This is a genomic window from Stutzerimonas stutzeri, assembly GCF_024448895.1.
GTDB lineage: Bacteria > Pseudomonadota > Gammaproteobacteria > Pseudomonadales > Pseudomonadaceae > Stutzerimonas > Stutzerimonas stutzeri_Q.
Genome location: NZ_JAMOIC010000017.1, coordinates 1 through 113808 on the forward strand (window position 1 = coordinate 1; position 113808 = coordinate 113808).

106 protein-coding genes, 1 tRNA gene and 2 pseudogenes (1 of these 109 only partly in view) are annotated in these 113808 nt (G+C 61.5%); 55 read left to right on the forward strand and 54 right to left on the reverse strand.

Features of this window, described 5'->3' with window-relative positions; translation table 11 throughout:
• Positions 1–690 precede the first annotated feature (690 nt).
• From NA619_RS18075 to NA619_RS18085, 3 genes and pseudogenes are all read left to right on the forward strand, one after another.
• Complete coding sequence (locus tag NA619_RS18075; protein ID WP_255963301.1) at positions 691–1302, forward strand: type VI secretion system ImpA family N-terminal domain-containing protein; 612 nt, start codon at positions 691–693, stop codon at positions 1300–1302.
• Positions 1244–2998: pseudogene (locus NA619_RS18080) on the forward strand (hypothetical protein); the annotation flags it as partial. The gene NA619_RS18075 and the pseudogene NA619_RS18080, both read left to right, overlap by 59 nt.
• A complete protein-coding gene (locus NA619_RS18085) occupies positions 2995–3879 on the forward strand; it encodes a tetratricopeptide repeat protein (RefSeq protein ID WP_255963190.1) in 885 nt (294 codons plus the stop codon). The pseudogene NA619_RS18080 and the gene NA619_RS18085, both read left to right, overlap by 4 nt.
• A gap of 17 nt (positions 3880–3896) precedes the next feature.
• Here NA619_RS18085 and NA619_RS18090 read toward each other — a convergent pair.
• Together NA619_RS18090 and NA619_RS18095 are read right to left on the reverse strand one after the other, a co-directional pair.
• A pseudogene (locus NA619_RS18090) lies at positions 3897–4009 on the reverse strand (transposase); the annotation flags it as partial.
• An 87-nt stretch (positions 4010–4096) separates the two neighbouring features.
• Positions 4097–5122, reverse strand: a complete 1026-nt coding sequence (locus NA619_RS18095; RefSeq protein ID WP_255963191.1) for an alpha/beta hydrolase — start codon at positions 5120–5122, stop codon at positions 4097–4099.
• Positions 5123–5437: 315 nt separating this feature from the next.
• On the opposite strand from NA619_RS18095, the gene NA619_RS18100 reads away from it, so the two are divergent.
• Together NA619_RS18100 and NA619_RS18105 are read left to right on the forward strand one after the other, a co-directional pair.
• Entirely contained in the window at positions 5438–6880 is a 1443-nt protein-coding gene (locus tag NA619_RS18100) for a TldD/PmbA family protein (protein WP_255963192.1), read from the forward strand.
• On the forward strand, positions 6880–8199 hold the full coding sequence (locus NA619_RS18105) for a TldD/PmbA family protein (RefSeq protein ID WP_255963193.1): 1320 nt from the start codon (positions 6880–6882) through the stop codon (positions 8197–8199). The genes NA619_RS18100 and NA619_RS18105 overlap by 1 nt, the downstream gene beginning before the upstream one ends.
• Positions 8200–8276: 77 nt before the next feature.
• Here NA619_RS18105 and NA619_RS18110 read toward each other — a convergent pair whose 3' ends face one another.
• The 3 genes from NA619_RS18110 to thiI all read right to left on the reverse strand — a co-directional run bounded on the left by NA619_RS18110 (position 8277) and on the right by thiI (position 12904).
• Entirely contained in the window at positions 8277–8738 is a 462-nt protein-coding gene (locus NA619_RS18110; RefSeq protein ID WP_255963307.1) for a hypothetical protein, read from the reverse strand.
• 719 nt (positions 8739–9457) lie between these two features.
• The gene (typA, locus tag NA619_RS18115; protein WP_255963194.1) at positions 9458–11278 is read right to left on the reverse strand and encodes a translational GTPase TypA; all 1821 of its coding nucleotides are present in this window, start codon (positions 11276–11278) and stop codon (positions 9458–9460) included.
• Positions 11279–11449: 171 nt separating this feature from the next.
• Positions 11450–12904 carry a tRNA uracil 4-sulfurtransferase ThiI gene (thiI, locus tag NA619_RS18120; protein WP_255963195.1) on the reverse strand — a complete coding sequence of 485 codons (1455 nt, stop codon included), beginning with the start codon at positions 12902–12904 and terminating at the stop codon, positions 11450–11452.
• 342 nt (positions 12905–13246) lie between these two features.
• Between thiI and glnA the strand changes: the two genes are divergently transcribed.
• The 5 genes from glnA (at position 13247) to ntrC (ending at position 18682) form a co-directional block, all read left to right on the forward strand.
• The gene (gene glnA / locus NA619_RS18125; protein ID WP_255963196.1) at positions 13247–14653 is read left to right on the forward strand and encodes a glutamate--ammonia ligase; all 1407 of its coding nucleotides are present in this window, start codon (positions 13247–13249) and stop codon (positions 14651–14653) included.
• Between the two features lie 186 nt (positions 14654–14839).
• Complete coding sequence (locus NA619_RS18130; RefSeq protein ID WP_255963198.1) at positions 14840–15367, forward strand: DUF4124 domain-containing protein; 528 nt, start codon at positions 14840–14842, stop codon at positions 15365–15367.
• The gene (locus tag NA619_RS18135) at positions 15364–15996 is read left to right on the forward strand and encodes a DUF4124 domain-containing protein (RefSeq protein WP_255963199.1); all 633 of its coding nucleotides are present in this window, start codon (positions 15364–15366) and stop codon (positions 15994–15996) included. The genes NA619_RS18130 and NA619_RS18135 overlap by 4 nt, the downstream gene beginning before the upstream one ends.
• 167 nt (positions 15997–16163) lie before the next feature.
• Complete coding sequence (gene glnL / locus NA619_RS18140) at positions 16164–17246, forward strand: nitrogen regulation protein NR(II) (protein WP_255963200.1); 1083 nt, start codon at positions 16164–16166, stop codon at positions 17244–17246.
• Positions 17243–18682, forward strand: a complete 1440-nt coding sequence (gene ntrC, locus NA619_RS18145) for a nitrogen regulation protein NR(I) (RefSeq protein WP_255963201.1) — start codon at positions 17243–17245, stop codon at positions 18680–18682. The genes glnL and ntrC overlap by 4 nt, the downstream gene beginning before the upstream one ends.
• A 22-nt stretch (positions 18683–18704) precedes the next feature.
• Here the strand turns inward: ntrC and NA619_RS18150 are convergent, their stop codons facing one another.
• Positions 18705–19160: a hypothetical protein gene (locus NA619_RS18150; RefSeq protein WP_255963202.1), complete on the reverse strand. Its 456-nt coding sequence runs from the start codon at positions 19158–19160 to the stop codon at positions 18705–18707.
• Between NA619_RS18150 and trmL the strand changes: the two genes are divergently transcribed.
• From trmL to NA619_RS18175, 5 genes are all read left to right on the forward strand, one after another.
• A complete protein-coding gene (gene trmL, locus NA619_RS18155) occupies positions 19159–19620 on the forward strand; it encodes a tRNA (uridine(34)/cytosine(34)/5-carboxymethylaminomethyluridine(34)-2'-O)-methyltransferase TrmL (protein ID WP_255963203.1) in 462 nt (153 codons plus the stop codon). The two genes, NA619_RS18150 and trmL, sit on opposite strands and share 2 nt — an antisense overlap.
• A gap of 129 nt (positions 19621–19749) precedes the next feature.
• A complete protein-coding gene (locus tag NA619_RS18160) occupies positions 19750–22113 on the forward strand; it encodes an FdhF/YdeP family oxidoreductase (RefSeq protein ID WP_255963204.1) in 2364 nt (787 codons plus the stop codon).
• A gap of 138 nt (positions 22114–22251) precedes the next feature.
• A complete protein-coding gene (hslV, locus tag NA619_RS18165; protein ID WP_255963205.1) occupies positions 22252–22788 on the forward strand; it encodes an ATP-dependent protease subunit HslV in 537 nt (178 codons plus the stop codon).
• 28 nt (positions 22789–22816) lie between these two features.
• Entirely contained in the window at positions 22817–24163 is a 1347-nt protein-coding gene (gene hslU, locus NA619_RS18170) for an ATP-dependent protease ATPase subunit HslU (RefSeq protein ID WP_255963206.1), read from the forward strand.
• Between the two features lie 78 nt (positions 24164–24241).
• Entirely contained in the window at positions 24242–24616 is a 375-nt protein-coding gene (locus NA619_RS18175; protein WP_255963207.1) for a gamma-butyrobetaine hydroxylase-like domain-containing protein, read from the forward strand.
• A gap of 281 nt (positions 24617–24897) precedes the next feature.
• On the opposite strand, the gene NA619_RS18180 is transcribed toward NA619_RS18175, so the two are convergent.
• Entirely contained in the window at positions 24898–25176 is a 279-nt protein-coding gene (locus NA619_RS18180; protein ID WP_255963208.1) for a polyhydroxyalkanoic acid system family protein, read from the reverse strand.
• Between the two features lie 177 nt (positions 25177–25353).
• Here NA619_RS18180 and ubiE point away from each other — a divergent pair, with 177 nt between their 5' ends.
• The 10 genes from ubiE to NA619_RS18230 all read left to right on the forward strand — a co-directional run bounded on the left by ubiE (position 25354) and on the right by NA619_RS18230 (position 31802).
• A complete protein-coding gene (ubiE, locus tag NA619_RS18185; protein ID WP_255963209.1) occupies positions 25354–26124 on the forward strand; it encodes a bifunctional demethylmenaquinone methyltransferase/2-methoxy-6-polyprenyl-1,4-benzoquinol methylase UbiE in 771 nt (256 codons plus the stop codon).
• On the forward strand, positions 26124–26747 hold the full coding sequence (locus NA619_RS18190) for a ubiquinone biosynthesis accessory factor UbiJ (RefSeq protein WP_255963210.1): 624 nt from the start codon (positions 26124–26126) through the stop codon (positions 26745–26747). The genes ubiE and NA619_RS18190 overlap by 1 nt, the downstream gene beginning before the upstream one ends.
• On the forward strand, positions 26744–28354 hold the full coding sequence (gene ubiB, locus NA619_RS18195; protein WP_255963211.1) for a ubiquinone biosynthesis regulatory protein kinase UbiB: 1611 nt from the start codon (positions 26744–26746) through the stop codon (positions 28352–28354). Before NA619_RS18190 ends, ubiB begins: the two co-directional genes overlap by 4 nt.
• 49 nt (positions 28355–28403) lie before the next feature.
• Positions 28404–28799 (forward strand): phosphoribosyl-AMP cyclohydrolase, encoded by a 396-nt coding sequence (gene hisI / locus NA619_RS18200; RefSeq protein WP_255963212.1) that lies wholly within the window; start codon positions 28404–28406, stop codon positions 28797–28799.
• A complete protein-coding gene (locus NA619_RS18205) occupies positions 28792–29124 on the forward strand; it encodes a phosphoribosyl-ATP diphosphatase (protein WP_045160225.1) in 333 nt (110 codons plus the stop codon). Before hisI ends, NA619_RS18205 begins: the two co-directional genes overlap by 8 nt.
• Positions 29125–29150: 26 nt before the next feature.
• On the forward strand, positions 29151–29381 hold the full coding sequence (gene tatA / locus NA619_RS18210) for a twin-arginine translocase TatA/TatE family subunit (protein WP_131649419.1): 231 nt from the start codon (positions 29151–29153) through the stop codon (positions 29379–29381).
• A gap of 6 nt (positions 29382–29387) precedes the next feature.
• Entirely contained in the window at positions 29388–29780 is a 393-nt protein-coding gene (tatB, locus tag NA619_RS18215) for a Sec-independent protein translocase protein TatB (protein ID WP_255963213.1), read from the forward strand.
• Positions 29777–30580 carry a twin-arginine translocase subunit TatC gene (tatC, locus tag NA619_RS18220; protein ID WP_255963215.1) on the forward strand — a complete coding sequence of 268 codons (804 nt, stop codon included), beginning with the start codon at positions 29777–29779 and terminating at the stop codon, positions 30578–30580. The genes tatB and tatC overlap by 4 nt, the downstream gene beginning before the upstream one ends.
• Complete coding sequence (locus NA619_RS18225; RefSeq protein ID WP_255963216.1) at positions 30577–31284, forward strand: 16S rRNA (uracil(1498)-N(3))-methyltransferase; 708 nt, start codon at positions 30577–30579, stop codon at positions 31282–31284. Before tatC ends, NA619_RS18225 begins: the two co-directional genes overlap by 4 nt.
• Before the next feature lie 98 nt (positions 31285–31382).
• A complete protein-coding gene (locus NA619_RS18230) occupies positions 31383–31802 on the forward strand; it encodes a UPF0158 family protein (RefSeq protein WP_255963217.1) in 420 nt (139 codons plus the stop codon).
• 15 nt (positions 31803–31817) lie between these two features.
• On the opposite strand, the gene dtd is transcribed toward NA619_RS18230, so the two are convergent.
• Together dtd and pip are read right to left on the reverse strand one after the other, a co-directional pair.
• Positions 31818–32255, reverse strand: coding sequence for a D-aminoacyl-tRNA deacylase (gene dtd, locus NA619_RS18235; protein WP_255963218.1), 438 nt, complete (start codon positions 32253–32255; stop codon positions 31818–31820).
• Positions 32255–33226 (reverse strand): prolyl aminopeptidase, encoded by a 972-nt coding sequence (gene pip, locus NA619_RS18240; RefSeq protein ID WP_255963219.1) that lies wholly within the window; start codon positions 33224–33226, stop codon positions 32255–32257. Before pip ends, dtd begins: the two co-directional genes overlap by 1 nt.
• A gap of 80 nt (positions 33227–33306) precedes the next feature.
• Here pip and NA619_RS18245 point away from each other — a divergent pair, with 80 nt between their 5' ends.
• Positions 33307–33738: a hypothetical protein gene (locus NA619_RS18245; RefSeq protein ID WP_255963220.1), complete on the forward strand. Its 432-nt coding sequence runs from the start codon at positions 33307–33309 to the stop codon at positions 33736–33738.
• A gap of 49 nt (positions 33739–33787) precedes the next feature.
• Here NA619_RS18245 and NA619_RS18250 read toward each other — a convergent pair whose 3' ends face one another.
• The 5 genes from NA619_RS18250 to NA619_RS18270 all read right to left on the reverse strand — a co-directional run bounded on the left by NA619_RS18250 (position 33788) and on the right by NA619_RS18270 (position 38971).
• Entirely contained in the window at positions 33788–34333 is a 546-nt protein-coding gene (locus tag NA619_RS18250; RefSeq protein ID WP_255963221.1) for a lipocalin family protein, read from the reverse strand.
• Between the two features lie 8 nt (positions 34334–34341).
• Entirely contained in the window at positions 34342–34596 is a 255-nt protein-coding gene (gene bamE, locus NA619_RS18255) for an outer membrane protein assembly factor BamE domain-containing protein (RefSeq protein WP_255963222.1), read from the reverse strand.
• Between the two features lie 97 nt (positions 34597–34693).
• Positions 34694–35296, reverse strand: a complete 603-nt coding sequence (locus NA619_RS18260; RefSeq protein ID WP_255963223.1) for a DUF924 family protein — start codon at positions 35294–35296, stop codon at positions 34694–34696.
• 4 nt (positions 35297–35300) lie between these two features.
• A complete protein-coding gene (locus NA619_RS18265) occupies positions 35301–36311 on the reverse strand; it encodes a class 1 fructose-bisphosphatase (protein ID WP_255963224.1) in 1011 nt (336 codons plus the stop codon).
• Positions 36312–36511: 200 nt separating this feature from the next.
• On the reverse strand, positions 36512–38971 hold the full coding sequence (locus tag NA619_RS18270) for a glycogen/starch/alpha-glucan phosphorylase (protein WP_255963225.1): 2460 nt from the start codon (positions 38969–38971) through the stop codon (positions 36512–36514).
• Between the two features lie 203 nt (positions 38972–39174).
• Here NA619_RS18270 and NA619_RS18275 point away from each other — a divergent pair, with 203 nt between their 5' ends.
• Together NA619_RS18275 and NA619_RS18280 are read left to right on the forward strand one after the other, a co-directional pair.
• A complete protein-coding gene (locus tag NA619_RS18275) occupies positions 39175–39579 on the forward strand; it encodes a YkgJ family cysteine cluster protein (RefSeq protein ID WP_255963226.1) in 405 nt (134 codons plus the stop codon).
• Between the two features lie 131 nt (positions 39580–39710).
• A complete protein-coding gene (locus NA619_RS18280) occupies positions 39711–40163 on the forward strand; it encodes a thioesterase domain-containing protein (protein WP_255963227.1) in 453 nt (150 codons plus the stop codon).
• A gap of 136 nt (positions 40164–40299) precedes the next feature.
• On the opposite strand, the gene NA619_RS18285 is transcribed toward NA619_RS18280, so the two are convergent.
• On the reverse strand, positions 40300–40995 hold the full coding sequence (locus NA619_RS18285) for a carbonic anhydrase (protein WP_255963228.1): 696 nt from the start codon (positions 40993–40995) through the stop codon (positions 40300–40302).
• Positions 40996–41099: 104 nt separating this feature from the next.
• Positions 41100–42008: a glutaminase B gene (gene glsB / locus NA619_RS18290; protein WP_255963229.1), complete on the reverse strand. Its 909-nt coding sequence runs from the start codon at positions 42006–42008 to the stop codon at positions 41100–41102.
• A 239-nt stretch (positions 42009–42247) separates the two neighbouring features.
• Here glsB and NA619_RS18295 point away from each other — a divergent pair, with 239 nt between their 5' ends.
• Positions 42248–42754 (forward strand): hypothetical protein, encoded by a 507-nt coding sequence (locus tag NA619_RS18295; protein WP_255963230.1) that lies wholly within the window; start codon positions 42248–42250, stop codon positions 42752–42754.
• 69 nt (positions 42755–42823) lie between these two features.
• Here NA619_RS18295 and NA619_RS18300 read toward each other — a convergent pair whose 3' ends face one another.
• The 4 genes from NA619_RS18300 to NA619_RS18315 all read right to left on the reverse strand — a co-directional run bounded on the left by NA619_RS18300 (position 42824) and on the right by NA619_RS18315 (position 47379).
• Complete coding sequence (locus NA619_RS18300) at positions 42824–43126, reverse strand: P-II family nitrogen regulator (RefSeq protein ID WP_255963231.1); 303 nt, start codon at positions 43124–43126, stop codon at positions 42824–42826.
• Between the two features lie 2 nt (positions 43127–43128).
• A complete protein-coding gene (locus NA619_RS18305; RefSeq protein ID WP_255963232.1) occupies positions 43129–44070 on the reverse strand; it encodes a sodium-dependent bicarbonate transport family permease in 942 nt (313 codons plus the stop codon).
• 65 nt (positions 44071–44135) lie between these two features.
• On the reverse strand, positions 44136–45953 hold the full coding sequence (gene oadA / locus NA619_RS18310; RefSeq protein WP_255963233.1) for a sodium-extruding oxaloacetate decarboxylase subunit alpha: 1818 nt from the start codon (positions 45951–45953) through the stop codon (positions 44136–44138).
• Between the two features lie 10 nt (positions 45954–45963).
• Positions 45964–47379, reverse strand: coding sequence for an acetyl-CoA carboxylase biotin carboxylase subunit (locus NA619_RS18315; RefSeq protein ID WP_255963234.1), 1416 nt, complete (start codon positions 47377–47379; stop codon positions 45964–45966).
• A 227-nt stretch (positions 47380–47606) separates the two neighbouring features.
• Here NA619_RS18315 and NA619_RS18320 point away from each other — a divergent pair, with 227 nt between their 5' ends.
• The gene (locus NA619_RS18320; RefSeq protein WP_272891821.1) at positions 47607–48569 is read left to right on the forward strand and encodes a LysR family transcriptional regulator; all 963 of its coding nucleotides are present in this window, start codon (positions 47607–47609) and stop codon (positions 48567–48569) included.
• Here the strand turns inward: NA619_RS18320 and NA619_RS18325 are convergent.
• Both NA619_RS18325 and hexR read right to left on the reverse strand, forming a co-directional pair.
• Positions 48511–48726 (reverse strand): PA3496 family putative envelope integrity protein, encoded by a 216-nt coding sequence (locus NA619_RS18325; protein WP_255963235.1) that lies wholly within the window; start codon positions 48724–48726, stop codon positions 48511–48513. The two genes, NA619_RS18320 and NA619_RS18325, sit on opposite strands and share 59 nt — an antisense overlap.
• 113 nt (positions 48727–48839) lie before the next feature.
• Positions 48840–49706: a transcriptional regulator HexR gene (gene hexR, locus NA619_RS18330; protein WP_255963236.1), complete on the reverse strand. Its 867-nt coding sequence runs from the start codon at positions 49704–49706 to the stop codon at positions 48840–48842.
• Positions 49707–50012: 306 nt separating this feature from the next.
• Here hexR and zwf point away from each other — a divergent pair, with 306 nt between their 5' ends.
• The 6 genes from zwf (at position 50013) to NA619_RS18360 (ending at position 56863) form a co-directional block, all read left to right on the forward strand.
• A complete protein-coding gene (gene zwf, locus NA619_RS18335; RefSeq protein WP_255963237.1) occupies positions 50013–51455 on the forward strand; it encodes a glucose-6-phosphate dehydrogenase in 1443 nt (480 codons plus the stop codon).
• A gap of 658 nt (positions 51456–52113) precedes the next feature.
• Positions 52114–52647 (forward strand): diaminobutyrate acetyltransferase, encoded by a 534-nt coding sequence (gene ectA / locus NA619_RS18340; RefSeq protein WP_255963238.1) that lies wholly within the window; start codon positions 52114–52116, stop codon positions 52645–52647.
• Positions 52644–53918 carry a diaminobutyrate--2-oxoglutarate transaminase gene (ectB, locus tag NA619_RS18345; protein WP_255963239.1) on the forward strand — a complete coding sequence of 425 codons (1275 nt, stop codon included), beginning with the start codon at positions 52644–52646 and terminating at the stop codon, positions 53916–53918. Before ectA ends, ectB begins: the two co-directional genes overlap by 4 nt.
• Positions 53919–53929: 11 nt before the next feature.
• Positions 53930–54328 (forward strand): ectoine synthase, encoded by a 399-nt coding sequence (locus NA619_RS18350; RefSeq protein ID WP_255963240.1) that lies wholly within the window; start codon positions 53930–53932, stop codon positions 54326–54328.
• A gap of 97 nt (positions 54329–54425) precedes the next feature.
• On the forward strand, positions 54426–55334 hold the full coding sequence (thpD, locus tag NA619_RS18355; protein WP_255963303.1) for an ectoine hydroxylase: 909 nt from the start codon (positions 54426–54428) through the stop codon (positions 55332–55334).
• Between the two features lie 98 nt (positions 55335–55432).
• Positions 55433–56863 (forward strand): aspartate kinase, encoded by a 1431-nt coding sequence (locus NA619_RS18360; RefSeq protein WP_255963242.1) that lies wholly within the window; start codon positions 55433–55435, stop codon positions 56861–56863.
• A 44-nt stretch (positions 56864–56907) separates the two neighbouring features.
• Here NA619_RS18360 and NA619_RS18365 read toward each other — a convergent pair whose 3' ends face one another.
• Positions 56908–57717 (reverse strand): cytochrome c oxidase assembly protein, encoded by an 810-nt coding sequence (locus tag NA619_RS18365; RefSeq protein WP_255963243.1) that lies wholly within the window; start codon positions 57715–57717, stop codon positions 56908–56910.
• The gene (locus NA619_RS18370; protein ID WP_255963244.1) at positions 57714–58184 is read right to left on the reverse strand and encodes a DUF2243 domain-containing protein; all 471 of its coding nucleotides are present in this window, start codon (positions 58182–58184) and stop codon (positions 57714–57716) included. The genes NA619_RS18365 and NA619_RS18370 overlap by 4 nt, the downstream gene beginning before the upstream one ends.
• Positions 58185–58369: 185 nt before the next feature.
• Between NA619_RS18370 and yegQ the strand changes: the two genes are divergently transcribed.
• Positions 58370–59749, forward strand: a complete 1380-nt coding sequence (gene yegQ / locus NA619_RS18375; protein ID WP_255963245.1) for a tRNA 5-hydroxyuridine modification protein YegQ — start codon at positions 58370–58372, stop codon at positions 59747–59749.
• A 103-nt stretch (positions 59750–59852) separates the two neighbouring features.
• Here yegQ and NA619_RS18380 read toward each other — a convergent pair whose 3' ends face one another.
• Positions 59853–62714, reverse strand: a complete 2862-nt coding sequence (locus tag NA619_RS18380) for a putative bifunctional diguanylate cyclase/phosphodiesterase (protein ID WP_255963246.1) — start codon at positions 62712–62714, stop codon at positions 59853–59855.
• Between the two features lie 280 nt (positions 62715–62994).
• On the opposite strand from NA619_RS18380, the gene uvrD reads away from it, so the two are divergent.
• From uvrD to NA619_RS18415, 7 genes are all read left to right on the forward strand, one after another.
• A complete protein-coding gene (gene uvrD / locus NA619_RS18385; protein WP_255963247.1) occupies positions 62995–65187 on the forward strand; it encodes a DNA helicase II in 2193 nt (730 codons plus the stop codon).
• 55 nt (positions 65188–65242) lie between these two features.
• Entirely contained in the window at positions 65243–66352 is a 1110-nt protein-coding gene (locus tag NA619_RS18390) for a TRAP transporter substrate-binding protein (RefSeq protein WP_255963249.1), read from the forward strand.
• Between the two features lie 133 nt (positions 66353–66485).
• The gene (locus tag NA619_RS18395; RefSeq protein ID WP_255963250.1) at positions 66486–67322 is read left to right on the forward strand and encodes a Tim44 domain-containing protein; all 837 of its coding nucleotides are present in this window, start codon (positions 66486–66488) and stop codon (positions 67320–67322) included.
• A 221-nt stretch (positions 67323–67543) separates the two neighbouring features.
• Entirely contained in the window at positions 67544–68953 is a 1410-nt protein-coding gene (selA, locus tag NA619_RS18400; protein ID WP_255963251.1) for an L-seryl-tRNA(Sec) selenium transferase, read from the forward strand.
• Positions 68950–70866 carry a selenocysteine-specific translation elongation factor gene (gene selB, locus NA619_RS18405; RefSeq protein ID WP_255963253.1) on the forward strand — a complete coding sequence of 639 codons (1917 nt, stop codon included), beginning with the start codon at positions 68950–68952 and terminating at the stop codon, positions 70864–70866. Before selA ends, selB begins: the two co-directional genes overlap by 4 nt.
• Before the next feature lie 44 nt (positions 70867–70910).
• Positions 70911–71006: transfer RNA gene (locus tag NA619_RS18410), tRNA-Sec, on the forward strand.
• 174 nt (positions 71007–71180) lie between these two features.
• The gene (locus tag NA619_RS18415; protein WP_102851770.1) at positions 71181–71315 is read left to right on the forward strand and encodes a YHYH domain-containing protein; all 135 of its coding nucleotides are present in this window, start codon (positions 71181–71183) and stop codon (positions 71313–71315) included.
• 165 nt (positions 71316–71480) lie between these two features.
• Here the strand turns inward: NA619_RS18415 and NA619_RS18420 are convergent, their stop codons facing one another.
• Both NA619_RS18420 and NA619_RS18425 read right to left on the reverse strand, forming a co-directional pair.
• Positions 71481–72383 carry a hypothetical protein gene (locus tag NA619_RS18420; protein WP_255963254.1) on the reverse strand — a complete coding sequence of 301 codons (903 nt, stop codon included), beginning with the start codon at positions 72381–72383 and terminating at the stop codon, positions 71481–71483.
• 262 nt (positions 72384–72645) lie between these two features.
• The gene (locus NA619_RS18425) at positions 72646–72858 is read right to left on the reverse strand and encodes a DUF6434 domain-containing protein (RefSeq protein ID WP_255963304.1); all 213 of its coding nucleotides are present in this window, start codon (positions 72856–72858) and stop codon (positions 72646–72648) included.
• A 255-nt stretch (positions 72859–73113) separates the two neighbouring features.
• On the opposite strand from NA619_RS18425, the gene cfaB reads away from it, so the two are divergent.
• Positions 73114–74295 (forward strand): C17 cyclopropane fatty acid synthase CfaB, encoded by a 1182-nt coding sequence (cfaB, locus tag NA619_RS18430; protein WP_255963255.1) that lies wholly within the window; start codon positions 73114–73116, stop codon positions 74293–74295.
• Positions 74296–74341: 46 nt separating this feature from the next.
• Here cfaB and NA619_RS18435 read toward each other — a convergent pair whose 3' ends face one another.
• Together NA619_RS18435 and NA619_RS18440 are read right to left on the reverse strand one after the other, a co-directional pair.
• Entirely contained in the window at positions 74342–75193 is an 852-nt protein-coding gene (locus tag NA619_RS18435) for a universal stress protein (protein ID WP_255963256.1), read from the reverse strand.
• Positions 75194–75207: 14 nt separating this feature from the next.
• A complete protein-coding gene (locus NA619_RS18440; RefSeq protein ID WP_255963257.1) occupies positions 75208–76695 on the reverse strand; it encodes a SulP family inorganic anion transporter in 1488 nt (495 codons plus the stop codon).
• 421 nt (positions 76696–77116) lie between these two features.
• Here NA619_RS18440 and NA619_RS18445 point away from each other — a divergent pair, with 421 nt between their 5' ends.
• Positions 77117–78880, forward strand: coding sequence for a sensor histidine kinase (locus NA619_RS18445; protein ID WP_255963258.1), 1764 nt, complete (start codon positions 77117–77119; stop codon positions 78878–78880).
• Between the two features lie 28 nt (positions 78881–78908).
• Positions 78909–80264 (forward strand): sigma-54-dependent transcriptional regulator, encoded by a 1356-nt coding sequence (locus NA619_RS18450; RefSeq protein ID WP_255963259.1) that lies wholly within the window; start codon positions 78909–78911, stop codon positions 80262–80264.
• A gap of 578 nt (positions 80265–80842) precedes the next feature.
• Here NA619_RS18450 and NA619_RS18455 read toward each other — a convergent pair.
• From NA619_RS18455 to NA619_RS18465, 3 genes are all read right to left on the reverse strand, one after another.
• Positions 80843–82090: an RNA polymerase sigma factor gene (locus NA619_RS18455; RefSeq protein ID WP_255963260.1), complete on the reverse strand. Its 1248-nt coding sequence runs from the start codon at positions 82088–82090 to the stop codon at positions 80843–80845.
• Between the two features lies 1 nt (position 82091).
• Positions 82092–82448, reverse strand: a complete 357-nt coding sequence (locus tag NA619_RS18460; RefSeq protein WP_255963261.1) for a YciI family protein — start codon at positions 82446–82448, stop codon at positions 82092–82094.
• Between the two features lie 88 nt (positions 82449–82536).
• A complete protein-coding gene (locus NA619_RS18465; protein WP_255963262.1) occupies positions 82537–82995 on the reverse strand; it encodes a YybH family protein in 459 nt (152 codons plus the stop codon).
• Between the two features lie 293 nt (positions 82996–83288).
• On the opposite strand from NA619_RS18465, the gene NA619_RS18470 reads away from it, so the two are divergent.
• From NA619_RS18470 to NA619_RS18480, 3 genes are read left to right on the forward strand one after another with little or no spacing between them, the layout of a single operon-like run.
• A complete protein-coding gene (locus NA619_RS18470; protein WP_255963263.1) occupies positions 83289–85499 on the forward strand; it encodes a TonB-dependent receptor in 2211 nt (736 codons plus the stop codon).
• Entirely contained in the window at positions 85499–86626 is a 1128-nt protein-coding gene (locus NA619_RS18475; RefSeq protein WP_255963264.1) for a PepSY-associated TM helix domain-containing protein, read from the forward strand. The genes NA619_RS18470 and NA619_RS18475 overlap by 1 nt, the downstream gene beginning before the upstream one ends.
• Positions 86623–86844: a hypothetical protein gene (locus tag NA619_RS18480; protein WP_255963265.1), complete on the forward strand. Its 222-nt coding sequence runs from the start codon at positions 86623–86625 to the stop codon at positions 86842–86844. Before NA619_RS18475 ends, NA619_RS18480 begins: the two co-directional genes overlap by 4 nt.
• Here NA619_RS18480 and NA619_RS18485 read toward each other — a convergent pair.
• Positions 86807–89668 (reverse strand): response regulator, encoded by a 2862-nt coding sequence (locus NA619_RS18485; RefSeq protein ID WP_423836849.1) that lies wholly within the window; start codon positions 89666–89668, stop codon positions 86807–86809. The genes NA619_RS18480 and NA619_RS18485 overlap by 38 nt on opposite strands.
• Before the next feature lie 8 nt (positions 89669–89676).
• On the reverse strand, positions 89677–90840 hold the full coding sequence (locus NA619_RS18490; RefSeq protein ID WP_255963266.1) for an acyl-CoA dehydrogenase family protein: 1164 nt from the start codon (positions 90838–90840) through the stop codon (positions 89677–89679).
• A 194-nt stretch (positions 90841–91034) separates the two neighbouring features.
• On the opposite strand from NA619_RS18490, the gene NA619_RS18495 reads away from it, so the two are divergent.
• Positions 91035–92213, forward strand: a complete 1179-nt coding sequence (locus NA619_RS18495; protein ID WP_255963267.1) for a lactonase family protein — start codon at positions 91035–91037, stop codon at positions 92211–92213.
• Between the two features lie 24 nt (positions 92214–92237).
• On the opposite strand, the gene NA619_RS18500 is transcribed toward NA619_RS18495, so the two are convergent.
• The 12 genes from NA619_RS18500 to flgB form a co-directional block, all read right to left on the reverse strand.
• A complete protein-coding gene (locus NA619_RS18500) occupies positions 92238–93269 on the reverse strand; it encodes a hypothetical protein (protein WP_255963268.1) in 1032 nt (343 codons plus the stop codon).
• 14 nt (positions 93270–93283) lie between these two features.
• On the reverse strand, positions 93284–94198 hold the full coding sequence (gene flgL / locus NA619_RS18505; protein WP_255963269.1) for a flagellar hook-associated protein FlgL: 915 nt from the start codon (positions 94196–94198) through the stop codon (positions 93284–93286).
• Between the two features lie 38 nt (positions 94199–94236).
• On the reverse strand, positions 94237–95604 hold the full coding sequence (flgK, locus tag NA619_RS18510) for a flagellar hook-associated protein FlgK (RefSeq protein WP_255963270.1): 1368 nt from the start codon (positions 95602–95604) through the stop codon (positions 94237–94239).
• Complete coding sequence (locus tag NA619_RS18515; protein ID WP_255963271.1) at positions 95601–96629, reverse strand: transglycosylase SLT domain-containing protein; 1029 nt, start codon at positions 96627–96629, stop codon at positions 95601–95603. The genes flgK and NA619_RS18515 overlap by 4 nt, the downstream gene beginning before the upstream one ends.
• A 68-nt stretch (positions 96630–96697) precedes the next feature.
• Positions 96698–97795, reverse strand: coding sequence for a flagellar basal body P-ring protein FlgI (locus NA619_RS18520; protein ID WP_179485182.1), 1098 nt, complete (start codon positions 97793–97795; stop codon positions 96698–96700).
• Between the two features lie 27 nt (positions 97796–97822).
• Complete coding sequence (gene flgH, locus NA619_RS18525) at positions 97823–98485, reverse strand: flagellar basal body L-ring protein FlgH (protein ID WP_102837134.1); 663 nt, start codon at positions 98483–98485, stop codon at positions 97823–97825.
• A gap of 8 nt (positions 98486–98493) precedes the next feature.
• Positions 98494–99279 carry a flagellar basal-body rod protein FlgG gene (gene flgG, locus NA619_RS18530; RefSeq protein ID WP_019340569.1) on the reverse strand — a complete coding sequence of 262 codons (786 nt, stop codon included), beginning with the start codon at positions 99277–99279 and terminating at the stop codon, positions 98494–98496.
• Positions 99280–99293: 14 nt separating this feature from the next.
• A complete protein-coding gene (flgF, locus tag NA619_RS18535; RefSeq protein ID WP_255963272.1) occupies positions 99294–100019 on the reverse strand; it encodes a flagellar basal-body rod protein FlgF in 726 nt (241 codons plus the stop codon).
• A 9-nt stretch (positions 100020–100028) separates the two neighbouring features.
• Positions 100029–101216 (reverse strand): flagellar hook protein FlgE, encoded by a 1188-nt coding sequence (flgE, locus tag NA619_RS18540; RefSeq protein WP_255963273.1) that lies wholly within the window; start codon positions 101214–101216, stop codon positions 100029–100031.
• Positions 101217–101266: 50 nt separating this feature from the next.
• Positions 101267–101950, reverse strand: a complete 684-nt coding sequence (locus NA619_RS18545) for a flagellar hook capping FlgD N-terminal domain-containing protein (RefSeq protein WP_255963274.1) — start codon at positions 101948–101950, stop codon at positions 101267–101269.
• Positions 101950–102378 carry a flagellar basal body rod protein FlgC gene (flgC, locus tag NA619_RS18550; protein WP_255963275.1) on the reverse strand — a complete coding sequence of 143 codons (429 nt, stop codon included), beginning with the start codon at positions 102376–102378 and terminating at the stop codon, positions 101950–101952. Before flgC ends, NA619_RS18545 begins: the two co-directional genes overlap by 1 nt.
• Positions 102379–102382: 4 nt before the next feature.
• On the reverse strand, positions 102383–102748 hold the full coding sequence (flgB, locus tag NA619_RS18555; protein WP_255963276.1) for a flagellar basal body rod protein FlgB: 366 nt from the start codon (positions 102746–102748) through the stop codon (positions 102383–102385).
• 133 nt (positions 102749–102881) lie between these two features.
• Here flgB and flgA point away from each other — a divergent pair, with 133 nt between their 5' ends.
• The 4 genes from flgA to NA619_RS18575 all read left to right on the forward strand — a co-directional run bounded on the left by flgA (position 102882) and on the right by NA619_RS18575 (position 106597).
• Positions 102882–103649 (forward strand): flagellar basal body P-ring formation chaperone FlgA, encoded by a 768-nt coding sequence (flgA, locus tag NA619_RS18560; protein ID WP_255963277.1) that lies wholly within the window; start codon positions 102882–102884, stop codon positions 103647–103649.
• Positions 103650–104014: 365 nt separating this feature from the next.
• Positions 104015–104896, forward strand: coding sequence for a lateral flagellin LafA (gene lafA / locus NA619_RS18565; RefSeq protein WP_255963278.1), 882 nt, complete (start codon positions 104015–104017; stop codon positions 104894–104896).
• A gap of 352 nt (positions 104897–105248) precedes the next feature.
• On the forward strand, positions 105249–106118 hold the full coding sequence (locus NA619_RS18570) for a transcriptional regulator (protein WP_255963279.1): 870 nt from the start codon (positions 105249–105251) through the stop codon (positions 106116–106118).
• Entirely contained in the window at positions 106115–106597 is a 483-nt protein-coding gene (locus tag NA619_RS18575; protein WP_255963280.1) for a hypothetical protein, read from the forward strand. Before NA619_RS18570 ends, NA619_RS18575 begins: the two co-directional genes overlap by 4 nt.
• A gap of 795 nt (positions 106598–107392) precedes the next feature.
• Here NA619_RS18575 and NA619_RS18580 read toward each other — a convergent pair.
• From NA619_RS18580 to fliD, 8 genes are all read right to left on the reverse strand, one after another.
• Positions 107393–108307: an OmpA family protein gene (locus NA619_RS18580; protein ID WP_255963281.1), complete on the reverse strand. Its 915-nt coding sequence runs from the start codon at positions 108305–108307 to the stop codon at positions 107393–107395.
• Positions 108304–109176, reverse strand: coding sequence for a flagellar motor stator protein MotA (gene motA, locus NA619_RS18585; RefSeq protein WP_122168110.1), 873 nt, complete (start codon positions 109174–109176; stop codon positions 108304–108306). Before motA ends, NA619_RS18580 begins: the two co-directional genes overlap by 4 nt.
• A 204-nt stretch (positions 109177–109380) precedes the next feature.
• Positions 109381–110160, reverse strand: a complete 780-nt coding sequence (locus NA619_RS18590) for a FliA/WhiG family RNA polymerase sigma factor (protein WP_255963282.1) — start codon at positions 110158–110160, stop codon at positions 109381–109383.
• 10 nt (positions 110161–110170) lie between these two features.
• The gene (locus NA619_RS18595; protein ID WP_255963283.1) at positions 110171–110632 is read right to left on the reverse strand and encodes a flagellar basal body-associated FliL family protein; all 462 of its coding nucleotides are present in this window, start codon (positions 110630–110632) and stop codon (positions 110171–110173) included.
• A 36-nt stretch (positions 110633–110668) separates the two neighbouring features.
• Positions 110669–111709 carry a flagellar hook-length control protein FliK gene (locus tag NA619_RS18600; protein ID WP_255963284.1) on the reverse strand — a complete coding sequence of 347 codons (1041 nt, stop codon included), beginning with the start codon at positions 111707–111709 and terminating at the stop codon, positions 110669–110671.
• 143 nt (positions 111710–111852) lie between these two features.
• Entirely contained in the window at positions 111853–112176 is a 324-nt protein-coding gene (locus NA619_RS18605) for a hypothetical protein (RefSeq protein WP_255963285.1), read from the reverse strand.
• The gene (fliS, locus tag NA619_RS18610; RefSeq protein WP_255963286.1) at positions 112160–112558 is read right to left on the reverse strand and encodes a flagellar export chaperone FliS; all 399 of its coding nucleotides are present in this window, start codon (positions 112556–112558) and stop codon (positions 112160–112162) included. The genes NA619_RS18605 and fliS overlap by 17 nt, the downstream gene beginning before the upstream one ends.
• Positions 112555–113808 carry the 3' portion of a flagellar filament capping protein FliD gene (gene fliD, locus NA619_RS18615; protein WP_255963287.1) on the reverse strand. The gene runs 54 nt beyond the window's last position, so only the last 1254 of its 1308 coding nucleotides appear in the window; its start codon lies off the right edge, out of view; the stop codon is at positions 112555–112557. Before fliD ends, fliS begins: the two co-directional genes overlap by 4 nt.

A 113808-nucleotide genomic window follows, 5' to 3' on the forward strand; every position in this document is an offset into this window, starting at 1 on the left:
AGCATTCTACAGCAGCCTTGTGTCTCGTCAAGTTGTTTTTGAAGAAGTTTTTCTTTCTTCTCAACCGCTTGCGCTTCCGGCCAACCTAGCGTCTATCGTCAGCGGGAGGCGAATCATACAGCGTCAAACACCGCTGTCAACCACCTCTTTCAACCGCTTCCGATCAACCTGACCAGAGCCACCAACAGTGCCAAACCACCACCCTGTCAGCCCGGCGCATTCTACTCGAATTTGCCATCCGTGCAAGCCTTAAATTTCGCTAACTTCTTGATTTACAAGAGGTTTCGCTCAAGGCCTGCGCCGGAGAAGGTGCGCATTATAGGCACTGGAAAACTCACGTCAACGGTTTTTTAGAGATAGATCGCCCACTTCTTCCCTTATATATAGAAGGCGCTAAAACAATCCATACCAATTCCTGCCCAGCCCATTGCAAATGGCGCTCCTATACCCTGCTTCACGCGAAAGGTTCCGCGCCAGCTGCACGAGAGTAGTTAACCAGTGCTCATCTTTGGCCGTTAGAAGCGCACAGATCAGCCCATGCGGCTTTAGTTGTAAACCACTTCACAGTCAGCTCCTAACACCGCGCATAGGATGCGCACCTCAAGCGTGCAGGCAAGCACGACGCAATATCGAGCGCATGAAGCGCCCTGCTGAGTGGTCATGCTGCTCCAGGAACAGATGAGTCATGGAATGACATTCTCTACCAAGCTAGCAGCTCATTATTCAGCGGTAGCGAGATCCCAGATCACACCGGCATCCTTCGCAGGGGAAGATGCTCGCTATTCTGCCGAGTACGAGCTGATCGAACAGGAGCTTGGCAAAGCTGCCTCGGTGCATGCTGCAAGCGCGGTGGACTGGGAGTTAGTGCGCGACGCCAGTGAGCGTCTGCTAACCACCCAGACGAAAGATCTGCGGATAGCAGCCTGGCTCACCTGGAGCGTGTATCAGTGCGACTCATTCAGCGGGCTCCACGCCGGTGTCGCCATGCTCAGCTACTTTTGCAGAGAGCACTGGGAAGAGATACATCCTAGGAAGGCTCGCACGCGCGCCGCGGCAATCAACTGGCTGGTTCCACGCATGGAGCAGGTTCTAGCTGATCACGTGCCCATGGGTGAACAACTTCCCCTTTTTGCGCAGATCGCTCATGAGCTCCGAAGCCTGGAGGCCTGCCTCGCTGAGCATCTGGGCGCACAGGCGCCCCTTCTGTTACCTCTTTGCCGTCGTCTTGACGAGATGGTTATCCACCGCTTTGCTCAAGCCGCAGAACGAGCCAGCGGAATACGGAAAAGTCGTCGTCCTTGAGAAAGGGTTGCCGATCAAGGCAGGCGACCTTATTGGCTATCCCGGCTTGTACCAGAACCACGACAGCGCCGCTCAGAACATGGTCCATGTCGAACTATTCAGCTGCGACGATATGCCTGCGTTCATTGCCCGGAGCCGAGCCTGGGCCAGCCGCTTGCCAGACGATCAGAAAACCCTACTCAAGGTCTACAAAGGCGCAAGCAAACTGATTCCGCACCGGGACGATATCAATGCCGAAAACCCACCCAAATTGGACGACAATGGCACGCAGATCGGCGTCGACCTGATCACTCCGCAGTCCTTACTGGATGGACTCCCCGCTTCGAGAAAAATCCAGGTCAAGGATGGCGCTGACAACACAATGCACTGGTGGCGGCTGGACGGCCTGTTCGCCGACGCTAACGGTAACCCTATCGACGGCTGGCTCGCCGAGCAGGAGCTGATCACTACTCGTCACAGTCCTTGGGAGTGGGAAGGCTTCCAATGCGTCGAGGAAACCGGGACGCCCGTCGAAAAACTCGCCTACGCCTTCAATGCCAGAGGCTTGCTGAGCGCGGAACAACAGCAAAACTACCGCGCTCAGATCAACAAGGCAGACGGTGGCCCCATCCTGACGCTCGCCCGGTTGCATGACATCATCGATACAGATAAGAACGGCAAACTGAGCTGCCGGGAAATCCGTGCTGCCCTAGCCAAACCTTGGCAGACACAGCTGCTCGGTCAGCTGATCACCAGATATGAAAGCGAATGGTTCTGGGAAAAAAGTAAATGGGATGAGCTTGATCCGTTACTGGAGGAAGAACCTGGAACGCCGAATCTGATCTGGCAAACGGAAAAGCAGCGAATCGAGAAGCTAAGCTGGTGGAGCGATCTAGCCGAAGAACACGGGTTCGGTGGGGATGGTAAGGCTTGGCATGTACAGCCTCAGTTGTTAACAATCCTCTTTCAAACGAAACGCAAAGAGCTCATTACTCTCAAAATGCTCCAGACTGCGAGCCCTAGCATCACTGACGATTACGCTGAATCCATACTCCCGCACCTCAATAAATACGCAATATCATACAAGATAGATACGCCGCTACTTATTGCTAACTTTCTATCTCAAGTCGGCCATGAAAGCGGCTTCAAAGTGAGATCAGAAAACTTGAGCTATTCTGCCAAGCGTATGCGCGAAGTATTTGGTTGCAAGAACAATATACGAGGTTACGACGCGAGCACGGACGACTGCAAAATATCCCCTAGGCTAAGGCCAAAGCTATGGACAGAAGCTGCCAAATACGAGAGAAACGCAGAAAGCCTAGGCAACTATGTTTACGCTGGCCGAAATGGTAACGGTGATGAAGAAAGCCGCGACGGATACAAGTACCGTGGCCGAGGGATTATTCAGCTTACCGGCAAAAACAACTACATCGCCTATACTCGAATACATAATGAAAAAAACGCACAGGACCACCAAGATTTTGTGAGCAATCCAGACTTGGTTACCAGCAACCTTGAATATGGAATTGAGTCCGCCTTTGTCTGGTGGGAAATGAATGATTTGAATAAGAAAATACTGAAGTCTTACAGCGCAAGGACTGAGGCTAATATCACCGCTCACGTCGCGGACGTTTCCACAATCGTGAACGGCGGGACTATCGGACTACCCGAACGCGTCGAGCTCTTCGAATCGCTCCGGGGACTTTCTGAGATATGAACTTTCTTAAGTCACTAATAATTTCGATCCTCATCGTTAATACCTCTGTAGCCGAAGAGCTATTCAAGCACTTATCACCAAGTTTCTTAGGAAGCCATGAGATACACTTTTCTTACACCGCTACCGGTGGCGAAGAAAAGGCCTTACTAGCTGAATTGCTTAAGGAAGATGGGCAACGCATGACCATTCCAGTGCGATGCGAGCCGGAGGGAGGAGAACCGTCGCTTAGTAGTTCCTACTCGCTCGCGTTACCCGACGGGCCTAATGCGTTAGTTATTACCTGCGCTTATGACCTGGACCACAGTGGTTTAGGATTAAAAGGAACGCAATATATCAGCTACGTGCTTAAGGAGGCTTCTGAATCAATCGAAAGAATGGAAACGCTTGAGCATCTTATCTCTGGCTACGAGGGAACCGCGGAAGAAAAACAAAGGCAATATTACTTTTACCCAACAAGCGAACTGGCCAAACAAAAGCTGAAAGATGGAAAAATTGACTCCCCAAAACTTATTCACCAAATAATTCTTACCAGGCTGGCAAGCCGCGACTATGAAGCGATCAGAACTTACGTCTCTAATACACACGTTGAGGAAATAATCAGAAAGCCCCCATCCGCTGAACGCAACATTTCGATCTATAACGACATCGGTTATGCATTAGCTGAAGCGAGCGAGTTTGATCTAGCTCTTTGCGTGCTTCGAAACCTAGAAGAAATATCGCCTGAACGCACTGTACTCATGCTGAATTTAGCTGACGTCCTTTGGGAGAAAGGACTTCAAGAGGAGGCGAAACCTTACTACCACAAGTATTTTTCAAAAATGGAAAATATTGGAAAGAAGAGACTAGTGCCCATGAGGGTTATGTCACGATTAGCAAAGTAGCATCATGTTGAATAAATCAACATTCGCTCACGTACCGGATTCAGCTCGATATCGTAAGAGCAGGCAAGCAAGCTGGTGTCTGTTTGTACGACGCTAGACTTTTACGGCTCTCCCACGGCGTACCCGAACGCACCTTCTAGCTAATCTCAGGCCAACTCGCACGAGCAGTCAACCCTTCATTAGTTGGCCTAGCCGAAAGCGCTCAGGCGATTTTTATTTATAACTGTCCGGTATCCCGCAGTGAGTTCCTGATTTCAGCTTCGTCCCAATCGGCCGTTTCACCAAGTCGCCTCGATATCCACGCCCTACTGTATGCAAGAACGTGCGCGGCCGTCTTGGTCGGAAAATGAATGAACCCATGCGGGCAATGAGGCAGCAGGTGCACCTCGACAGGCGCCGATGTGTTCCACCGAGCAGCGATCTCGAGGGTGTCGTCTCGGAGAGGGTCCAGTTCACCAGCAAACATAAGCGCCGGAGGCAAACCCTCAAAATCCCCATACAGCGGTGACAAGGGTGGCTGCTGGCGTTCCTGATCGGTCAAGTCTGGCGTGAGCATGCGAAACGCCTCGACCATTCCCGGACCATCCAGCACCAGTGTTTCAGGCGGTGCCGTACGAACGCTCGCCGTTCCCGTCAGATCGTAGACGCCGTAATACAGAACCGTGCCCCGCACCCGCTGAAGCAGGTCCGGCCAGCGCTTTAGCGCAAGCAAGGTGGCGGCGGCAAGATGCCCGCCGGCCGACTCACCCACGACGATCACGGGTAGACCCGCGAACTCTTCACAGCTGTCGCTCAGTAGCCAACGCGCCGCAGACAGGCAGTCCTCCATCAGCCCTTCAACAGGCGTCGACACGGCCAGCCGATAATCGACCGAGACGACCGTGACGCTGCACGCGTCGACGATGGCAATGTTCATATCATCATTCATCTGGGCATTGCCAATCACCCATCCGCCGCCGTGGATGTCCAGCACCACGCCTTTGGCTTTTCCCCTCGGCCTGATTATCCGTACTGCCACGGGCGCACCGGGCATGCCAACCACACGGCTTTCAGCCTCAAGCCCATGCTTGCGCAACTTATTCCCCCCGCCGATCTGGCTGGCTCGCAATAAGGCCTGAATTAAACGAGGCGTGATGCGGTTGCGGATTCGAAAGCGCGGCAAGCGGGCAAGCTTTCGGTTAAAGCGCTGCACTTGCGCGATATCTTCGCTGCCAGACCAGGGTCCATTGATATTCAACTTCATGCTCCGTTCTCAGGATTACGCGACCACCCAGATCGGCGGTTTCGCCAAGTCAGCGGGCGAGCGAATGAGCCTTGATGATTGCCGAATGTGTACCGATGGGCGTCAAGCTGGTGGGCTGAAGGCCACCCTACGTAGATGTACGATAAGCGTTTTGCCTGATGATGCTTCGCTTGCCTCACGAATGAGATCGGCCTTCTTCTCCCTCACTAATGGAGCACTCGCTGCGCATGCCGAGCACTGCCACACTCCCCGCGGTTGATCCGCTCGCGATGTTGTTCCCATACTCCCATCATTGCCGTAAGCCCGGGGAGTCCGATGTTCGCCTTCAGCGAAACACTGCAACGCCGCTTCACCGCCTTGCACTCGACAGCAGACTTCTGGTCGCTGCGCCATGTGCAGGAAACCACCGAGCGCTACCGGGTGCGCCGCAACGTCGCGCTGGCGCCGTCGTTCAGCGACGATGCCGGCGCCATGCTCAGCGTGCATATCGCTGGCGTGGAAGCCTATGCAGCGACCAGTGATCTCAGCCAGGCCGGGCTGCAAGCGGCACTCGACAAGGCCGAGCAGCTCGCCCGCCAACTGGCGGGTCGCAACCTGCTCGATGTGCACGCGCTGCCGGTGCCCCAGGAGCAGGCCGACGATGTCATGCCGGGCTACGAGCGATCGCTGGCCAGCCCAGCTCACTGGTATGAACTACTCGCGGCGGAGTCCGCTCGGGTGCCGAGGGATGAACGCCTGGTGGACTGGTACGCTGGACTGACCTTCACCGCCACCGAGCAGATCTACCTCAACAGCGACGGCGCCCGGTTGCGCCGTGCCCAGCACTACGTGTTCCCACAACTGGGCGTGACCGCCAGCGACGGCGCCGACAGCCAGAGCCGCAGTTTTGGCGGCACTCATATGGCTCGCCAGGGCGGCGCCGAGGTGATCGATCAACTGGGGTTGGTCGGCACCGCTACACGTATCGCCGACGAGGCGCTGCAGCTGTTGCTGGCGCCCAACACGCCGAGCGGCCACCGTGACCTGCTGCTGATGCCGGATCAGATGATCCTGCAGATCCACGAGTCCATTGGCCATCCGCTGGAGCTGGATCGCATCCTCGGCGACGAGCGCAATTTCGCCGGCACCAGCTTTATCCGTCAGGAAGATTTCGGCCAGTACCGCTACGGCTCGCCGTTGCTCAACGTGACCTTCGACCCGACAGTGCCGGGCGAGCTGGCCAGCTACAGCCATGACGACGACGGCACCCCGGCGCAGCGCGACTACCTGATCCGCGAGGGCATTCTGCAGCGACCGCTCGGTGGCGCGCTGTCGCAATGGCGCAGCGGCCTGGATGGTGTGGCCAACAGCCGCGCCTGCAGTTGGAACCGGCCGACCCTCGACCGCATGGCCAACCTTAATATCGAGCCCGGCACGAAACCGCTGGGCGAGCTGATCGGCGACGTCGAGCGCGGCATTCTGATGAGCAACAACCGCTCCTGGTCAATCGACGACGCGCGCAACAAATTCCAGTTCGGTTGCGAGTGGGGCCAGCTGATCGAGAACGGCGAACTCAAGGGTGTGGTGAAAAACCCCAACTACCGCGGCATCTCCGCGCGGTTCTGGCGCAACCTCAAAGCCGTCGGTGATGCCAGTACCTTCGAAGTGCTGGGCACGCCGTATTGCGGCAAGGGCGAACCCAATCAGGTGATCCGCGTCGGCCATGCCACGCCGGCCTGCGTGTTCGCCGATATCGATGTATTTGGAGGGGCCGCCTGATGGACGCACGTCGACACTTCGAGGTGCTGCTCGCCCACCTTGAGAACCAGATACAGGCTGGCGAAGGTTTTACGCTGGAATATCAGTCCGAGGCCTCGGACTTCATTCGCTTCAACCATGCCCGCGTGCGCCAGGCCGGCCAGGTGCAGCAGGCATACGCCACCCTGGCGCTGTATCAGGGCGAGCGGCACGGCGAGTTCGAGCTGGCACTCAGCGGGGTGAGCGAGGATGACCAGCTGCGGCTCGACCAGGCGGTGCAGCGCCTGCGAGCGGTGTTGCCGACCCTGGCCGATGATCCGTACCTGCGCCTGAATCGCGAGGCGTGGCGCAGTGAAACCGCGGCCGGCGATACGACGCAGAACAGCGCCGCCGCCATCGCGCAGACTGTCGAGGCGTCGGCCGGGCTGGATCTGGTCGGATTCTATGCTGCGGGCCCGCAGTACCAGGGTTTTGCCAGTTCCTGGGGCGCGTTCGGCTGGCATGCAGCGAGCAGCTTCAATTTCGAATTCAGCCTGTTCCATGAAAACGGTCAGGCGGTGAAAAGCTGCTATGCCGGTGAGCGCTGGGATGCGCAGGCCTTCGCCAGCAAATTGGCCTTTGCCCGGGAGCAGCTCGAGCATCTGGGCAAGCCCGCCCATCAGCTGAAACCCGGCGCATACCGCGCGTACCTCACGCCCGTGGCGCTGGAAGAATTGTTCAGCCTGTTCGCCTGGGGTTTTTCCGCCCAGGCGCTGGCCACCGGCAGCAGCCCGTTGCAGCGGTTGTTCGCCGGCAGCGCTAGCCTGAGCGAGAAGGTAGCGTTGGAAGAACGTATCGAAGGTGGGCTTGCGCCGGCCTTCACCCCTGAGGGGCCGCGCCAGCCGTTGCGGCTGTTGAGCGCAGGCCAACCGGTTGAGCGCCTGGTCAGCTCACGCAGCGCCGCCGAATACGGGCTGCTCGCCAACGGTGCAGGGAGTGGCGAATACCCCCTGTCGCTGCGCATGCATGGCGGTGAACTGGACGAGCGTGAGATTCTCCAGCGCCTCGGTACCGGGCTGTACATTGGCAACCTCTGGTACGGCAACTTCTCCGACCTGCCGGCCGGACGCCTGACCGGGATGACCCGCTTCGCTACCTTCTGGGTCGAGGATGGCCGCATCCAGGCGCCGGTCAACACTATGCGCTTCGACGATTCGCTGTTCGATTTCCTCGGCCCGAATCTGCAAGCCCTGACCCGCGAGCCGGAGCTGCTGCTGCCCAACGGCACCTATGGCGCACGGCAAACCGGCTCGATGGCGCTGCCGGGTGCGTTGCTGTCGCGGTTTACCTTGACCTTGTGATGCGCCTAGCCCAATAGCCCCAGCTCGGATTACCGAGCAACTCGAGCCGGGCCGTTAAGAACGAGCAGCGTGCAACGTCAATTACTCGCGCGCTGCTTGGTCGAATCCAGCTCGGACTTCTTAGCGGTGGTGATTTCGGTGATCCTTGCGGACTTCTCGATGGCGAAATCGAACACGTCCTGCATCTTCGCAATGGCTTCGGTCGAGGTACCGTTCAAGCCGCCGTCAGCAGCCCAGTCGAAGTTCCAGACGCCAGACAGGCTGTCCGCCCCGGCGACATCATGGGTCTCTATAGCGGTGAAGACGTCCGGGTAGCGCTGCAGATACTGGGCCGCGACCGAGACCTCTGCCGGGACCTTGCCCGATCCGTTCTCGGCCAGCTTCGCCAGCTCCTGCCCGGTGATTGCGGATTTGCCTTCCTGCCGAAGATAGTCGGCAATGATCTTGCTCGACTTGGCGATGTTCAACTTGTCGTCGAACAGTGAGGTAGAGGTGTTCTGAGGCGTTGTATTGCCTTTGGTGGGGGTTACTGTGGACATAGGCTCTGCTTCCTGTAGAGGTTAGACACACCACAATGACTAGTCATACGCACCTGACCCTACCACCCGGCCATTGGCCACTGTGAAGTGGCGCCACAGCATTTCGCAAAATCTGGCAGATTTCACAGCGGTTCACAGCCACGGAAAGGGAGAGATTATTGTTTGGCCCTGTCCCGTCCTGAATAGGGTTTACACCTTCTGACCTGCTTTTCAGGAGGATGCGATGGAAGCAGCAAAAGGCGTAGCCAACAGGACTACGCGATGACTTGTAAATTATCGGTCGTCGACCAAGTCAAAAAGGCGAGCAGAGCTATTAAAGAGGCTCTGTAGTGCTACGGAATCCAAGGCAAGACGACCGTTTTGATGTCAGCCTTGGATGGGCCGCCCCGTCAGTACTACGCGAAATGTCATGCGTCCTTGCCCCTTCAGGTCAGAGGCGGAGATTAGCAAGGTAGCGGGAGGCCGGGCGGCGCCTCGGTGCGGCGTGAGAAAAGCATCACGGTCCGGTCTTGATGCAGCTGGTCGCGTGGCCTGCGCGCTTGGAAGGGAGGGCGACAAATCAACCGGGGCGGCACCCGACCGAGATGGCTGGGTTGAGGACCTCAGCGGCCCAAATGCCCCTCACTGAAACGGGGTCGAAACAGGAAAGCCTGTATTGCTCAAACAACAGACAGCAAAAAGGCGCCCGAAGGCGCCTTTTCGTTGCAGCTAAGCGGGAATCAAGCCTTAGCTTTCTTCGCAGCGCGGTTACGCTCGCCTTCGTCGAGGATCTTCTTGCGAAGACGGATCGACTTCGGGGTCACTTCGCATAGCTCGTCGTCCTGAATGAATTCCAGAGCCTGCTCAAGCGTGAAGCGGACCGGCGGGACCAGGGCGATGGTTTCGTCCTTGCCCGAAGCGCGCATGTTGTCGAGCTTCTTGCCTTTGGTTGGGTTTACGCCCATGTCGTTGTCACGGCTGTTCAGGCCGACGATCTGACCGTTGTAGATTTCCTGACCGTGCTCGACGAACAGCTTGCCGCGCGCCTGCAGGGTTTCAAGGGAGTAGGTCAGCGCCTTGCCGGTATCGATCGATACCAGTACGCCGTTCTGACGGCCGGACATGTGACCGGACTTCATCACGTCATAACGGTCGAAGATGGAGGTCAGGATGCCTGCACCGTTGGTGATGGTCAGGAAGTGGTTACGGAAACCGATCAGACCGCGGGCCGGGATGTTGTATTCAAGGCGGACACGGCCCTTGCCATCCGGAACCATGTTGCTCAGGTCACCCTTACGCAGGCCCATCTCTTCCATGACTTTGCCCTGAGCTTCTTCAGGGATGTCGATAGTGACGTTCTCGAACGGCTCGTGCTTGGCGCCATCGACATCACGGATGATCACTTCCGGGCGGCCAACGCCCATTTCGAAGCCTTCGCGACGCATGTTCTCGATCAGTACCGACAGGTGCAGCTCACCACGTCCGGAGACCTTGAACTTGTCGGCCGACTCGCCTTCCTCGACGCGCAGGGCTACGTTGTACAACAGCTCCTTGTCGAGACGGTCCTTGATGTTACGGCTGGTGACGAACTTGCCTTCCTTACCGCAGAACGGCGAATCATTGACCTGGAAGGTCATGGAAACGGTTGGCTCGTCGACGGTCAGCGGCTTCATCGCTTCGACGTTGTTCTGGTCGCACAAGGTGTCGGAGATGAACAGTTCATCCATACCGCTGACGCAGACGATGTCTCCGGCAGTGGCTTCTTCGACGTCGACACGGTGCAGACCGTGGTGACCCATGAGCTTGAGGATACGGCCGTTACGCTTCTTGCCATGCATGTCGATGGCGGTAACTGGGGTGTTCGGCTTGACGCGACCACGGGCGATACGACCAACGCCGATGATGCCGAGGAAGCTGTTGTAGTCCAGAGCGGAAATCTGCATCTGGAACGGGCCGTCGATATCTACCTTCGGAGCAGGTACGTGATCGACGATGGCCTGGTACAGCGGGGTCATGTCTTCGGCCATGTCGGTGTGATCCAGACCGGCGATGCCGTTCAGAGCCGAGGCGTAGACGACCTGGAAGTCCAGCTGCTCTTCGGTGGCGCCGAGGTTGTCGAACAGGTCGAAGATCTGGTCCAGCACCCAATCAGGGCGCGCGCCCGGACGGTCGACCTTGTTGATCACCACGATCGGACGCAGACCGGCTTCGAAGGCCTTCTTGGTCACGAAACGAGTTTGCGGCATCGGGCCATCTTGAGCGTCGACCAGCAGCAGCACGGAGTCGACCATCGACATAACGCGCTCTACTTCACCACCGAAGTCTGCGTGGCCGGGGGTGTCGACGATGTTGATGCGGTAGTCGTTCCAACGAATGGCGGTGTTCTTGGCCAGGATGGTGATGCCGCGCTCTTTTTCCTGGTCGTTGCTGTCCATCACGCGCTCGTCGTTGAGCTCGCCGCGCTCCAGGGTGCCGGACTGACGCAGGAGCTTGTCGACTAGGGTGGTTTTGCCATGGTCAACGTGAGCAATGATGGCGATGTTACGAAGGTTATCGATCACAGTAGTGGTCTCGTAGTTGGGTCGGGCTACTCAGCAAAAGCATCGAGCGGTCCAACGCGAAAAATTGGATGAAGGTAGGGGCAGATTCGTTAACGACGAGTCGCGGCCGTTCGGCCGCCAAACGGGTCGGGAGGGCGGTGGCGGATACTGCCGCCCAGCAGGCCGGGCTGTTTAGCTCGGACGATAAACGCGCACATTGACATGCCCCTCGCTCAGCAAATGATGAGCATGCAGGCGGCTCATGACACCTTTATCGCAGTACAGCAGGTACTGGCGGTTGTCATCCAGCTCCTTGAAGCGGTTGTTGATCGCATAGAACGGCATCGTTTGCACTTCGATACCCTGCAATTGCAGAGGTTCGTCTTCGCTGAGGTCGGGATGACGAATGTCGATCACCACCTGACCTGCACTGGCTTCGGCGACTTCCTCAACTTGCAGATCCTGACCCAGCTCGTCGATGACTCGATCGATCGCAACCTGGCGCGCGTTGGCCAGGGCGCGCTCGAGAATGGTCATGTCGAACTGCTTTTCTTCGTGCTCGACCCGATAGCGCTTGGCTTTGGTCGTCGGATTCACCGAGATCACGCCGCAATACTCGGGCATGTTCTTGGCAAACTCGGCCGTGCCGATCTCGAATGCGGTGTCGATGATGTCCTGCTTGTGACTGGCGATCAGCGGGCGCAGCACCAGCATGTCGGTGGCCGAATCAATCACCGAAAGATTCGGCAGGGTCTGGCTGGAAACCTGGGAGATGGCTTCGCCGGTAACCAGTGCATCGATATGGAGGCGTTCGGCAATCTGGGTCGAGACACGCAGCATCATCCGCTTGAGCACGACGCCCATCTGGCTGTTATCGACCTTCTCCAGAATTTCCCCGACGACTTCCTCGAACGGCACGCTGATAAACAGCACGCGGTGGGAGCTGCCGTACTTCTTCCATAAATAGTGGGCCACTTCCATCACGCCCAACTCATGGGCGCGGCCACCCAGATTGAAGAAGCAGAAATGGGTCATCAGGCCGCGACGCATCATCTGGTAGGCCGCCACGGTGGAATCGAAACCACCGGACATCAGCACCAGCGTCTGCTCAAGCGCGCCCAGCGGGTAGCCGCCTATACCGTCGTGCTGTGCATGCACGACGAACAGGCGCTGGTCGCGAATTTCCATGCGCACTTCGATCTCAGGCGCCTTCAACGAGATACCGGCAGCACCACACTGAACGCGAAGCTCGCTACCGACATGGCGCTCGACATCCATCGAACTGAACGGATGCTTGCCGGCACGCTTGCAGCGCACGGCGAAGATCTTGCCAGGCAAACGGTCGGCATAGTGCGCCTTGCACTTGGCAACGATGTCATCGAGTTCACCCAATGGGTACTCGTGCACCTCGAGGCAATGCGCAATGCCTGGCGTGCAGCGCAAGCGCTCGATCATCTGCTGCAAGGTCTTGGAGTCACTGAGCGCGGTTTCCACCTCGACGTTGTCCCACACCCCCTCCACCCGCAGTTCGGGATCGAGGTCGCGCAGCACGGTACGGATGTTCTTCGCCAGCTGGCGAATGAAGCCCTTGCGTACCGGTGGGCTCTTGATGGTGATTTCGGGGAAAACCTTGACGATCAGCTTCATGGAAACAGCGCAGCGCCAGCCTGGCGTGAAAAGAGGGGGGCGGAGTATATCGGAATTTGATCAAGCTTTAGTCAGTTTTATGATTGAGCTCAGCTTTGCACTTAAATGGAACAACAGCGCTTTTATTGGCACCAATACAGTGCAACAGGAGCGATGGATATCCAGTTAATAAGACTTCGAGACGCCCAAACGGCCTTTAAATAGCCCTCGGACCCATCTCGGAGCACTGGCATGCAATTTGCTCCCTTGTGAGGCAGGTCGCCGTGACGGAGTATCCCCGCTCGGCTTCACCCCTAGATTTCGGAAGCAACCTGTCAACGCTTCCACCACTTGGAGAGCACCATGTCGAAGTCGCTTCAACTGATCAAAGATTACGATGTGAAGTGGATTGATCTGCGCTTCACCGACACCAAGGGCAAGCAGCATCACGTGACCGTTCCGGCCCGCGACGCTCATGACGAAGATTTCTTCGAACACGGCAAGATGTTCGACGGCTCGTCCATCCATGGCTGGAAAGGCATTGAAGCCTCCGACATGATCCTGATGCCGGTCGATGAAACCGCCGTTCTGGACCCATTCACCGAAGAGCCAACCCTGATTCTGGTCTGCGACATCGTCGAGCCGAGCACCATGCAGGGCTACGACCGCGACCCACGCTCCATCGCCAAGCGCGCCGAGGAATTCCTCAAGTCCACCGGCATCGGCGACACCGTATTCGTTGGCCCGGAGCCTGAGTTCTTCATCTTCGACGAAGTAAAGTTCAAGTCCGACATTTCCGGCTCCATGTTCAAGATCTACTCCGAGCAGGGCTCCTGGATGACCGACCAGGACGTCGAAGGCGGCAATAAGGGCCACCGCCCTGCCGTCAAGGGCGGTTACTTCCCCGTCCCGCCGTGCGACCACGACCACGAAATCCGTACCGCCATGTGCAACGCCATGGAAGAGATGGGCCTGGTTGTAGAAGTGCATCACCACGAAGTGGCGACTGCCGGTCAGAACGAAATCGGCGTCAAGTTCAACACGCTGGTCAACAAGGCTGACGAAGTTCAGACCCTGAAGTACTGCGTGCATAACGTGGCCGATGCCTACGGCAAGACCGCGACCTTCATGCCGAAGCCTCTATATGGCGACAACGGCTCGGGCATGCACGTGCACATGTCCATCTCCAAAGATGGCAAGAACACCTTTGCTGGCGAAGGCTATGCCGGCCTGTCCGAGACCGCCCTGTACTTCATCGGCGGCATCATCAAGCACGGTAAGGCGCTGAACGGCTTCACCAACCCGTCGACCAACTCTTACAAGCGTCTGGTCCCGGGCTTCGAAGCACCGGTCATGCTGGCCTACTCGGCTCGCAACCGCTCCGCCTCGATCCGTATCCCGTACGTTTCCAGCCCGAAAGCCCGCCGTATCGAAGCACGCTTCCCGGATCCGGCTGCCAACCCGTACCTGTGCTTCGCCGCACTGCTGATGGCTGGCCTGGACGGCATCCAGAACAAGATCCACCCCGGCGATGCCGCTGACAAGAACCTGTACGATCTGCCGCCGGAAGAAGGCAAGCTGATCCCGCAGGTGTGCGGCAGCCTGAAGGAAGCCCTGGAAGAACTCGACAAGGGCCGTGCGTTCCTGACCAAGGGCGGCGTGTTCTCCGATGACTTCATCGATGCCTACCTCGAGCTGAAGAGCGAGGAAGAAATCAAGGTTCGTACCTTCGTTCACCCGCTGGAATACGACCTGTACTACAGCGTCTGATCCGGTCCGCGTGACAGAAAGGCCTCCTTCGGGAGGCCTTTTCGTTTTTGCGCTGTCATTAAGCTATGACGCTGCGACTTGGGAGCACCAGCGGTGGTGGCGTCCATCCCAAATCGCAACGCTTGTACTTGCCTAGCCGCTAGCGCGGTGCAAGGCTTCCCTGCATCCCACCCTGCGGAGCTTCCCATGCGCATTGCATTGTTCAGCCTGCTACTCGTACTCATGGCACCGGCCATGGCCCAGATCTACAAATACACCGACGACAAGGGCAACACGGTTTACACCAACCAGCCTCCGGAAGGCGTCAAGGCAGATACCGTCGACCTGCCGCCGGCCAATACAGTGAATATCAAAACGCCAGAGGCGCCGCCTCCGCTGGCCGACGAACAAAGCGGTGGCGACCGGCAGCAGCCTTACCGCAGCCTGTCCATCGGCGGCGTTCCCGATGAGCAAGCGTTGCGTGCTAACAACGGCACCTTCGTCGTCAACGCCCAACTTGACCCGCCGTTGAAACAGGGTCATCGCGTCCGCTTTCTACTGGACGGTGATCCACAGGGCGAGCCGAGCAGCGGGACGTCCCTGCAGCTGACGAACATCGACCGTGGTACTCATATGCTTCAGGTCGAAGTTCTCGATGGCGATCAGGTTTTGCAAAGCGCTCAGGAGCAGTTCACTGTTCAGCGCGTCCACACTTCAAGCCCGGCTCGTCGATGATGCACGCCGTGCGGCCCGGACTGCTTGGACTATTGCTCTTGCTCTCGCTGTCTTCGAACGCTGCGATCTATAGCTACATCGACGCAGAGGGCAACCGGGTTTTCACCGATCGCCCCGGCGGACAGGCAGCAGAAGCGGTCGAGACGAGGCCGTCGAACAGCATGCCTGCGCAGCCCGTGCCGAACACCACACCTCCAGTGAAGGTCATGAAGGCCCCAGTACCGGGTTACACCCTGCTTGAAATCGTGCATCCGGATGCCGAAGCCACCATCCGCAACAATGCAGGAACGCTAACCGTCAGCGTGACCAGCGCCCCACCGCTGCACCCAGGCCACCAGTACCGACTGTTGGTGGACGGCGCAGCAGCAGGATCGCCCGGCACGAGTCCGGTTATCGTCCTCGAGAATGTGGATCGTGGCAGTCATCTGCTGGTGGTTGAGGTGATCGACGGCAAGGGCGAGACGGTGCACGGCAGCGCACCGCGAACGGTCCACATGATGCGAACCTCGCTTGCTCAACGACGAATGGTTAACCCTTGCAAGAAGGCCGATTACGGCGTTCGGCCGGAATGCCCGTTGAAGGACAAGCCAAAAGAAAAGAAAGATATTCCCTTCGTGCCCTTTCTGTGATCATGCTATGCACCTGATTGGTGCATAGATTCAACCATCCCCATCCTTGCTCCACATTTCAGTCGACGCCCTGCTCTGGAGCGCCAGCACATGCGGTGCCGCGCCGAAAAGGAGCGCTTTGGTTTGCTTCTTGCATTTCCTGCCCCACACACCGGATGCAGACTGCCATGATCAACGAAGCCCTACAGCGCCTGCTGATCGAGAATCTCACCACCGCCACGTTGCTGCTTAACTCGCGCCTGCGCCTGGAGTACATGAATCCAGCGGCCGAGATGCTGCTCGCCGTAAGCGGCCAGCGCAGCCACGGACAATTCATCAGCGAACTATTTACAGAATCATCCGAAGCCCTGGCCGCGCTGCGCCTGGCTGTCGAAGAGGCGCATCCCTTCACCAAGCGGGAAGCGACCCTCACCTCTGCAAGCGGCCAATCACTGACGGTGGATTACGCCGTGACGCCAGTATTGACCCGCCAGGAAACCATGCTGTTGCTGGAAGTACTGCCACGCGACCGGCTGCTGCGCATCACCAAGGAAGAGGCGCAGCTGTCGACGCAGGAAACAACCAAGATGCTCGTTCGTGGCCTTGCCCATGAAATCAAGAACCCGCTTGGCGGCATTCGCGGAGCCGCCCAGTTGCTGGCCCGCGAACTGCCAGAAGAACACCTGAAGGACTACACCGGCGTCATCATCGAGGAAGCTGACCGCCTGCGTAATCTGGTCGACCGCATGCTCGGCTCGAACAAGCTGCCATCGCTGTCGATGACAAATATCCATGAAGTACTCGAGCACGTGGCAAGCCTGATCGAAGCCGAGTACCAGGGCAGCATCATTTTGGTGCGCGACTACGACCCGAGCGTTCCTGAAGTCCTGATGGACCGCTCGCAGATGATCCAGGCCGTGCTCAATATCATGCGCAATGCCATGCAGGCGCTGGCCGGCCAGAACGAACTCGGACTGGGCAGGCTAACCCTGCGCACCCGCACGCTGCGCCAGTTCACCATCGGCCACATCCGCCACCGCCTGGTCGCGCGCATCGAAATCATCGACAACGGCCCGGGCATTCCCGCCGAGCTGCAGAACACCCTCTTCTACCCAATGGTCAGCGGACGCCCTGACGGCACCGGGCTCGGTCTGGCCATTACCCAGAACATCATCAGTCAGCATCAGGGGCTGATCGAATGCGAAAGCCATCCCGGGCATACCGCGTTCTCGATCTTCCTGCCGCTGGAACAAGGAGCACCTACCGCATGAGCCGCAGCGAAACTGTCTGGATTGTCGACGATGACCGCTCCATCCGTTGGGTCCTTGAGAAGGCCCTGCAGCAGGAAGGCATGACCACGCAAAGCTTCGACAGCGCTGACGGGGTACTGGCGAAACTCGCTCGCCAGCAGCCAGACGTGATCATTTCAGACATCCGCATGCCGGGCGTAAGCGGTCTCGACATGCTGGCGCAGATCCGCGACCTCTACCCGCGCCTGCCGGTCATCATCATGACCGCGCACTCGGACCTCGATAGCGCTGTAGCATCCTATCAAGGCGGTGCCTTCGAATACCTGCCCAAGCCCTTCGACGTGGATGAGGCGGTATCGTTGGTCAAGCGCGCCAACCAGCACGCCAAGGAGCAACAAGGGCTCGGCCAAGCTCCGACGGATCAGCGTCATACCCAGGAAATCATCGGCGAAGCGCCGGCAATGCAGGAAGTATTCCGCGCCATCGGCCGCCTCTCGCATTCGAATATCACTGTCCTCATCAATGGCGAGTCCGGCACCGGCAAAGAGCTGGTCGCCCATGCCTTGCACCGTCACAGTCCGCGCTCGGCTTCGCCATTCATTGCGCTGAACATGGCCGCAATTCCGAAGGATTTGATGGAATCGGAGCTGTTTGGCCACGAGAAAGGCGCCTTTACTGGTGCTGCGAATCAGCGCCGCGGCCGCTTCGAACAGGCCGACGGCGGCACGCTGTTCCTAGACGAGATCGGCGATATGCCGGCCGATACCCAGACCCGCCTTCTGCGCGTGCTTGCTGATGGCGAGTTCTATCGGGTCGGCGGGCACACGCCTGTCAAGGTCGATGTACGCATCATCGCCGCCACCCACCAGGATCTTGAAACCCTGGTACAGGCTGGCAAGTTTCGCGAAGACCTCTTCCATCGCCTGAACGTCATACGCATCCATATCCCTCGCCTTTCCGACCGCCGAGAAGACATCCCGACGCTGGCGAGTTACTTTCTGGCCAATGCCGCGACCGAACTCTCGGTCGAGACGAAGTTGCTCAAGCCGGAAACAGAGGAGTATCTGCAGAACCTCCCTTGGCCGGGCAACGTGCGCCAGCTGGAGAACACCTGCCGCTGGATCACCGTTATGGCATCTGGTCGCGAGGTGCATGTCGGCGACCTGCCGCCCGAGCTGCTCAGCCAGCCCGCCGATGCCATGCCTTCGAACAACTGGGAACAGGCGCTACGCCACTGGGCGGATCTGGCGCTGGCCCGCGGCCAGTCGAACCTGCTCGACGAAGCGGTGCCGGCCTTCGAGCGAATCATGATCGAGACAGCTCTCAAGCACACCGCCGGCCGCCGCCGTGATGCTGCCCTCCTGCTGGGCTGGGGCCGCAATACCCTGACCCGAAAGATCAAGGAACTGGGCATGGGCGCCGACGGTGGCGATGACGACGAAGGTGATGACAACTGATTGTCGAGCGCTAGCGCCGTGATCAGCGCGGCGCGACTCGCACTCTCAGCAACCAGTCACCGTCCTGCTTCTCTCCTTCCCACTCGGCACCCAGCGGTCGGGTGGCCACGAAATGCAGCAACAGCCCCTTCTCGGTGCTCTGCAGACGCCAGCCAACCCCGGCGCCGGCATTCTCGATCCGCCCGTTAGCCGCGCTGCCTTCAGCCTGAAACAGCATGCCGACCGCGCCGTCGACGTCTTGGCTGTAGAGCTCCGGCTCGCGCGTGAACCAGAGCTGCAAGCCATCGGCGACTGGTTCCACTCGCAGCAACTGCACCGGCCCGGGCGCGGTGACGCGGCCAATAAACGAACCCAGTAGAAGCCCGAGCAGCACCAGCGAGGCGAAATAGCGTCGACGCAAGCGAGGTAGCGGGTTGTCCGCCGCAGGGTCGCCTGCCGCAGTAGAATGCCGGTCGTCTTCAGAGTCGGTGCCGCGCATGTTTCATGTAATCCTTTTTCAACCGGAAATCCCGCCGAATACCGGCAACATTATCAGGCTCTGCGCCAACGCCGGCTGTAGCCTGCACCTGATTGAGCCTCTGGGCTTCGAGCTGGACGACAAGCGTCTGCGCCGCGCGGGCCTGGATTACCACGAGTACGCGCCGCTCAAGCGTCACGCCGATCTGGACAGTTGCCTGAAGAGCATTGGCCAGACGCGCCTCTTTGCGTTCACCACCAAGGGCTCGCAGCCTTTCCATGAAGTGCAGTTCCAGCGTGGCGATGCTTTTCTTTTCGGGCCGGAAAGCCGAGGCCTGCCGCCCGAGATCCGCGATGCGTTGCCCAACGAACAGCGACTGCGTCTGCCGATGCGGCCCGACAGTCGCAGCCTGAATCTCTCCAACACCGTTGCCATCGCGGTCTACGAGGCCTGGCGGCAGCTGGATTTCGCCCTCGAGTGAAAAGCCGCCTCTGGCGAAAAACCCTGTCATCAGTGAGGTTGAACATTCATACCGGCACCACGTCGTACCTAGTAGTCATTGCCGCTACATGCCGCAGCGGGAGCCTCCCGCACCGCACAGGAGAACGACGTGAGCCAGCCAACGTTCAAGCCTTACCATGCGCCTTCGGGCGGATGGGGTTCGGCCTTTTCGGTCGCCAATATCCTTATCCGTGAGAAGGTCACTCTCTCAGGCGCTGCGCTGCTGCTGAAACAGAACAAGCCAATCGACGGGTTCGCCTGCGTCAGCTGCGCCTGGGCCAAGCCGCATCCATCACGGCCGCTGGCCTTTTGCGAGAACGGCGCCAAGGCCACGGCCTGGGAAACCACCACGCGCCGCTGCGGACCGGAGTTCTTTAGCCGCCACACGGTAACCGAACTGCTGAACTGGACCGACTTCGACCTGGAGCAGCAGGGCCGGCTTACTCACCCGATGCGCTACGACCCGGCGACCGACAAGTACCTCGACGTAAGCTGGGACCAGGCCTTCGAAGAAATCGGCAGGGAGCTCAAGGCGATGGCCGACCCCAACGAGGTGGTCTTCTACATGTCGGGGCGGGCTGCACTTGAGACCGCCTACATGTTCGCCGTCCTTGCGCGCATGTACGGGACCAACAACCTGCCCGACAGCTCCAACATGTGTCACGAGAGCTCCTCCGTTGCCTTGCCCGAAAGCATCGGCGTGCCGGTGGCGACCGTGACCCTTAACGATCTGCACAAGATGGACGGCATGCTGTTCTTCGGCCAGAACACCGGTACCTGTAGCCCGCGGATGCTCCATCAGCTGCAGGAAGCCCGCGAACGTGGCGCCCCGATCATCACCTTCAACCCACTGCGCGAGCGCGGACTCGAACGCTTCGTGAACCCCCAATCGCCCCGGGAAATGATGACCCCGGATGAAACCAAGATCAGCACCCAATATCACCAGGTGAAGATCGGTGGCGACATCGCGGCCATCGCCGGCATGTGCAAGGCACTCTTCGAAATGGACGACGCCGCGGTCGCCGCCGGACGGCCACGGGTACTAGATGTAGCCTTTATTGAAGAGCACACCCACGGATTCGAAGCCTTCGAGTCACGCATGCGCGGTTACAGCTGGCCGGTGCTGGAGCGCCGCTCCGGCCTCAGCCGCGGCGCGATGGAGGCAGCAGCCGTTGGCTACGCCGGTTGCCAGCGGGTCATTGCAGCGTATGGTATGGGTGTAACGCAGCATCGCTATGGCGTGCAGACCATCCAGATGATCGTCAACCTGCTGCTGATGCGCGGCAACATGGGCAAGGAAGGCGCAGGCATCTTGCCAGTGCGCGGTCACTCCAATGTGCAAGGCCAGCGCACCGTCGGCATCACCGAAAAAGCAAAGAAAGTCCCGGCGGATAATCTGCGGCGGCAATTCGGCTTCGAGCCGCCAGCCGATGACGGCATGAATACCATCGAGGCCTGCGAGGGCATGCTGGCGGGCAAGGTCAAGGGCTTCGTCGCGCTGGGCGGCAACTTCGTCCGGGCGATCCCGGACACCCTGCAGATGGAGCCGGCCTGGCGCAAGTTGCAACTGTCGGTACAGGTATCCACCAAGCTCAACCGCAATCATCTGGTAACCGGCAAGATTTCCTACATTCTCCCCTGTCTCGGCCGAACCGAAATCGATCGCCAAGCCACGGGTGAGCAACGCAATACCACCGAGGACAGCACCGGCTGCATCCGCGCCTGGCGGGGCGTGGCAGAGCCTGCGGGCGACAAGCTGCTGTCGGAGCCGGCCATCGTCGCGCGGCTGGCCAAAGCCTCGCTGGTGGACAACCCGAATCTCGACTGGGACGCTTGGGTCGCCGATTACGGCCTGGTGCGCGATGCCATCGCTGAGAGCTATCCAGAGATCTTCCACGACTTCAACGTGCGCATGATGGAGCCGGGCGGCTTCCACCGGCCCCTGGGTGCGAGCAAGCGCGAATGGGACACCGAGACCGGCAAGGCCAACTTCATCAACCCGCCGTCGTTGTCCGAAGACCCGGATACCGAAGACGGCGGCCACGAGCTCCGCGATGTCCTGCAACTGATGACGCTGCGTAGCAACGACCAGTTCAACACCACGGTGTATGGCTACAACGACCGCTTCCGCGGCATCCAGGGCACCCGTGCGGTGATCCTGATGAACAGCAACGATATGGCCCGCCTTGGCTTGGCCGAAGGCGACAAGATCGAAGCGGTCACCGTGGTGCATGACGGCGTGCATCGCTCGGTCGGCCCCCTGCGCGTGACGCCGTACAACATTCCCGAAGGCTGTTGCGCCGGCTATTACCCCGAATGCAATGCGTTGCTGCCGGTCTGGCACCACGCCGAGCGGAGCAAGGTGCCGGCGGCCAAGTCGATCCCCGTCAGGCTGCGCAAGGTCATCGCGTTCAGCGACGACCCCACGGTGCCGGTCGAGCCTGACCCACCCGCTGGAGTCGGTGCCGCCTGACCCAGCTGCCGACCAGAGCCCCGGCCATGCGCCGGGGCTTTACCGAGCGAAATTCCGCCGCCGGTTGAAATGCGCCGCAGCGTCCCCCATATCAAGCGCATTCGGGCATTTATCGCCCCACTGCGTGGAGATTTTCTTTTGACCACCATCGTTTCAGTACGCCGCAACGGCAAAGTCGTCATGGGCGGCGACGGCCAGGTTTCCCTCGGCAACACCGTGATGAAAGGCAACGCCAAGAAAGTGCGCCGCCTCTATCACGGGCAGGTCCTGGCAGGATTTGCCGGCGCCACCGCCGATGCCTTCACCCTCTTCGAGCGTTTCGAAGGCCAGCTAGAAAAGCATCAGGGCCATCTCGTCCGTGCCGCTGTCGAACTGGCCAAAGACTGGCGTACCGACCGCTCGCTGAGCCGTCTGGAAGCCATGCTCGCCGTAGCCAACAAGGACGCCTCGTTGATTATCACCGGCAACGGCGACGTCGTGCAGCCAGAGAACGACCTGATCGCCATGGGCTCCGGCGGCGGCTTTGCCCAGGCAGCGGCCATGGCGCTAATGCTGAAGGGTGACCAGAGCATGTCCGCGCAGGACATCACCGAAACCGCACTGAACATTGCCGGCACCATTTGTGTCTTCACCAACCAGAATCTCACCATCGAGGAGCTCGATAGCGCGATCTGATCGCCCTCGAGCCCCGGAGTACCGCACCATGTCCATGACGCCCCGCGAGATCGTCCACGAACTCAACCGCCATATCATCGGCCAGGACGACGCCAAGCGTGCCGTCGCGATCGCCCTGCGCAACCGTTGGCGGCGCATGCAGCTGCCCGCCGAGCTGCGCCCTGAAGTGACGCCGAAGAACATTCTCATGATTGGCCCGACCGGCGTCGGCAAGACCGAAATCGCCCGCCGCCTGGCCAAACTGGCCAACGCACCCTTCATCAAAGTCGAAGCGACCAAGTTCACCGAAGTTGGTTATGTCGGCCGTGACGTCGAATCCATTATCCGTGACCTGGCCGATGCAGCCCTGAAGATGCTGCGTGAGCAGGAAGTGGTGAAGATGCGTCATCGCGCCGAAGACGCGGCCGAAGAGCGCATCCTCGACGCGCTGCTGCCCCAGGCCAGGCCGGCCGGGTTCAATGACGAGCAACCTGCGCAAAGCAACGATTCCAACACCCGCCAGCTATTCCGAAAGCGTCTGCGCGAGGGCCAGCTCGACGACAAGGAAATCGATATCGAAGTCGCCGAGAACCCAGGCGGCGTCGAAATCATGGCCCCGCCGGGCATGGAGGAAATGACCAATCAGCTGCAGAGCCTTTTTTCCAACATGGGCAAGGGCAAAAAGAAGAGCCGCAAACTGAAGATCAAGGACGCGCTCAAACTCGTTCGTGATGAAGAAGCCGCGCGCCTGGTTAACGAGGAAGAGCTCAAGGCCCGCGCACTGGAAGCCGTGGAGCAGCACGGTATCGTCTTCATAGACGAGATCGACAAGGTTGCCAAACGCGGCAACACCAGCGGCGCCGATGTGTCACGCGAAGGCGTGCAGCGCGATCTGCTGCCGCTGATCGAAGGCAGCACGGTCAACACCAAGCTCGGCATGGTCAAGACCGATCACATCCTGTTCATCGCATCAGGCGCGTTTCACCTGTCCAAGCCCAGCGATCTGGTGCCGGAGCTGCAGGGTCGTCTGCCGATTCGCGTCGAGCTCAAGCCGCTGTCGCCGGAAGACTTCGAGCGCATCCTTACCGAGCCGCACGCCTCGCTCACCGAGCAGTATCGTGAGCTGCTGAAGACCGAAGGGCTGGGCATCGAATTCACCGAAGACGGCATCAAGCGCTTGGCGCAAATCGCCTGGCAGGTCAACGAGAAGACCGAGAATATCGGCGCCCGCCGGCTGCATACTTTGCTCGAGCGCTTGCTGGAAGAGGTCTCTTTCAGTGCTGGCGATCTGGCCGGACAGCAGAACGGCGAAGCCATTCGCATCGACGTCGACTACGTCAATAGCCACCTCGGTGAGCTGGCCGAAGACGAAGACCTGTCACGCTACATACTTTAATCGGCACGGTGGCGCGCCTGGAGCTGCAAGCGCGCAAGCGCCGGCTCCTGGCTCGCCTCAAGTAGCCTGGAGCACCGCATGCGCATTCCTACCGCCATCAAGCTGCACAAACTCTCCAAGACGCTTGAGCTGGAGTACGGCCCGGAGCAGCGCCATGTGCTGCCAGCCGAGTTTCTCCGCGTGCACTCGCCCTCCGCCGAGGTCCAAGGGCACGGCAATCCGATTCTGCAGACGGGGAAGATCAATGTCGCGCTGGAGGGCATCGAGCCGGCTGGTCAGTACGCGCTGAAACTGACATTCAGCGATGGGCACGACAGCGGCCTTTATACCTGGGATTACCTCTACCACCTGGCGAGCAATCAGCAACAGCTGTGGGACGACTACCTCGATGCGCTGGCCGCCGCCGGCAAGTCCCGCGACCCGGACATCTCGCCAGTCAAGATGATGCTCTGACAGGACCGCAGGGTGGATCACGCTTCACCGCTTCACCGCTTCACCGATCCACCAAATCCGCGTCACCAGCGAAAGCACGGTGGATGTGAAAAGCGACATCCACCCTACGCGTGCCTCGGCGTCTTGGTAGCAGCCAGAAGAATCCCGTGCTCGGGCCATCACCGCCCAAGCTGATGCGCTGACGACCGGACCGTAGGGTGGATCACGCTTCACCGATCCACCGTCACGCGCCGGCGAGCAAAAAGCATGGGGGATATAAAAACGATATCCACCCATCAGGGTCAGGCCTGCAATGCCTTGTCCAGCGCGCGCTCGATCTGGGCCTGCACGCTACTGCCCATCGCCGACAGCAGCAGACCGAGGTTTAGCAGCACCCTGACCCGGTCTTCCTCGACTTCGATGCGGCCGTCCGCACCACTGCGGCGCACTGCCAGCACGTCGCCCTGCCATTCGCAGCGTGCGCCGTAGTCAGCCGCAAGCTTGGCGGCGAGCTGTTCAGCTTTCTCCCGAGCAGCCTCGCGACCTAAGGTGTGGGTGCGTTCAACAATGATGCGGGCCATGACGACTCCTGGCTGCGGCCGAAAAAAGGCGCGCACTATACCAGCCGCCACACTTGGGTGCCGGCGGTCGGGACGCCCGCAGACCAAGCTTCGCTGCGCTGACTTGCCGCTCGCGGCTTCGCGCTCGACACCGGTTTTAGGTTTAGAATGCCGGCACATTCTTCCGGTGACAGTGACATGACCGATCCCCGCAAAGAGCGTGACGCAGAGCCCACCACCCACTTCGGCTACAAGAACGTGCCGGAGAGCGAGAAAGCGCAAAAGGTGGCCGAGGTATTTCATTCTGTAGCCGCCAAGTACGACCTGATGAACGACCTGATGTCCGGCGGCGTACATCGCCTCTGGAAGCGCTTCACCATCGAGCTGTCCGGCGTGCGCCATGGCAATCGCGTGCTGGACATTGCCGGCGGTACGGGCGATCTGGCACGTCAGTTCTCGCGCATCGTCGGCCCGACTGGCGAAGTCGTGCTGGCCGACATCAACGCTTCGATGCTCAAGGTCGGCCGTGACCGCTTGCTGGACAAGGGCGTGGCAGGCAACGTCCGGTTCGTCCAAGCCGATGCCGAGAAGCTTCCCTTCCCGGATAACCACTTCGACGTTGTGACCATCGCCTTCGGCTTGCGCAACGTAACGCACAAGGAAGACGCCATCGCCTCCATGCTGCGCGTGCTCAAGCCCGGCGGCCGGCTGCTGGTGCTGGAATTCTCCAAACCGACCAATCAGTTCTTCTCCAAGGCCTACGACGCCTATTCGTTCAGCCTGCTGCCGATGATGGGCAAGCTCATCACCAATGACTCGGAAAGCTACCGTTACCTGGCCGAATCGATCCGCATGCATCCTGATCAGGAGACGCTCAAGAGCATGATGGCCGACGCCGGCTTCGAGCGCGTTACCTACCACAACATGACCGGCGGCATCGTCGCCCTGCACCGCGGCATCAAGCCCTGATGTTTCGCGCTGCCGTGCTGGCCGGCGCTGAGCGAGCGATCAATGCCGCGCTGCGCCTGGACCCTACTGCCCTGCCGCGGCTGGCCAGGCTCAACGGTCGCATCATTGAGATCGACTGCACGGCGCCGGCCTGGCGGTTGTTCGTTCTCGCAGATAGCGAAGGCCTGCGCCTCGCCCAAGACTGGGGCAGCGAACCCGATTGCCGTCTGCGCGCCCCCGCGAGCAGCCTGGTGCGCCTGGCAACCAGCCGTAACAAGACCGCAATGCTGCATGGCCCGGATGTCGAGATAGACGGCGACAGCGGGGTCTTGATGAGCCTTGCCGAAATCCTGCAGGACCTCGACCTCGATTGGGAGTACGAAGTCTCTCGCCTGCTTGGGCCGGTCGCCACGCAACTGCTGGGGTCCGGTTTGCGCGGCCAGGCTGCGTGGGTCCGTCAGAGTGCCGACAGCCTGCGCCAAGACCTGGCCGACTATCTCAACGAAGAATCGCGGACGCTGGTGGGCGCTGCCGAAGCCGAAGCCCGCTTCGCTGAACTCGACCAGATCAAGCTCGACCTCGACCGCCTCCAGGCCCGCGTCGAGCGGCTCACCCACTCCCTGAAACCAGACCGATCCGAATGAAGCTGTTCGCCGCGACTCGCCGCCTGTTTCGCATCCTGCTGGTGGTGATCCGCTACCGCCTGGACGACATCATCCTCGACCTGCCAATGCCCTGGTGGCTGCGCGCGAGCAGCTATCTGCTGCCGTGGCGCTGGCTGCCACGGCGCAACGCGACGCTGTCCCGTGGCGCGCGGCTGCGCCTGGCACTTGAAGGGCTGGGGCCGATCTTCATCAAGTTCGGCCAGATTCTCTCGACCCGTCGCGACCTGCTGCCACTGGACATTGCCGAAGAGCTGGCCATGTTGCAGGACCGGGTCCCGCCCTTCGATTCAGGCATCGCCACGGCGCTGATCGAGCGCCAGCTGGGCGCGTCTGTAGGTGAGGTGTTCGCCCGCTTCGACAGCAAGCCGCTCGCCTCCGCCTCGGTCGCGCAGGTCCATGCAGCCAAGCTGCGCAGCGGCGAAGAAGTGGTGGTCAAGGTCGTCCGGCCGAATCTGCGGCCGATCATCAGTCAGGACATTGCCTGGCTGTTCCTCTTGGCCAAGACCGCCGAGCGCGCGTCGAACGAAGCCCGTCGCCTGCACCTGGTGGAAGTGGTAGACGACTATGCCAAGACCATCTACGACGAGCTCGACCTGCTGCGCGAAGCGGCCAACGCGAGTCAGCTCAAGCGCAACTTCCAGGGCTCGCCACTGCTCTATGTGCCGCAGGTGTACTGGGATCTGTGCCGGCCACAGGTCCTGGTCATGGAGCGCATCTACGGTGTGCCGGTCACCGACATGACGCGTCTGGCCGAGCAGCGTACCGACATGAAGCAGCTGGCCGAGCGCGGCGTGGAAATCTTCTTCACCCAGGTCTTTCGTGACAGCTTCTTCCACGCCGACATGCATCCCGGCAACATCTTCGTCAGCACCCATCAACCGTGGAACCCGCAGTACATTGCGGTGGATTTCGGCATCGTCGGCAGCCTCACGCCTGAAGACCAGGACTATCTTGCGCGCAACCTGATGGCCTTCTTCAGGCGCGACTACCGCAAGGTCGCTCAGCTGCACATCGACTCGGGTTGGGTGCCGGCAGAGACCAAGGTCAACGAGTTCGAGGCAGCCATTCGCACGGTCTGCGAGCCGATTTTCGAGAAGCCACTCAAGGACATCTCTTTCGGCCAGTTGCTGGTGCGCCTGTTCCAGGTCGCCCGGCGTTTCAACATGGAAGTCCAGCCGCAGCTCGTGCTGCTGCAGAAAACCCTGCTCAACATCGAGGGGTTGGGACGCGAGCTTTATCCCGAGCTGGATCTCTGGGCCACCGGCCAACCCTACCTGGAACGCTGGATGCGCGAGCGCATGAGCCCTAAGCAATTGCTGAAGAACGTACAGACTCAGGTCGAACAATTGCCACATCTGGCTGGCATGACGCGCGAGCTGCTGGAGCGCATGTCCAACCCCCACGCAAACAACCTGCCACCGCCCTGGCGCAATGAACGCCGACACTGGCCGCTGCGCCTTGTCGGCGCGGTACTGCTGGGCGGCGGCGCTACGCTGGCGGCGGGCGCGGAGAGTTATGCACTGGTCACTAACTGGCCTTCCTGGCTGATGTTGGCCGCCGGCGTTTACATCGTGGTGCGCCGATAGCCAGCGGTCGGCGAGGCTGGCACACTTGGGGCATTGAGCGGAGAATTCGATGGACTGGCTGGACCAAATCAACTGGAACGAAGACGGCCTGGTGCCGGCTATAGCCCAGGATCATCAGACCGGACGCATCCTGATGATGGCCTGGATGAATCGCGAAGCGCTGGCCCTTACGGTAAAGGAAAACCGCGCCATCTATTGGTCACGTTCGCGTGGCAAGCTGTGGCGCAAGGGCGAGGAGTCGGGGCATGTACAGCAGCTTCATGAACTGCGCCTGGACTGCGATGCAGACGTCGTTGTGTTAATGGTCGAGCAGATCGGCGGCATCGCCTGCCATACGGGCCGCGAGAGCTGTTTTTACCGCGTCTTCGAAAATGGCGACTGGAAGACCGTCGAACCTGTCCTCAAGGACCCGCATGCCATTTACGCGGAGCACAAGCATGAGTGACACCTTCGCCCGTCTGGCCGAAGTACTGGAAGCCCGCAAGGGTGCAGCGGCAGACAGCTCCTACGTGGCTAGCCTCTATCACAAGGGCTTGAACAAGATTCTCGAAAAGGTTGGCGAAGAGTCGGTCGAAACGATTCTCGCCGCCAAGGATGCAGCCGTCAGCGGCGACGCCAGCGACTTGATCTATGAAACCGCAGATTTATGGTTTCACAGCCTGGTAATGCTGGCTGCTCTGGATCAGCATCCACAGGCGGTACTGGACGAACTGGACCGGCGATTCGGTCTCTCTGGGCACGCGGAAAAAGCCGCACGCCCGCAATCCTGACAAAGACAACTACGGAGTACTGCAGCATGGGTTTTGGTGGAATCAGCATCTGGCAACTCCTGATCGTTCTGCTCATCGTGGTCATGCTTTTTGGCACCAAGCGCCTCAAGGGCCTGGGCTCCGACCTGGGCGACGCGATCAAGGGCTTCCGCAAGTCCATGGGCACCGATGAGGAAAAGCCCAGCGTCGAAGAAAAACAGAGCCACACCATCGATGCCGAGGCCCGCAAGGTCGAAGATCCGACGAAGAAGAACTGAGGCGCCATGTTCGATATCGGCTTCACCGAACTGCTACTGATCGGCCTGGTTGCGCTGTTTGTGCTGGGCCCGGAGCGTCTGCCCGGCGCCGTGCGCACCGCAGGGCTGTGGATTGGCAGGGCCAAGCGCAGCTTTGCCAATATCAAGTCAGAGGTTGAGCGCGAGATCGGCGCCGACGAGATTCGTCGTCAGTTGCATAACGAGCGCATCCTCGATCTGGAGCGCGAGATGAAGCAGAGCATCATGCCCAGCTCACCGAGCGCCAGCAGCCCGTCCCCGCAATCGGCAACGCCGCCGCCGGACGCAGGCAATCTCAGCGCAACCTCGCCGCCAGCTGAAGAAGCCAAGCCCGCCGAAACAGCCCCCGTACCACGTCCGGACAGACCTGCCGAACCATGAGCAATACCTCCACTGATGACCAGGAAATGCCGCTTGTTGCCCATCTGACGGAACTGCGCAAACGCCTGCTGCGCTGTGTAATTGCAATCTTGCTGCTGTTTGGCGCGTTGTTCTACTTTTCCCAGCAGATTTACTCGCTTGTCGCCGCACCGCTGCGGGCCTATCTGCCTGAAGGCGCGACGATGATCGCGACTGGGGTGGCCTCGCCTTTCCTGACACCCTTCAAGCTGACCATGATGGTGGCGTTGTTCCTGTCGATGCCGGTGATACTGCATCAGATCTGGAGCTTCATCGCGCCAGGCCTGTACAAGCATGAAAAGCGGATTGCAGTGCCTTTGCTGATTTCCAGCATTTTCCTGTTCTATGGCGGCATGGCGTTCGCTTATTTCGTCGTGTTCCCCATCATGTTCGGCTTCTTCGCCAGCGTCACGCCCGAGGGCGTGGCCATGATGACCGACATCGGCCAATACCTCGATTTCGTGCTGACACTGTTCTTCGCCTTCGGTGTGGCCTTCGAAATCCCAGTGGCGACTTTCCTCCTGATCTGGGTAGGCATCGTCGACGTGGCCACGCTGCGCAAAAGTCGCCCCTATGTCGTAGTCGGCTGCTTTGTCGTCGGGATGGTGCTGACCCCACCAGACGTCTTCTCCCAGGCCCTGCTGGCAATACCGATGTGGATTCTGTTCGAAGCAGGTTTGATCTGCGGCAGCATGGTGAAGAAACGCGACGAAGAGTTCCGCGGCGACGCGGAAGACGGCCAGACGCACACCAGCGACCTGCCACCTGACCCCCGCCCTTGAACCTGCTGTTGCTGGAGGCGGCCGACTTTGTCGCCGCCGATCGGGTGGTGCTGCGTGATCGCCGCCTCACGCACATCCAGGAAGTCCATCGCGCCGAAGCGGGCGAAAGCTTAAGGGTCGGCCTGCTCGGTGGCGATATGGGGATGGGACGACTGGTACGCCTCGATCCAGCCGAAGCCGAGCTGACGATCGAATTGAACCAGGCGCCACCCGCAAAACTGCCAATAACGCTGCTCCTCGCCCTGCCACGGCCGAAAATGCTTCGTCGGGTGTTACAGACTGTGGCTTGCATGGGCGTGCCGCGGCTGGTTCTGCTCAACAGCTACCGCGTGGAGAAGAGCTTCTGGCAGACGCCTTTCCTCGAGCCTCACGCCGTGCGCGAGCAGCTGCTGCTGGGACTGGAACAGGCACGCGACACTCTGTTGCCCGAAGTCATTATCGAGAAGCGCTTCAAGCCATTCGTCGAAGACCGCCTGCCGCAGCTGGTAGCAGGCACACGAGGTCTGGTCGGCCATCCAGGTGATTACCCCGCCTGCCCTCGCGCCCTGAGCGAACCAGTAACGCTCGCCATCGGACCTGAAGGTGGCTGGATTCCTTACGAAATCGAGAAATTGGCGGATGCTGGCCTGCAACCCGTACAGCTCGGAGACCGCATCCTGCGGGTAGAGACAGCTGTCAGCGCCTTGCTGGCGCGTCTTTTCTGAGACTTCAGATCGAAGATGCGACGCAGTACCGATGAACGTAGCGCACGCACTCGGTGCACGCATGTCAGAGACTGTGAACCCTAATAACAGTAGTTGCCATGCGCCCCTTGACCATTGATCTTCACCGTCTGGAGTACGCACTCGATAATCGGGATGCCAGCGAGCATTATCTGGACCTGGAATCCGGCGAAATTCGTGCGGTTTTCCCCGGCGAAACAGCACCAGGTGTCAACGAGAAGTACGACGTGCAGGAAGACCGCTACCTGCATATAGAGCCACTCGAGCTGGCGCAGTCGATCGCGATGCGTGAGGCGTTCCTCTTCACTCAGCACGACCCTAGCGCCCACGCGTTGCTCAGCGATGCCCTTAAGGGGCGCAAGCCGCTACGAAATTTCGACTTCAAGCTCGAAGATTTCCCTGAGGTCCGCCAGGCCTGGCTGGACTATCAAACCGTGCAGCTGCGTGAGTATGCGATCACCTGGCTGCACGAGAACGGGCTTGAAGCGTCGAAGCACTGACGGATCTGCGGCCCCTCAAGTCTCAAGAAGGAAGGTCACCGGCCCGTCGTTTTGCAGATGGACCTGCATGTCGGCGCCGAAGCGCCCAGAAGCAACTTGCGCATGCTGCAACCGCGCCTGGGCGAGCAGGTAGTCATAGAGTTCTTCACCAAGTGACGGCGGTGCAGCGCTGGAAAAGCTAGGCCGCAGGCCACTGCCCGTGTCTGCCGCCAGGGTGAATTGGGAAACCAGCAACAGACCGCCGCCAACGTCGCCGAGCGAGCGATTCATCTTGCCCTGCTCGTCACTGAATACCCGATAACGCATCAACTTGTGCAAAAGCTTGTCGGCGCGGGCGTGGTCATCGTCACGCTCCACACCGACCAGTACCAGCAAGCCCAGGTCGATAGAACCGACCACCTCGTCTTCCACCTCGACCCGTGCATGCCGCACACGCTGGATCAAGGCCTTCATCAGGCTTCCTCTGGCGGCAGATCCAGCAGGCGATGAGCGATATCGGCCGCAGCGCGCACCAGCGCGTCACAGATGCCATGCTCGGATGCCGAATGCCCGGCTTCGCGGATGATCTGCAGCTCGCTGTTGGGCCAGGCCTCGTGCAGCTCCCAGGCATTCTCCAGCGGGCAGATCACGTCATAGCGGCCGTGAACGATGATGCCTGGTAGGTGCGCGATCTTGTGCATATTGCGCAGCAGTTGATCTGGCTCGAGAAAGGCGTCGTTGACGAAGTAGTGGCACTCGATGCGGGCCATGGCCAGCGCTCGATGGGTGTCCGAGAATCGATCCACAACCTGGGTGTTGGGCCTTAAGGTCGCGGTGCGCCCCTCCCAACATGACCAGGACTTTGCCGCGTGCATCTGGGCGATCTGATCGGAACCGGTCAGGCGGCGGTAGTAAGCCTGCATGAGATCGCCGCGCTCTTCGGGCGGGATGGGCGCCAGGAAGTCCTGCCAGTAATCGGGGAACAGGCGACTGGCCCCTTCCTGATAGAACCAGGAGAACTCCTTCGGCCGGCAAAGAAAGATGCCGCGCAGGATCAGCGCATGTACGTGTTCAGGGAACGCCTGAGCGTACGCCAGCGACAACGTAGAGCCCCATGAGCCGCCGAACAGCACCCACTTGTCGATGCCGAGATGCGCGCGAATGTGCTCCATGTCGGCGACCAGATGCGCCGTGGTGTTATTTTCCAGGCAGGCGTGCGGCGTGGAGCGGCCGCAGCCGCGCTGATCAAACGTGATAATGCGATACAGATTCGGATCGGAGAACCGCCGGCTCAATGCATCACAGCCGCCGCCCGGGCCGCCATGGACGAATACCACGGGCAGGCCCTCCGGTGATCCACTCTCGTCGACATAAAGCACGTGCGGCGCTTCCACCGCCAGCTCATGCCGGGCGTAGGGTTTTATCTCCGGATACAAGGTCTGCATGGCACACTCCGTGGTCGGTGCGCGGGCTCGAAGTCCCGCCTGACGTTTCCGGCATCATAACGAGGTTCGAGAGGTTCGGCATGCCCGTATGGAAATTAGCCGCAGCTGCTGTGGCGCTAGCCCTGATACTGGTTGGATGCGGTCGTGAAGATTCTCAGGCTGAGCTGGAAGCGGCCGCGAAATCGCTGCAGGACAGCCTGGAAAACAAAGACAACCGCGCACTCATATCGCGAATTCATCCGGAGTTCATGGCCAATGGCGAGCTGGACCGGGACTGGGTAAAGCGTACGGCCACGCTGATGTTCCTCCGTCATCGCAACGTGCGAGTGATTGCACTCAACCACCGTAGCTGGATCGACTCTACGTATCCCGACAAGGGTTACAGCGAGGCTCAGGTGGCTCTAACCGGCGCAGAAGGTCTGCTGCCCCAGCGTGTCGGCCACTACAACGTGCAGTTGGAATGGTGGCGAACGGACGGTGAATGGCAATTGGCACGCCTGACCTGGGACTAGACCTTCTCACCTCCAGCTGCCGCCCCATCAGGCAGCAGCCGGTCAAGCGTCAGGAAGGCTCGCCGCGCCAGATCAGCTCACTGACATCGAAGCCGCGCTTACGGGCTTGTTCGAGCAGCTGGTCGCGTGTCGTCTTATCGATCTCTTTTTCGCGAGCCAGCAGCCAGAGGTAGTCACGGTCAGGGCTGCCCACCAGCGCCACCTCATAGCCCTCATCGAGATAGAGAATCCAGTAGTGGCCCTTGGTCAGGCCTGGGAACAGTTTGCTGAACCAATTATCGAAGCGTACCCAGAGCTTGTCCGTTTGCCTGGCCTGCTGAGGTACTGCGCGCCCTGTGGCCTCTTGCCATTCGCCCTCTTTTGTTTCGCAGCGATTGGTCACCGCCACGCTGCTGTCGTCCTGCAAACGGTATTCAGCCTCCGACCGCACGCAGTTGCGCTGGAAGAACATCGGCAGCCGAGCGATCTCGTACCAAGTGCCCTGGTAACGCTGCAGGTCCACCTGACCAACCGTTTCGGGACCATCGGCATCAGAAACGGAACGTGCACACCCCACGATCAGTAAAGTGCAGCACAACGCGATGAATAAACGCATGGGAGCTCCTACTTCAGGCCTTGGCCGGAAAACATCATGACTTTGTCGCCCGCGAACTGAACGCTGATGAAGCGGTTCTTCTGACCCCAGGTGCAGCTCGACATGCCAAGCGCTCCGGCGCATTCGCCCGGCTTGCCCAGCAACTTCTCGACTTCTGCACGGGACATACCGGCCTGGAGCTTGGCGAAATTTTCCTGGGTCACGGGGCTGCATGCTGCCAGCAGGACGACAACGGCGATCAGCGATAAATGGCGCAACGACATGGCGGGTTCCTTGGTAATCGGCAGCTGGCCGTACTTGGCCGCGCCTAGCGGATATGAGATTAGGAAGCGAGTCGCCCGGGAAGGTTCCTCAGCACCGCTAAAAGCGCGAGCCGGGCTGGGCGAGAAAGGCCAGTTCGGCCTCATTGGATAAGCGCCCCAACACCTCGTTGCGATGTGGGAAGCGGCCGAAGCGGGCGATCACCTGCCGATGACGCTCGGCGAAGTCGAGGAAGTCAGCAAACACCTTACGCTCATCAGCATCGGCGATGTTGTGCAGCGATTCGAACTGCTGCACCGCCTGATCCTGAACGCTGAGGTTTTCCGAGTGTTCGAGAACGAGATAGATGAAGACGCGCTGGATTGGCGCAAGCAGGACATCGCCACCATGGGCCATGCCGTCGCGAACGAGCTGAAGCGCATGCTCGTCGCCCGAGAAAGCCCTCAGCGTGCCTCGGTAGATCATCCGAGGAAGCTGATCGAGCAGCAACACCAATGCTAGCCAGCCTTGAGGTGACTCGGCCCAGTGGTCCAGTTCGCCTGCCAGTGCTTTTTCGACCAGCTCACCGAAGCGCTCGCGGGCTTCGGCATCCTGCTGCGGGGTGTAACCGAACCACAGCCGGCTCTTGTCATTGGAGACTTCAACGGCCGTCGCGCCCCCGCCGAACCACCAGTTCAGCAGATCCTGCGACGGCGAGGACAAACCGTCAGCCCTGATGGTAGCCGGTCACACGCTCCACTTCTTCCTTGGAGCCCAAGAAGACCGGTACGCGCTGGTGCAGGGATTCGGGTTGTACATCGAGGATGCGTTGGGTGCCGGTGGTTGCGGCGCCGCCGGCCTGCTCGATGATGAAGGACATAGGATTGGCCTCGTACATCAGGCGCAGCTTGCCGGCCTTGCCAGGCTCGCGGGAGTCCTTGGGGTACATGAACATGCCACCACGGGTCAGGATGCGGTGCACGTCGGCCACCATCGAGGCGATCCAGCGCATGTTGTAGTTCTTGTTCAGCGGGCCGTCCGAACCGGCCAGCAGTTCGCCCACGTAACGCTGTACCGGAGCTTCCCAGTGACGTTGATTGGACATGTTGATGGCGAACTCGGCGGTGCTTTCCGGGACGCGGATGTTCTCGTGAGTAAGCACGAAGCTGCCCAGCTCGCGATCTAGGGTGAAGCCCATGACGCCGTTGCCCAGCGTCAGCATGAGCATGGTCTGCGGGCCGTAGATGGCATAACCGGCTGCGACCTGCTTGGTGCCTGACTGAAGGAAGGCTTCCTCGCCCAACGCATCATTCTGGGAGAAGCATGCGTCCGGGCAGCGCAGCACGGAGAAGATGGTGCCGACCGATACGTTGACATCGATGTTGCTGGAGCCGTCCAGCGGGTCGAATACCAGCAGGTAGGCGCCCTTGGGGTACTTACCGGGGATCTGGTAGGCGTTATCCATTTCCTCGGAGGCCATGCCAGCCAGGTGACCACCCCACTCGTTGGCTTCGAGCAGAATTTCGTTGGACAACACGTCCAGCTTCTTCTGCACTTCGCCCTGGATGTTCTCGGTCTCGGTAGCGCCGAGGACGCCGCCCAGCGCGCCTTTGGACACGGCGTGGCTGATTTCCTTGCACGCTCGAGCCACTACCTCGATTAGGAAGCGCAGATCCGCAGGGGTGTTGTTGCTGCGGGTCTGCTCGATCAGGTAGCGACTCAGGGTTACGCGTGACATGGAATGGCTCCGGAGGATGAAAAAACCCGCGCAGTTTAGCAGGCCAAGGGGAAACTAACCCCCCTCAGACCTGCCGATGCCGCTCAGAGTTCAGCGAAGCGGCAAAGTGCCTGCACCGCTACCTTCAAAGCCACCCCTTAGCCGACCGCAGCCTGAAGACAACCCTGCAGAGCAGGCCTGCCTTTCGGCCAGCAGCACCGTCACAGCACCTTCCAGATCTCCTCGGCGTACTCGCGGATGGTCCGGTCCGACGAGAACCAGCCGGTACGGGCCGTGTTCAACACCGCCGAACGCCACCAGCTATCGGCATCGCGCCAGCGCGCCTCCACCTCCAGCTGGGCCTTCCAATAAGACTCGAAGTCCGCACACACCATGAAGGTGTCATGCCACTTGAGCCCGTCGATCAAGGCCGTATAACGGCCCGGATCGTCGGCGGAGAACGCGCCGTTGCGGATCGCCATCAATACCTCGTTGAGTCGCGGCGAGCCGATGATGGTGGCTTCGGCGTTGTATTCATTGGCCTGCTTACGCGCTTCGACTTCCTGAGCGGTCATACCGAAGATAAACATATGCTCGGCGCCGATCTGCTCGCACATCTCCACATTGGCACCGTCGAGGGTGCCGATGGTCAGTGCGCCGTTGAGCGCGAACTTCATGTTGCTGGTGCCAGACGCCTCGAGTCCAGCCGTGGAAATCTGCTCCGAAAGGTCGGCCGCCGGAATGATGCGCTCGGCCAGGCTCACGTTGTAGTTCGGCAGGAACACCACTTTGAGCAGGTCACGCACCGTCGGATCGTCATTGATGGTCCGGGCGATATCGTTGGTGAGTTTGATGATCAGCTTGGCGGTGTGGTAACTGGCCGCCGCCTTGCCGGCGAAGATCTTCACCCGCGGCACCCAGTGGCCGCCCGGGTCTGAGCGAATCGCCTGATACAGCGCGACGGTATGCAGCAGATTGAGCAGCTGACGCTTGTATTCGTGAATGCGTTTGACGTGCACGTCGAACAACGCGTTCGGGTCGACGGTGATACCCAGGCGTTCCTGGATCATGCGCGCCAGCACTTGCTTGTTGCCCAGCCGCTGCGCGGCGAAGCGTGCGCGGAAATCCGGCTGATCGGCATAGGGGTCAAGCTTGTGCAGCATCGTTTCCGGCGCATCAAGTAGTTCTTCGCCGACATGCTCGACCAGCAGCTGCGTCAGCTGCGGATTGGACTGGTACAGCCAGCGGCGGAAGGTAATGCCGTTGGTCTTGTTGCTGATCCGCTTGGGATACAGCGAATGCAGGTCGGTAAATACAGTTTCGCGCATCAGACCGGTGTGCAGTGCCGACACGCCGTTGACGCAGTGCGAGCCGAGGAACGCCAGGTTGCCCATACGAACGCGACGACCGTGTTCCTCTTCGATCAGCGACACCGAACGCAGCAGCTTGAGATCGTGTACGCCGCGCTCGCGAAGCGCGTCGAGGTGCTGCGCATTGATCAGGTAGATGATCTGCATGTGTCGCGGCAGCAGACGCTCCATCAGCCCGACAGGCCAGGTCTCCAGCGCCTCGGGCAAGAGCGTGTGGTTGGTATAGGAGAGTGTGCCGACGGTCAGCTCCCAAGCCTTGCGCCATGGGACGTCATGCACGTCGACGAGCAATCGCATCAACTCGGCGACGGCGATGGCCGGGTGCGTGTCATTGAGCTGAATGGCCGCAAACTCCGGCAGATTCATCAGAGTGCCGCGCTGCTCCAGATGGCGGCGCAACAGATCCTGCAAGGAGGCGGCGACGAAGAAGTACTCCTGGCGCAGACGCAGCTCCTGGCCCGCTTCCGTGCTGTCCGCCGGGTATAGCACCCGAGAAATGGCTTCGGCACGCGCTTCTTCGGCGACCGCGCCGATGTGGTCACCAGCGTTAAAACGCTCCAGATGAAAGTCAGCCTCGGCGCGGGCACGCCACAGGCGCAACGTGTTGACGCTCGCACCGCGCCAGCCCACCACCGGCGTGTCGTAAGCGATGGCCCGCACGCCCTCCGCCCAGTGCCAGAAATGCCGCGACTGCTCCGGGTTGCTGCCGGTAGCTGGCATTGCCGCCACGCTGCCGCCAAAGCCGATCAGATAGCTGACTTCAGGGCGCTCGAACTCCCAGGGGTTACCAAAATTCAACCAGGTCTCGGTTTGCTCATGCTGCCAGCCGTCGACGATGGCCTGCCGAAAGAGGCCGTGGTCATAACGAATGCCGTAGCCATGTGCGGCAATACCGAGCGTCGCCATGCTTTCCATGAAGCATGCCGCCAAACGCCCCAGGCCTCCGTTGCCCAGCGCCGCATCCGGCTCGAGGCCACGAATGCGGTCAAAATCGACGTCGACACCGGCCAGCGCTTCGCGCGCGATCTCGAGCAGGCCCAGATTGCTCAGGCTGTCGGTCAGTAACCGACCGATCAGGAATTCCAGGGAAAGGTAATAAACGCGCTTCTTGCCTTCCTGGTAGACCTGACGCGTACGTGCCATCCATTCATCAGTCATGCGGTCGCGTGTCGCCAGCGCAACCGCCTCGAACCAGTCATGGTCGGAGGCGTGCTCAGGGTCCTTGCCGATCGAATAGGTCAGCTTGCTGATCACGTTTTCGCGAAAAGCCGCGACATCATCAGCAGTGGGAGCAGTCGTTTCTTGCGTCATGGACAGACCTCGTGGAGCTGGGAAAGAGGAAATGAGGGGTTCATGGCGGCGCCGGGCCACCTCGGCAAACGGCAGTACAGACAGGTTTGCAGGTTTCAGCTCACTCTGCGCGACCGTCTGTCCGGCGTTCGACTCGTCGGATTCGCTGGAAATTCCACCGCGTGTCGTTATGATCGCGCGCCGCCATTACCGATACCGCCACCGTGAAGACTCGATTGATCGCCTCTGCCGAACCCGACCGCCTGGAAACATGGGCCCGTTACAGCAACGGAATGTGCCGGGATTGCCATGCCACTTGTTGCACGCTGCCGGTCGAAGTACGGATAGATGACCTGATCCGTCTGGAAGTGGTCGATGCCTTTGAGCGTGACGAGCCACCCAAGAACGTGGCCAAGCGTTTGAGCAAAGCCGGCATCGTCGAGCATTTCAACCAGAAGCACGGGATCTTCACGCTGACCCGCCTGGCTAACGGTGACTGCCTCTATCTCGATCGCAAAACCCGACTGTGCACCGTCTACGCCAAGCGTCCGGACACCTGCCGCAACCATCCTCATGTCGGTCCACGCCCCGGCTACTGCGCCTATCAGCAGAAAACTCCGGTTCGCTGAGCTCTTTTCGAATGCTGCCGACCCGCGTTTCGGCTCGGCAAAAAAGCGCCGCGGGGAACTGGCAATCTCGTGACTCAGCAGTCATGCTTGGCGTCTGCCTGTATCTGCAAACGTCTTGGGAACCACCCGGCATGAGCCGCGATAGCCGCTACCTGGAAGCCATTCTGCATCACGACATCCCACTGACCCGGGCGATGGGCCTGCGAGTCGAGCACTGGGAAAATCACGAACTGCGTCTGAAGGTTCCGCTACAAGCGAACATCAACCACAAGAGCAGCATGTTCGGAGGCAGCCTCTATTGCGCCTCCGTGTTGGCCGGCTGGGGCTGGCTGCACCTGCGGCTACGCGAAGCCGGGATCGAAGACGGTCATATCGTGATCCAGGAAGGCCAGATCGACTACCCGCTGCCGGTAGTCGATGACGCGACGGCCATCTGCGCCGCGCCTGCTGACGATGCCTGGAATCGGTTCGAAGCGATCTATCGCCGGCGCGGCCGCTCCCGCCTGACGCTCAATAGCTGCATCCTTGCCGCCGATGGTCGCGATGCCGTGCGCTTCACTGGTCAGTTCGTGCTGCACAAGTAGTAATCGCCACCGCTGCGCCTCATCGCGAGGCGCTCAGTCTGTCGATGCCTCTCTCCGCTGACGTCAACGCAGCCGATTCGCTATCGCACGCCAGAATTGCTATCCCATCCGCGACCGGCACCGCCCTAGCGTTCCGTCAGACGTAGCGCGACTTGGGCGTCGCCATTGGCAATGGACCGTCGCCGATCAGGCGGAACTCGCCTTTCGCGGCATCGTAAGCGCGAATCTCACTGGTGCCGATGTTGTACACCCAGCCATGGATGAACAGCTGCCCGCTGGCCAACCGCGCCGCCACCGATGGATGGGTTCGTAGGTGATCGAGCTGCGCCAGCACGTTCTCCTCGGTCAGCACGCCCAGGGTATTGTGGTCGGCACAACCGCAATTCTCTTCGACCACTGTCCGGGCCACTTCGGCGTGACGCAGCCAGCTCCTGACGGTCGGCATGCCATCGAGGCTGGTCGGATTCAGCACCGCTTTCATCGCACCGCAATCGGAGTGCCCGCAAACGATGATGTGATGAACGCCAAGCGCCATTACGGCGAATTCGATAGCCGTGGATACGCCGCCGTTCATGATGCCGTAGGGCGGGACGATATTGCCGACGTTACGGGTGACGAACAGGTCGCCGGGCGAGCTCTGGGTGATCAGCTCTGGCAGGATCCGCGAGTCGGCGCAGGTAATGAACATTGCCCGCGGCGTCTGTTCGTTTGCCAGCTTGCTGAACAGCTCGCGCTGCTGCGGATAGATCTCTTCGCGAAACTGGATGACCCCCGCCACCAGGTTGTCGAGCGCCTCCTGCGCGGTTTCACTCGTCTTGTCTTCGAGACTCATAATTCGATCTCTCTTATGGTTGGTTTGATAGAACGTTGCACGCATGTGGCCAGGCACCGGGCAGATGACGGGCCGTAAGTGATGGATGAGGTATCACCGGTCTTTCAAAAGATAGACCAGCCGATACGCTGCGACAGTTTCTCCAGGGCAGCCATGCCGATCAGCGAATTGCCGGCCTGATTCAATTCTGGCGACCACACGCAAACCGTGAAGCGCCCAGGTACTACGGCGACAATTCCGCCACCGACACCGCTCTTGCCCGGCAATCCGACGCGGTAGGCGAAGTTACCGGCCTCGTCGTACAGGCCGCTGGTGGCCATGATTGCGTTGACCTGTTTGGCCTGCCGCGGGCTCAACACGGGCTCACCGCCCTCCAGGCACGCCCCATCGCGGGCAAGAAAGCCGAACGCCCGGGCGAGGTCAATGCAGTTCATGCGCAGCGCGCAGTGATGAAAATAACTACGCAGTACTGCTTCGACATCGTTGTGGAAGTTGCCGAACGCTTGCATCAGATACGCCATCGCCGCATTGCGCGCGCGGTGCTGATACTCAGACTCAGCGACACGGCTGTCTGAAACGATTAGCGGATTACCCGACAGATGCCGGACAAAATCACGCATCGATAACGCCGGCACGGCAAAACGCGACTGGTTGATGTCGCAGATCACAAGGGCGCCGGCGTTGATGAACGGGTTGCGCGGCCGGCCGCGCTCGAACTCCAACTGCACCAGTGAATTGAACGGCTGCCCGGACGGCTCGTGCCCCAGCCGCTCCCACAGGGTTTCGCCGCCATGCTGAATCGCCTGGACCAGGCTGAACACCTTAGAAATGCTCTGGATCGAGAACGGCGTCTTGGCATCGCCGGCGTGGTACAGCTCGCCTTTGGCACTGTAGACCGCGATACCCAGCTGGTTGGCTGGCACATCCGCCAGCGCCGGAATGTAGTTGGCGACCTTGCCCTGACCGAGCAATGGCCGGACCTCATCGAGGATTTCGCTCAACAGGTTTTGCATGCATGTTCCATTGAAGAGTCAATTGTGCGCCGTGCCAACAGGCACTAGACGCCGGTCGGCTCGCGACCATCACAGCCGATGTCCCTCCTGCACGCGTTTTTTGTGCGCCTGAGCGTCCTGCGGCCCATCGATGTCGGTAAAACAAGGCACCAGGGCGGCGCGTGGCAACACTCCGATCTCGGACATCGCTTCGCCGAGCGGTCCGGGCCAAGGCACTGCTCAGGGTCGCGGCGGGACTTATGTTCAATCTTTCGCACCCCGTTTTTGCCCTCACCAAGGGCTCAGGTATAGTGCCGGCCGCTTTATGGGGCACGGCCTGTGCTCTAGGCGTCACCACAAGGAATGAAACGATGATATTCAAACGTGCTGCGGGCCTACTGGCGCTCGCGATGGCAGTCACCGGCTGCTCCACCGCGACCTACTTCAAGCTGCCTGAGAACAGCAAGGTCGCCGTCTACGAGCGGCCGCAGCAATATTCGCAGGGACTGGTCAAAACGCGCCCGTTCTTCTGGACCGCAGCGGGCGGCATCCCTTACAAGCTGAGCAGCGAGAACGGCGAATTGTTGCAGCAGGGCAAACTGCGCGCGCGCTTCCGTGTTGCCTCCATCTTCTGGCCACCGGGCGGCATCATTTACTGGCCTATGGGTTTCGGCCAGCGCTGCTATGACCTGACCGGCGCCGCGCCGCTCACGTGCACCCAAGGCGACCTCAAGGAACTGCGCAGCCAGCGTCGGCTCGAGCGCTAGGTTTCATGCGGCTCCGCTGCCCGCCCTGACAAGCGTCAGGGCAACGAGCAGTCAAGATCCCCGTTCGGTCTAAAACTTCTGCGGTCGCAGTACTTCGACATCAGCCAGGTAGCAGACCATGGCGAAGTTGTCGTAATAGCGCGCCTGCAGATGCTCGGCGATGCGCTCGGCCAGCTCCCGGTTGCAGATGATTTCCAGGCGGATATTGCCGTCGTTGTCCCATCCGGCGCTGCGCATGCCGCGACTGCCACGGCCGCGGGCATCGGAGAACGTCCAGCCCGGGGCGCCAAGGTGGTCGAGATCGGCCTCCAGCTTCTTTTCCAGCGCCGCCTCGCAGATCACGGTAAGCAGGGTTCGGGTCGCGGTTGTCATGTCTACAGCCCCCAGGCGATCAGGGTTTCGGCCAGCGCGAGATACAGCGGAATGCCGACCAGGATGTTGAATGGAAAGGTAATGCCCAGCGACGCCGTCAGCGACAGCGAAGGGTTGGCCTCAGGTAGCGCCAGACGCATCGCCGCTGGTACCGCGATGTAGGAAGCACTGGCCGCCAGCGTTGCAAGCATCGCAGTGCCGCCGAGCGAGAGCCCCATGAACCGCGCCAGCAGCGCACCGATGACCGCCCCCACCAGCGGCATTCCCAGCCCGAAAAGGGCCAGCCGAAAACCATAGCGCCGTAGCGAACCAAGCTGACCGGAAGCGATCAGGCCCATTTCCAAAAGAAACAGCGCCAGCACCGGCTTGAACATGCTGGTGTAGAACGGCTCCAGCGGCTTGATGCCTTCCTTGCCGGCGATGGCGCCGATAATCAGCCCGCCCAACAGCAGCATGATGCTCTTGCCGAGGAAAATTTCCCGCCCTAGCTCACGCCAGTTGGTGTCGCGGGCGATGCCCTTGGCCAGCACGATCCCGATGAGGATCGCCGGTATTTCCAGGATCGCCACGAACAGCGGCATGTAGCTTTCGAAATCGATTCCCTTGGCGAGCATGTAGGCGACGACCACGGCGAACGTACCGGCGCTTACCGAGCCGTAATGCGCCGCAACACTGGCCGAGTCCACCCGCGAAAAGCCCAGCAGGCGCAACATCGGGAACGCCAGCAGCGGCAGCGCGCAGCCGAGCAGTAACACCAGTGCGGACTGCCCCAGCAGTGCAGCGCTGGCCTGCTCTGCCAGCTCGACGCCGCCGTGTAATCCAATGGCTAACAACAGCAGGATGGATAGCGTTTCGTACAACGCCGGCGGCAGTTTCAACTCGCTCTTCACCAGGCCGGCAAACAGGCCGAACAGGAAGAACAGCACTACTGGGTCGAGCCCCATCGACACCTCCCGGATCTTTCAACTGGCAAAAAAAGGGAGCCTTTCGGCTCCCCAAGGGACATCAGTTAGCCTCCGATCTCGATCAGGAGATCGCCGGGGGTCACCCGGTCACCCTTGGCCACGTGGACGGCCTTGACTGTACCTGCAATCGGCGCCTGGATTTCGGTCTCCATCTTCATCGCTTCGCTGATCAGCACGGCCTGGCCAGCCTTGACCAGGTCGCCCTCCTTGACCAGCACATCGACCACATTGCCCGGCATGCTGGTGCTGACATCACCCGGCCCATTGGCCTGTTTGCGCTGGCTGCCGCCGCCACCACCGACGAAGTTGTTCAGCGGCTCGAACACCACTTCCTCCGGCATACCGTCGATGGAAAGGAAGAAGTGCCGCTTGCCTTCGCCCTTGACGCCGACGCCGGTGATGTCGACACGATAGGTCTCGCCGTGCACATCGATGACGAACTCGGTCGGCACGCCCTGCCCGCCTGCGGCAGTCGCCGTGGTGCCATCCGGAATCGGCAGCAGCACTTCAGGCACCAGCGTACCGGCTTCGCGCTCCTCGAGGAATTTGCGGCCAATGTCGGGGAACATGGCATAGGTCAGCACGTCTTCTTCGGTTTTGGCCAGCGCACCGACCTCTCGCCGCAGCTTGTCCAGCTCAGGCTTGATCAGATCGGCTGGGCGCACCTCGATGAGCTCCTCGCCGCCGATGGCCTGGCGTTGCAGCTTGGCGTCGATGGTGCCCGGCGCCTTGCCGTAGCCGCCCTGGAGGTAGAGTTTCACCTCATTAGTGATGGTCTTGTAGCGCTCACCGGCGAGCACGTTGAAGAACGCCTGGGTGCCAACGATTTGCGAGGTCGGGGTTACCAACGGCGGGTAGCCGAGGTCCTTGCGGACGCGCGGAATCTCGGCCAGCACTTCATCCATGCGGTTGAGCGCGCCCTGCTCCTTCAACTGGTTGGCCAGGTTGGAAATCATCCCGCCCGGTACCTGATTGACCTGCACACGGGTATCGACGCCGGTGAACTCGCTTTCGAACTGGTGGTACTTCTTGCGCACCGCATAGAAGTACAGGCCGATCTCCTGCAGCAGTTCCAGATCGAGGCCGGTGTCATAGGGCGTGCCACGCAACGCGGCGACCATGGATTCGGTGCCGGGATGACTGGTGCCCCAGGCCATGGAGGAAATGGCGGTGTCGATATGGTCGGCGCCGCTTTCGATGGCTTTCAACTGACACATGCTGGCGACACCGGCCGTGTCGTGGGAGTGGATGAACACCGGCAGGTCGATCTCGGCCTTCAGCGCGCGCACCAGCTCGCCGGTGGCGAACGGCGTGAGCAGGCCGGCCATGTCCTTGATTGCGATGGAGTCGACGCCCATGTCACGCATCGCTCGACCCTGCTCGACGAACAGTTCGACGGTGTGCACCGGGCTGGTGGTGTAGGCGATGGTGCCCTGGGCGTGCTTGCCGGTCTTCTTTACCGCGCGGATGGCGGTTTCCAGATTTCGCACATCGTTCATCGCATCGAAGATGCGAAACACGTCGATGCCGTTGTCGGCCGCCTTGGCGCAGAAGGCCTCGACCACGTCATCAGCGTAATGCCGATAGCCCAGCAGGTTCTGCCCGCGCAGCAGCATTTGCAGTCGGGTGTTGGGCAGCGCTGCCTTGAGCTGGCGCAGGCGCTCCCAGGGGTCTTCCTTGAGAAAGCGCACGCAGGCATCGAAGGTGGCGCCGCCCCAGACCTCAAGCGACCAGTAGCCGACACGGTCGAGCTTGTCGCAGATGGGCAGCATGTCCTCGGTGCGCATGCGGGTGGCCAGCAGCGACTGGTGGGCGTCACGCAGGATGGTGTCGGTAACGGTGATTTTCTTCTGAGCAGTCATGGTTCGTTCCTCACAGTCCTGCGTGGGCGGCGATGGCGGCAGCGATGGCCAGGGCCAGCTCGCCCGGCTTGCGTTTGATCGAGTAGTTCAGCAGTTCCGGATGGTTGTCGACGAAGCTGGTATTGAAATGGCCGCTGCGGAAATCCGGATTGGCGAGAATCTGCTGGTAGTAGGTGGCCGTGGTCTTCACGCCCTGCACGCGCATGTCGTCCAACGCACGGGAGCCGCGAGCCAGCGCTTCTTCCCAGGTCAGCGCCCAGACGATCAGCTTCAGGCACATGGAGTCGTAGTACGGCGGAATGGTGTAACCGGTGTAGATCGCCGTATCGGTGCGCACGCCCGGGCCACCGGGGGCGTAGTAACGGGTGATCTTGCCGAAGCACGGTAGGAAGTTGTTGCGCGGCTCTTCGGCGTTGATGCGGAATTGGAGGGCAAAGCCGCGGTACTGGATATCTTCCTGCTTGACCGACAACGGCAGGCCGGAGGCAATGCGGATCTGCTCGCGGACGATGTCGATACCGGTGATTTCTTCGGTAATGGTGTGCTCCACCTGCACGCGAGTGTTCATCTCCATGAAGTACACCTCGCCGTCGGCGAGCAGGAACTCCACAGTGCCGGCGTTCTCGTAACCCACCGCCTTGGCTGCGCGAACCGCTAGATCACCGATATAGGCGCGCTGCTCGGGCGTGAGCTGCGGGCTGGGGGCGATCTCGATGAGTTTCTGGTTGCGGCGCTGGATCGAGCAATCGCGCTCGAACAGGTGCACGGTGTTGCCGAAGGAGTCGGCGAGGATCTGCGCCTCGATATGCTTAGGCTCGACGATGCATTTCTCGAGGAATACATCGGCCGAACCGAAGGCCTTGGTCGCCTCTGAGATCACCCGCGGATAGGCCTGGGCGAGTTCTTCGCGCGAGTTGCAGCGACGGATGCCTCGACCCCCGCCGCCGGACGTGGCCTTGAGCATCACCGGATAACCTAGGTCTTCTGCCGCAGCCAACGCCTCTTCGACATTCGCCACGTTGCCTTCGGTACCCGGCGTGACCGGCACGCCGGCCTTGATCATGCTGCGCCGCGCCTCGGTCTTGTCACCCATGCGACGGATTACTTCCGCGCTAGGGCCGACGAAACGGATACCACGCTCGGCGCAAATCTCCGCCAGCTCGGCGTTCTCAGAGAGAAACCCATAGCCAGGATGCAGCGCATCGCAGCCGGTCTCCACGGCGAGATTCACCAGCTTGCGCGGATTCAAATAGCCCGCGAGCGGGTCTTCCCCGATGAAGTAGGCCTCGTCGGCGCGTTTGACGTGCAGCGCATGGCGGTCAGGCTCGGCGAACACCGCCACTGAGCGCACGTTCATTTCGGCGCAGGCCCGGACGATGCGGACGGCAATTTCACCGCGGTTGGCGATCAGCAGCTTCTTGATCACGCTGTCATTCCCTCGGTCGATGAGCAGAAGGCGCCGTAAGGGGCCGTGTAGTGCCTGCACCCGGTGCAAGCTTTTAAACCCTACGCCCGCCAGCATGATTACTGAAAATGAATAATAGTTTGACTGCGGATAAGTAATTACTTATACCAGCGCGCAAACGCACAGCTGGCAAGGGCTACAGCCAAGGCTGCAACAGGCATGCGAGGGCGGATAAGGAAGGGCAGACGATGCGAAAAAGCATGATGCGGATAACGCTGCGCCAGCTACAGGTGTTCCGGGCGGTTTGCGAAAGTCTTTCCTACAGCCGGGCAGCAGAGGAAATGGCGCTGACCCAGCCCGCCGTGAGCCTGCAGATTCGCCAGCTCGAAGAGCTAATTGGCCAGCCTCTATTCGAATATCTGGGGAAAAAACTCTACCTGACCGCTGCAGCCGAAGCGCTGCAACGCGCCAGTACCGACATTTTCGGGCGGCTCGATAGCCTCGATATGCAGCTGTCGGATCTGCAGGGTTCGTTACAGGGGCAGCTGAATCTCGCCGTCGAGTCGAGCGCCAAGTACATCACGCCGCATCTTTTCGCGGCATTCAAACGGCAGCACCCGGAAGTCAGCCTGGAACTGGTCGTGGTCAACCACGCGCAGGCGGTCAAGCGCTTGTCGATAAGCCGCGATGATCTGCTGATCATGTCGCAGGTGCCAACCGATATGGACCTGGAGTTCCTGCCCTTCCTCGACAATCCGATTGTCGCCGTGGCGCCGATGGATCATCCGCTCTGCACAGCAACCCAACTGACCCTGCAGGACCTGACCGGCTATCCGCTGCTGATACGTGAATCAGGCTCGGGCACCCGCAAGGCCGGCGAGGACTACCTGCGGCAGAAGCGCGCGCATTTCGCCCAGACCGTACAGGTCGCCTCGCTCGACGCGCTACGCGAGAGCGTGGTGGCGGGGCTGGGGCTGGCACTGATACCCCGCCACGCCGTGCACCTCGAATTGGCCCACGGGCTGCTGCGCGAACTACCCGTTCAGGAGCTGCCGCTTTATCGAAGCTGGTGCGTGGTGCACCCGCGCGGCAAACGGTTGAGCCCCGTCGCCCAGGCGTTCTTTGCCTTCATCCGAGAAGAGCGTGCGCAGATCAGTGCGCTGGCTGCCCGCTTTGATGGCGTGCCGGCAAGCCGTCCAGCAGCGGACTGATCATCGACAGATCGGGATACTCCATCAGCTGCGCATGCAGCTGGCGCTGCTCGTCGTAGCTTTCGATGGCGCGGCGGAAGTGCATGCGACGTTCGTCCTGCACTTTGCGGCGGGCACGGGCGTCGAGGTTGACGTAGGCATCACGAGGCTGAGGCATGCTGTTCTCCCGAATAGTGAAGTACTGGGAGGCTCAGCATCGAAGGCTTGGGTGACGCTATGAGGTCAGGAAGATGACGGACTGATGACTGCAGACCGAACGGTCAGCGCGGCTCAGTCTTCGTGCGACTTGACCGACTTGGGTGACAGCCGCAGGCTGCGCAGGCTCCGCTTGACGCTCTTGAGGTGGTTGACCAGGCTCGGCCCGCGCGCCATGGCAACGCCCATCGCCAGAACGTCGATCACCACCAGATGGGCGATGCGCGAAGTCAGCGGCGTGTAGATTTCGGTGTCTTCCTGCACGTCGATGGCAAGGTTGATGGTCGCAAGTTCCGCCAGCGGTGTCTGGCTCGGGCATAGGGTGATCAGCGTGGCGCCGGATTCACGCACCACGTTGGCGGTGATCAGCAAGTCCTTGGAGCGGCCCGATTGGGAGATGCAGATCGCCACGTCGGTGGGCTTGAGCGTCACGGCGGACATCGCCTGCATGTGCGGGTCGGAATAGGCCGCCGCGCTCAGCAACAGACGAAAGAACTTGTGCTGCGCGTCTGTCGCGACCGCGCCCGAGGCGCCAAAGCCATAGAACTCCACCCGCTCAGCCACGGCCATGGCCGCGACCGCGCGCTCGAGCGCATCGGAGTCGAGCTTTTCGCGCACTTCCATCAGGGTATGCAGGGTGGTGTCGAAGATCTTCAGCGCGAAGTCGGTGACCGAATCATTTTCGCTGATAGCGAACTGGCCGAAGCTGGCTCCCGCCGCAAGACTCTGCGCCAGTTTCAACTTGAGATCCTGAAACCCAAGACAACCGATGGCGCGGCAGAAGCGCACGATGGTCGGCTCACTGACGCCCACAACATGGGCCAGATCGGCCATCGAGCTGTGCATCACCGCCGCGGGATCGAGGAGTACATGGTCGGCGACTTTCAGTTCCGACTTGCGTAACGAGCTTCTCGATTGAGCGATGTGTTGCAGCAGGTTCACGTGGCGGACTCGCTATGATCAAAACCTGGCAAGAGTGGTCGAACGCTGCGGGTGCGCTCGCATCCGTCATGCCGGCTGGGTTGTAGTGGGCTTGTAGTTATACTACAAGCCTCGCAGTATCGCCCACCTACGTGCCGTTTAAAACGTAAGCGAGGCAAGCAAACAAGGCCAAAACGACCGCGAAAACGCAGTTTACGCTGCCTGTAAATAAGCATTTCGAAGCCGTTTTTCAACGCGGCCTTGCCAATGCAGTCAGTTTCAAGCGACACGTCAATCGACGTCCGTTCACCTTCTAGGAGTGACGCTGTGTCCATTTCTTGCGACATGCTGGTATTTGGCGGTACCGGCGACCTGGCGCTACACAAACTCATCCCTGCGCTGTATTACCTGCACCGCGAAAACCGGCTGCATGACGATGTCCGCATCCTTGCCATTGCCCGACAGGACATCGATCTCGCCGAGTACCTGACCCTGGCCGAGCGGCGTATCCGCGCGCAGATCACGCCCTCGGACTTCGAGGCCGACATGTGGAAAGCGTTCAGCCAGCGCATCGACTACTTTTCCATGGACGCCACGCAGCGGGGGGAATTCATCCGTCTCGCGCACCACCTTGGCCAGCCCGAGGGCCGCGTTCGCGTTCACTACCTGGCCACCGCGCCCAATCTGTTCGAACCCATCGCCTCCAACCTCGAAAGCGCTGGACTGGCCGGTGAAGAAGCACGCATCGTGCTCGAAAAGCCCATCGGCCATTCCCTGGGGTCGGCGCTGGAGATCAACGAGGCCATCGGCAACGTCTTTCCCGAGTCGCGGATCTACCGGATCGACCATTACCTGGGCAAGGAAACGGTGCAGAACCTCATGGCGCTGCGCTTTGCCAACGCGCTGTTCGAGCCGATCTGGCGCAGTGGTCACATTGATCACGTGCAGATCACCGTGGCCGAAACACTGGGCGTCGAGGAGCGCGGCAGCTACTACGACCACGCCGGCGCCATGCGCGACATGCTGCAGAACCACCTGCTGCAGCTGCTGTGTCTGGTCGCGATGGAAGCCCCTGTGCGCTTCGACGCCAAGTCGATACGCGGCGAGAAGGTAAAGATCCTCGAAGCTCTGAAGCCGATCACAAGCAACGACGTTCAGCACAAGACCGTGCGCGGCCAGTACGCTGCCGGGCGCATCGGCGGCCACGATGTACAGGCGTACTACTTCGAAAAGGATGTGGACAACGACAGCGATACCGAAACCTTCGTCGCGGTGAAAGCCGAGATCGACAACTGGCGCTGGGCCGGTGTGCCCTTCTACCTGCGCACTGGCAAGCGCATGGCTAAGAAGCGTTCGGAGATCATCATCACCTTCAAGCAAGTGCCGCACATGCTCTTCACCAAGGGTGAGGTCAACCGTCTGGTGATTCGCCTGCAGCCCGAGGAAAGCATCAGCCTGCAATTGATGGCCAAGGCCCCGGGCAAGGGCATGCAACTGGAACCTGTCGAGCTCGACTTGAACCTCGCGCACGCCTTTAGCAGCACGCGCCGCTGGGAAGCCTATGAGCGCCTGCTGCTGGATGTGATCGAGGGTGATTCGACGCTATTCATGCGGCGAGATGAAGTCGAAGCAGCCTGGAATTGGGTCGACCCGATCCTGCGTGGCTGGCAGAGCCATTACCGCAAACCGCGGCCTTATCCAGCCGGAACCGACGGCCCGGAGCAGGCTCGCCAGCTGATCGAGCATCAGGGCCGCCAATGGTGGCGATGAGCCGTAATCCGTACACCATGATTGACGCCCGAGAGCGCTTGTCAGCCCCCGGGCCAGAGCGGGTTACAGCAACTAACTGTAACTATCGATATCGGGTGTCGCACAACTACCATTCAACTTCCCGACTTCGCTTCGAAATCGGACCGCCATAAAAATTTCACCGAATGCGATGCAGTCGCCATCTCCGCGGAGTATCTCGCCGATATCCAGCAGCGATATCGGTGATAGAACTCGCCCAGCGCAACCTCGCAAAACAGCCCGAATCTTTGCGTAAGTATCCTTACTTCAGCCGGGCTTGAAACGAAGTGCGGCAAGCACTGTATCGGCCGCCGTCAGGTTTGCCTTCAGCCCAGGCAATACAAGGGCTGCCGCAGGTTAACGCGCGGCCGCTGAATGCACTTCATTGTTGGGCCTATCAGGCTGTCCGGGGCTTCGGCTTTCATGGTGCTCTGGAGCAGAGTTGTTGCGTGGAATATTGAGCCGAATAGATCCGGATCTGCGGCATATCATCCGATAGTTCAACTTTCGCGATAAACGGCGAACTTCGGAGATATCAGCGGCGAATCGTCACCCATGATCGCCGACTCGGGTTGAGATTAATTTTTTGATGTGTTTATTCTAGAAAAGGATTTCAATCAACAACCCCAAAGGATTTGTTTTGAGTGTTCCTACCGTAACGCTCCGTCGCCCAACCGACGGCGACGGTCACCCCCTCCATGAGCTGGTAGCGCGCTGCCAACCACTGGACACCAATTCGGTGTATTGCAACCTTCTGCAGTGCTCCGATTTCGCCGACACCTCCATTGCTGCCGTCAGCGCAGACGGCCAACTGGTAGGTTTCATTTCCGGATACTGCCCGCCCTCCCGCCCGGACACATTGTTCGTCTGGCAAGTCGCCGTCGATGCCTCGATGCGTGGCCAGGGTCTGGCGCTTCGCATGCTGATGGCCCTGATCGCTCGGGCTGCACGAGAAAAAGGCGTGCGCCATCTGGAAACCACCATCTCGCCGGACAACGGGGCATCCCAGGCGCTGTTCAAGAAGGCCTTTGCCAAGCTCGAGGTCGACTACAGCACCCGCACCCTGTTCTCCCGCGCCGAACATTTCGCCGGCAAGCACGAAGACGAAGTGCTCTATCGCTCCGGCGAGTTCGCCGCACCCCTTTCAGAAGAAGAATTAGAGGAAAACGCATGAAAACTTTCGAACTGCACGAATCTGGCGTTCGCAGCTACTGCCGCTCCTTTCCCGTGGTCTTCAAGCAGGCCCGTGGCGCTGAACTGATCACCCGCGAAGGCAAGCATTACATCGACTTCCTCGCCGGCGCCGGCACGCTCAACTACGGCCATAACCATCCGGTGCTCAAGCAGGCGCTGCTCGATTACATCGAAGCCGACGGCATCACCCATGGCCTGGACATGTACTCCGAGGCGAAGGAAACCTTCCTGTCGACCTTCGACCGCCTGATCCTCAAGCCGCGCAAGATGGAATATGTCATGCAGTTCACCGGCCCGACCGGCACCAACGCGGTGGAAGCCGCGCTGAAGCTGGCGCGCAAGGTGACTGGTCGCAACAACGTCATCAGCTTCACCAACGGCTTCCACGGCTGCAGCATCGGCGCCCTGGCGGCGACCGGTAACAAGCATCATCGTGGCGCCGCCGGCGTTCCGCTGACCGATGTCAGCCGCATGCCCTACGCCAACTATTTCGGCGACAAGGTCAACACCATCGCGATGATGGACAAGCTGCTGACCGATCCCTCCAGCGGCATCGACAAGCCGGCTGCCGTCATCGTGGAAGTGGTCCAGGGCGAAGGCGGCCTCAACGCTGCGTCCGCCGAATGGGTCCGCAAGCTCGAGAAGCTCTGCCGCAAGCACGAGATGCTGCTGATCGTCGACGACATCCAGGCCGGTTGCGGTCGTACCGGCACCTTCTTCAGCTTTGAAGAGATGGGCATCAAGCCGGACATGATCACCCTGTCCAAGTCGCTGTCAGGCTACGGGCTGCCGTTTGCCATGGTGCTGCTGCGCAAGGAGCTGGACCAGTGGAAGCCGGGCGAACACAACGGCACCTTCCGCGGTAACAACCACGCGTTCGTCACTGCCGCCGCTGCCATCGAGCACTTCTGGAAGGACAACGCGTTCGCCGATAGCGTCAAGGCCAAAGGCAAGCGCATCGCTGACGGCATGAACAAGATCGTCCGCCGCTACGGCCCGGACTCTCTGTTCGTCAAAGGCCGCGGCATGATGATCGGCATCAGCTGCCCGGACGGCGACACCGCCGCCGCCATCTGCCGCCATGCCTTCGAGAACGGTCTGGTCATCGAGACCAGCGGCGCCCACAGCGAAGTGGTGAAGTGCCTCTGCCCGCTGGTCATCAGCGAAGAGCAGATCGACAAGGCCATGAGCATCCTGGACAAGGCGTTTGCCGCCGTGATGTCCGACCAGGCCACTACACAAGTTTCGTGAGGATTTAGAGAATGATCGTACGTACCCTGGCTGAATGCGAGCAGTCCAACCGCAAGATCACCACCGAGACCTGGGACAGCACGCGGATGCTGCTCAAGGACGACAAGATGGGATTCTCGTTCCACATCACCACCATCTACGCCAACACCGAGACGCACATCCACTACCAGAACCATCTGGAGTCGGTGTACTGCATGAGCGGCAACGGCGAGATCGAGACCATCGCCGACGGCAAGATCTACAAGATCGAGCCCGGCACGCTGTACATCCTCGACAAGCACGACGAGCACCTGCTGCGCGGCGGCTCCGAGGAAATGAAACTGGCCTGTGTCTTCAACCCGCCGCTCAACGGCAAGGAAGTACACGACGAAAGCGGCGTCTATCCGCTGGAGGCTGAAACCGTCGTCTGAGGCGACTGTGTGAGACGGGCCCGCCCGTCTCACGAAACCGCAGGGCGGCTCGCATCGCTCTGCGACACCGATTCAAGGAGTACCTAACGTGAACCCCGTGCAAGCCGACCTGTACCCTTCGCGCCAGCACGACGAACCCAGCTGGCAGGAGCGTCTGGATCCGGTTGTCTACCGCAATGACCTGGCCAACGCCCCAATCGCACCGGACCAGATCGAACGCTTCGAGCGTGACGGTTATCTGGTCATCCCCAATCTGTTCAGCGCAGAGGAAGTCGCGGTATTCCGCGAAGAGCTCGATCGCATGCGCCAGGACCCGGCCGTAGCTGAGTCCGGCAAGACCATCAAGGAACCCGACAGCGGCGCGATCCGCTCGGTGTTCGCCATCCACGCCGACAATCCGCTGTTTGCCCGTGTCGCCAGCGACGAGCGCATTGCCGCCATCGCCAGCTTCATTCTGGGCGGCGACATCTATGTGCATCAGTCGCGGATGAACTTCAAACCCGGTTTTACCGGCAAGGAGTTCTACTGGCACTCGGATTTCGAAACCTGGCACATCGAAGACGGGCTGCCGCGCATGCGCACCCTGAGCTGCTCGATCCTGTTGACTGACAACGAGCCGCATAACGGCCCGCTGATGCTGGTGCCGGGATCGCACAAGCACTACATACGCTGTGTCGGCGCGACCCCGGAGAACCACTACGCGAAATCACTGCGCAAGCAGGAGTTCGGAGTACCGGATCATGACAGCCTCACCCGGCTCGCGGATCGTTACGGCATCGACACTGCCACCGGCCCGGCAGGCAGCGTGGTGTTCTTCGATTGCAACACGATGCACGGTTCGAACAGCAACATCACGCCCAGCGCGCGGAGCAATCTGTTCTACGTCTACAACCATGTAGATAATGCCGCGCAGGCCCCGTTCTGCGGGCTTTCGCCGCGCCCTGCCTTCGTTGCCGAGCGTGAGCATTTCGAGCCGCTGCAGATCCAGAAACAGAAGTATCTCTGACACGTTCATATCAGGCCCGACATTGGGCCTGATCTTTGTTGGCCTGCCCTTGGCGGCCCAGGGATGAAAATTCACCCCCAAGACGGGAAGTTGAATCGATGCATACCGTAGAAAAGATCGGCGGCACATCCATGAGCCGCTTCGAAGAGTTGCTCAACAATATCTTTATCGGCCAACGCGAAGGCGATGCGCTCTATCAGCGTGTCTTCGTCGTATCGGCCTACAGCGGCATGACCAATCTGCTGCTGGAACACAAGAAGACCGGCGAACCCGGCGTCTACCAGCGCTTCGCCGACGCCCGCAATGAAGGTGCCTGGCTCGACGCGCTGGAAACCGTCCGCGCGCGCATGGTCAGCCGCAATGCTGAACTGTTCACCGGCGAGTTCGAGCTGCGCGCTGCCAACCAGTTCATCAACTCGCGTATCGACGATGCCCGAGAGTGCATGAGCAGCCTGCAGCGCCTGTGCGCCTATGGCCACTTCCAGCTCGACGAGCACCTGATGAAAGTCCGCGAAATGCTCGCCTCCCTTGGCGAAGCGCACTCGGCATTCAACTCGGTGCTGGCCCTCAAGCACCGTGGCGTCAACGCGAAGATGGTCGATCTCACCGGCTGGCATCGTGATGCGCCGCTTCCCTTCGAGGAAATGGTCCGCCATAGCTTCGAAGAGGTCGACCTCTCCCGCGAACTGGTCGTGGCGACCGGCTACACGCACTGCAGCGAAGGCCTGATGAACACCTTCGACCGCGGCTACAGCGAGATCACCTTCGCCCAGATCGCCGCCGCAACCGGCGCCCGCGAGGCAATCATCCACAAGGAATTCCACCTCTCCAGCGCCGATCCGAATCTGGTCGGTGCCGACAAGGTGGTGACCATCGGCCGCACCAATTACGACGTGGCCGATCAGCTATCGAATCTGGGCATGGAAGCAATCCACCCGCGTGCGGCGAAAACGCTGCGACGTGCCGGTATCGAACTGCGCATCAAGAATGCCTTCGAGCCTGACCACGCCGGCACGCTCATCAGCCAGGATTACAAGAGCGAGCGGCCTTGCGTGGAGATCATCGCGGGGCGCAAGGATGTCTTCGGCATCGAAGTGTTCGATCAGGACATGCTCGGCGACATCGGCTACGACATCGAGATCAGCAAGCTGCTCAAGCAGCTGCGGCTCTACGTGGTGAACAAGGACTCCGACGCCAACAGCATCACCTACTACGCCTCGGGTTCGCGCAAGCTGATCAACCGCGCCGCGCGGTTGATCGAGGAAAAGTACCCCGCCGCCGAAGTCACCGTGCACAACGTCGCGATTGTCTCGGCCATCGGTTCGGACCTGAAGGTCAAAGGCATTCTCGCCAAGACCGTCGCGGCGCTGGCCGGTGCCGGCATCAGCATCCAGGCGGTGCATCAGTCCATTCGCCAGGTCGAAATGCAGTGCGTGGTCAATGAAGAGGACTACGATGACGCCGTCGCCGCGCTGCACCGTGCGTTGATCGAGCCGGAAAACCATGGCGATGTGATTGCCGCGGCCTAAGCGCTCCGCTTCATCGACCATGAATCCGCCGGATCTGGCTTGCGCTAGGTCCGGCGGTCTGCTGTCAGCCAGTCGTCAGCCACGGCCGGCTGCCTGCGCTGCCGATACCAGGCCGCGAAGAACACCAGCGCCAGCAACAGCTCCGCGATGTCGCCGCCGTAGAACATCAGCTGCGCCGCCCCTTCGATTTCTGCCAGGTCATGCCCGGCATCGCGCGGAAAGCCATAGGCGAACATCAGCTTGCCGAGCACGGTGTGGGCGGCGATGCCAACGAAGAGCACGACCAATCGCAGCCGCATGCCCGGCCGATGCGGCGCAGGGTCGGGACCGGCGATCGACCAGCAGAACAGATACCCGGCCAGCACGAAATGCACATGCAACCACAGGTGCAAGCCTGGTTCGTGAAAGCTCATCTTGTAGAGCGGGGTGAGATACAGCAGATAGAGCGCGCCGACGTTGAGCATCAGGGCCGTGACAGGATGGCTCACGCAACGCACAGGCATGCTGGCCGCCACTGTCATGATGCGGCGCGCGGTGGTCACCGGCACGCTGCGCAGCAGCAAGGTACCCGGCGCACCGAGCATCAGCGCGATGGGTGCGAACATCCCCAATAGCAGGTGCTGAGCCATGTGCCCGCGCAGATCAGTGTGACCCCACTCGACCATGGGCGGCGAAAAGGCGATGACCAGCAGCGCACAGCCTAGCGAAAAGCTCGCCAGCCGCCAGCAATGCCAGACCTTGCGCCGCTTGCGCTGCCAGCGCACGGCGAGCACGTAGGCAAACCACAGGCTCAGCGTCAGCAACACCAGCACGAAGGTGCCGGCCAATGTCAGCAGGCTTGCCTCATGGATCACTGGTGACCTCGCTCGGCTCTCTGCTGATTGGCCTTCGCCCGTTTCCACAGTGCAAAGCCGATTACCAACATCAGGGCGCCGAAACCGTTCCAGGCCAGGTCGTAGGGCAACAGGTTGTCGACATAGCGCACCTGATGCAGGCGCAGGATCTTGTGATCGACGATGCCATCGAACAGCTGAAAGCCACCCGCGCCGAGAAAGAAGCCCGCCCACGCATGTGAGCGCGACACCGCAGCGCGCCGGCTCAGTTGGACGAAGAGGTAAAAGCCGGCCGCCAGCATCAGCAACTCGGCTGCGTGGAGGAATCCGTCAGACAGCAGGCCAATGGCCGGCGTGGAGCGGTCGAAAAAGTGGTGCCAGGCGAGAATCTGATGAAAGATGATTTCATCGACCGCTGCCATCAGCCCGACCCCGAGAAAGACCGTTGCGATCAGGCTGCCTCTGGCATCGGCGGGATTGGCGCTCACGAATACCTCCGCTTGCTGAGAGTCGGCAGGCGCCACGACATCACGCTATCGGCGCACGCCTGATCTATAGGTGACTGGCGCATGCACCGGGAAGTTCGTCGCCGTCTTGATCTGAGTGGGCGAAAAGCCCCAGCCAACTGATTAGAATCCGCACACTTTTTGTTGGTATCCAGAGCCACTGCACCATGACCCATTCGCGCACCGAACTGCTGTCCCCGGCCGGCACCCTCAAATCCATGCGTTACGCCTTTGCCTACGGCGCCGACGCGGTCTACGCGGGACAGCCGCGCTACAGCCTGCGCGTGCGCAACAACGAGTTCGACCACGCCAACCTGCGCCTGGGTATCGACGAGGCGCATGCCCAGGGCAAGCAGTTCTACGTGGTGGTCAACATCGCGCCGCACAACGCCAAATTGAAGACCTTTATCCGCGATCTCGAGCCCGTAATCGCGATGGGGCCGGACGCGCTGATCATGTCCGACCCGGGCCTGATCATGCTGGTGCGCCAGCATTTCCCGGAGATGACCATTCACCTGTCGGTACAAGCCAACGCGGTGAACTGGGCCAGCGTCGAATTCTGGCGGCAGCAGGGGCTGACCCGCGCCATCCTTTCCCGCGAACTGTCGCTGGAAGAGATTGGCGAGATCCGCGAGAAGGTGCCAGGCATGGAGCTGGAAGTATTCGTCCACGGCGCACTGTGTATGGCCTATTCGGGCCGCTGCCTACTCTCGGGCTACATCAACAAGCGCGACCCCAATCAGGGTTCCTGCACCAACGCCTGCCGCTGGGAATACAAGGCGCACGAGGGGAAGCAGGACGAGCTGGGCAACATTGTCCAGCAGTACCAACCGATCCCGGTGCAGCAGGTCGGATCAGGCGGTATCCAGCCGACTCTGGGCGCCGGTGCGCCGACCGACCAGGTGTTCCTGCTCGAAGACAGCAGCCGCCCCGGCGAGCTGATGGAAGCCTTCGAGGACGAACACGGCACTTACATCATGAACTCCAAGGACCTGCGCGCCGTGCAGCACGTCGAGCGTCTGGTGCAGATGGGCGTGCATTCGCTGAAGATCGAAGGCCGTACCAAATCCCACTATTACGTGGCGCGTACCGCACAGGTCTACCGCAAGGCCATCGACGATGCGGTCGCTGGTCGACCGTTCGACAAGTCGCTGATGGATACCCTGGAATCCCTCGCCCATCGCGGCTACACCGAAGGCTTCCTGCGCCGCCACGTGCACGACGAATACCAGAACTACGAGCGCGGATTCTCGTTGTCGGACCGCCAGCAGTTCGTTGGTGAAATGACCGGCGAGCGACGCAACGGGCTGGCTGAAGTCATCGTCAAGAATCGCTTCGCCGTGGGCGACCGGCTGGAGCTGATGACGCCCCAGGGCAACCTGAACTTCCGCCTGGACGCGCTGGAGAACAAGCGCGGCGAACGTGCCGAAGTAGCACCTGGCGACGGGCATGTGCTCTACCTGCCCGTCCCGGAAACGGTGGATCTACGGTATGCGCTAGTGATGCGAGAGCTGGACGGCGGCGGCACCACCCGCGTTAGCCGCTAGTCGTAGGGTGGGCTTTACCCCACCACCAGCAGTTGGTTCGGCGCAGAGGCAAGCGGTGGGCTGAAGCCCACCCTACGGGCCGAAAAACCCCCAGCCCGCACCATCAAACCAAGAGTTTGACGAACTCATCTGCCGGCACCGGTCGGCTGATCAGGTAGCCCTGCATCTCGTCGCAACCGTGGGCTTTGAGGAAATCCATCTGGGCCTGGGTCTCGACACCCTCGGCCACCACCTTCAGCTCAAGGCTGTGAACCATGGCGATGATGGCGCGGACGATGGCCGAGTCCTCTCCGACCTGATCGAGCTCGGAGATAAAGGAACGGTCGATCTTCACGAAGTCCACCGGGAAACGCTTGAGGTAGCTGAGCGAGGAATAACCGGTACCGAAGTCATCGATAGCCAGCTTCACGCCAAGGGCGCGTAATTGCCGGCTGATATTGATGGCGTTATCGATATCGTCCAGCAGCTGGCTTTCGGTCAGCTCAAGTTCGAGCCTGTCAGCTGGTAGCCCGGTTTCTTCCAGCACCTGGCGCACCAAGCTGACGAAGTTGCCCTGGCGCAACTGCTTGACTGACAGATTTACCGAAACCCTGATCGCCGCCACCCCATCGAGCTGCCACTGGCGAGCCTGCTTGCAGGCCTGACGCAGCACGAACTCGCCTAGCGGAATGATCAGCCCGGTTTCCTCGGCCAGCGGGATGAAGAACCCTGGAGCGATCAGGCCTTTTTGCGGATGCCGCCAGCGCACCAGCGCTTCGGCCGCGTCGAGACAATCCTCTGCCACATTCAGCCGCGGCTGATAGAACACTTCCAGCTGGCCGTCCTCGAGCGCGCGACGCAGCTGGTTTTCCATCCTGAGATTGTCCAGGCTGGAGACCTGCAACCGATCGGTGAAGAACTGCAGGGTGTTGCCGCCCAGATGCTTGGCATGCTGCATAGCCATGTTGGCCTGCAACAACAGCGACGCCGCCTCCCGTGAGTTGTCGGGCATCAGGCTGACCCCGATGGACGCGCTGACCACCAGTTCCTGGTCGCCGATCAGGATCGGTTTTCTAATGCGCGCCAGCAGGCGGCTCCCACTGTGTGCCAGATTGGCGAGGCTGCCATAACCTTCGAGCACCGCTACGAATTCATCGCCGGACAGCCGCGCAATGGTGTCGGCGTCCGACAGGGTGGTCGACAACCGGCGGGATATTTCGCGTAGCAGCTGATCGGCTACATCGTGGCCCAGGCTTTCGTTGAGAACCTTGAAACGGTCGATATCGAGATAGAACACCGCGAGCCCACGGCTGCTGCAGCGGCTGCGCTCGCAAGCGGCGTGGAGGCGCTCCTTGAGCAATGTGCGATTGGCCAGTCCCGTCAGTTCATCGAAATGGGTGAGGTAGCGAAGACGCTCTTCAACCTGCCGCTTGACGCTGAGATCGGAAACGAAAGCCACCACATTGCTGACATTGCCCTGTCGATCGCGCACCACCCGCAGCTGCGCCCATTGCGGGTAGACCTCGCCACTCTTGCGCGTCTCGATCAGTTCGCCCTGCCAGCTGCCGTCGCTCATCAGGCTCGCGCGAATCGCGGCGTATTGCTGGCGGCTGTCCTCCGAGCTGGCCAGCCGGGCGATACTGTGGCCAATAAGCTCGTCGCGGGTGTATCCGGACAACGTGCAGCACGCCTGATTGACTGCCAGCAGGCGGTAATTGGCGTCCATGATCGCCATTCCCTCGCTTGCCGCTTCGAATACAGTGGCTGCCAGCCGTAGCTGCTCGGCCTGACGACGGCTTTCGCTGATGTCCCGACGGGTCCCGATCATGCGCAGCGCACGACCATCGGCGCTGCGCTCGATGACGCGACCCCGATCTTCGATCCAGACAGAATTGCCGTCGTGCTGAAGCGCTCTGTATTGCACGGTATAGATTTCGGTCTCGCCCTTGAGGTGGGCGATCAGGTCATGACGCACACGCGTGCCGTCCTCGGCATGCACCTCGGGGCGCTGTTGTTCGGCAAGCCGCAACCGGTCGCTCTGACCAATCCCGAAGATCACGTCCATGTCCGAGTGGTGTACTTCGCCATTCACCAGATCCCAATCCCACATGCCCAGCTTGCTGGCTTCCAGCGCCAGAGTCAGCCGGGTCTCGCTTTCACGCAGTTCGGTGGCGGTCGCGGCCAGCTCGGCAGTGCGTTCGTTGACCCGCCGCTCAAGCCCGTCGAATGCTTCACGCAGCTGGGTTTCAGCCTGCCGGCGCTGCTCGATCTCGCGCGCCAGTTCGCCGTTCAGCTCGCTGGCTTCGCTGCGCATGCTTTCGAGCCGGCGTATCAATAGTTGGTTGTGCAGGCGCTGTTGCAGGCTGGTCGTCACCAGGCGATTGATCTGCCAGGCGATCATGCTCAGCGTGATCAGCACCATCGAAGCCAGCACGCCCCAGCCCTGCAGCTTCGCCTCCCCGCTGCTCAGCAAAACCACCGCAGCGGGCAGCAGAGCGGGTATGGCGAAGGTGCCGAAAGCGCGCATCGAAACGCCGCAGGCCACACCGCCCGCGAAGATGACGGAGGCGAGCGAGCCGAGCAACACGGCTTCCTGAAGAAACGAGCCGCCCACCGCCAGTTCGACGATGGCATAGCCGAATAATATGGCGCTGGCGGTGCTGGAGAGCAGAAAAGCTGTGAGCCAGCGGGGATTCGATTGTTCGTCGGCATCTGCCTGGACGAACCTGTGCGTCTGGCGCAGCCGCAGCAGCGCGAGCAGGAAGGTCAGCCCGGACCAGATCGCCAGCTCAGCCGTGAGGCCTTCGCTCCAGAGGACGGCAGGGAACACCAGGCTGGTGAGCACCATCAGCAGCAACGCGAGCCGCGATCCCTGATACAGCAGACGCGTGCGCTCCGTCCGTTGATCGACCTCGGCGAGGCTGAACGCGGCATGGTTCTCCACGGCCTTGGCAGCCGAGGGATTGGCTTGGACGGATTCGATCATCGCTTTCTAGTGATTGGTGTCTGGAACAGTACGAAGCACTGCAGCACCTCCCGATAATGGCACGTCGCTAGCGTCGGGTCATAGTCCGTCCGACCAAAGACAGGTACTGACAATACAACGGTATAGACCGAGCGGATTTCAATGGACATAGCGGGCTCTGCAAAGGCCGCCGCTTACTCTATAGCGGCTAGCCGGGGCCGATCTGAAGAGGGCGTCGGCATTGCCGGCGTCCGTCCGTTGCACGAGCGGATCGGGGAGATTTCCGGCTAGAATGGCGCCCATGCACGACGATCTCTCCTCTCTCCTAAATTCCCTCAACGATGCCCAGCGCCAGGCCGTGGCCGCGCCACTGGGTCGTCAATTGGTTCTCGCCGGTGCCGGCTCGGGTAAAACCCGCGTCCTGGTTCACCGCATCGCCTGGCTGCACCAGGTCGAGCGCGCATCATTGCACTCGATTCTTTCGGTGACCTTTACCAACAAGGCCGCCGCCGAGATGCGTCATCGCATCGAGCAGCTGATGAACGTCAACTCGCAAGGCATGTGGGTCGGCACCTTCCACGGGCTTGCACACCGGTTGCTGCGCGCTCACTGGCAGGAAGCGAAGCTGGCGCAGAACTTCCAGATTCTCGACTCCGACGACCAGCAGCGCCTAGTCAAGCGGGTGATCCGCGAGCTGGGTCTGGATGAGCAGCGCTGGCCCGCTCGTCAGGCCCAGTGGTGGATCAACGGGCAGAAGGACGAAGGCCTGCGGCCCAAGCACATCCAGCCCAGCGGCGACCTTTTCCTGGCGACCATGCTGAGCATCTATCAGGCCTACGAAGATGCCTGCGCCCGTGCCGGCGTCATCGACTTTTCCGAATTGCTGCTGCGCGCCCTGGACCTCTGGCGTGACAACCCGGGTCTGCTGGATCACTACCAGCGCCGCTTCCGCCACATTCTGGTGGACGAATTCCAGGACACCAACGCCGTCCAGTACGCCTGGCTGCGCTTCCTGGCCAAGGGCGGCGACAGCCTGATGGTGGTGGGCGACGACGATCAGTCGATCTACGGCTGGCGCGGGGCGCGGGTGGAAAACCTGCACCAGTTCAGCGAAGACTTCCAGGACGCCGAGACCATTCGCCTGGAGCAGAACTATCGCTCCACCGCCTGCATCCTCAAGGCCGCCAACGCGCTGATCGCCAATAACCAGGGCCGCCTTGGCAAGGAACTCTGGACCGACGGCTGCGACGGCGAGCCGATCAGCCTGTATGCCGCGTTCAACGAACACGACGAAGCGCGCTATGTCGTCGAAAGCATCGAAAGCACGATCAAGAAGGACGGGCTGGCGCGCAGTGAGATCGCCATCCTCTATCGCTCCAACGCTCAGTCCCGCGTACTTGAAGAAGCGCTGTTGCGTGAGCGAATCCCGTACCGGATCTATGGTGGCCAGCGCTTCTTCGAGCGCGCCGAGATCAAGAACGCCATGGCCTACCTGCGCCTGATCCAGGCGCGTGACAACGACGCAGCGCTGGAGCGGGTGATCAACGTGCCGGCGCGCGGCATCGGCGAAAAGACTGTCGAGTGCCTGCGCCAGCTGGCCCGTCAGCAGGAAACCTCCATGTGGGCCGCGCTGCATCAGGCGGTCGGCACCAAGGTGGTCTCCGGCCGCGCGGCCAGCGCGCTGAACGGCTTCGTCGAACTGATCGACACCCTGGCCCTGAAAGTCGAAGGCATGCAGCTGCACAACATGGCGCAGCTGGTTATCGAGCAATCCGGGCTACTCGCCTATCACCGCGACGAAAAAGGCGAGAAGGCCCAGGCACGGGTGGAAAACCTCGAGGAACTGGTCTCCGCCGCACGCGCCTTCGACCATTACAGCGAAGAAGAGGAAGACGAGCAGACCCCGCTGGCGGCGTTCCTCGATCACGCCTCGCTGGAAGCCGGCGAGCAGCAAGCAGGGGATCATGAAGACAGCGTTCAATTGATGACCCTGCACAGTGCCAAGGGCCTGGAGTTCCCGCTGGTATTCCTGGTCGGCATGGAAGAAGGTCTGTTCCCGCACAAGATGAGCCTGGAAGAACCCGGCCGTCTCGAGGAGGAACGCCGCCTGGCCTATGTCGGCATTACCCGCGCCATGCAACAGCTGATCATCACCTACGCTGAAACCCGCCGGCTCTACGGCACCGAGACCTACAACAAGGTCTCTCGCTTCGTACGCGAACTGCCGCCGGCCCTGGTCAGCGAAGTGCGTCTGAGCAACACCGTCAGCCGCAGCTTCAATACGCGCGGCATGGGCGGCGGCTCGCTGTTCGACGGCGCCAACGTGCCGGAAACCCCGTTCAACCTTGGTCAGCGGGTACGCCATTCCCTGTTCGGCGAAGGCACCATCCTCAATTTCGAGGGCTCGGGTGCTCAGGCGCGCGTGCAGGTGAACTTCGAAGACGAAGGGAGCAAGTGGTTGATGCTCAGTTATGCCAAACTGGAAGCGCTATGACGTTTACGTCAACTTATACCCATACTAATAAAATTCGCCAAAGGAACAGCCATTCATGAAACGCCGTCACTTGTTTGGTGCCGCTACTGCCCTGCTTGCATCGCTCAGCCTTGCAGGCTGCAACGACGAGAAGAAAGTCGAATCCACCGCCGAGCCCAAGGCTGCCGCCAGCGAAGCGCCCAAGACCTACAACTGGAAGATGGTCACCGCCTGGCCGAAGAACTACCCGGGCCTGGGAACCGCTGCGCAGCGTCTGGCCGACCGGGTCAACGCCATGAGCGACGGCCGCCTGACCATCAAGGTCTATGCCGGCGGCGAGCTGGTCCCTGCCCTCGAAGTGTTCGATGCCGTCTCCCGCGGCACCGCCGAGCTAGGCCACGGCGCGGCCTACTACTGGAAGGGCAAGGTGCCCACCGCTCAGTTCTTCACCTCAGTGCCGTTCGGCCTGTCGACCAGCGAAATGAACGCCTGGCTGACCCGTGGTGGCGGCCAGGCATTCTGGGACGAAGCCTACGCCCCCTACGGCGTCAAACCCATGGTGGTCGGCAACACCGGCATGCAGATGGGCGGCTGGTTCAACAAGGAAATCAATTCCCTGCAGGACCTGCAGGGCCTGAAAATCCGTACACCTGGCCTGGGCGGCGAAGTGCTGACCCGTCTCGGCGCGACCACCGTCAACATGCCCGGCGGCGAAGTGTTCACCGCCCTGCAGACGGGCGCCATCGATGCCACCGACTGGGTCAGCCCTTACAACGACCTCGCGTTCGGCCTGCACAAAGCCGCCAAGTACTACTACTACCCGGGCTGGCAGGAACCACAGGCCGTGCTGGAAATGCTGATCAACCAGAAAGCCCTCGACAGCTTGCCTGAAGATCTTCGCGCCATCCTCACCGAAGCCGCTGGTGCCGCCAGTCGCGACATGATCGACGACTATGTCTACAACAACGCCATGGCGCTCGATCAGCTCAAGCAGCAGGGCACGCAGCTCAAGCGTTTCCCCGATGAAGTGCTGGCGGCGATGCGCGAGCAGTCCGACGTCGTGCTTGGCGAGCTGGCTCAGCAAAGCGAGCTGAACGGCCGTATCTGGGCGTCGATGAAAGCCTTCCAGGAGCAAGTGACGCCGATGCACGAGATCTCCGAGAAAGAGCTGTATAACTGGCGTTGAGCCCTTGCTCCGTTGCGCTTTCGATGATCAGCAAACGCAACGGGGCAAAAGCCCGAAACACTCTGCAACTAGCGCGGCCTCACCAGGCCGTGCACCATCCGCTTCGTATCTTCGTCCAATTCAGGAATACAAAATGCAACGTGTGCTCAGCATTTTCATGGCGCTGTGTATCGGCCTGACCCTCAGCCTCGACGTCCACGCCAAGCGTTTCGGCGGCGGCAAGAGCTTTGGTTCGGCGCCCAGCCATCAGAGCCGCCAGGCGCCTCAGCAAACTCAGGCCGCACCCAACCAGGCTGGCCGTCAGACGCCCGCCGCTGCCAGCGGTGCTTCGCGCTGGCTCGGACCGTTGGCTGGTCTCGCTGCTGGTGGCCTGCTCGCCTCCATGTTCATGGGTGACGGTTTCGAAGGCATCCAGTTCATGGATATCCTGATCTTCGGTGCTATCGCATTCCTGCTGTTCCGCTTCCTGGCAGCCCGTCGCCGCCAGCAGCAGCCAGCCATGGCCGGACACGCACCGATGCAGCGCGAAATGCCTGCGCAGCCTTCGATCTTTGGTGGCAGCTCCAGCTCAGTTGCTGCCGCTCCGGTGATCAACGCCCCGGCCTGGTTCAACGAGCAGAACTTCGTATCTGCCGCCCGCGAACATTTCTTGTCCCTGCAGCAACACTGGGACGCCAATGAAATGGACAAGATTGGCGAATTCGTTACCCCGCAACTGCATGAGTTCCTGATGCGTGAACGTGCCGAGATCGGCGATGCCTATCAGGCGACCTACATCGACAATCTGCAGATTCAGCTCGATGGCGTCGATGATCAGGCTGACAAGACCATCGCCACCCTCACCTTCGTCGGCGTGTCGAAGAACTCGCGCTTCGATCAGGGCGAGCCGTTCAGCGAAAGCTGGCGCATGGAACGTGCTCAGGGCGAAAACCAGCCGTGGCTGGTGGCGGGCATCCGCCAGAACGCCTGAGTGGCGCAGACGTAAAGAAAACCCGGGCTTGCCCGGGTTTTTCATATCCAGGGTGCGCGCAGGCCAACTGAACCCGATGCCGGTTCAAGCGTCTATGTTGCTTGCGAAACACTAAAAAGAACGGAGTCCTGCGTGTCAGGCAACCTCGCCATAGGGTCCATCGCCATCAGCACGGCCCGCGCCCCCTTCCCCTTTCCGAATCGCCAGCCGGTTCGCCAAGCATGAGCAGCGTTCGCCTGCCATCGGTCGACCGTCTGTTGCGTGCACCCGCTTGCGAGCCGTTGCAACAGCGTTACGGACGTGAAGCGCTTCTCGGCACCCTGCGAGACCTGCTCGACGAACTGCGCGAACCCGCTCGCCACGGCCAACTGGCTGCGCTGGAGCTGTCAGAGGCAGTGCTTGCCGGCCGCGCAGGCGAGCGTCTGGCCAACCAGCACCGCAGCCGCGTGCGCCGCGTGTTCAACCTCACTGGCACGGTGCTGCACACCAACCTCGGCCGCGCGCTGCTACCTGATGAAGCCATCGAGGCCATCACGCTGGCAGCGCGTTATCCAATGAATCTCGAGTTCGATCTGGCCAGCGGCAAACGCGGCGACCGTGACGACCTCATCGAAGGCCTGATCCGCGAGCTGACTGGCGCCGAAGCTGTCACGGTGGTCAACAACAACGCCGCCGCCGTGCTACTGGCGCTTAACAGCCTTGGCGCGCGCAAGGAAGGGATCATCTCCCGTGGTGAGCTGATCGAGATTGGCGGCGCCTTCCGCATTCCCGACATCATGGCCCGGGCTGGCGTGAAGCTGCACGAGGTCGGCACCACCAACCGCACCCACGCCAAGGATTACGAAGCGGCGATCAATCCCCGCTCGGGCCTGTTGATGCGTGTGCACACCAGCAACTACAGCGTGCAGGGCTTCACTGCCAGCGTCGCCACGGCCGAGCTGGCATCCATCGCCCGCGCCCATGGCCTGCCGCTGCTGGAAGACCTCGGCAGTGGCAGCCTTATCGATCTATCTCGCTGGGGCCTGCCAAAAGAACCCACCGTGCAGGAAGCCCTGCGCGATGGCGCCAACATCGTGACCTTCAGTGGCGACAAGCTGCTCGGCGGCCCCCAGGCAGGGTTGATCGTCGGCAGCCGTGAGCTGATCCAGAAGATCAAGAAGAACCCGCTCAAGCGCGCCCTGCGCGTCGACAAGCTGACCCTTGCCGCGCTTGAAGCTGTACTCAATCTCTACCGTGACCCATACCGCCTCGGCGAGCGACTGACCAGCCTGCGCCTGCTCAGCCGCCCGCAGCTGGACATCCGTACTCAGGCAGAGCGGATCGCACCCTCAGTCGCTTCGGCCATTGGCGAGCCCTGGCAGGTCGCTGTCGAGGATGCCCTCGGCATGATCGGCAGTGGCGCCCAACCGGTTGCACGACTGCCAAGCGCCGCGCTCTGCATTCGCCCGTTGCAACCCCGCCGTTTGCGCGGTCGCAGCCTGCGTCAGCTCGAAGAAGCGCTGCGCTGCATGCCGATCCCGATTCTCGGCCGGGTTGCCGACGACGCCCTCTGGCTCGATCTGCGCCAGCTGGACGACGAGCCGGCCTTCCTTGAACAGCTGCCGCATCTGCAACGGGAGCTGGCGTCATGATCATCGGCACCGCCGGCCACATCGACCACGGCAAGACCGCCCTGCTCAAAGCGCTGACCGGACAGGAGGGCGACCGCCGCCGCGAAGAGCGTCTGCGCGGCATCACCATCGACCTCGGCTACCTGTACGCATCCCTTGGTGAGGCCGACCTCACCGGATTCATCGACGTGCCCGGCCACGAGAAATTCGTCCACAACATGCTCGCCGGCGCCTGCGGCATTGACTGCGTGCTGCTGGTGGTTGCGGCGGACGACGGCGTGATGCCGCAAACCCGTGAGCACCTGGCGATCATCGAACTGCTGGGCATCCGCCGCGCGCTCGTGGCCATGACCAAGATCGACCGGGTCGAGGACGCGCGCATCGCTGAAGTGCACCTGCAGATAGAAGCGCTGTTGGAAGCCGGGCCGCTGGCAGGTGCGCCGATCCTGCCGGTCTCCAGCGTATCCGGTGAAGGCATCGACGCGCTCCGCTCGCTGTTGATCGAGCAAGCCGCCGAGGTGCAGGCGCGTCGTGAAGACGGCCATTTCCGCCTCGCCATCGACCGCGCATTCAGCGTCACCGGTACCGGTGTGGTCGTGACTGGCACCGCCTTTGCGGGACGGGTCCAGGTTGGCGATGAGCTGGTCCTGAGCCCATCCGGTCGAAGCGTTCGTGTGCGCGGGCTGCACGCCCAGAATCAGAAAGCCGAGCAGGCACAGGCCGGCCAGCGCGTCGCCCTTAACCTCGCCGGCGACCGCCTTTCGGTAGATGACATCAGCCGCGGCGACTGGCTGGTGAAACCTGAGCTGCAAGCCGCAACCCGGCGCATCGATATCGAATTCACCCTGTTACCCGGCGAAGCCCGCGAGCTGCGCCACTGGACGCCGGTGCACATTCATCTCGGCGCCCAGGACGTCACCGGCCGCATCGCGCTGCTTGAAGGCGAATGCCTGGCGCCCGGCGGCCACGTGCACGCACAGTTGCTACTCAACGCGCCTGCACATGCCGTACACGGGGACCGCGTGGTGCTGCGCGACCAGTCCGCCCAGCGCACGCTTGGTGGCGGTCGCGTGCTCGACCCCTTCGCCCCGCCGCGCAACCGCCACCGTCAGGCACGTCTGGCCGTGCTGCGTGCACTGGCTGGCGAAACATTGGAAGAAATTCTGCCGGGCCTGCTGCCCAGCGCCATCAACGGCCTGGAGCCGGCGCTGCTGGAACGGCAGTTCAATCGGCCCCGACACACCTGGCGCCTGCCGGACGAAGCACTGGAAATCAACACCCGAGTGGGCCCGCGGCTGTTCGAGCGCGGTACCTGGGAATATCTCGAACAGAGTCTGGTCGCCGCCCTGCAACGCTTCCATGAAGCACAACCGGACGAACTCGGACCGGACCGCGACCGCCTGCGCCGCTATGCGCTGCCGCAGCTGGAGCGACCGATCTATCTCGCCCTGCTCGAAGCCGTGCTGGCCGCCGGCACCATCGAAGCCAGCGGCCCATGGCTGCACCTGCCCGGCCATCGCGTTCGTCTGACCGAAGAGGAAGAAGCGCTGAAAGCTCGACTCTGGCCGCTGCTCGAAGCCGCACGCTTCGATCCGCCCTGGGTGCGGGACCTGGCCAGCGAACTGAATGTCGAGGAAGACCAGGTTCGGCACCTGTTGCGCAAACTGTCGCGCATCGGCGAGTTGCAACAGGTCGTAAAGGACCTGTTCTACACCGACTCAACCATCCGCCAGCTCGCCAGCCAGGTGCTGGACATGGAACGCCAATCCGGCGTCATCCGCGCCGCCGCCTTCCGCGACCAGATCCAGCTCGGCCGCAAACGCAGCATCCAGCTGCTCGAACACTTCGACCGCATAGGCCTCACCCGCCGCTTCGGCAACGAACGCAAGGTGCGACCCGACAGCGCCTTGGCCTCGGAGCCCGAGGTCAGGTAGGCTGCTTACCAATCTCCAGTCCAGACCTCATTCGAGGCCTCGCTGGAAGGCAATCGCACCCGGTGGTGCGGCCGGGCTTCAAACCCGGTTGGGGGCGGCAGCCGTTCCTGGGTGGGTTCGACTCCCACTGCCTTCCGCCATTTCTCGCTCTGAAAGCCCCTAACTACGCGGCCTCCAGCTACTCGACCGGAGCGGCGCCGGCTTGGGTGTCGAAGAAGTGTCGAAAACTGGCGACTTCCCTTACTGGCAAGAGCATCATGCGACTAGATATCACTTTGATATCATATCGACATGCCAGCAAGAGGAAGCACCAAATGAAGAAGATTTCTGCCGTGATCATCGCTGCTTTGATTGCAGTAACTTCCGCATCCGCTTTCGCCCACAGTGGCGGTACAGATTCCAAAGGTTGCCATCGCAATCACAAAACCGGCGACTACCACTGTCACTAAGCACCCTTACCTTCGCTCCGCTTTGGAGGGAATCTAAGTTTGTAGCGGGTTCGCGCGTACGTAGAAGTTCGCGAACTCTAAGATATTGCCGGCCAGCGTAGTCTGAGCTGCTCGGCACTGGAGTAATAAGTAGGAGTTATTAGGCGAACCGAACTTTGATGATTTCTAGAGATTATCTGAAGCATATAAACTTACAGCTTCGGTCATAGCCTCAATGTAATCATCCAAATGTGGGACAGTATTTATCACGACGCTAATTGCGGGAATCTGAATATTGCCAGTCTTAAGCGATCCCTCGGTAACCTCAGAGGCAGAATCTAGAAAGCCGAGAAATTCATTAATTGCAAAGGATATAGGATCTGTCCACCCACGGGTATAGCTGTGCGCAACTTCAAACCCTTCAGGAGGAAGCACTCTATAACTTTCTAGTTCAATATTCCGAATTTCTTGGCAAAGCTCCCCTATGTAATCAAGGCGTAATTTAAATTCAGAGAGTGTCACTCCATCTTCGAGATCCGAAATGACGGTCGGTAGCTCATTGGCGAATTGAATAATTACCGCATTCAACAGCCTCGGTATGGCAGTAGATCGAAGCGAACCCCATCGAATGTACTCTTGCACATCAAGCTTCAGGGGTCCCACATACTCTGCGCCTCGTTGAATTCTAGAAATAGAGTTCCTATGAACCTCAATTCGTGACTTGAGCAACGAGCGAGCCATAACATACTGCCACGCAACCTTTTTCAACCTATACGCTTTCTTTACTACATCGAGCTCAGATTGGAGTTCTTCAGGGCAAAAGGTAGAGTAGGAATAAACCGCTCGATAACCAGCCACTACAAAAGAAACTATTAGACTCGGCCAAAGCACATCGATAAATGTAATGCGATCATTGCCCTTAGTTATTACTTCTGAGACACCAAGAAGGGCAACCAATATTGTAAAAAAGGTCGGCATTTCTGAAGGGAATATAAACAAACCCATCCGCTTTGTTTTTTCCCAAAAAGTATCTTTCGAAAACTTTAAAGTATGCTCTCCGCGAAAATAGCCGGATTCAGAATCTTCCATTCCGTTTCGTCCGATATCGGTTACTCATCTAGCTGAGCGCCAGCAGACCGAAGAATAGCCCGCGATTGAGACCGAAAACAACACAAAGGAATGCCGATTGCCATTGTGAAAAAGCTGTCATGCCAATTCTGAGTACTCCTAGTAAGAGAGCTGCGGGTGGCATGCCGATGTCGTGGGATTGCCAATTACTGCAAGCTTGAAACGAGTTCTGCTCCCACTGCCTTCCGCTATCTTCGAAGCAGCATCGGCTAAACGCGGCGCGTCAGCGCTCATGCCGTCGCCGCCACTCGCAAGCTACCTGTCCCATGGTTTTGGGTGTACCGTCCTTCATCCAGCCCATGAAATCACGGTCGAACTTGAAATCAGGCCCGCAAGTTTCGGTCATGAACCTGCGTACGTTTTGTGTATTTCTATAGCTGGCGGTCACCATTGTTTCGTTCGTTATCTGATCACTATGCCAGTCGAACTGGTTCATCGCATTGCCTCTTGCTGCTTGCATGACCGGTCGTGTGGTTGAGATCAGCGGTAAACCAGACAAGTTTAGTCCCCTGTCGAGCCCTATCGGCGACCGCAGCAGCTCTAGCTCAGAGCATTCGCCGACACCCGAGATCTCGCCGCTGCGCGATCGTTTAGCTAAATCTTCGCCATTGCCAAAAACCATCGTTCGATCGGCAGCAAACCCGGCTTATTGGTCTAGCCTCTTTCGGCAAGCCTGGCAAAGGAGAAGAGCATGTTGACCACATTGCTTCCAGCCCTTCGAGACCTGGAGTTGCCGTTGCGCCTGCGGCTATGGGACGGCAAGGAGATTGATATCGGGCCTGCGCCCAGCGTGACGCTGGAGATCAGGGACCCCGATCTGCTTTCGAAACTCACCAATCCCAGTCTGGCCCTGCTTGGCGGTGCCTATGTTGAGGGCAAGGTCGACTTGCATGGGCCGCTTGAAGAGGTGATCCGCATTGGCGACGAGATAACCCGCGCGCTGGGCGAGGCGCACACCGCGCTGCCGCGGCGCGAAGCCCACGACAAGGCCACCGATGCCGAGGCCATTGCCTATCACTACGACCTGTCCAACGCGTTCTATCAGCTCTGGCTGGATCGGGACATGGTCTATTCATGCGCGTATTTCGAGACCGGGACAGAAGACCTCGATCAAGCCCAACAGGCCAAGCTGCGGCATCTGTGCCGCAAGCTGCGGCTAAAACCCGGCGATCGTCTGCTGGATGTCGGTTGCGGCTGGGGTGGGCTGGCGCGTTTTGCGGCGCGCGAGTATGGCGCGCAGGTATTGGGTATCACGCTCAGCCGCGAACAACTGAAGCTCGGGCGCGAGCGCGTTGCCGCCGAGGGGCTTGAGGATCGGGTGCAGCTGGAGTTGATGGACTATCGCGATCTGCCTGCCGATGGCCAGTTCGACAAGGTAGTCAGTGTTGGCATGTTCGAGCATGTGGGGCACGCCAACATGCCGCTGTACTGCAAGCAGCTGTCGGAGGTGGTGCGGCCCGGCGGGCTGGTGCTCAACCACGGCATCACGTCGCGCTATATCGATGGTCGGCCGGTGGCCCATGGCGCAGGCGAGTTCATCGACCGCTACGTTTTCCCCCATGGCGAGCTGCCGCATCTGGTGAAGATCGGCGCGTGCATCAGTGAGTCAGGCTTGGAAATCGTCGATGTGGAAAGCCTGCGCCTGCATTACGCACGCACGCTGCACTTCTGGAGTGAGCGGCTGGAGGCGCGGCTGGACGAGGCGCGGCAGATGGTGCCCGAGCGGGCGCTGCGCATCTGGCGGGTTTATCTGGCCGGTTGTGCTTACGGGTTCCGGCGCAGCTGGATCAATCTGCATCAGATCCTGGCGAGCAAGCCGCTGCCGGATGGCTCCCACGAGCTGCCCTGGTCGCGGGCTGATATTTACCGCTAAGTCGAAGCCACGCGCGCCAGGCCGGCGCGCGTTATTCGAGGCAGGATCAGCGCAACAACAGCAACGGCGTGGTGGTCGAGCGGATCATGCTGGTGGTGGTGCTGCCGACCAGAAACTGGCGAATCCGCGAATGGCCGTAGGCGCCCATTACCAGCAGCCCAATGCCATGCTCGGCCTGATAGGCGTGCAGCGCCGGCTCGACCTCACCGGTGCGAATCCCGATGTGCACCTCAAACCCGGCCGCGATCAACGCATCGCGCGCGGATTCCAGCAGCGTGGGGCTCTCACCCGCATCGTCGCCGACCATCACCAGATGGATGGGGATGCCCTTGAACAACGGGCTGGAGGCCAGCATCTCTATGCCTTTGCGGGTGGTGGCGCTGCCGTCGAAGGCGAGCATGACGCTGGTGGGTGCGGTGAAACTCGCCGGGGTGACGAGGATTGGCCGGTGCATGGTGCGGATCACGCTCTCCAGCTGGCTGCCGATGAGTTGCAGATCCGTGCCGCTGTCCTCGCCCTGTTTGCCAATCACCAGTAGACGGATGTCACCTTCGAGATCACGCAGGCTTTCCACCAGATCGCCGTGACGCTGACGAATTTCCGGTTGCGCGACGCCTGCGCCGACGACGCGATGTTTGGCCGCGGCGAGCATCATCCGGCCTTCTTCGAGCGCCAGTTTGCTGCGCTTCTCATCCAGCGCGGCGAGTTCTTCGAGCAGGTATTCGCGGCTGCCAAGGCCGATGATGCCGCTGAGGTTACCCGTGGCCGGGTACTGCTGCTGGTCGAGCACGTGCAGCAGGGTCAGCGGTGCGTCGAGCTGGCGGCTGGCCCAGGCGGCGCAATCGCAGACGGCTGCGGCCTGAGGGGACCCATCGATGCAAGCCATTACATTCTTCATTGTTGTTCTCCTGGTCAGTGGCTCATCAGCGTGTCGGTGGCTTCGGGTTTGTCGTGTACACCGAAGCGGTCAACGATGGTCGCGCTGGCTTCGTTCAAGCCCAGCACCTGGACCTCGGTGCCTTCGCGGCGCAGCTTGACGACGACCTTGTCGAGCGCGGCGACGGCGGTGATGTCCCAGAAATGCGCATGGGTCAGGTCGATGATGATCGTGGCGACCGCTTCCTTGAAGTCAAAAGCAGCGGTGAATTTGTCCGAAGAGCTGAAGAACACCTGGCCCGTCACCCGGTAGGTGCGCTGGTTGCCGTCCGCGCCTAGTTCCGACCCGATGTGCAGGTAATGCCCGACCTTGTTGGCGAAGAACAATGCCGCCAGCAGCACGCCGGCCAGCACGCCGAAGGCGAGGTTATGGGTAAAGACCACCACCACGACGGTGACCACCATGACGATGTTGGTGGAGAGCGGGTAACGCTTGAGGTTGCGCAGTGAATCCCAGCTGAAGGTGCCAATGGACACCATGATCATCACCGCTACCAGCGCGGCCATGGGGATCTGGCCGACCCAGTCACTGAGAAACACCACCATCAGTAGCAGCACGACGCCGGCAATCAGTGTCGATAGCCGGGTGCGGCCGCCGGATTTCACGTTGATCACCGACTGGCCGATCATCGCGCAGCCGGCCATGCCGCCGAACAGTCCGGAGACGATATTGGCGACGCCCTGCCCTTTGCACTCGCGGTTCTTGTCGCTGCCGGTGTCTGTCAGGTCATCGACGATGGTCGCGGTCATCAGCGATTCCAGCAGGCCGACCACGGCCAGCGCGGCGGAGTACGGGAAGATGATCGCGAGGGTTTCGAAGGTCAGCGGCACTTCGGGCCAGAGGAAGATCGGCAGCGTGTCGGGCAGGTCGCCCATGTCGGCCACGGTACGGATATCCAGGCCGAGGTACATGGCCACGGCGGTCAGCGAGAGGATGCACACCAGCGGCGACGGAATGATGCGCCCGATCTTTGGTACATAGGGGAACAGGTAGATGATGCCCAGCCCGGCGGCGGTCATGGCGTAGACGTGCCAGGTGACGTTCGTCAGCTCCGGCAGCTGCGCCATGAAGATCAGAATCGCCAGCGCATTGACGAAGCCGGTGACCACCGAACGCGAGACGAAGCGCATCAGCGACCCCAGACGCAGGTAGCCAGCGCCGATCTGCAGCACGCCGCACAGCAGGGTCGCGGCGAGCAGGTATTGCAGCCCGTGCTCGCGCACCAGCGTCACCATCAGCAGCGCCATGGCGCCGGTGGCCGCCGAGATCATGCCCGGCCGGCCGCCTACGAAGGCTATCACCACGGCGATGCAGAACGAGGCATAGAGCCCGACCCGCGGATCGACGCCGGCGATGATCGAGAAGGCGATTGCTTCCGGAATCAGCGCCAGGGCGACGACGAGGCCGGCGAGCACGTCGCCGCGGAGGTTGCAGAACCAGTTCTGTTTGATCGTGTGCAGCATTTTGATTTCCAAAGCAAAGGCATCGCCGGCACGCCGGGTAACGGCAGCAGGCTTATGCAAGGCTAGTGTGTTTCAGATGAATCCGTTACCACTCGGGCAGATGGGAGGCGCATGCCGATCCCCGGACCTCTCAGGGGCGGGTTTGGGATCAGGCGAGAGGCGTTGCGCTATGGCGGAGTGGGCAGCCAGGTCATGGTTAGCTCAGCAGGGATTCGACGGGGCGAAGAGAAAAACAGGCCGCGGATGATAGCGCACCCACCGGTCACTCTGCGACTGGGATGCTCTGGCGCGCGATATCTGGAAGCAAGCCGTAGCACCGGGGAGAATCATCGAATCGATTGGGCGGTTGCGGTGCTCGGGCAGGCGTCTCCCTTCCGATGCGCTGCTGGCTTAAGATGCAGCCTCACTGCCCGAGCCGACCATGCCCGCACTGTCCAGCCGCTACCGCGTCGCCCTGATCGTTGCCCTGATCCTGCTTGGCCTTGTGCTGTGCATGTACTGGGCCGGACGGATTGCCGAGCAGCGCGCCTGGGACGAGCGCAGCCAGGAGGCACGCGGCCAGCTGCAGCTCTATGCCCAGGCCATCCACACGCAGGTCGAGCGCTTCCGTTCGGTGCCGGCGTTGCTGGCGCTGGACAGCGACATCCAGGGGTTGCTGGGCAATCCGGAAGACCAGGCCCTGCGCGAACAGCTCAACCTGCGTCTGGAAGAACAGAACCAGGCGGCGGGCTCCTCGGTGCTGTATCTGCTGGACCGTCACGGCGAAACCCTGGCCGCCAGCAACTGGCGCGACTGGAGCAGCTTCGTCGGCAACAACTACGCCTTTCGCCCCTACTTTCTCGACGCCCTGGCGAATGACTCAGGGCGATACTTCGCCGTCGGCGTGACCACCGGAATCCCCGGGTACTTTCTCTCCAGCTCCGTCAAGAATGCCGCGGGCGAGGTGATCGGCGTGCTGGTGGTCAAGCTGGAACTGGAGGATATGCAGCGCGAGTGGGTCGGTCAGTCCGGCATTCTGCTGATTTCCGATTCGCTGCAAATCGTCATCCTGACCAACCGCCCGGCCTGGCGTTTCCGCTACCTGCGACCGTTGAGCGACGAGGTGCGCGAGCGTCTGGTGGCGGTGCGCCGATACGCCGAGCAGAACCTGCAGCCGCTGCCGAGCGAGCGACTGCAACGCATCGCCGGGGACAGCGAACGGCGTCAGGTCGACGGCCCTGATGGCCGTCGCGTCTACCTCTGGCAGCAGCTGCAATTGCCGGAAGAAGACTGGACCCTGCACCTGTTGCAGGAGCCCCAGCAGGTCGCCGCGAGCGTGCGCAGCTATCGCCTGGCGGCTGCGGGCGTGTGGATGACGCTGGCCTTTCTGCTGCTGTTTCTCGCCCAGAGGCGCAAGACCCGCCGCATCGAACAACGCAACCGCAGCGAACTGGAGCGGCTGGTCGAGGAGCGCACCCGCGAGCTGCACACCGCCCAGGACGAACTGGTACACGCCGCGCGCATGGCCGCGCTGGGCCAGATGTCCGCGGCGCTCGCCCACGAGATCAACCAGCCGCTGACGGCGTTGCGCATGCAGCTGGCCAGTCAGCGCCTGCTACTCGACAGCGGTCGCACCGAGGCCGTGAAAGAAGGCATCGCCCAGGTCGAAGGACTGGTCGAGCGCATGGCGGCATTGACCAGCCACCTGAAGACATTCGCGCGCAAGAGCCCCGCTGGCCTGCGCCAGCGTCTGAGCTTATTGGACGTGCTGGACCAGGCGCTGCAGTTGCTGGCACCACGGATTCGCAGCGAAGCGGTCGAGGTGTCCTGCGAAGTTCAGACGCAGGCCTGGGTAAGCGGCGACGCCATCCGCCTGGAGCAGGTCCTGATCAATCTGCTGACCAATGCTCTGGACGCCATGCAGGGCGCTCAGGTGCGCCAGCTGCGCATCAGTTGCGAACAGGTTCATAACGGCTGGACGCTGCGGGTTGCCGACAGCGGCGGTGGTATCGCGGGTGAACACCTCGAGCAGGTATTCGAGCCCTTCTTCACCACCAAGCCGGTAGGCCAGGGTTTGGGCCTCGGGCTGGCGGTGTCCTACGGCATCGTCCGTGATCTGGGCGGCACGCTGGAGGCGCACAATGATGCCCACGGCGCGGTGTTCGAACTGCACCTGCCGGCGGCCGAATCGGTTGCCGCCGAGTAGACTGGCGTTTCGCATAGGGGAGTGAGACATGAGCGGTCAGGTGATCTTCATCGATGACGAGGCAGCGATCCGCCAGGCCGTACAGCAGTGGCTGGAGCTGTCCGGCTACAGCGTGCGCACCTGCGCCAGCGCGAAGGAGGCACTGGGCGTCATCGACCGCGACTTCGCCGGCGTGCTGATCAGTGACGTGCGCATGCCTGACCTCGACGGCCTCGGCCTGCTGGAGCGGCTGGTGGCGCTGGACCCCGAGCTGCCGGTCATCATGGTCACCGGGCACGGCGACGTCCCGATGGCGGTGCAGGCGCTGCGCCAGGGCGCCTACGACTTCATTGAAAAACCCTTCACCCCGGAACGCTTGCTCGACAGCGTGCGCCGAGCGCAGGACAAGCGCCGGCTGGTCTGTGAAAACCGCCAGTTGCGCGAACAGTTCACCCGCAAAGGGCGCATCGAGTCGATGCTGCTGGGCGTCTCGCGCGGCATGGAAACCCTTCGCCGCCAGGTGCTGGAGCTGGCCGGCACCAACGTCAACGTGCTGATCCGCGGCGACACCGGTAGCGGCAAGGAACAGGTCGCCTGCTGCCTGCACGACTTCAGCCCGCGCGCGCGCAATCCCTTCGTCGCGCTGAACTGCGCGGCGATCCCGGAAACCATCTTCGAGAGCGAACTTTTCGGCCATGAAAGCGGCGCCTTCACCGGTGCTCAGGGCAAGCGCATCGGCCGTATCGAGCATGCCCACGGGGGCACCCTGTTTCTCGACGAGATCGAAAGCATGCCGCTGGCGCAGCAGGTCAAGCTGCTGCGCGTGCTGCAGGAAAAGACCCTGGAGCGCCTGGGCTCCAACCGCAGCATCGAGGTCGACCTGCGAGTGATCAGCGCCGCCAAGCCGGACTTGCTCGAAGAGGTCCGCGGCGGGCGCTTTCGCGAGGATCTGCTGTACCGGCTGAATGTCGCTGAACTGCATATCCCGCCGCTGCGCTCACGCCGCGAGGACATCCCGCTGTTGTTCGATCATTTCGTCACCCAGGCCGCGCAGCGCCATGGCCGCGACCCGGTTCCCGCCAGCCCGGCGGAACTGGCCCAGCTGCTTAGTCACGACTGGCCGGGCAACGTGCGCGAACTGATCAACGCCGCGGAACGTCATGCTCTGGGCCTTACGCCGCCGCCTGCTGCCAGCAACCCGCTCGCCACCGCCGGCAGTTCGCTGGCCGAGCAGATGGAAGCCTTTGAGGCGCAATGCCTGAACAGCGCGCTGCAGCAGCACAAAGGCAACATCAGCGAAGTCATGACGCAACTGCAACTGCCCCGCCGCACCCTTAACGAAAAGATGCAACGCCACGGCCTCAGCCGCAGCGACTACCTCCCCGCCGGCACCACCGATACTTGATATCCGGTCGCAGACCCGGTGTGGGGGATGGGATGGGGGTGAGCGTAGTCCGATCAAAAAGGGCTAGCTCCGGCATCCAGCCCATCCTGTAGGAGCCAGCTTGCTGGCGATCGCTTCGGCACCGCGGAGGCCTGGATCGCCAGCAAGCTGGCTCCTACAAAAAGCACGATCCGCGGTTTGCCGCTGAGTTGGGTGCAGGATGCTGGCCCGCTAGAGCGGATCGTAGACGGCCACCGATGGATCAGCCGGTGCAGGCACCGCGCTCCTGTAGGAGCCAGCTTGCTGGCGATCGCTTCGGCGCCGCGGAGGTCTGGATCGCCAGCAAGCTGGCTCCTACGAAAGCGTGATTCGCGGTTTGCCACTTAGCTGGGTGTAGGATGCTGGCCCGCTAGAGCGGTGATCGTGGACAGCCACCGATGAATCAGCCGGTGCAGGCACCGCACCCCTGTAGGAGCCAGCTTGCTGGCGATCACTTCGGCACCGCGGGGGTCTCGATCGCCAGCAAGCTGGCTCCTATGAAAGCGTGATCCGCGGTTGCCGCTGAGTTGGGTGCTGCACGATACCTTCTCAACGATGCCTCAATCGGCAACGTTCAGCTCCTCCAGCCGCTGCTGCAAGAAGCGTTTTTCAGGCTCCAGCTGGGCCAGTGCCAAGGCGATCCGGTACGCCTCGCGAGCCTCGGGCAGGCGGCCAAGGCGGCGGCAGAAGTCCGCGCGGGCCGAGTGCAGCAAGTGGTAATCACGCAATTCGCCACGATCCAGCAGTTCGTCGATCACTTCCAGCCCTGCTTCGGGACCGTCGCGCATGGCCAGCGCAACGCCGCGGTTCAGCTCGATCACCGGAGACGGGCTGATGCGCAGCAGAAGGTCATAGAGCCCGACGATCTGCGCCCAATCGGTCGCCGCCGCGCTCGGCGCCTCGGCGTGCACGGCGACGATGGCCGCCTGCAAGGTATAGGGACCTATGCGCCGCGAAGCCAGCGCGCGCTGCACAAGTACCGAGCCTTCGGCGATCTGCGACTGGTTCCAGCGGCTGCGATCCTGTTCGTCGAGTCGCACCAGTTCACCGGCATCATCGGTGCGCGCGGCGCGGCGGGAGTCGTGTAACAGCATCAGCGCCAACAGGCCCATCGCTTCGGTGTCGGGCAGCAATTCGAGTAACAATCGACCCAGCCGGATCGCCTCGGTGCAGAGGTCGGCACGGGTCAGCTCAGTACCGGCCGACGCGCTGTAACCTTCGTTGAACACTAGATAGATCACCCGCAGCACACTCTCCAGCCGCGCCGGCAGCTCGTCACGCTCCGGCACCCGATACGGCAGCTGTGCGTCACGGATCTTCGCTTTGGCGCGCACGATGCGCTGGGCGATGGTCGCCGGCGGAGCAAGAAACGCGCGGGCGATCTCTTCGGTAGTGAGGTCGCAAACTTCACGCAGGGTCAGCGCCACCCGCCCATCGGCCGGCAACGCCGGATGGCAGCAGGTGAAGATCAGCCGCAGACGATCGTCTTCCATCTCGTCGACCTCCACTGCCTGCGCCGCGTCTTCCAGCTGTTCGGCCAGCAGCCGTAGCGAGGCATCGAAGCGCGCACGGCGGCGCAGGGCGTCGATCGCCTTGAAGCGGCCAGCAGAAACCAGCCAGGCGCGTGGATTGTCCGGAACGCCATCGCGCGGCCACTGCTGAAGCGCGGCGGCAAAGGCGTCCTGCAAGGCTTCCTCGGCGCGATCAAAATCGCCCAGCAGACGAATCAGCGTGGCCAGCACTCGGCGCGACTCGCTTCGGTAGATTGCCTCGATCCGCGCCGCGCTAGCGGGTCCCGTCAGCGGCATCTCAGCGCTGCGGCAGCTGGCGCAGCGGCCGAACCTCGACGCAGCCGAGGCTGGCCGGCGGGATCTTCGCTGCGATGGCTTCCGCCTCCTGCTGGTCAGCCGCCTCGATCAGGTAGAAACCCGCCAGCTGCTCGCGGGTTTCGGCGAAGGGGCCGTCGACCACCGAGGTGACGCCATCACGCACGCGCACCGTGCGCGCAGTGCGCACCGACTGCAACGGTTCACCGGCGAGCATGTGGCCGCTGGCGCGCAGCTCCTCGCCGCAACTCAGGCAACGCGCGACCAGCGCATGCCACTGCTCGTCGGTCATCTCATCCACACGCTGTTCATCGTAATAAATCAGGCACAGGTAGTTCATGGCGGGGCTCCGTCTGCCGGCAACGCAGAAAAGCTAGCAGCCGGTGACGAACCTCGCCTGCTCGCGCGACGAAGGTCGCGAGAGTGCCTCAACCAACCTGCTGCTGCGACGGTGCCTGATCCATGCACACCTGCCCGGTCTGCATATCGAAGGGCATCGAGAAATGCTCGTGAATCACCTTCCACTCCCCGTCTCGCCGAGCCCAGACCCGCGTGCCGCGCATCCAGGCCGTTTGCATCTCGCCTTCAGCATTGGGGCCACCGCAGTGGGTAAGCATGCGGCTGCAGGCCAGCTCGCCGCCTACATCCACATGCAGCTCATGGGTCTCGAAGAAGCCTTCGCCCTGGCAAAACTCGAAGCAGCGCTGCCAGTGCGCGCGGTACGCGTCTACGCCCTTGAATTGCAGTGCGCCAACCGCATCGAAGGCGACTATGTCGTTGGCGTACTGCGCCATGATCCGGTCGAGATCCTTGGTCTTGGTGGCTTGTTCGAAGGCCTCGTGCAATTGGCGAATGGCGCTCTCGTCCTGGCGGTTCTGGTCGTTCATGTCCGTCTCCTGTCGTCGTGGTTGAACGGGGTGTTCACCAGCTAGTCGTCTGGTGTATTCCCGGATCGACAGACCCAACCAGTTTTTTTACGAAGGTGCGGAAGTCGCGCAAGCGCGCGCCAGACTCGCCGCGCCGCCAAGATGGCTGATTAGAGGCAACGCCGCCGGACAGAATACGGTTGCGAACTGTTATCTTTTAGATACGATAGTGGCTCTCGGATGGCACAGGCTCTCAACTGCTCTTCGCGCCATCATCCGCCATCCTCACAGTTCAACGTCCGGTCAGGTCCGCCATGTCTACTCTTCGCTTTTCGCGTAAATCTGCACTGCTGCCCGTTTGCCTTGCCGCCAGTTTCTCTGGCTCGCCGCTCATGGCTCAAGAAGTCGAAAGCCAAGCTCAGGGGGCAGCAGCTGAACCGGTTGAATTGCAATCGGTGGAGATCACCGCCAGCGCCGACGCCTCGGCCGACGGTCTGACCCAACCCTACGCAGGCGAGCAGGTGGCCCGTGGTGGGCGAGTAGGGATTCTGGGCAACCGTGACTACATGGAAACCCCGTTCACCTCGACGTCCTACACCTCGCAGCTGATCCAGGATCAGCAGGCGCGTAGTGTGTCGGACGTGCTCCAGAACGACCCGTCGGTGCGCGTCGCACGCGGCTTCGGCAACTTCCAGGAGGTGTACGTGGTACGGGGCTTCCCGGTGTATTCCGACGACATCTCCTACAACGGGCTCTACGGCCTGCTGCCGCGCCAGTACGTGGCTGCCGAGTTCATCGAGCGCGTGGAAGTGTTCCGCGGTGCGAACACTTTCCTCAATGGCGCCGCGCCAGGTGGCAGTGGCATTGGCGGTGCGATCAACATCCTGCCCAAGCGCGCGCCGAACGAGCCGCTGACGCGCCTGACGCTTGGCGCCGAGAACGGTGGCCAGGCGATGACCCATGCCGACATCGCCCGCCGTTTCGGCGAAGAGGATCGCTTCGGCGTGCGCCTGAACGCGGCCAAGCGCGCCGGCGAGACCACGGTCGAAGACGAGGACCGCACGCTCGACATGTTCGCCCTCGGCCTCGATTACCAGGGCGAAAATTTCCGCCTCTCCAGTGACATCGGTCACCAGTACCACTTCATCGACCAGCCACGGCCGAACGTCACGCCCAGCGGTGGCGTGCCCAGCGCACCAGATGCCGACGACAATTTCGCCCAATCCTGGACCTACTCGAAGGAAAAGCAGACCTTCGGCACCTTCCGCGCCGAATACGACTTCTCGGACGCCGTGACGGGCTGGCTGGCGGCCGGCATACGTGAAGGCGAAGAGCAGAACCGGTTGGCCAACCCGAGGGCTACAGCTTCGGGCGTTACCTCGGCCTACCGCTTCGACAACATCCGTGAGGAAGAGGTGTTCACGAGCGAAGTGGGCGTTCGGGCGCGCACCTTTACCGGCCCGGTATCCCACGAGCTGGTGATGTCGGCGGCGATGTTCGATATCGAGGCTCGCAATGCTTATGCATTTTCCAGCTTCGCCGGTTTCGCTGGTGACTTGAACGATCCCTACGATGCAGCCATGCCCGCGGCCGATGCCCTTATAGGCGGCTCGATGTCCGATCCCCATGTGACCGAGCGTACCCACACGCAAAGCCTGGCGATTGCCGACACGCTCGGTTTCATGGACGACCGCCTCTTGGTAACCCTCGGCGCCCGTCGTCAGGGCATTGAAGCCAAGGCCTATGATTACAACAGCGGCAATCGCCTGTCCTCCTACAACCGCTACAAGACCAGCCCGGTCGCTGGCGTGGTGTATCAGCTGTCCGACGATCTGTCGGTCTATGCCAATTACATTGAAGGATTGGTCAAGGGCGACATCGCCCCAGCCAACAGCGGCGGCGTTGCGATCAGCAATCCCGGCGACGCTCTGCAGCCCTACGTCTCTGAACAGACCGAGGTAGGCATCAAGTACGACGGGGGCCACCTGGGCGGAAGCTTGGCGTTGTTCACCACCGACCGGCCATTCAGCACTGTGGAAAACGCCGTATTCACCGACGGCGGCGAACAGCGCAATCGCGGTATAGAGCTTTCGGTGTTCGGCGAGCCGACCTATGGTGTGCGACTGCTCGGCGGTCTGACCCTACTCGATGGCGAGCTGGCCAGTACCGAGAATGGCGTCAACGAGGGTAATCGTGCGATCGGCGTCCCACGCACCCAGGCCAATGTGGGCGGCGAATGGGATGTGCCGGGCCTGGACGGTCTCACCCTGACCAGCCGGGTGATCTATACCGGCCGGCAGTACGCCGACGCTGCGAATGATCTGGAAGTGCCCGCCTGGACCCGCTTCGACCTAGGCGCCCGCTACCGCATGGTCGTCGAGGATCGCGACGTGACCTTGCGCGCGCGACTGGACAACGTTACCGGCCGCGACTACTGGGCCTCGGCCGGCGGCTACGCTGATCAGGGCTACCTCGTCCTTGGCACCCCACGCACGCTCTCGGTCAGCGCCACGGTCGACTTCTGATGCAGGCAGTCAACCTGCGGCGGTGGGGCTGGGTCCACAAGTGGTCCAGCCTCGTCTCTACGCTGTTCATCCTAATGTTGTGCCTGACCGGTCTGCCGCTGGTGTTTTCGCATGAGATCGAGCACTTGGCCGGCGACGAGATCGAAGCGCCGGCGATGCCCGAAGGCACACCGCGCGCTTCAGTGGACCAGGTCGCCGCCAAGGCGGTCGAGGCCTATCAGGGGCTGGTGCCGCTGTATTTCTTCGCTGAAGAAGACGAGCCGGACGTCTGGTACGTCAAGCTCGATACCCGAGTTGATACGGACGAGAGTGAATCGACGCTAATCCTCTCCGATGCCCGCACCGCCGAGGTACTCGGCGCGCCGAACTTCGACGAAGGCTTCATGAGCGTGATGTACCGCCTGCACGTCGACCTCTACGCGGGGCTGGCCGGCAAGCTGTTTCTCGGAGCCATGGGGCTGCTGCTGATGGTGGCGATCATCTCCGGCGTGGTGCTCTACGCGCCGTTCATGCGCAAGCTGCGCTTCGGCGAGGTGCGTCAGGAACGCACTGCACGCACCCGCTGGTTGGATCTGCACAACCTGCTCGGCATCGTCACCCTGGTGTGGGCCTTGGCGGTTGGTTTCACCGGGGTGATCAATACCTGGGCGGATCTGATTTTTGAGGCCTGGCAGGCCGAACAGGTCGCCGCGCTGCAGGCCGGTGAAACGCGGGTACTGCTGGCCACCGATGCCAGTGACGCGCCAGCCGCTGATGGCTCCTTGCAGACTGCGGTCGATCGCGTGCTGGCTGCGGCGCCGGACATGGCTGTGTCGATGATTGCCTACCCCGGCACACTGCGCGCCACGCCGGAGCACGTCGCGGTGATCCTGCGCGGCGACACGCCGCTGACTTCCCGCCTGACCCAGGCGCTGCTGGTCGATCCGGCCAATGGCGAGGTGCTCGAAGCCGGCGCCCGGCCCTGGTACGTCACTGCGCTGCAGCTCTCAGAACCGTTGCACTTCGGTGACTACGGCGGCCTGCCGCTCAAGTTCCTGTGGGGACTGCTGGATATCCTCACTATCGTCGTGCTGGGCAGCGGCCTGTACTTGTGGATCAAGCGCGGCACGACGGAGGTACGCTCATGATGCGCATCTGGCTGTGGCCGGTGCTGATCGGCGTGGTGTCCACCTTCGGGCTGATCGCCGGACTGGTGTCCGAAGGCGCGGGCGACTGGCTGAGCTGGCTGGCCCTGGCGGCGCCTATCGCCATCGGCCTGCATGGGTTATCACGCAGCGGCGCCCGCCCACAGGCGCACGGCGGCAATCTTACGGCTGTAGGATCTCGGCGAGCTGGTCGAAGCTGAACGGCTTGGGCAGAGAGCGGGCGGACAGCTCGCTCTCGATCACGCCATCACCCGAGACGAACACCACGCGCAGTTCTGGCTGCGCCTGAAGTGCCAGCGCGGCGAACTCGCGGCCGGACATGCCGGGCAAGTTCAGGTCCACCAGCAAGTAGTCGAAGTGTGCTTGTTCCAGCGCGCCAGCCGCTTCTTCGGCGCTGGGAAAACCAACCGCGACGACGCCCAGTTCCTCGAGCATTTCGCAGGTCAGCGAGAGCAATTGCAGCTGATCCTCGATGACCAACGCGCTGCGTCGGGACGGCACGCCGCTACCTTCGGGCTCGGCGTCCGGGAGCATCGGCCGCTCACGCTCACCCAGCAATTGGCGGATCTTGCGCGCCAGGTCTTCCTGACGATAAGGCTTGCTCAGCAACTCCACGCCGGCATCCAGTTTGCCGCCATGGACGATGGCGTTGCGGGTGTAGCCCGAGGTAAACAGTACGGCGATGTCCGGCAACAGCAGCTTCGCCTGGCGTACCAGCTCTGTGCTGCTGAGCTTGCCGGGCATGACCACGTCGGTGAACAGCAGGTCGATGGCCATGCCGCTCTGCAGGATGCTCAACGCACTCTGCGCATCGTTGGCCCTCAGCACGCGATAGCCCAGGCCGGACAGCAGTTCGATGACGGTTGCCTGTACCGCCAGGTCGTCCTCGACCACCAGGATCGTCTCGGTGCCACCTACCGCGGGTCCAACGGGAAGCGTCACGGCGACCACTTCCGGTTGGTCAGTGCGCGGCAGGTAGAGCTTGACCGTGGTGCCGCTGCCTAACTCGCTGTAGAGCCGGATATGCCCGCCGCTCTGCTTGGCGAACCCGTAGGCCATGCTCAGCCCGAGCCCGGTGCCCTCGCCCTCCGGCTTGGTGGTGTAGAAAGGTTCGAAGGCGCGCTCGGCGGTCTGATCGGTCATGCCAGTGCCGGTGTCCGATACTGCCAACATCACGTACTGGCCGGGTTCGACGTCAATCTGGGTTTGCGCATAAAACTCGTCGAGCATGGCATTGCTCAGTTCGAGGGTCAGCTTGCCGCCATTGCCCATGGCGTCGCGGGCGTTGATGGCCAGGTTCAGCAGCACGTTTTCCAGCTGATTGGGATCGACCATGGTGGTCCAGAGACCGCCGGCCACGATGGTCTCGATTTCCACCATTTCGCCCAGCGCCTGGCGCAACAGCTCGTCCATGTTGCGCAGCAAACGGCCGAGGTTGGTAGGCATCGGCCGCAACGGTTGCCGGCGCGCAAAGGCGAGCAATTCGGCCGCCAGTTTGGCCCCGCGATCAACGGCATGGGCCGCGGCGTCCAGCCGGTTCGCCGGGACTTGCGCCTGGAACAGCATCGGACGCAATAGCTGCAGGTTGCCAGCGATAACCTGCAACACGTTGTTGAAGTCGTGAGCGACGCCGCCGGTGAGCTTGCCGATGGCTTCGAGTTTCTGCGACTGGTACAGCGCCTGCCGGCTCTGCTCGAGTTCGCGGGTGCGCTCGTTGACCAGTTGCAGCAGATTGTCCTGCGACTGTTGCAGCGCCTGCTGGGCGAGGATCTGCTGGGTGACATCGTGGCCCTGGCAGAAGATGCCGGTGAGCTGGCCGTGCTCGGTCAGCACGGGCTGGAAAATGAAATCGACGAATCGTCGCTCGGTCTGCTCATCCTTACGCCGGCTGACCAGCACCGGCGTGCTGCGTCCCACGTAGGGCCGCCGGGTGATATAGACCTGCTGCAGCAGCAGGGCCAGATCCTGGCCTTCGATCCGAGGGAACGCCTGGGTGGCCGGCTTGCCGACGACGTCGCGCTGCCCGATCAGTTGATGAAAGGCCCGGTTGGCAATCTCCACCACATGATCGGCGCCCTGGGTGATCACGATGAAGCCCGGCGCCTGATCGAACAGCCGGTGCAGGTGCTGGCGCTCTTCGGTCAGTGCCCGGCCGCGCTCAGCCGTTGCACGCCGCTCGGCAGTCTGAGCGGTGATGTCGCGTATGTTCAGCGACACCCCGATGATCTGCTGTTCACCATCGCGCACGGCCGAACCGATCAGTTCCAGCATCAGCTCGGTGTCATCGATTGTGCAGCCATGCTCGAGCGACAGTGGGCCCGCGCCGTCGAGAACCCGCTCCATCTCGGTCTGCAATTGCTGCGACCAGAACGGCAACTGTCGCACCGTGAGCCTTACAGCATCGCGTATGGGCAGCTGGAACAACTCCTTGGCGCCTGCGCTCCAGTAGAGCACCGCCAGGCTTGCGTCGAGCCCGACGATGGCATCCGGTGCGGCATCGATGAAGTGGTGGAGGTAGTAGTCGGCATCCAGCCGGCGCCGTGCGCGACCTGTGTGCAAGCCGTGCGGCGCGCTGATGGTGGCATTGGCCTGATCCAGCGTCGTGCGCAGACGTTGCCGCCGCCGGGTCGCGGCGAGGGCCTGAATGACGTCTCGCTCGAGCAGCGCCGGCTCCATCTCGACGATGGACCAGTGCGAACCGATGAGCAGCGCGATGCCCAGATCGCGGCGCAACTGTTCGAGCTCACCGACGCGGCAGAGAAACATCAGTTCGCAATCGCGCCAATAGCTCCGTATGGCCCTGGCAGTCGCCAGGGGCCGGTGCACGCCGGGCGCCAGCAGCAGGAGCGCGGGCTCGGCGTAAGCGTTGAGTGCGGCAACCGAGCCGGCGAGCACGGTCTCGCTGATAACCTCAAGCTCCAGCCCTCGCTCCATGGCAAGGTCTTGCAGCAACTGCTGCGGCTCGTCTGCCTGAGCGCCGTCCGCATCTATGGCGGCGATCAGAACAATCGAGTCGATGTTCACAGGCAGGCTCAAAGCAGCGGCAAACCGAGCAAGCTGCGCCCGGTCCACTGCTTCAGCAAATCGGTGGTCGGGCTCATGACGTGAGCGGCACGTGCGTCGCGCAGCACCTGCGCGATCCGGCTGTTGTCGCGGTAAGCGGCACCGCCGCAGATGGTCATCGTCTCATTGGCGAGCCACACGGCCGTTTCGCCGGCGTCCGCCTTGCACGAGAGTATCCAGGGCAGCGCATCGGGATGGCCCGTGTCGCCGCGACGGCCGGCCTCGCGTATCAGCGCGCGGGTTTTCTCCACCGCCGTCCACATCTCGGCGTAGCGCACCTGCAGGCTCTCCACATCCCGCAGCGATTCGCCGGAATGGCTATAGCGTCGAGCACGAAGGTGTTCACCGGCGGCGTCCAGCGCGGCCTGAGCGAGGCCCAGGTAGGTGCCGGCCATGGCCATGAGGAAGAACGGCGCCACCACTTCGAACACGTACCAGACCTGATCGCCCTTCTCGCCCAGCAGGTTCTCCTGGGGCACGCGGGTCTGCTCCAGGCGCATCGGCCGGGACGAGTTGCCGCGCATGCCGAAACCTTTCCAGTGATCGAGCCAGGTCACGCCATGTGCATCCCGGTCGACGATCACGCAGCTGAAGTCGCCGGAATCGCCCTGATCATCGCGAGCCACGGTCGAAACGACGTAGGAATCGGCCTGTCCGCCATTGGTCACGAACTGCTTGGTGCCACTGAGTCGAAAGCCGTCGGCCTCAATATCGAGAGTGGTTTCTGGCAGGTAGAAATGCGCGCCGGAGCCGTGCTCGGACAGCGCCAGCGTCGTGATGTGGCGGCCTTCAGCGATCTCGCGCAGATACCGCTGCTGCTGAAACTCGGTGGCCTTGGCGGCAATGACCGCGGTGCCCACGCAATGCATGCCGAAACACAGCGCCGAGGACGGGCAGGCAGCGGCAATGGTTTCAGTGATGACACTCAATCCGAGCAGCCCCTGGCCGTGACCGCCGAGCGCTTCGGGCACCATCAATCCCAACAGACCGGCTTCGCCCAATGCTTTCATGGAATGCGCAGGCCATTGGCTGGTCTCATCGACAAGCGAGGCCTGGGGCGCGATTCGCGCCTCAACCAGAGCGGCGGTGATTTCCTGCAGCGATCTGAGTCGAGCGGGTAACTGGTGATCCATGTCGAGCAGCCACGCTAATGAACGGTGAGAAAAATGACGCTGACGCGGTGCATCCGTCTTGATGGTAGACAGGCAGATGAAGGAATGCGGCAGTTCGACGCAGTGTATGCGCAATTCACCAAAGCATGGGGAACCGGAACCGGGCCAGACCATTCAGCACAAACAAGAACAGCAGCCCACGGAGCAACAAGGCCATGCGCCACCTATTACGAGTTCGTCACGGCATCGCCGCGGCCCTATTGGCATTCAGCACCACGGGAGCAGCAGCACCCATGTATCAAGTACTGATCGGCAGCTACACCAGCGAAGGCGATAGCGAAGGCATCTACCGCATGCAGTTCGACGCCGAACGCGGCTACCTCGAACCACAGCCGCTGCAGGTGATGCGCACCCACAATCCGTCCTGGCTGACGCTGGACCTCACCCGTAACCGGCTCTATGCGGCGAACGAGAACGGTCCCGGTCACCCCGACCCGGTGGGCCGCGTCAGCGCATTCATGATTGCAGCGGCCAGCGGCAAGCTTTCGGCGCTGGCCCAGCAGGTCACCCTCGGCGACGAACCTACGCACCTGACCATGAGCCACGACGGCCGCTACCTGTTCGTCTCCAACTACGGCTCGCGGGCCAACCCCGGCGGCAGCCTTGCGGTAGTTCCGCTGGGCAAGGACGGCACGCTCTCGCCGGTGACCCAGATCGCCACACACAAGGCCAGCGAGAAACACCCGGAGCGTCAGCAATCAGCCCACGTCCATTCAGCGGTGATGTCGCCCGACGGCAAGACGCTGTTCGTCAGTGACCTGGGGGCGGACAAGATATTCGTCTACCGCTACGACCCGGGCAATGCCGAGCGCCCGCTGTCGCCCGCCGAGCCGGCCGCCATCAACCTGCCGGACGGCAGCGGCCCACGCCATCTGGCGTTCAGCCCGGACGGGCGCCAGGCATACGCGACATTGGAGTTGAGCGCGCAAGTGGCCCGCTTCGATCATGTCGACGGCACGCTGGTGCAGCGACAACTGGTGGATCTAGCTGCCGGCGGCGACACCAGCCAGCATTCGCCAGGCGCGATTCGTCCCTCGGCGGATGGCCGCTTCCTTTATGTGAGTGATCGCGCCGAGAAGAACCGCATCCTGGTGTACGCCATCGAGGAAAACGACAACCTGAGCGAGATCCAGGACCGGGCCAGCGAAGGTCGTGAGCCACGTGAATTCGCCATCGACCCGAGCGGGCGCTTCATGCTCATCGCCAACCAGAAGAGCGATGCCCTGGTGGTGCTGCAGCGCGACCCGGACAGCGGGCTGCTGGGCGAAACCCTGCAGACCCTGCCGATGGGCCGACCTTCGGATGTGAAGTTCATCGACCGCAGCGGGCTTTAGAAACCGCAGCCGCTGCGGGATGAATCAGGAAAGCAGGCTTACCACCGCGAAACGACTGATGGTGGCCTGCGCCACCACGGTCTGGGTGACCGCGGCGTAGCTGGTGGGGCTGCGCTGCATCAGATTGAAGACCGAGCGCGAGAAATCCATGGCCCATTGCTTCTCATCGGCATGCGCCTGGCGCGCCAGGAATTCGCGGATTTCCTTTTGCCGATTGCTCAGCTGTTCGCGCAGGGAGGTGACCTTGTCGAGCCCCGCTACCACCGAGTCGAGCAGTCGACGCAGCTCGCGGAACGAGTCCAGTTGCAGCTCTTCGGGAAAGCTCAGCAACTGATCTTCCTGGCTCTGCACGCGAACGTAACGGCCCTTGTCGAACAGCTTGCCCTCACCCTGCACGGCCAACTGATCCTTGAGCTTCTGCCAGTCGCCTTCACGCGCGGAGAAGCGGAGTTCGCCGTTGGCGTCCAGCTCAGCCCGAATGCCAGCCTGGCCCAGACTGCCATTGAAGCGCCGCAGGATCTGCTCGTCACTCATGTCATCGTCGAGCACCACGGCAACCGGCTCTGCCAGTTGACGTCCGCCGCTGAACAACAGGGTTTCGCGGCCCGACTGACGAATATTCTCCAGCGACTCCAGCCCCTGCAGACTGAAGCGGCTACGCACCGGCTCGGTCAGGCGCAGCTTGAGATTGGCGTCCAGTGAGTTGCCCGAGCGCAGGCTGCGCTCCTTGAGCAGCTCACCCACTTGCTGCACGGCCTGGCGGATGCTGTCCTCGCCATCAGGCTGCGGCGTGCTGATCTGCCGGCTGAGGCTGAGCTTGAGTTGCGACAGTCGGGTTTGCAGATCGCCGAGGTAGCTGTCCGCGGACTGCATGGACGACAGCTGCTGGTTGAGCTGCAGGCTGAAGCTGGTGCTCTTGCTGGTGGCCGTTTCGGTGTGTGGTGTTTCGGCCGGCGCACCGGCACGCAGCGACGCGGGTGCATCCCGCAGCAGCGCCTCGCGACGCTCCTGCGGGTTGATTGCGGAAACAGCGGGGAGCTGCTTGCCAATCTTCATTCACGCTACCTCGGTCAGAGCATGCCGAACAGCGACAGCCCGTTGATCTTCAAATAGGTTTTCTGCGTCGCCTGCAGCGACAGCTGATAGTTGTTCAGGTCGATACTGGCGGTCGCGTAATCGAGTTGCGAAAGCTCGCCCTCGATCTTCTTGTTCACCAGCGAGACATCTTCGTTGCTGTTCGACAGCAGCGTCAGGGTGTTCTGCCGCCCGCCCAGCTCCGAGACGGCGCCCAGCAGGTCGCCGTGGGTCTTGTCGAGGCTGGTCAGCGTAGCGGTGATCGATGCCTGTACCGCAGGATCGTTGGCGTCCAGTGCCGGGTCGGCGAGCATTTTCACCAACGCGTTGAGGTCGTTGAGCATGCCAACGCCGCCACCGAAGACCTGCGCGGCGGTGACATTCTCCTCGACCAGTACGCCATTGGCGACTGCCGCCTGGCGGTATTGATCGTTGCCGGTCAACTGGTAGCTCTCGGTCGCGGCATCGAAGGTGATCGCCGGACGATCACTAAGGGTGCCGGAGAACAGGTAGCGGCCTTCTTCATCGCGCACGTTGGCAAAGCTGAGGATGGTTCGTTCCAGATTGCCCATCTCGTTGGCAATGGCCGCCAGGTCTTCGCTGGTGTTGCTGCCGTTGGCCGCCCACAGCAGCAGGTCGCGCACGTTGAGCATGGTGTCCGAGGCGGCCTTGAGGTTGGCCTCCTGCTTGGAGAGGTTGCCGGAGACGTTGGCGATGCTGGTGCGGTACTGGGTCAGGGTCGCTTCTTCGCGCTCAATGCGCAGCACACGCACGGCGGAAATCGGGTCGTCGGAGGGCAGCAGCATGCGCTCGCCGGTGGCCATCTGCTGCATCAGCTTGCCGAGCTTTTCGGAGCTGGTATTCATCGAGCCGTGCATCATGGCGGTGATCTGGGCGTTGGAGATGCGCATGGTGTCTTTTCTCGTCAGTCGAGCCGGTAGTGACCGGCTCAGAACATCGCCAATACGGCGTTGAACAGATCGTTGGAAGTGCTGATGACCTTCATGTTGGCCTGATAGGCCTGCTCGTAGGCCATCAGGTTGACGGCTTCCTCGTCCAGATTCACCGCGCTGACGCTGTCACGCTGGGCCTGGGCTTGCGCCGTGACGGTGGTCGCTGCGCCGAGGTCGGCCTGATTCTGGCGGCTGGCGCTGGCAACACGACCGACCAGACCGGCGTAGGCGTCGTTGAGTGGCACGGTGTTGCCGGCAACCTGAATGCCGGCTGATTTCATTTCGAGCAGCGAAAGCAGCACCTTGTTGTTACCGACCTCTCCCGGCGCGGCGGAAAACGCCAGCTCCGATGCGCCGAGCGCGTTCACCGCAAGCATGCCGCTGGTACTGCCGGCGTTGTAGCTGAAGAGCGGTTGGCCGGGATTGCCATTGAGGTCGAAGCCACCGGCCAGCGTGTCGTTGACCAAGGTTGCGACGGCGGCCGCCATGTCATGCAGGTCCTGCTGAGCCGGGCGCAACGCGCCGTATTCCGTGTCGTAGAGGCCGCCCAGCGAACCGCCGAGGCCCTGATGATTCAACGGGAAGGTGGTCTTGGCGAAGACCAGAGTCATCTCCTGCTCACCGGCAACGTTTTCATTGACCTTCAGCTGTCCGGCGGTCGCACCGGCCACCAGCGGCTGACCATTGGCCAAGGACACACTGAGTGTCCCATCCGAGGCTTCCTGAACGCGGATGCCAACGCACTGGCTGAGGTCCTTCACCAAATTTTCGCGCGTATCGCGCAGGGTCGCGGTATCGCGTCCGGCCGATTCCATTTCGCGGATCTTGGCATTGAGCTCGGCAATGTTGCCGGACAGCCCGTTGATCTCGCTGGTCATCGCGACCCGCTGGCCCTGCAGGGCATTGAGCTGCGTACCGATGTTGCTGTTCAGCCCATTGAAGCGCTGGGCCAGCTGCTTGGCCTCGCCAATGATCTGCTGGCGCAGGGCGATGGATTCGGGGGTCGAGCTGGCTTCGCTGAGGGCGGCGAAGAAGTTGTCCAGGCCGACGCTGACGCTTGAGCCTTCGCTGTCGATCAGGCCTTCGAGGGCGGTCAGATACTGCTGGTTGGTATTGAAGTAGCTCTTGTCAGTAGTGGCGCGCCAGAGTTGCTGATTCTGGAAGTCGTTGGACAGCCGACGGATGCTGCTGACCTGCACGCCCCCACCGATGCTGACTGACGTCTGCCCGCCAAGTGACTTGAGGTCCGGCGTCAGACGGCTGAAGCCCGGCGTGTTGACGTTGGCAATGTTCTGCCCGGTCGCCGACAGGGCGATCTGCGAGGCGCGAACGCCGCTGTAGCCAATTTGACCAAGAATACTCACGACACGACTTCCTTCGGCTCGATCCGGATCGGTTGCGCGAACGCCACCGAGAGGCGGGCGCCAGAGACAACACTGCGCCCAGTAGAAAGAGCGACCGGATCGCCACTGGAATTAAGCGTCGTCGGCATGACAGGCGGAAAGGCCTGCAACTGGGCCCGCGGTTCGCTCGGCACCGGCGAGGCGGCACTGAGATCGTTGAGGATGTTGCGGGTGTAATTACGCGTCTCCGTAAAGGGGATCTTCTGCACCCACGCGCCGGTGCCGATTTCGCCCTTGCGCGGATCGCCATGGCTCTTCAGCCACTCATCCACCCGGCCGGGGCCGGCGTTATAGGCCGCCAGCGCCAGGGCCTGATGGCCGTCGTAGCGATCGAGCATCTTGTTCAGGTAGGCGCTGCCGAGGCGCTTGTTGTACTCGGCATCTGTGGTCAGCCGCGCTTCGCTGAACGGCAGACCCAATTCGGCGGCCATGTCCCGAGCCGTGCCGGGCATCAGCTGCATCAGGCCGCGAGCGCCTTTTGGCGAGACGGCGGCGATGTTGCCACTCGACTCATGCTTGATGACGCTGTCGACCAACGACTTGAAGCCCGCCTTGCCACTTTCCCAAGCGCTGTCCAGCGCATCGACGCCACGCTGCCAGGTGCCGCGAAGTGAGTGCTGTCCGCCACCTTGAATACCACTGCCCGAGTGCCCTGCCAGCGCAGTTGGCACCGGGGCGGTATTTACCGCGCCGCCACTGAGCTGCTGCACCAGCATGTCCGCAATCCCGGTCTGACGCTTGCCGGCCAGGGTATCGGCGAGCACTTCGTCGTAGAAATCGCGCATGGTGTCCAGCTCGCGGCTGCGCATGGGGTTGCCAGCGCCCAGCACATCGCCGGCTTTGCGCATCTGCTTGAGGATCTGCTGCAGGAACATCGCCTCGAACTGTTCGGCGACGACTTCCAGCTGCTGGCGCCGTGCCGCGGTCGGGCCATCGGCGCGGTTGCGCATGGAAGCGAGGTGTTGCGGAAGGGATACGATGCTCATGCGCCAAAACCTATTCAGAATCTGCTGCGGGTCCGACCTGCCGGCGGGCGGCCGGTACCGGTCCCTTGTTACATCACGATCAGTTCAGCGTTGAGCGCGCCAGCACGCTCCAGCGACTGCAGGATGCTCATCACGTCGTCAGGCGTGGCGCCAAGACTGTTGATGGTGTTGATGATGCTTTCCAGGCTCGCGCCTTCCGGCCACTTGAACATCGCCTTGCGATCCTGCTCGATGGCGACGTCCGACTGCGGCGTGACAACGGTTTCGCCACCCGCAAATGCATTCGGCTGACTGACCTGCGGCCGCTCGCTGATGGTCACGGTCAGGCTGCCATGGGCAACCGCTGCCGCTTTCACCCGCACACCCTGGCCGACCACCACCGTACCGGTGCGGCTGTTGAACACCACTTTTGGCCGGCTGCGTCCTTCCTCGACTTCCAAACGTTCGAGCATGGCCATGAAGCTCATGCGCTGGGTGCTGGTAACCGGCGCGCGGATCGAGACCTTGGTGGCGTTCAGTGCCGTAGCGGTGCCGGGACCGAAGTAGGCGTCAACGGCGTCGACGACACGGGTGACGGTCTGGAAGCTCGGCTGACGGACGTTGAGCATCACTTCGGCGCGTTCGGTGAAGTCGCTCGGGATCATCCGCTCGACCGTCGCTCCATTAGGAATCAGGCCGCTGTTAGACGTGTTGATCGCGACTTTGGAGCCGCTAGCGCCTTCGGCGTTGACGCCACCGACGATCACCGCGCCCTGGGCCAGCGCATAGATTTCGCCGTCGACACCCTGCAGCGGGGTCATCAGCAACTGGCCGCCGCGCAGGCTCTTGGCGTCGCCCAGCGAAGAAACCGTGACATCAACGGTCTGGCCGGCGCTGTAGGACGGCGGCACCGTGGCGGTGATGGTCACCGCAGCGACGTTCTTCAGCTTCGGGTCGACGTTCGGCGGCAGATTCACGCCGAACTGCTTGATCATGTTCGTCACCGACTGGCTGGTGAACTTGACCTGGTTCTTGTCGCCGGTGCCGTCGAGGCCCACGACCAGACCGTAGCCGATCAGCTGGTTGCCACGAATGCCCTCGACATCCACCAGGTCCATCAGCGGCACGGCCTGGGCCGGGAGTTGCCACAGCGCGACGGCGGCGAGAAACAGCTTGAGGGATCGCATCGGGCTAGTCATTCCAAGGGCCATCACTTAAAGAGGGAACAGTGGCGACGCGAAGAACCGCGTCAGCCAGCCGGCCGAATTGCTGTCGTTGAGCACACCACGACCCGCGTAAGAAATCTTCGCGTTGGCCACGCTCTGGGAGGACACCTGGTTGTAGCGGTTGATGTCATCGATGCGCACCAGCCCGGTCAGGCGGATGTACTCGTCGCCCTGGTTCAGGCGCAGGGCCTTTTCGCCCTTGATCTGCAAGGTGCCGTTGGGCAACACGCGATGCACGCTGACGGCAATGGAGCCGCGCAGGGTGTTCTGCTGCGAACTCTTGGCCGAGCCCTTGAACTCGCGTTCGCCGGAGGCCGAGGTTTCGACGTCCGGGTAGGTCTTGCCGAGAATGGTCGGCACGCCGATCCCAACGCTCGACTCCTTGCCGAAGCTGGTACCGGCGCTCTTGCTCGACTGGGTGGATTCGTCCAGCACCACGGTGAGGATGTCGCCGACCCGCACTGCGCGCTTGTCGCTGATCAGCGAGCCACTGTAACCGGAGCGGAACAGACCGCCACCGGTAGTCGGCGGCAGGCTGTAGTCCAGCTCCAGCGGCTCGTATTCGCTGGACGGCTCTTCCGGCAGCATCTCGTTGAAGCTGGCGCAGCCGCCAAGCAAGGCCAGCACGACGAGCAGAATGGGCGTACGCATCACTATTCTCAGACGGTCTGGTTGAGGAACTGCTGCATGCCGCTGGCGGCATCGAGCACCTTGGCGTTGGCCTCGTAGGCACGCTGGATGGCGATCATCGCCACCATGGCCTCGACAACCTGCACATTCGAGCCTTCAAGCACGCCCTGCTTGAGCTGGCCGAGGCCCTCTTCGCCCGGCACGCCTTCGACGGCTTCACCGCTGGCAACGCTTTCGCGATAGAGATTGCCGCCCAGCGCTTCCAGGCCACCCGGGTTGGTGAAGTTGACCAGCGTGATCTGACCCAGCTCGGACGGCAGGGTGTCACCCGGCAGAACAGCCGTAACGATGCCATCAGCGCCGACGGTGAAGCCGGTGCTGCCTTGCGGCACTTCGATGGCTGGCGTCAGCGGCAGGCCCTGTGCGTTGACCATCACGCCTTCGGCGTTGAGCTGAAACTGACCGTTCTCGGTGTAGAGAATGTCACCGTTGGGCGACTCGACCTGAAAGAAGCCACGCCCGACGATCGCCAGATCCATCGGCTGGCCGGTGGTCTGGATGCTGCCTTCGGTGAATACCTTCTGGGTGCCGGCGACGCGCACGCCGCTGCCCAGCTGAATGCCGGACGGCACGGTGTTGATCTCATCCGCCTGCGCGCCGGGCTGCTTTTCGATGCTGTAGAACAAGTCTTCGAAGACCGCGCGATCAGCCTTGAAGCCGTTGGTGTTGACGTTGGCCAGGTTGTTGGCGACGGTCGCCATGGCGGTGTCTTGTGCAGCCAGGCCGGTCTTGCTGACCCAAAGTGCGGAATTCATGCGTTATCTCCCGATCAGCTGCCGCGGATCATTCGGTTGCCGGCGTCGGAAAGGTCCTCGGCGGCTTTCATCATCTTTACCTGGGTTTCGAACAGGCGGTTGAGGCTCATCGTCGAGGCCAGCTCGTCGATGGCCGACACGTTGCTCGACTCCAGAAAGCCGCTGGCCAGGCGCACGTCTTCGCTCGGCGCGGCGGGCTCACCGTTGCGCGTGACCAGCAAGCCGGCCTCGTTCTTCATCAGGTCCGCAGCCGCGACGTCGACCAGGCGGATGCGGTCCACTTCGGCCATCATCCAGTCGCCCGGCGCCATGATCGACACGGTGCCGTCATTGCCGATCTCGACACGATCATGCTCGGGCAGCTCGATAGGCCCGCCTTCGCCCATGACAGCGCGACCGTTGAGGGTCAGGCCTTCGGCATCGATCTGCATGCTGCCCTGGCGCGTATAGGCCTCGCCGTCGCCATCCTGCAGGACGATCAGACCGGTGCCCTTGACCGCAAAATCCAGCTCGCGGCCGGTGGCCATCAGCGGCCCCGCAGCCATGCTCACGCCGTTGTTCTCGACCACCGCCATATGCCGGCTGTCGTAGCCGTGACCTTCCACCGCCACCGCCTGAGCACGTTCGAGGTCGGCACGAAAGCCCGGTGTGTTGACGTTGGCGAGGTTGTTGGAGCGCACCTGCAGCGACATCATCGTGCGGCTGGCAGCGGTCATCGCCGTGTATCCCAAACGATCCATGGATCAGCCTCAGAGCGCGTTGAACAGGACCTGGGTCAGTTCTTTGTTGGTGGAGATCACCTGGGTGTTGGCCTGGTAGTTACGCTGGCCTTCCATCAGGCCCACCAACTGCTGGGTGAGGTCCACGTTGGAGCTTTCCAGCGCGCCGCTGGCCAGGTTGCCGTACTGGCCGACACCCGGAGCACCGAGCATGGCCGCGCCGGAGGCGGCGGTTTCGGTCCAGGCGGTGCCGCTGATGTTCTTCAGGCCTTCAGCATTGACGAAATTGGCCAGCACGACCTGGCCCTGGAGCAGGCGCTCACCGTTGGAGTAGCTGGCGTAGACCTTGCCGTCCTTCTCGACGCTCATGCCGGTCTGCTCACCGGCCGAATAGCCGGTGGCGCGGTTGCTGGTCACGCTGAATTCGGAGCCGTACTGGCTGGTGCCGCTGTAATCGAGCTGGATGGCCAACGGGTCTACGCCGCCAGCCAGAGCAGCATTTATTGCCACCTTGCCGATGGGCGCGGCAAGTGTGCCGGCGCCGTCAAAGGTCAACGCTTGCGGGCCGGCAACGGCTGCACCGTCTACGTAGTAATGGGCGTTCCAGCTGTTGTCCGCCGTTTTGGCGAAGTACTGGGTCAGGGTGTGTTCCTTGCCCTGAGAGTCGTACAGCTTGGTGGTGTAAGTGGAGTTGTAGCTGTCGGCGACCAGCGGATCGAAAGCGACCGCTGGGACTTCCTGGTTGGCGTCGAGGTTGGCAACGAAGCTCAGCGCGTCGGTGGCCTTGGCAGGCAGGCCGCCGGCCTTCATCTGTAGGTCGCTGACCACGCCGGTCTGCAGGTTGCCAGTTGCATCGGCCGGATAACCTTGCAGGCGTTGGCCGAGGCTGTTGGTCAGGTAGCTGTCCCTGTCCGTGCCGAACACGCCGGCGCGGGTGTAGGCCACGTCACCATTGCTCGCGCGGGTTACGAAGAAGCCGCCGCCGGAAATGGCCAGGTCGAGGTTACGGTTGGTGGTGGTCAGGGCACCGCCCTGGCTGATGCTCTGGCTAGTGCCGGTGACTTCAACGCCCATGGCCTGGCTTTCGGCATAGAGGCTGCCGAAGTTAGTCCGCGAAGACTTGAAGCCGACGGTGCCGGAGTTGGCGATGTTGTTGCCGATGGTGTTGAGTTGTTCGTTGACGGCGGAGAGGCCGGTCAGGGCGATGTTGAAGCTCATGGGCTGATCTCGATACTTAAAGGGAAAAGAAAACTGGCGAGCCCTGGGGCTCAGCCGCCGAGCAGCCCGGCATCGGCCTGGGCGAATTCGAGGATGTTGTAGAACGGCACCGAACCGACGCCATTGACCTGAAGCACCGGACCTTCAGCGCTGACGCGCACGTTGGAGACCTGACCGGCAACTTCCACCTGCGGGAACTCGCCGTTTTCCGATTCGATGCTGACGCTGTATTTGCCGTCGCGCAGGCCGTGCTTGGCCGGATCGATAACGAAGGGCACCTTGCCAGCCGACTGCGCGCCCAGCTCGATGCGAGTCTGCGCGCCGTTGGAGTCGGTCAGCAGCACGGCGGTACGGGTCGAGGCATGGCTCAGGTCGAAGCCGCCGCTCACGGCCTGCCCGCTGAGATCCAGCGACTCGACCGCCACACTCACCTGCTGGCCGACCAGGCCGGCTGCGGTGAGGGTCTGCAGGTTGTCAGTCAGCACCAGATTGTTCTGCGCGAGAGTCGCCAGGTTTTCCATGCTCTTGACCTGGGACATCGCCGAGAACTGATTGAGGAACTCGGTGCTGTCGACCGGCTTGGTCGGATCCTGGTACTTGATCTGCGCGACCATCAGGCTGATGAAGTTGTTCTCCATCTGCGTGGAATCGCTGACGTTCACCGCCTGCTTCGGCAGATCGCTCGCTGCAGCGCCGGACAAACCGCTGCCCTGCAGGTTATTGGTCACCGCCATCAGGACTCTCCCAGCCGCAACAGGCTCTGCTGCATGCTTTTCACGCGGTTGAGCACCTCGACGCCGGTCTCGAAACTGCGGGTGGCCGACATCATGTCGGTCATCTCTTCAATCTCGTTGATGTCGGGGTAGTAGACGTAGCCGCTGCCGTCGGCCAGCGGATTGCCCGGCTCGTAGCGGCGCTTGGGCTCGGCGCCGGAGGTGACCACGTCGAGTACCTGTACATGTGCGCCACCGAGGCCTACGCCGCGGGTCAGCGAGTTGTTCTCGTACACGGCGGCGAACATCGGCTTGCGCGCCTGGTAGACATCGGCAGCGTTGTTGGCGGCCGAGTCGGTGTTGGCCAGGTTGCTCGCCACGGTGTTAAGCCGCACGGTCTGGGCGTTCATCGCCGAGCCGGCGATGCGATAGATGGAATCGAATGACATGGCTTCAACGGCCCTCGATGGCTTGCTTCAAGCCACGAAATTTCATCGTGACGAAGGTCAGGCTGGTCTGAAAATCCATGGAGTTGCGCGAGAACTGCGCCTGCTCGGTCGACAGCTCGACGGTATTTCCGTCCTGCGAGGCCTGGCCCGGCATCCGGAACAGCAGGTGCGGGTCGCTACCGGCCATGCTGGCGCGCGGTGCTGTGCTGCTTTCCAGCCGGCGCATCTCCTTGTTGAAGTCGATGTCCCGCGCCTGAAAGCCCGGGGTGTCTTCGTTGGCCAGGTTCGCCGCCAGAATCTCGCTGCGCTGCATGCGCAAACCGAGGGCCCGCTCGTGGACGCCCAGGGCGTCATCAATCCGTATACTCATTCACCGATACCCTTTGCAGCCTGGGCGGGCCGAACGACAGCCCGCAGCTATGTGCGAGGGTGTTTGCAGAATGCGTGCCGAACCATCACGAGAAGGTAAGTGATTGATTTACTTAGTTGAAAATCTCAGCAACATGGACAAGCAAGAGCGGTTTTTTCCGCATGGACCGGCTGTACGCAAGAGAAGCGGAAAAGCCGCTTCCGCCTGCTTCCTCGTCGCATTGCTTTTGGTGACTATCAGCCCCCAAGTACGCGCCGATGCCGCCGCGCAGGTAAGGCAGGCGGTCGAACAACATCTGCGCGTGATGCTCGAGGGCCAGGCGGCGCGCCAGGGTTGGCAAGGGATGCAACTGCGCTACGACATCAACGTGCCAGCCGCTTCGACTGAGCTTGCCCAATGCAGCAGCACGCCGCAGATCCAGGCCACAGGCGACGCGCCGTCGGCGATGGACCGGCAGCAACTGCGCGTCAGCTGCCCGGACGGCTGGTCGCTCAATGCCACCGGTCAAGCCCATGTTTTTCTCCCGGTGGTGCACGCCGAAGGCATCATCGATCGCGGTCAGACGCTGACCACCAACGACCTCAAGCTGCAACGCATCAACATCGCCAAGGCACGCCGCGGCTACTACAACCGCATCGAAGAGGTCGCCGGCCTGGCCGCCAAACGTCGCATCCGGGCGGGCCAGACCATCACCCCTGCCCTGCTTGAGCAGGCGATGGCGGTCAAACGTGGACAACCGGTGAAGATCGTTGCCAGCCACGACGGCATTGAAGCCTCCACCTCCGGTGAAGCCCTGGCTGACGGCCAGCCAAACGACGTTATCCGCGTGCGCAATATGGGCAGCGGCAAGGTGATCGACGCGAAGGTAATAGAAGCAGGAGTGGTGACCAGTACTTTTTGAGGGAAGCTCGGACGCTGTCGCTCTCGTAGGATGGCGTTGAGCGCAGCGATACCCATCGGAACGATTCAGTGGCGCTCATGGGTATCGCAAGCTCAACCCATCCTACGACCGACCGCAACTGCCCGGCGGCTGCCGTAAAGACTGTCGGCGGACTGTAGGAGCCAGCTTGCTGGCGATCCGAGCGGCCCGAAGCGTTGACGGCGAGAGTCAATCCAATAGTCCAGAGCGCCCTTCCTGACGCGCCGAAAGAATCTAAAAAAAAATTGACGTCAGGATTTAATCCTCCTGCACGGGCTGTCGCCTTACCTTTTCAGCAGGCAGTCAAGCCAGCTCCTAACAGCCCAATCGCACGAAGGATCATCATCATGGCACTGTCCATTCACACCAACTACTCCGCCCTTACCACTAACACCGCTCTGAACAAGTCCAACAACGCGCTGAGCACTAACCAGCAGCGCCTGGGCACCGGTCTGCGCATCAACTCCGCTGCCGACGACGCCGCCGGCCTGCAGATCGCTACTCGCCTGAACGCACAGAGCCGCGGTATGGGTGTTGCCATGCGTAACACTGGCGATGCCACCTCTATGCTGCAGACAGCAGAAGGCGCGTTCAGCGAACTGACTGACATTGTTCAGCGCATGAAAGATCTGTCGACCCAAGCAGCGAACGATACTAACAGCGCTGACGACCGCAAATCCTTGTCGGCCGAATTTAATGAACTAGGCAAAGAGCTGACCAACATCGTCAGCAATACTAAGTACGCTGGCGACGCTCTTTTCGGTGTCGATGGAGCGTCGGGCAAGTTCGGCACAGCAGGGGGTATGAAGTTCCAGATCGGCTCCAGCGCGGCTGAGACAATGACCCTAGATGCCACTGTTCAGCTCAAGGCTGTAACTGATGCGCTGACCGCCCTTAACGGCCAGTTCAACGCTACGCCAGCGGCAGATACCAAGCTTGAAGCTCAGGGTACGGCAAACGGCGCTATCACACTGGCTGCCACCGCTCTCGACAAAATTGGAAGCATGCGCGCTACCCTCGGCTCCAATATCAACCGTCTGAGCCACGTTAACAACAACCTGGCGAACATGAAGGACAACACCGAGATGGCCAAAGGCCGAATCATGGATGCCGACTTCGCTATCGAAAGCGCCAACATGAGCAAGAACTCCATGCTCATGCAGTCGGGCATCTCCATGCTCAAGCAAGCTGGTCAGATGCCAGGCATGGTCATGGGCCTGCTGGGCTAAGCGGTACGCAACATCGCCGGTCGCCATTGACCGGCAACGAAAAGCCCCGACTCGTCGGGGCTTTTGCGTTCTGGAATACCTAAATGGCCTGCTCCGACAAACGGCTGTGATGATTGAGCGAGCGCACACATCACAAGATATGCCGAATTAAGCCGCTGACCGCAGCTTTAGCACCTATATCTGCCCTGTTGCATTCAAGTATTTGCTCTCGAGGCTCGATGGCCGTTCGGCGCCTTTTTGGTGCCATCAGCTTGTGAGATCAAAAAAACGACGCCAATATGCCGCCGTCCAGTTTTGCCAAGGTGATCACACCGGTAAAACCATCCATTCGCAAAACCTAACCCAGGCGCTCATGACCTCATCTCTGACCCCTTCGGCCACCGATGGCTTCGTCTGCCCCCTGTTGAAAACCGGCCGAGACGGTTGCATCGCCCGCTTCGATCGCGCGCTTTACCAACTGGTGATCACGCATGAAGAGCTTGAGGAGACACTGGATCTCGGCTTTTCCGGCAGCCGTGTGTTGGAGCGGCTGCTGCAGGTGCCGGGTGAAGTGGTGTCACGCGATGAGCTGATGACCCACGCCTGGGAAGGGCGTGTCGTAGGACAGGGCAGCCTGAACCAGCAGATCTATACGCTGCGCCAGGCACTGTTCGACGGTCGCAACCAGATTATTCAGACGCTGCCGCGAAGAGGTTATCTGTTCAATCCGCAGTATCTGATCATTGATAAGTCAGAGCCTGCGATCGACACGTCGGAATCGGCGATCAATGAAGAAGCCGAGCCGTTGACGGTCGAGCTGCCTGTAACAAGCACCCCAGCAACAACGGAGCCGCTCACACCAAAACCTCGGCGCCGTTCATGGCAGACCCTGGCACTGGTCGGCTCAGGGATGATGGTGTTGCTGGGACTGGCAACTCTTGGCTTTCGCTTGGCCAGCACGTCGGCTCCGTCGTTCACCCAGACGGTCGAGGCCGGGCCACTGGAGGTGCTCTACGTAGAGGAAAGCCAGCGCCAGCTCGATGCACTGATTAAGGAAACGCGACATCTGGTCGATACCTTGGCCGACGTGAGTGCCAAACCGGCGCGCCTGATCGTCAACATGTCTCCAGGCTTCTACGAGATCCGCTGCCTGCAGGGCGACGGAAGAGTCAATTGGCTCAAGGTTCACAAAAGCAAGATCCAGACGATCCCCAGCGACCATTTACGAGAGTGCCTGCAATGAACAGCCAGAACGAAACCGGAGCGGTGGGCAAGCGCATGCTGCTGGTAATGGCACCAGCCGCCCTGCTGTTGTGGGCATTCGTGGCCATGGGCACTACCGGCAGCGCATCGTCCAAATTCGACGGTCGCTACAGCTCCAGCGGCCACGTGGTGCTGAGCGATGGCAGCACCGTCAAGGTCAGCCAGAGCCTGGTCTTCAACAAGGGCCGCTTCTATTCGATGACCCGCAACGCGCCGGCTATCGTCGAGGCGTCGGGTCGACTGGAGACGGATCTGCTAGGTCGCGCGTCGCTGGTCGTGGAAGAAGGCCAGGTTCACGGTCTGGGGCCGCAAGACCAGATGGACGATGAACTGATGTTCAATCTGTTCTATGGCTCTCACAAGGGTGCCCGAATCACCCTTGAACAGGTCGGCGCCTGTCTGTACGGCGTGCAGACCCAACAGGTCTATTGCGCAGACGATCACCCTCATCGCGGTTGAAATACACGCCTGCCAGCGGTTGCGGTGCGCCTGATAGAGGCCCCTATCGGAATCACGATATAGGCGCTGCAACCCATCCCATGCCTAGCAGTGAACACCAGCGCCTGAACCAGTAACGGCGCTCACATGATCCAGCCTCCACGCCGCCCATTTGCAGCAAGCTGGCTCCTACAAACGGCATGTCGCAGAACCAAACCGAAGCGTTCTTCCTGTTGCCGGGCCCATCGCCCGCCCTGCAGAAGCGAGATTGCTCGCGATCAAGGCGCAGCGAATTCCAACGAGCCGGTCTCTGCAAATACCCCATCGCCAGCAAGCTGGCTCCTACGAACGGCCTGTCTGCTAGATTCAGGCCCGAAAGATTGTTCCGTATGCCGGGCCAGCCATCGGCCGATTCTGTCGGAGCGAACTTGAGCGCGAACAAGGCGCCGCGAATTCCAACGAACCGGTCTCTGCAAATACCCCATCGCCAGCAAGCTGGCTCCTACGAACGGCCTGTCTGCTAGATTCAAACCCGAAAGATTGTTCCGTTGCCGGGCCAGCCATCGGCCGATTCTGTAGGAGCGAGCTTGCTCGCGATCAAGGCGCTGCGAATCCCGACGATCCGGTCTCTGCAAATACCCCATTGCCAGCAACCTGGCTCCTACGAACGGCCTGTCTGCTAGATTCAAACCCGAAATATTGTTCCGTTGCCGGGCCAGCCATCGGCCGACTCCGCAGGAGCGAGCTTGCTCGCGATCCAAGCTTAAGTGGCTCGCTCTATAGCGCGATCATTACCGCCAACCGCCCCCAAGCTGATTAATCCGCGGAAGCTCCGCTATAGCTCGCGCCGCTTTCGGAGAAGCGCACCTTGCCGTAGCTGTCGCCGAACAGCTCTTTGTACAGCGCCTCGGCCGAGGCGGTCAGCAGCAGGATTTCAACCCGGCGATTGGCGCCGCTATGAGGGTCCTCGGGGTCCAATGGCATGACGTCCGCCTGGGCGGTTACCTGCAGCACCGAGCGCTCGCTCAGTCCGGCAGCGACCAGGGCGTTGCGAGCCCGCAGGGCGCGATCACCGGACAGGTTCCAATTGTCGTAGCCATTATTCTGCCGATAGGGCGTGGCATCCGTGTGGCCGCTGATGATCAGCTTGTTGTCGACCTTCGCCAGCACGCCGGACAGCACACCGAGCAGCTTCTGGAAATGTGGATTAAGCGTGGCACTGCCGCGCTGGAACATGAAGCGTTGCTGGTCGTCCTTGATCAGGATGCGCAGGCCCTGGGGCACCACATCCACTTCCAGGTTGGCCAGCGCATCGACCTCACTGGCGACTTGCCGCATCAGCGCGGCGAGCTTTTGAAGTTCTTCGGTCGAGCCGTAGTTGCGGCTACCGTCCTGTTCGTTACTCGACTCGCGGGCAGTTTTTTCATCGGCCTGGGGTGGGCGCACCGGCATGCCGTCAAGTTCCAGGGGCGAACGGCTGGTGCCATCGAAGATACCCGCGCCGCCATCGACCAGCGGATTGCTCTCCATCTCTCCGTAGGATGGGTTGGACTGATCTATCTGCGGCTGGATGATCCACAGCACCATGAACAGCGCCATCATCGCCAGCGTGAAGTCGGCAAAGGCTACCTTCCAGGCACCGCCGTGCGCATCGTCATGGCCTTTCTTGCTGCGGCGCTTGATGATGATCTCGTGCTCGCCACCGGACCCGCCCTTGCCCCTGTTTCTCATGCGGCGTCCCTTTCTTCCTCATACTGCGTCACCCATTTTTCCAACTGGCGGAAGGCGGGTTTCACGTCCTGCTCGATCAGCTTGCGCCCGGCGTCGACCGCCAGCAGCGTGGGCTTGCCGGCCACATGGGCGACCAGGGTGGTCCGCACGCATTCAAGGGCGGAAAGTTCTGTCTTGATGCGCTGACTCATGGCATTGGACAGCGGGTCCATCAGGCAGTAGCAGAAGAAGATACCGAGGAAAGTGCCCACCAGCGCGGCGGCCACGTGGGCACCGATCTCGGCGACGCTGCCGCCGATGCTGCCCATGGTGATGATGATGCCCATGATCGCCGCGAGAATGCCGAAGCCTGGCATCGCTTCACCGATCTTGTGCAGCGAACGCGCCGGCTGCAGCAAGGCGTGCTCCATGGCTTCGAGTTCCTGTTCAAGGAAGCCTTCCAGCTCGTGAGCGCTGATTTTGCCCATGGCCATCAGGCGGAAGTTGTCGGCGATGAAGGCCATCAGGTTCTTTTCCTGGAGGATCAGCGGATAGCGAACGAACAGGTCGCTCTGCTCCGGTTCCTCGATATGCGAGTCGAGCACCTTCAGGCCGCCCACGTCGACCATCTCGAGCAGTTCATAAAGCAGCATCAGCAACTGGCGCTGAAACTCCTCGCCCCGACGCTGGTAGGAAAAGACGTCCTTGATCTGATGCAGCATCTCGATCAGAACTTCCTTGGGATTACCCACGACCAGACTGCCGAGCGCCGCGCCGAGAATGATCACCACCTCGGCCGGCTGCCAGAGCACTCGCATGTCGCCGTTGGCCATGGCGTAGCCGCCCAGCACGCAACCGATGATGATGAAGGCACCTATTACTTTTTGCATGACTACTGACTTCTTTCGGTTAAGGGGCTGCTGACGCTTCGGCGCGAGCCGCGTTGCTGCGCCAAATGACGGCAGGCCGGGCGGCGCTCCGCAAGGCGCGGGACGCCGCATGGCGTCATTTGCCGCGCAACCCGAAGGGCCGGGCCTGTTTTTGCGCGGTTCAGCGTTATTCGTCGTTCATTTGGAGTAACCAAACTTCTCTCCTCATGCCTTGCCCCGCGCAAAAACAGGCTCCGGCGCGGCCGCGATCGAAGCGTCAGAAGCCCCTAAAAACCGGCAAGCCTTGCCGATAGCCTGCTTGCTCAACTGACAGACCCGGGCATCGCTGACTTCCAGCACCAGGGCAATTTCTTTCAGGCTCAGCTCGTGCTGGTAGTAAAGCGTCAGCACCAGGCGTTCGCGCTCGTCCAGCCGCGCGAGTGCCTGTGCCAGCACGCGCTCCTTGATCAGGCGCTCCTCGAACAACTCAGTGGTGTCGGGAAAATGCTCATGGCCGCTCTGCAGCAGTTCATCGAGGCTTTCGATCGCCTCGGATGAGTCGGCACAGAGAAAGTCCTGGTATTCCTTTTCGTCTAGGCCGGTATGGGCCTTGATCTCTTCGTCGCTAGGCTCGTGACCCAGCTGTCGCGACAGGTCGCGGATCGCATCGCGAACCTTGTGAGCCTGCTGGCGAACCTGACGCGGGCGCCAGTCCTGGCGGCGCAACTCATCGAGAATGGCGCCGCGGATACGCAGCGAGGCGAACTTGCCGAACTGCTCATCGGGTTCGCCGTAACGGCGCAGCCCTTCGAGCAGGCCCATCATGCCGATCTGCTCCATGTCCTCACGATCAAGTACTTGGTTGGCCTGCAGCGACAGCTGCCGGACGATGCGCTTGACCAGTGGCAAGTACTGCATCAGCCAGCGCTGCTCGACCGCCGGTGCGAATACCGATGGGCCGGCCGGCGTAGCGCCGTAGACGTCGATGGGGCAAGTAGCGGTCATGGCGCGGCCTTTACTGCACGATCAGCTTGTTGACCAGCACGTGCTTGAACGGCACGGCTGCGTTCTTGCTGGCGAAGTCGGCGAACAGGACGGTTTCGAGACGCTCCTGCAGCTCGCTGATCTTCAGCCCGCGCAATTCGGCAAATGGCAGTGAAGACAGGTAGCCCACCACCGAGTTACGCACGATGGGTTCCACCTGCTCGAATTTCTTCGGCTCGTCCGAGGCGTCCGCCTGCAGCACCAGGTCGAGCACGAAGTAGTGCTCACGCCCTTCACCGCGCACGCTGACGATGACTTTCTCGACCGGGAAGAACTCGTACTCGGACGGCTCCGCCGGCTCGGCCGCAGCGACCTGTTCGGAACTGCTCCCTTCAAGGCCGGGCTTGAGCAGCCAGTAGCTGACGCCAACCCCACCGGCAACGGTCAGGACGTTGAGCAGCAGCATCAGCAGAACGAGACGGGACGTGGACATAACACACTCACAATTGGCTAATTAGGTTGAAACCGGTCAAACCGTGATCAATACATCCTGGGCGCGACCACTCTCCCGGCTCTGTTGCTGTTCCTGCTGTCGAGCCGCAGTGGGCAACTCTTCGGCTGCCAGCGCCGCACGCTGACGCTGCTGGCCTTGCTGGCCGCCGCTGTCGGCACCGACCTGCACGTTGACCTGTACGAAGTGCTGGCCCACCAGTTCGTGGCGCAAGCGCTCGCTGGTCTGCTGGAGCAGCCGCGCCACGTCGGCATTCGCTGCGGACAGATGCACGTTCAGACGCCCAGACTCATGGCTGAGCATGATTTCCATGCTGCCCAGCTCCGGCGGATCGAGGCGGATGGTGGCGCTCTGGATCTTCTGCTGGATCTGCAAGTCGACGTTCTCACGCAGCGCATGCAGCATCTGCTCGCCCCACTTGGCCTCCGGCGCCTGCAGCTTCAAGGCACGATCGGCCGCCTGGGCGGGTGTCGTCTGTCCGCGCTCGACCGTGCTGGTGAGCGGCTCGCCGGCATCCAGTGCCTCGACGGCTTCCAGCAGTGGTTCCAGCGATGCAGCCGCCATGGTGTCGGCCAATGCGGGCGCCGCTACAGGCTGATTAAGGGACATATCGACGACCGGCTTCGTGACCGCCGGGGTCAATGAATTCAGCTCGGCCGCGCGGCGTTGAAAGCCAGCCGCCGCGAGCACATCCAGCGGATCGGTCGTATCGGCATTCGCTTGCTGCTCGCCAGACGGGGCTTGCCCCGGCAGCCAGGTGAACAGGTCAGCGGGTGCTGGAGCGGCCTCTGGCAACGCTTGCGCTTGCGATAACGGCACCGGCGCAGCGCTAGCGTGCCCTGCGTCGCGCGCCTGAATAGCGGTTTGCTGCTGATCGATCATCCCCAGCAGCCACTGCTCAGGGGTCAGTTCCTGAGGTGCTTCGCTACCCTGAGCAGCACTGCCGCCAAGCTGCAGCACCTGCCCCTGTTCGGCAGCCGGTACCGGTACTGCGCCTTGCAATAAAGCCGCCGCAAGTTCTGAGGGCAGGCCTTCGGTCTCGGTCGATACAGACTGCATGCGTTCGCCGAAGCCACGTAACACATCGTCGGCCAACCGACGGCCAGCAGGAGGTTGTCCAGAAGCAGTCGCCCGTGCAGCTGTGGGCGCCACTGACTCCGCGCTTGCAGCTGCAGCACGCGTATCTGATATCGACTGGATGTTCATCCTCTGTCTCCGGCCTGGAACATGTCCACGCGCTGATAGGCGGCTCGCCCTTCGGCGTACTCGAGGTGGTTCAAGAGGAGCAGGCGCAAGCGCTCGCACTCATCGGCACAGGCTTTCAGGCCTTCATCGTGTAGCTGCTTGAGTCGGTGCTTCGCGGCACGCGCAGGCTCGTCCAGCTCAGCACGCGAGGCCAGTGTTTCGAGGCAATGGCGGATCGCGTTGTCAGCCGCTGCGACGGCATGCCAGTCGCTGCCTTCCAGCGCCTGTTTCAGCTGAGCATGCAGCGCCATCAGGCGCTCGCTATCACTTACGCGCGGCACTGACGCCCTCCCAGCCTTCGCGCAATACGCCGAGCAGGTTGATCACTTCGTCCAGACCTTCGAGCGACAGCGTCACGCTGACATCCGAGATCCGGTAGATGCAGTACTCGTAAAGGCGGGACAGCCCCTGAACCACCTCACCACCGCCCTCTTCATCGAGGGCGCCATTGAGGCCGTTCAGGATGTTCATGCACTTTTCCAGGGAAGCGCCCTTCTGCTGATAGCGCTTGTGCTCGATATGCCCACGGGCACGGGCCAGCTCGTCGAGCAGCCCATCCATGAGAACCAGCACCAGCTCGTAGGGAGAAGCCGAAGCCGCACGGGCTTCGAGATCTACCGAGCGGTAACTGTCGTAACTTTCGTTAGGGAAATAGGAGCTCATAAGAACGATCCCGAGGCTTGCTGTGTGTTTTGCATGGCGAACAATCCGCTGGTCTGCTCCATGCCCTGCATGGTCTGCATCATGGTCGTGAACTGCCTGAGGTAACGGCTGTAATGGGTGTCGTACTGCTGCTGGAGGTTCTCGAACTGCTCGTCGATGCGGCGCAGGCTCATGTCCAGGGTGTCCATGCGGTTCTTCAGCAGGCCGTTGGTGGTGCTGGTGTAGCTGGAGACCGTCTTGTCGATGCTGTCGAGCAGCTTGTCCGTACCGGTAAACAGCTCCTCGAAGCCGGCGGGATCGTTGGCCACGGCTGCCTCGAAACGCTTGGCGTCGATGGTCAGCTTGCCGTTACGGTCGGCACTGATGCCGAACTCGATCAGGCTTTTGCCGCCGAAGTCGCTCCGCAGCAACCCGTTGAGGCGGCTTTCGATGGAGCGCACGCTGGAATCGCCCGCCAATGCGCCGCGCTTGGCGCTGTCGCTGCCACTGGCGGTCAGCGAGTCGAAGCTGGTCATCAGCGCGTTGAAGGCGTCGATAAAGGTTTGCGCCTTGGCCTGGGTGCCGGCCTTGTCCTGGCCAACCGTGACGGTCAACGGGGTGTCAGTGGCCGCATGGGTCTTGCTGACGGTCATGCTGACGCCGTCGATGACATTGGCGAAGGTGTTGGTGCCACTGGTCAGCTCGATGCCGCCCGCGCCATAACTGCCGCCCAGACGCATCAATGCATCCTGGGCGGTGGAAAGCGTGGTCGTGGTCGCCGCCGCGTTACCCATGATCGCAGCGCTGAACGCGTTGGCTGCGCCGGATTCGGCGCTCGTTACCACAAGACTGACTGCGCCGTTGCTGCGAACCAGCGTCGCTTGTACACCGAGGCCCGCGTCATTGATGGCTGTGGCGGCTTCGTCCAGGGTCGCGTAGCCGCTCAGGTCGAAGGCTTGAGTATTCAACGTCAACGTGCCGCTCAGGCTGCCGTCGACCAGTCCCTGCACCGCGACCTGCTGCTTGCTTGCCAAGCGCTCGACGAAGAAGTCGTAGGTTCCGGCTTTTGCCGTGGTACCCACCGTCGCCGTCGCAAAACCCTCCTGACTGAAGGTTGCGCTATTAGTCAGCATGCTCGTTGTGGTGCTGTTCAGCTTGGTGATGGCCGACTTGAAAGTCGTCATCGACGTGCGCAGCGAACTCAGTGCATCGCGCTGAGCCTTGTAGCGTGTTTCGTTGCGATTAAGCCGGTCCAGCGAAGACTGAACTTC

Excerpts from the sequence above, each read along its gene's own strand:
- NA619_RS18075 (WP_255963301.1), top strand. The coding sequence starts at position 691 with ATGACATTCTCTACCAAGCTAGCAGCTCATTATTCAGCGGTAGCGAGA.
- NA619_RS18085 (WP_255963190.1), top strand. The coding sequence starts at position 2,995 with ATGAACTTTCTTAAGTCACTAATAATTTCGATCCTCATCGTTAATACC.
- NA619_RS18095 (WP_255963191.1), bottom strand. The coding sequence starts at position 5,122 with ATGAAGTTGAATATCAATGGACCCTGGTCTGGCAGCGAAGATATCGCG.
- NA619_RS18100 (WP_255963192.1), top strand. The coding sequence starts at position 5,438 with ATGTTCGCCTTCAGCGAAACACTGCAACGCCGCTTCACCGCCTTGCAC.
- NA619_RS18105 (WP_255963193.1), top strand. The coding sequence starts at position 6,880 with ATGGACGCACGTCGACACTTCGAGGTGCTGCTCGCCCACCTTGAGAAC.
- NA619_RS18110 (WP_255963307.1), bottom strand. The coding sequence starts at position 8,738 with ATGTCCACAGTAACCCCCACCAAAGGCAATACAACGCCTCAGAACACC.
- thiI (WP_255963195.1), bottom strand. The coding sequence starts at position 12,904 with ATGAAGCTGATCGTCAAGGTTTTCCCCGAAATCACCATCAAGAGCCCA.
- glnA (WP_255963196.1), top strand. The coding sequence starts at position 13,247 with ATGTCGAAGTCGCTTCAACTGATCAAAGATTACGATGTGAAGTGGATT.
- NA619_RS18130 (WP_255963198.1), top strand. The coding sequence starts at position 14,840 with ATGCGCATTGCATTGTTCAGCCTGCTACTCGTACTCATGGCACCGGCC.
- NA619_RS18135 (WP_255963199.1), top strand. The coding sequence starts at position 15,364 with ATGATGCACGCCGTGCGGCCCGGACTGCTTGGACTATTGCTCTTGCTC.
- glnL (WP_255963200.1), top strand. The coding sequence starts at position 16,164 with ATGATCAACGAAGCCCTACAGCGCCTGCTGATCGAGAATCTCACCACC.
- ntrC (WP_255963201.1), top strand. The coding sequence starts at position 17,243 with ATGAGCCGCAGCGAAACTGTCTGGATTGTCGACGATGACCGCTCCATC.
- trmL (WP_255963203.1), top strand. The coding sequence starts at position 19,159 with ATGTTTCATGTAATCCTTTTTCAACCGGAAATCCCGCCGAATACCGGC.
- NA619_RS18150 (WP_255963202.1), bottom strand. The coding sequence starts at position 19,160 with ATGCGCGGCACCGACTCTGAAGACGACCGGCATTCTACTGCGGCAGGC.
- hslU (WP_255963206.1), top strand. The coding sequence starts at position 22,817 with ATGTCCATGACGCCCCGCGAGATCGTCCACGAACTCAACCGCCATATC.
- NA619_RS18175 (WP_255963207.1), top strand. The coding sequence starts at position 24,242 with ATGCGCATTCCTACCGCCATCAAGCTGCACAAACTCTCCAAGACGCTT.
- NA619_RS18180 (WP_255963208.1), bottom strand. The coding sequence starts at position 25,176 with ATGGCCCGCATCATTGTTGAACGCACCCACACCTTAGGTCGCGAGGCT.
- ubiE (WP_255963209.1), top strand. The coding sequence starts at position 25,354 with ATGACCGATCCCCGCAAAGAGCGTGACGCAGAGCCCACCACCCACTTC.
- NA619_RS18190 (WP_255963210.1), top strand. The coding sequence starts at position 26,124 with ATGTTTCGCGCTGCCGTGCTGGCCGGCGCTGAGCGAGCGATCAATGCC.
- ubiB (WP_255963211.1), top strand. The coding sequence starts at position 26,744 with ATGAAGCTGTTCGCCGCGACTCGCCGCCTGTTTCGCATCCTGCTGGTG.
- hisI (WP_255963212.1), top strand. The coding sequence starts at position 28,404 with ATGGACTGGCTGGACCAAATCAACTGGAACGAAGACGGCCTGGTGCCG.
- NA619_RS18205 (WP_045160225.1), top strand. The coding sequence starts at position 28,792 with ATGAGTGACACCTTCGCCCGTCTGGCCGAAGTACTGGAAGCCCGCAAG.
- tatA (WP_131649419.1), top strand. The coding sequence starts at position 29,151 with ATGGGTTTTGGTGGAATCAGCATCTGGCAACTCCTGATCGTTCTGCTC.
- tatB (WP_255963213.1), top strand. The coding sequence starts at position 29,388 with ATGTTCGATATCGGCTTCACCGAACTGCTACTGATCGGCCTGGTTGCG.
- tatC (WP_255963215.1), top strand. The coding sequence starts at position 29,777 with ATGAGCAATACCTCCACTGATGACCAGGAAATGCCGCTTGTTGCCCAT.
- NA619_RS18230 (WP_255963217.1), top strand. The coding sequence starts at position 31,383 with ATGCGCCCCTTGACCATTGATCTTCACCGTCTGGAGTACGCACTCGAT.
- dtd (WP_255963218.1), bottom strand. The coding sequence starts at position 32,255 with ATGAAGGCCTTGATCCAGCGTGTGCGGCATGCACGGGTCGAGGTGGAA.
- pip (WP_255963219.1), bottom strand. The coding sequence starts at position 33,226 with ATGCAGACCTTGTATCCGGAGATAAAACCCTACGCCCGGCATGAGCTG.
- NA619_RS18245 (WP_255963220.1), top strand. The coding sequence starts at position 33,307 with ATGCCCGTATGGAAATTAGCCGCAGCTGCTGTGGCGCTAGCCCTGATA.
- NA619_RS18250 (WP_255963221.1), bottom strand. The coding sequence starts at position 34,333 with ATGCGTTTATTCATCGCGTTGTGCTGCACTTTACTGATCGTGGGGTGT.
- bamE (WP_255963222.1), bottom strand. The coding sequence starts at position 34,596 with ATGTCGTTGCGCCATTTATCGCTGATCGCCGTTGTCGTCCTGCTGGCA.
- NA619_RS18265 (WP_255963224.1), bottom strand. The coding sequence starts at position 36,311 with ATGTCACGCGTAACCCTGAGTCGCTACCTGATCGAGCAGACCCGCAGC.
- NA619_RS18270 (WP_255963225.1), bottom strand. The coding sequence starts at position 38,971 with ATGACGCAAGAAACGACTGCTCCCACTGCTGATGATGTCGCGGCTTTT.
- NA619_RS18280 (WP_255963227.1), top strand. The coding sequence starts at position 39,711 with ATGAGCCGCGATAGCCGCTACCTGGAAGCCATTCTGCATCACGACATC.
- NA619_RS18285 (WP_255963228.1), bottom strand. The coding sequence starts at position 40,995 with ATGAGTCTCGAAGACAAGACGAGTGAAACCGCGCAGGAGGCGCTCGAC.
- glsB (WP_255963229.1), bottom strand. The coding sequence starts at position 42,008 with ATGCAAAACCTGTTGAGCGAAATCCTCGATGAGGTCCGGCCATTGCTC.
- NA619_RS18295 (WP_255963230.1), top strand. The coding sequence starts at position 42,248 with ATGTTCAATCTTTCGCACCCCGTTTTTGCCCTCACCAAGGGCTCAGGT.
- NA619_RS18300 (WP_255963231.1), bottom strand. The coding sequence starts at position 43,126 with ATGACAACCGCGACCCGAACCCTGCTTACCGTGATCTGCGAGGCGGCG.
- NA619_RS18305 (WP_255963232.1), bottom strand. The coding sequence starts at position 44,070 with ATGGGGCTCGACCCAGTAGTGCTGTTCTTCCTGTTCGGCCTGTTTGCC.
- oadA (WP_255963233.1), bottom strand. The coding sequence starts at position 45,953 with ATGACTGCTCAGAAGAAAATCACCGTTACCGACACCATCCTGCGTGAC.
- NA619_RS18320 (WP_272891821.1), top strand. The coding sequence starts at position 47,607 with ATGCGAAAAAGCATGATGCGGATAACGCTGCGCCAGCTACAGGTGTTC.
- NA619_RS18325 (WP_255963235.1), bottom strand. The coding sequence starts at position 48,726 with ATGCCTCAGCCTCGTGATGCCTACGTCAACCTCGACGCCCGTGCCCGC.
- ectB (WP_255963239.1), top strand. The coding sequence starts at position 52,644 with ATGAAAACTTTCGAACTGCACGAATCTGGCGTTCGCAGCTACTGCCGC.
- NA619_RS18350 (WP_255963240.1), top strand. The coding sequence starts at position 53,930 with ATGATCGTACGTACCCTGGCTGAATGCGAGCAGTCCAACCGCAAGATC.
- NA619_RS18360 (WP_255963242.1), top strand. The coding sequence starts at position 55,433 with ATGCATACCGTAGAAAAGATCGGCGGCACATCCATGAGCCGCTTCGAA.
- yegQ (WP_255963245.1), top strand. The coding sequence starts at position 58,370 with ATGACCCATTCGCGCACCGAACTGCTGTCCCCGGCCGGCACCCTCAAA.
- NA619_RS18380 (WP_255963246.1), bottom strand. The coding sequence starts at position 62,714 with ATGATCGAATCCGTCCAAGCCAATCCCTCGGCTGCCAAGGCCGTGGAG.
- uvrD (WP_255963247.1), top strand. The coding sequence starts at position 62,995 with ATGCACGACGATCTCTCCTCTCTCCTAAATTCCCTCAACGATGCCCAG.
- NA619_RS18390 (WP_255963249.1), top strand. The coding sequence starts at position 65,243 with ATGAAACGCCGTCACTTGTTTGGTGCCGCTACTGCCCTGCTTGCATCG.
- NA619_RS18395 (WP_255963250.1), top strand. The coding sequence starts at position 66,486 with ATGCAACGTGTGCTCAGCATTTTCATGGCGCTGTGTATCGGCCTGACC.
- selA (WP_255963251.1), top strand. The coding sequence starts at position 67,544 with ATGAGCAGCGTTCGCCTGCCATCGGTCGACCGTCTGTTGCGTGCACCC.
- selB (WP_255963253.1), top strand. The coding sequence starts at position 68,950 with ATGATCATCGGCACCGCCGGCCACATCGACCACGGCAAGACCGCCCTG.
- NA619_RS18415 (WP_102851770.1), top strand. The coding sequence starts at position 71,181 with ATGAAGAAGATTTCTGCCGTGATCATCGCTGCTTTGATTGCAGTAACT.
- NA619_RS18420 (WP_255963254.1), bottom strand. The coding sequence starts at position 72,383 with ATGGAAGATTCTGAATCCGGCTATTTTCGCGGAGAGCATACTTTAAAG.
- NA619_RS18425 (WP_255963304.1), bottom strand. The coding sequence starts at position 72,858 with ATGAACCAGTTCGACTGGCATAGTGATCAGATAACGAACGAAACAATG.
- cfaB (WP_255963255.1), top strand. The coding sequence starts at position 73,114 with ATGTTGACCACATTGCTTCCAGCCCTTCGAGACCTGGAGTTGCCGTTG.
- NA619_RS18435 (WP_255963256.1), bottom strand. The coding sequence starts at position 75,193 with ATGAAGAATGTAATGGCTTGCATCGATGGGTCCCCTCAGGCCGCAGCC.
- NA619_RS18440 (WP_255963257.1), bottom strand. The coding sequence starts at position 76,695 with ATGCTGCACACGATCAAACAGAACTGGTTCTGCAACCTCCGCGGCGAC.
- NA619_RS18445 (WP_255963258.1), top strand. The coding sequence starts at position 77,117 with ATGCCCGCACTGTCCAGCCGCTACCGCGTCGCCCTGATCGTTGCCCTG.
- NA619_RS18450 (WP_255963259.1), top strand. The coding sequence starts at position 78,909 with ATGAGCGGTCAGGTGATCTTCATCGATGACGAGGCAGCGATCCGCCAG.
- NA619_RS18455 (WP_255963260.1), bottom strand. The coding sequence starts at position 82,090 with ATGCCGCTGACGGGACCCGCTAGCGCGGCGCGGATCGAGGCAATCTAC.
- NA619_RS18460 (WP_255963261.1), bottom strand. The coding sequence starts at position 82,448 with ATGAACTACCTGTGCCTGATTTATTACGATGAACAGCGTGTGGATGAG.
- NA619_RS18465 (WP_255963262.1), bottom strand. The coding sequence starts at position 82,995 with ATGAACGACCAGAACCGCCAGGACGAGAGCGCCATTCGCCAATTGCAC.
- NA619_RS18470 (WP_255963263.1), top strand. The coding sequence starts at position 83,289 with ATGTCTACTCTTCGCTTTTCGCGTAAATCTGCACTGCTGCCCGTTTGC.
- NA619_RS18475 (WP_255963264.1), top strand. The coding sequence starts at position 85,499 with ATGCAGGCAGTCAACCTGCGGCGGTGGGGCTGGGTCCACAAGTGGTCC.
- NA619_RS18480 (WP_255963265.1), top strand. The coding sequence starts at position 86,623 with ATGATGCGCATCTGGCTGTGGCCGGTGCTGATCGGCGTGGTGTCCACC.
- NA619_RS18490 (WP_255963266.1), bottom strand. The coding sequence starts at position 90,840 with ATGGATCACCAGTTACCCGCTCGACTCAGATCGCTGCAGGAAATCACC.
- NA619_RS18495 (WP_255963267.1), top strand. The coding sequence starts at position 91,035 with ATGCGCCACCTATTACGAGTTCGTCACGGCATCGCCGCGGCCCTATTG.
- NA619_RS18500 (WP_255963268.1), bottom strand. The coding sequence starts at position 93,269 with ATGAAGATTGGCAAGCAGCTCCCCGCTGTTTCCGCAATCAACCCGCAG.
- flgL (WP_255963269.1), bottom strand. The coding sequence starts at position 94,198 with ATGCGCATCTCCAACGCCCAGATCACCGCCATGATGCACGGCTCGATG.
- NA619_RS18515 (WP_255963271.1), bottom strand. The coding sequence starts at position 96,629 with ATGAGCATCGTATCCCTTCCGCAACACCTCGCTTCCATGCGCAACCGC.
- NA619_RS18520 (WP_179485182.1), bottom strand. The coding sequence starts at position 97,795 with ATGCGATCCCTCAAGCTGTTTCTCGCCGCCGTCGCGCTGTGGCAACTC.
- flgH (WP_102837134.1), bottom strand. The coding sequence starts at position 98,485 with ATGCGTACGCCCATTCTGCTCGTCGTGCTGGCCTTGCTTGGCGGCTGC.
- flgG (WP_019340569.1), bottom strand. The coding sequence starts at position 99,279 with ATGAATTCCGCACTTTGGGTCAGCAAGACCGGCCTGGCTGCACAAGAC.
- flgF (WP_255963272.1), bottom strand. The coding sequence starts at position 100,019 with ATGGATCGTTTGGGATACACGGCGATGACCGCTGCCAGCCGCACGATG.
- flgE (WP_255963273.1), bottom strand. The coding sequence starts at position 101,216 with ATGAGCTTCAACATCGCCCTGACCGGCCTCTCCGCCGTCAACGAACAA.
- NA619_RS18545 (WP_255963274.1), bottom strand. The coding sequence starts at position 101,950 with ATGGCGGTGACCAATAACCTGCAGGGCAGCGGTTTGTCCGGCGCTGCA.
- flgC (WP_255963275.1), bottom strand. The coding sequence starts at position 102,378 with ATGTCATTCGATTCCATCTATCGCATCGCCGGCTCGGCGATGAACGCC.
- flgB (WP_255963276.1), bottom strand. The coding sequence starts at position 102,748 with ATGAGTATACGGATTGATGACGCCCTGGGCGTCCACGAGCGGGCCCTC.
- flgA (WP_255963277.1), top strand. The coding sequence starts at position 102,882 with ATGGACAAGCAAGAGCGGTTTTTTCCGCATGGACCGGCTGTACGCAAG.
- lafA (WP_255963278.1), top strand. The coding sequence starts at position 104,015 with ATGGCACTGTCCATTCACACCAACTACTCCGCCCTTACCACTAACACC.
- NA619_RS18570 (WP_255963279.1), top strand. The coding sequence starts at position 105,249 with ATGACCTCATCTCTGACCCCTTCGGCCACCGATGGCTTCGTCTGCCCC.
- NA619_RS18575 (WP_255963280.1), top strand. The coding sequence starts at position 106,115 with ATGAACAGCCAGAACGAAACCGGAGCGGTGGGCAAGCGCATGCTGCTG.
- NA619_RS18580 (WP_255963281.1), bottom strand. The coding sequence starts at position 108,307 with ATGAGAAACAGGGGCAAGGGCGGGTCCGGTGGCGAGCACGAGATCATC.
- motA (WP_122168110.1), bottom strand. The coding sequence starts at position 109,176 with ATGCAAAAAGTAATAGGTGCCTTCATCATCATCGGTTGCGTGCTGGGC.
- NA619_RS18590 (WP_255963282.1), bottom strand. The coding sequence starts at position 110,160 with ATGACCGCTACTTGCCCCATCGACGTCTACGGCGCTACGCCGGCCGGC.
- NA619_RS18595 (WP_255963283.1), bottom strand. The coding sequence starts at position 110,632 with ATGTCCACGTCCCGTCTCGTTCTGCTGATGCTGCTGCTCAACGTCCTG.
- NA619_RS18600 (WP_255963284.1), bottom strand. The coding sequence starts at position 111,709 with ATGCAGTCTGTATCGACCGAGACCGAAGGCCTGCCCTCAGAACTTGCG.
- fliS (WP_255963286.1), bottom strand. The coding sequence starts at position 112,558 with ATGAGCTCCTATTTCCCTAACGAAAGTTACGACAGTTACCGCTCGGTA.